This window comes from Pseudomonas quebecensis (assembly GCF_026410085.1).
GTDB classification, from domain to species: domain Bacteria; phylum Pseudomonadota; class Gammaproteobacteria; order Pseudomonadales; family Pseudomonadaceae; genus Aquipseudomonas; species Aquipseudomonas quebecensis.
On the sequence record NZ_CP112866.1, the window covers coordinates 4,889,120 to 5,004,462 of the forward strand.

Genomic DNA, 115,343 nt, shown 5'->3' on the forward strand with positions numbered 1-115,343 from the left:
TTGCTGGGCAAGGAACCGCCGGCGTTCGACATCCTGTACTGGAACAACGACAACACACGCCTGCCCGCCGCGCTGCACGGCGACCTGCTGGACTTTTTCAAGCACAACCCGCTCAGCCATCCAGGCGGCCTGGAAGTGTGCGGCACGCCCATCGACCTGCAGAAGGTCACCGTGGACAGCTTCAGCGTGGCCGGTATCAACGACCACATCACGCCGTGGGACGCGGTGTATCGCTCCACGCAATTACTGGGCGGTGATCGCCGCTTCGTGCTGTCCAACAGCGGGCATATCCAGAGCATCCTTAACCCGCCGGGCAACCCCAAGGCCAATTACGTCGAAAACCCCCGGCTGAGCAGCGACCCACGCGCCTGGTACTACGACGCCAACCATGTCGAAGGCAGCTGGTGGCCGCAGTGGCTGGACTGGGTACAGCAACGTTCGGGCGTGCAGCGCGACACCCTTACCGCCCTGGGCAACCAGAATTACCCACCGATGGAAGCGGCGCCGGGCACCTATGTGCGGGTGCGCTGAGCTCGACGACACATTAAGAAGACTGGATGAAGACCCGCGATCGAATTCTTGAATGCGCTCTGCAACTGTTCAACCACAAGGGCGAACCCAACGTGTCGACCATGGAGGTGGCCAATGAAATGGGGATCAGCCCCGGCAACCTCTATTACCACTTCCACGGCAAGGAGCCGTTGGTACTGGGGTTGTTCGAACGTTTTCAAAATGAACTGGCGCCGCTGCTCGACCCACCGGCGGATGCGCAGCTGGAGCCTCAGGATTACTGGCTGTTCCTGCACCTGATCATCGAACGCATGGCCCATTACCGGTTCCTGTTCCAGGACCTGTCGAACCTGGCCGGGCGCCTGCCGAAGCTGGCCAAGGGCATTCGCAATCTGCTCACGGCGCTCAAGCGCACACTGGCGTCACTGCTGGCACGCTTGAAGGCGGGCGGGCAATTGGTCAGCGATACGCAGGCACTCGGGCAACTGGTGGAACAGATCACCCTGACGTTACTGTTTTCCCTGGACTACCAACGCATTCTCGACCGCGAAGGGGAAGTGCGGGTGGTGGTGTACCAAATCATGATGCTGGTGGCGCCGCATCTGCTGGCGCCGGCGCGGCACGCCACCGAGCGCCTGGCACTGCGTTATCTGGATGATCGGATTTAAGCGTTGGGGTGGCTATCCAGGTTCACCGAACTGGTGAGAAAACTTGAACAGCTCACTGTCGCTGCTTATCCCCAGTTTTCGATAAGCCGATTGTTTTTGTGTGCTGATGGTACTTGCACTGCGTGAGAACTTGGCGGCAATTGAACTGACGGACATGCCATCCAGAAAACAGCGCAATACTTCCTGCTCTTTTGGCGTAAGACCGTTATTCAAACGACCCGACGCGCAAAAGTCCGCATTCGCTCTCTTGTTCGCCACTTCCAACACCGACTGCATGCCCTGCAGTTCGGGCACCATACACGGCTGCAAGTAAAGTCGGCCCTGTGCGACGGTGCGTACAGCCGTGGTCAACTCAGCCAGGTTCTGAGTTTTACCGAGAATCCCCCAGCAACCGGCCTTCAACGACAGCGCCACCGTCGCTGGCGTGTAGTGCGAACACACAATCAACGGCCGGCACTGACTGAAGCGCCGATTGAGCGCCTGGAGCAGGTTCAGGCCGTCGATTTCCGAGGGTGCCAGGATAAAATCCATCACCACCACGTCCGCAGTCTGCCGGGCGAGCGCTTCGAGCAAATGCCTGCCTGTCCCGAAGGAACCGATCACCTTGATGTCGGCGGCTTGGCTCAGGCCCCACTCGATGCCCTGCCGCACCATTTCATGGTCATCAAGCAACATGACCGTATAAGGAGTGGAATCTGCTGCAGGCATAAAGGCACCCACCCAAGTTAATGCAACGCTGCACGCACCATCATCGGTTATTACCTGCTCGGTATAGCCCAGCGATATCTACGCTTCAATACAAGCCGACAATTAATACCCACTTGCCCTACAGAACTTCCCGACAGAAAAGACTTAACGAAACTTCATACACACCCAACAGCTATTTTAGAAAGTTCAAGTAAAACAGTACGCTTTCGAACATTTTCGAACTGAAACTCGTCACTCTTCTATAGAGACAATTAACTTCTAGATACAAATTAGTGATCCCGCCAATCGCGAACAACTAGACACGCATCTCGGATGCAGCGTCATCACCCGCGACCGGGAACACTCTCCATCAGCCTTGGAATTACCATGAACGTTAATGCTCTCTGCACTGCAACCGCTGCGCTGGTCTTGTCCGTTGCCGCGTCACAAGCCACATACGCCAACGACGGTGTTATCAACTTCAGCGGCCTGGTCACCGATGTGACCTGCACCGTGGAAGGCGCGGCACCGGGCTCGGGTGCCGTGGTCAAGGACGTCAACCTGGGAGGCGTCTCGGCCTCGCGTCTGGCCACCGCCGGCAGCCGCGCCAACCTCACGGGCTTCACGATTCGCATAGGCGCACCCGGCGAAGGCAGCTGCACCAACGGACGCACCGCGATGGTGGCCTTCGACCCCACCAGCGCAGCCATCGATGTGGCCACCGGCCGCTTGAACATCGACGGTTTTGACGACCCTTCCGACACCACTCACGCCAAGAACGTCCAAGTGGAAGTCACCAACCGCGACGGCTCGCCGATCAATGTCTACACCGAAAAGTCCGCCGGCGTGGTGATTGCCGACAACCAGGCCGTCATCCCGCTGGCCGCGCAGCTGTATGCCACCGGAGCCGCTTCCGAGGGCACGGTCAGTACGCGGGTCGGCTTCACGGTCGAGTACGCCGAGTGAGGCTCGTGGGGGCTGCACCCAAGGTGTCGGGGGCACCCCTGATTCGGGGAGCGTTCAAACGATGAAGACATGGGTCTGTTTCACACTTGCCGCCTGTGCCCTGGCGGCCTCCACCGGCCACGCCGGCGTGATCGTGCATGGCACGCGTGTGGTTTACCCGGCCGACAGGGCGGAAGTCGTGGTTCGCCTGGAAAACCGCGGTAACCGACCCGCCCTGGTGCAGACCTGGGTGGACACGGGCGACCGTCAGTCCACCCCGGCCACAGCCAGGACGCCCTTCGCCCTGTCGCCGCCGATCTTTCGCATCGAGCCCCAGCAACAACAGGCCTTGCGCCTGCGCTACGTCGGCGAGCCACTGGCGGCCGACCGGGAGCGGCTGTTCTGGCTCAACGTGTTGGAAGTACCGCCGCGCTCGGCGGATGCGGGGCAAAACAATCAGCTGGAACTGTCCTTCCGCACCCGCTTGCGCGTGTTCCTGCGCCCGCACGCCCTGCCCTACCCCGTCGCCGCTGCGGCCGCCAGGCTGCAATGGAAACTGGTCGAACATTCCCAAGGGTTCGCGCTGCAGGCCACCAACCCTACGCCGTACCATGTTTCCCTGGCCAAGGTGACCTTGCTCAGCGCCAGCCGACGTTTTGAAAAAGCCCCGAACCAGGCAGCCAATGACAGCCTGTTACTGCCGGCCGGTGACGTCAAACGGTTCGCACTTCCGCTGCTGCGCCATCGTCCTTGCGGCTCAGCCACGGTCGAATTCACCACGGTCAGCGACTTCGGCGCGCGAGTGCCGCACTCGACCGACCTTGCCCTCTCCTGCGCCGGGTGACTGAGCCATGAACGCGACGTCGATTTTCCACGCACCGACCCTACTTGTACTGCTGGTGTCAGTGCTGTCGAGTGTGGCTTCGGCGCGGGCGAGCGTGGTGATCAACAGCACGCGCATCGTCTACCCCCAGAACGATAAGGAGGTCACGGTCAGGCTCGAGAGCAAGAACCAGGCCCCCGTATTGATCCAGGCCTGGCTGGACGACGGCGACGAAAACGCCACGCCGGACCTCACCGCCGTTCCCTTCATTGCCACCCCGCCCATCTTTCGCATGGACCCGGGCAAGCAACAGGTGCTACGGCTGGCCTACACCGGCGATCTGCAGCCCGGCGCCCAGGAGCGTCTGTTCTGGCTCAACCTGCTGGAGGTGCCGTCGCAGCCGGCGGACGCACCACGCAGCAACCAGCTGCAACTGGCCTTTCGTTCGCGGATCAAGCTGTTCCTGCGCCCACCGAACCTGGCGTACGCGGTCGAAGCGGCGCCCGCCAAGCTGCAATGGCGCTACGTGCAGACCGCTCAGGGCCAGATGCTGGAAGCCTATAACCCGAGCCCGTATCACGTGACGTTCGAACACATCGAACTGCGTGGCGCCGACCAACGCCCGGCCTATGCGGTCGCGACATACGGCGCCGGCACCATGGTGGCGCCCGGTGCACGCAGCCGCTTCGCTCTGCCGGGGTTCAACCCGCCGCCCGCGGCTGCGGCGACCGTCGCGTTCCAGACGCTCGACGACTTCGGGGTCAAGGTTTCACACCAATCGAAGGTCGCGCAATGACCGCCCTGGCGCCACGCCATCCGCCGTAGCGTCGTCGCCGACGCTATTGGATCGATCACACACCTTCGGCTGATGCCCTTTTATGCGGGCAGGGATTTCCCATGCCGGCATTCGCACCGCCCCCGCTTTTTGGAAACGCTAGACATGAGTTCGCACACGCCGACCAGACCCGGCACTTGGTCCCTGGCCCACCATCGGTTGAAACTGGCCGCCCGCTCTTTGTTGCTGCTTGCCGGCGCCGACGTGCTGCAGGCCCACGGTGCCGAGTACGTCGAGTTCAACCCGGCGTTTTTTACCGACAGCGCGGCGGGCCAGCCGGTGGATGTGTCCAGGTTCAGCCAGGGCAACGTTGTACTGCCCGGCAGCTACCGCGCCGACGTGCATCTGAATGGCCAATGGATGGGACGAGAAACCCTGGTGTTCGCCGCGCTCGACGGTCGCGATAACGCCCAGCTGTGCCTTTCGCGCGAGGCGCTGCTGCGATTGGGCGTCGACATGGACAATGTCCAGCAGCACGCCATCGAAGCAGGCACCACCGCCATCGCACCGTTTGCCGCTTGCGCCGACATCGCAACCTACCTGCCCGGCGCCCGCAGCCTGTACGACTCGGGTGAAAACCGCCTGGACCTGCACATTCCGCAGATCTACCTGCCACGCACGGCGCGCGGCTATGTGGACCCTCGGCACTGGGACAGCGGCGTGGACGCCGCCTTTGTGCGCTACAACGCCGATACATTTTCCACCAGGACCAACGACCGCTCCCTGGCCTCCCACTACCTGGGCCTGAACACCGGACTCAATCTGGGCGACTGGCACTGGCGCCACGACGGCAGTTACAGCCACTCCCAGGCCGCTTCCGGGTATCAGAGCAGCGCCACCTATGTGCAACGCGAAGTGAGCCCGCTGCGCGCGCAACTGCTGACGGGTGAGATCTACACCCCCGGCGAGCTGTTCGACAGTGTTCGCCTGCGCGGTGCCAGCCTGTTCAGCGATGATCGGATGCTGCCCGACTCCCAGACCGGTTTTGCGCCGGTGGTGCGTGGCGTCGCCCTCACCAATGCGCGGGTCAGCGTGCGCCAGCGCGGCGTGCTGCTCGATGAAGTGTCGGTGGCCCCCGGGCCGTTTGTGCTCAACGATCTGTTTCCCACCGGCTACGGCGGCGATCTTACGGTAACGGTGACTGAGGCCGACGGACGCAAGCGTGAATTCATCGTGCCGTTCGCCGCCAACGCCAACCTGCTGCGCCCCGGCCACCAGCGCTATGCGCTGAGCGTCGGCCAACTGGATGAGGTGGGCCTGCGCCATCCGCCCAAGCTGCTGCAGGCCACCTATCAGCGTGGCCTGAGCAACCTGCTCACCGGTTACGCCGGCGCGGTGCTGGGCGAGGACTATCGCTCGCAATTGCTGGGCGCAGCCTTCAATACCCCCCTGGGCGCGTTGTCGCTGGACCTGACTCACTCCGATGCCAGTCTGCCCGGCCACGGCACTCGCCAGGGGCAAAGCGTGCAGCTTCGCTACAGCAAGAACTTCACCGAGACCGGCACGCATTTCGCGCTCGGTGCCTATCGATACTCCACCGAGGGTTTCCTGAGCGTGCGCGATTCGGCGCGCCTACGTGACCTGGCCATCGACGCCGGCAACCTCGATAACGTGTCGCGCCTGCGTGACCGCATGGACCTCAGCCTTAACCAGAGCCTGGGCAACGGCTCGGTGTACTTCACCGGGTCGTCGCAGAATTACTGGAACCGCACCCAGGGCAACCTGACCTTCACCGCCGGTTACAGCGCCAATTGGCGCGGGCTGCACTGCACCCTCAGCGCCCAACGAACCCGCGATCTGCTGACGGAAAAGGTCGACAAACAAATCGACCTTACCTTCAGCCTGCCCCTGGGCCACGGCGCGCGCTCGCCAACCCTGACCACCACCGCGTACCACGGCAGCCAAAGCAGCGGCGAACTTGTCAGCCTGGGCGGCAGCCTCGGTGAGCGCAGTGAGTTGACCTACGGCCTGGGTGCCAGCCGCGCACGCGGCAGCACCCAGGCCACCCATGCGGACGTGAAGTACCAGACGCCCTACAGCGCGCTGTCCGCCGGGTTTGGCCAGAGCAACGCCTACCGCACCACCTCGCTGGGCATGACAGGCGGCCTGGTCGCCCACGCCGGCGGCGTGACCTTCGCCCCGGAGCTGGGCGACACCCTTGGCATTGTGCAGGCGCCGGATGCGCGAGGCGCGCGCATCAATGGCAACCACAGTGGCCAGATCGGCGGGAACGGCTATGCCGTGGTACCCCATCTCACGCCCTATCGACAGAACGTCGTCGAGCTGGACCCCAAGGATTTGTCGGTGGACGTCGAACTCAAGACCGCCGCGCAAAACGTGGCGCCGCGCGCGGGCGCGGTGGTCAGGCTGCACTTTGAGACGGTCAGCGGCCAGGCGCTGTTGATCACAGCCCTGCGCGAAGACGGCAGCGCGCTGCCGTTCGGCTCGGACGTGTTCGATGAGCAGGGCGCCAGCGTCGGGATTGTCGCCCAGGGTGGCAAAGCCTTTGTGCGCGTGGCACAGCCCCAGGGGTGGTTGAGCGTCAAGTGGGGCACCCAGGCCCATGCCAGCTGCCGATTGGCGTATGCCCTCGGCACCAGGGGCAACACCGACAGCGCCAGGCGTTTGCGCCACGTGAACGCCGGCACGTGCCGGGGCAGCCCCGCCATTGCCGTACAACTGAAGCCGACCCGCCACCCACGGCCTGCGTCCCTATGACCGGCCAAGGTTCACCCCTGTTTTTTGGGAGATCAAAGATGAAGCGCGTCCTCACTGGCCTGTCGATACTGCTGGGGCTGGGCCTGGCCCTCGGCGCCCGGGCCGATTGCGTAAGCTACCCCAACTCCACGCACACGCTCACCCTTCCGGCAACAATCACCGTGCCCAACAGTCTGGCGGTGGGAGGCGTCATAACCCGCGCGCATTTCAGCGGCACGGCACCGGGCCAGCTCATTCGTTGCCCCTCACACACGTGGCGGACCGTCATCGGGCGTTATCCACAGGTTACCGATCCGAGCACCGGCGCCTATCACACCGAGGTGCAAGGGGTGGGCATCCGCATCACCATTACCGATGCCCGAGGCGTGACTAATGCCTACGGACTGTTCAGCCAAAGCACCGTGATGCCGCCCGGCTCGTACTACACCCTCACCCGTGCAGAGGCGACGTTCTACAAAATCGGGCCAGTCACCACCGGGGTCGTGCCCAGCGGCGATATTTTCCTGGATCGCTGGGGCAGCGGGCCCAACGGTTTTTTGCTGCGGCTGGGCAACTCGGTGCGCTTTGTCCGTCCCGTTGCAACGTGCGATCTGTCCGTCGGCGACGTGGACCGAACGATTGCCCTGGCGCCGGTAAAAGTCAGCGACTTTCAGAGCGCCACCAGCGCCGGTGCGCGCAACTTTGAGTTAACCGCCAATTGCAGCGATGCCGCACAGGTCACCTTTCGCTTCACCGGCAGTCCGGCACCAGGCAATGACCGACTGTTTGCCAACACCGGGACTGCCGGCGGAATCGCGCTGCGCCTGTATTCACGGCTTAACGGCGGCACCCAGGACATCCTTGCCAATGGCACCGACAGCAGTCGCACAGTGGCCGTATCCGCCAATCGCGCCGTACTGCCGCTCGGCGCGGCCTATCACAAGAACGGCACGGTCAGCCAAGGCTCCCTCGCCAGCACCGCCACCGTGACCCTGACGTACAACTGAGGCCTGGAGAACGATTTGATAAGCATCCGAAACCTTGCGCTCCGGCTGGCAATGACTGCCTGCCTGGCGACAACCGCGGCTCAGGCCGCCACCACCGGCACCTTGCGTTTCAGCGGCCAGGTCGACGCCGGCACCTGCGACCTCGATGCCGGCGACGTCAATCGCAGCATCACCCTGCCGACCATCAAAATTTCAGACTTCGACCAGGCCGCCTATGCCGGAACGTTGGATTTTGAGCTCTCCGCCGATTGCGAATCGGATATCAGCAGTGTGACGTTCCTGTTCACCGGCACACCCGCGGGCGAGGACGCCTCGCTGTTCGCCAACACCGGCACCTCAGGCGGCACGGCGCTGTGGTTGGCACATCGGGCGCCAGCCTTTTCGATCATTCCGGCCAACGGCACCCCGACGCAACGCAGCCGCACGGTGGCGACCAGCAACAGGAAGGCCGTACTGCCGCTGACGGCCGCCTACCATAAAACCGGCGCAATACTGACCCAGGGTACGTTGGCCAGCACCGTGACCGTGTCGATCACTTACCACTGAGCGCGCAAAAAAATGCCCGACCTTTGCAGGCCGGGCATTTTTCAGGTCCTGGAAAAATCAGGACTGACTGGAAGGCGTCGCACTGGACGGCGTTGCAGTCGGGGTGGTCGCGGCAGGCGTCGGCGCGGACACCGAGTTGGCGCTGGAAGGTGACGCTGCCTTGCTGGTCGCAGGCTTTTTGGCGGCGGCGGGTTTCTTCGTCGCGGCAGGTTTGACCGCAGGTTTTGCGCTGGCCGGCTTGGCGGCGGCGGTTTTGGCCGCAGGCTTCGCTGCTGGCTTGGCCGCAGGTTTTGCCGCGGCTTTGGCGGCGGGCTTGGCCGATGCTTTAGCCGCTGCCGGCTTAGTGGCGGCCTTGGCGGCCGGTTTCGCTGCAGCGGTTTTGGCCGCAGGCTTGGCAGTCGCAGCCGGTTTGGCTGCCGCTTTGGCCGGCGCCTTGGCGGCGGCTTTCACCAACGGCTTGGCGGCGGTTTTTGCGGCCGGCTTGGCAGCCGCCGTTTTAGCCGCAGGTTTGGCAGCGACGGCTTTTACCGGGGCCACTTTAGCGCCGGTGAGCTTTTCGATCTGCTTGGTCAGGGTGTCGACCTTGCTGTGCAGCGTCTTGAGTTCAGCTTTACTGGGCACGCCCAGGCGTGAAATGGCACTGTTGAGACGCTTGTCGAATGTTTCTTCCAACTTGCCCCAGGTATCGGAAATGCTTGTCTTGGCTGAACCCGCGCTTGCCTTGGCCGCGTCGACTTTCTTGCCGACCGTGGTTTTGGTCAACTTCTCGGCTTTCTCGCCATCCTTGACCAATGTCTCGAAGTACTTGCCGCCATCACTGCTGACCTTCGAGTACACGCCTAAACCAGCAAGCCAGATCTTACGGGAGTATTTTTCAACTTCCCCGATCCACGAGCTGCCTTCTTTCTGAGTATTCTTTTTAACAGCCATCCCGTTGTCTCCTTAGTGTTTACGCGCGACACGTTCGAGCAATGCCGTCAGCTCTTCGAGCTTAGCAGAGAGTGTCTCAACGTCATGTTTAGACGCAATGCCGATTCGATTCAAGGCACTTGCAACACGAGTATCAAAAGCCTTTTCAACTTTATCCAGCTGAACTTCTACCAGACCTTTGACCGACGAGACATTACTCTTTACTTGATCAATCTGACTGTTGGCCGCATCAAGTTGTTCAACTGCAACTTTTTTGCCTTTGCTTTCAATATGTTGTCCGCTCTTAACGAGTTCCTTGAAGTATTCGCCGCCCTCGCTGCCGACCTTGGCGTAGGCCCCAAGGCCGGCCAGCCAGATCTTGCGGGCATAGCTTCTGACATCACTCAGGGCGCTGGACGGGGCGTCGATTTTTTTCTTCAGGATAACTTTGGCCATGGTGCACCTCACGCAGGATAGGGTGGAGGAACGGCTCGCAGGAGTTGCGGGCTTGGGCACAAAGTAGGAGGAAAAATTAGAATCGGCACCCTAACGGCAACCAGTCAGGCCAACGCCTTGTCCAGGGCTTTTTCGATTTCGGCCTTGAGAGTGCCGCTCATGGCCGACATCAACAGGCCCAGTTCCACATCGATACGCAGTGAATCGTCTTCAACGGCTACCGTGCCCTTAACCCCGGAGCGCTTGAGGTTCAGGGTATCGCCGGACCAGGAGGAGTCCACGCCATATTGTTCCTTGAGTTTACTGGCCAACTTGTCGGCCTTTGCCCGCGCCCCTTCTTTACCCAGGGAGTGTGCACGCTCAACGGTGATACGGGCCATTGCGATGATTCCTCTTGCAGAGACTTGAAAAACAGCGACTTGCACCCTGTGAATGCGGCAAAACGCCTCGGTGGCCGCCTATCTTACCTGCAGCCTTGCCAAGACAAAGCAGGCCTTGGGGATTATCATGTGCCGCATTCTCTTTTGGTGACAGCGATATGACTGATCAGCGCAAAGGCAGCGATGCCGAACCCACCACTCACTTCGGCTTCAAGAACGTCCCGGAAAGCCAGAAAGCGGAAAAAGTCGCTGAGGTGTTCCACTCGGTAGCCGCCAAGTACGACCTGATGAACGATGTGCTCTCCGGTGGCATGCACCGCCTGTGGAAGCGCTTCACCATCGAGTTGTCGGGCGTACGCCCCGGCAATCGCGTGCTGGACATCGCCGGCGGCACCGGCGACCTGGCCGCCAAGTTTTCCAAGCTCGTCGGCCCGACCGGCCAGGTGGTATTGGCGGACATCAACGGCTCGATGCTCAAGGTCGGCCGCGACCGCCTGCTCGACAAGGGCGTGGCCGGCAATATCGAATTCGTCCAGGCCGACGCTGAAAAGCTGCCGTTCCCCGACAACCACTTCGACTGCGTGACCATCGCCTTCGGCCTGCGCAACGTGACCCACAAGGAAGACGCGATCCGCTCGATGCTGCGCGTGCTCAAGCCCGGTGGCCGCCTGTTGGTGCTGGAGTTCTCCAAGCCGACCAACGCGCTGATGTCCAAGGTCTACGACACCTACTCCTTCGCCTTCATGCCGTTGATGGGCAAGCTGATCACCAATGACGCCGAGAGCTACCGCTACCTGGCCGAATCGATCCGCATGCACCCTGACCAGGAAACCCTGAAGTCGATGATGGTAGAGGCCGGCTTCGACCGCGTGACCTACCACAACATGACCTCGGGTATCGTCGCCCTGCATCGCGGTATCAAGCCCTGATGCTGCTCAAGGGCCTTCTCGCCAGCGTCGAACACGGCCTCAACCGTGTACTGCGCCTGGACAGCACCGCTCTGGCGCGGCTTGCGCACTTGAACGGCAAGGTCATCGCCGTGGACTGCAGCAGCCCTGCCCTGCAGCTGTTTATCCTGCCCAGCGACGAAGGCCTGATGCTGGCGACCCAATGGGCCGCCGACGCCGACTGCACCCTGCGCGCGCCGGCATCGAGCCTGTTGCACCTGGCGCTGAGCCGCAACAAGACCGCCATCCTGCACAGCACCGAAGTGGAGCTGGAAGGTGACAGCGCGGTGCTGATGGATCTGGCCGCCGTGCTGCAGGATCTGGAACTGGATTGGGAATACGAGCTCTCGCGCTGGATCGGCCCCGTCGCCACCCAGTTGATCAGCGGCCACCTGCGCAGCCGCGCACGTTGGTACCAGCAAGGGTTCGCCAGTCTTAACCAGAATCTCGCCGAATACCTGAGCGAAGAATCGCGCACCCTGGTCGGGCAACGGGAAGCGCAAGCGCGCTTTCGCGAACTCGACAAGGCCAAAATCGACCTGGAACGCCTTGAGGCCCGCTTCGAGCGCCTGAGCCGTTCCCTTGATCCAAGCGATAACGCATGAAGCTGCTCGCCGTCCGCCGTTTGTTTCGTATCCAGCGCGTCGTAATCCGCTACCGCCTCGATGACCTGCTGTTCGCCCTGCCGCTGCCGTGGTTCCTGCTGGCGGTGCGTTATGTGCTGCCGTGGCGCTGGTTCCCGCGCAGACGCCTGGCGCTCAGCCGTGGCGCGCGCCTGCGCCTGGCGTTGCAGGACCTGGGGCCGATCTTTATCAAGTTCGGGCAGATCCTCTCCACTCGTCGCGACCTGTTGCCCGAAGACATCGCCGACGAACTGATGCTGCTGCAGGACCGCGTGCCGCCGTTCGATTCCCAGCAATCGATGAAGCTGATCGAAGAGCAACTGGGCCGCAAGATCAGCGAAGTGTTCAGCCGCTTCGACGTCGAGCCGCTGGCCTCGGCCTCGGTGGCGCAGGTACACGCGGCGCAGCTCAAGACCGGCGAAGAAGTGGTGGTCAAGGTGATTCGCCCCGGCCTCAAGCCGATCATCGGCCAGGACCTGGCATGGCTGTTCATCCTCGCCCGCGCCGCCGAGCGTTTCAGCGCCGACGCACGCCTGCTGCACCCGGTGGATGTGGTCGCGGACTACGAAAAAACCATCTACGACGAGCTCGACCTGCTGCGCGAGGCCGCCAATGCCAGCCAGTTGCGCCGCAACTTCGAAGGCTCGCAGTTGCTGTACGTGCCGCAGGTGTACTGGGACTGGTGTCGCCCGAAAGTGCTGGTGATGGAGCGCATCTATGGCGTGCAGGTCACTGACCTGGCCACCCTGGCCGACCAGCGCACCGACATGAAAATGCTCGCCGAGCGCGGCGTGGAAATCTTCTTCACCCAGGTGTTCCGCGACAGTTTTTTCCACGCCGACATGCATCCGGGCAACATTTTCGTCAGCACCGTCAACCCGTGGAGCCCGCAGTACATCGCGATCGACTGCGGCATCGTCGGCAGCCTCACGCCGGAAGACCAGGATTACCTGGCGCGCAACCTGTTCGCCTTCTTCAAGCGCGATTACCGCCGCGTGGCGCAATTGCACATCGATTCGGGCTGGGTACCGGCGGAGACCAAGCTCAACGAGTTCGAAGCGGCGATCCGCACTGTGTGCGAGCCGATCTTTGAAAAACCGTTAAAAGATATTTCATTTGGCCAGGTACTGATGCGCCTGTTCCAGACCGCGCGGCGCTTCAATATGGAAGTGCAGCCGCAGTTGGTCCTGCTGCAAAAGACCCTGCTCAACATCGAAGGCCTGGGTCGCCAGCTGTACCCGGACCTCGATTTGTGGGCGACGGCGCAGCCCTTCCTGGAACGCTGGATGCGCGAGCGGGTCAGCCCGAAGACCCTGCTGGGCAACCTGCACAGCCAGTTCGAACAACTGCCGCACCTGGCCAATATGACCCGCGACCTGCTCGAACGCATGTCCCAGCCCCACGCCAAAGACCCCGCGCCACCCTGGCGCCAGCGCCGGGACGACTGGTTCCTGCGCCTGCTGGGTGCGGCCCACCTGGTGGGCGGCGTGATGCTGGCGATCGGCGGCACGCCGAGCCAATTGGGCCACTGGCCAGCCGGCATCATGGTCGCGGTGGGTGTTTATCTGATCGTGCGTCGATAACCCATCCGGTTATACACTGTCGCAAATTGCCGGAGCCGAACATGAAAGACTGGCTGGACGAAATCAAATGGGACAGTGACGGCCTGGTGCCGGCCATTGCCCAGGACTACAAGACCGGGCGCGTGCTGATGATGGCCTGGATGAACCGCGAGGCCCTGAGCCTTACTGCCACCGAGCAGCGCGCCATCTACTGGTCACGTTCGCGTGGCAAACTGTGGCGCAAGGGCGAAGAGTCCGGGCATGTGCAGACCCTGCACGAGCTGCGTCTGGATTGCGATGCGGATGTCGTTATCCTGAAAGTCGAGCAGATCGGCGGCATTGCCTGCCACACCGGCCGTCACAGCTGTTTCTATCGCGTGTTCGAGGACGGCGAATGGAAAGTGGTCGAACCGGTGCTTAAAGACCCGCACGCCATTTACTCCGCAGGACACTGAACATGAGCGATACCCTGAACCGTGTGGCCCAGGTGCTGGAGGACCGCAAAGGTGCGGACGCCGACAGCTCCTACGTCGCCAGCCTGTACCACAAGGGCTTGAACAAGATCCTGGAGAAGCTCGGCGAAGAATCGATCGAGACCATCATTGCCGCCAAGGACGCCCAGATCAGTGGCGACTGCAGCGATGTGATCTACGAGACCGCCGACCTGTGGTTCCACAGCCTGGTCATGCTCGCCCAACTGGGGCAGCATCCGCAGGCCGTGCTGGATGAACTGGACCGTCGCTTCGGCCTGTCCGGGCATGCCGAAAAGGCCTCGCGCCCGTCCGCTTGAATAACGTTTATTAGAGGATTTGCAGCATGGGCATTTTTGACTGGAAACACTGGATCGTCATTCTGGTGGTGGTGGTGCTGGTGTTCGGCACCAAGAAACTGAAAAACCTCGGCACCGACGTCGGCGAGTCGATCAAGGGCTTTCGCAAGGCCATGAACGACGATGAGAAGCCTGCCGACCCTGCCGCCAACCCGGTGCCACCAGCCCAGCCTGTGCACCCTCAGGCCGCCCAGCCGATCACCGAGCGTCGCACCTTCGACGTGCAGGCCGAAAAAGTCGAAGAGCCGACCCGCAAAGACTCGTGAGCACTGACTAATGTTTGGTATCAGCTTCTCTGAACTGCTCCTCGTCGGCCTCGTCGCCTTGCTGGTGCTGGGGCCGGAACGCCTGCCCGGCGCGGCACGCACGGCCGGCCTGTGGATCGGGCGCCTGAAACGCAGTTTCAACGCCATCAAACAGGAAGTTGAACGGGAAATCGGCGCCGACGAAATTCGCCGGCAACTGCACAACGAACACATCCTGTCGTTGGAGCAGGAGGCGCGCAAGATCCTGTCGCCCGTGCAGGAGCCGGACAAACCGGCAGCGCCTGTGATTGAACACAGCATTGCACCGGCACCCGCCATCGAGGCGGCGCCGACCCCGCCGGAGCCAGTACCGGCGCCGACCGCGTCGCCGGCTCCCCATGACCCTACATTGCCGCCGCGAGCCCCATGAGCGCTGATAAACCGGAAAACGACCAGCACATGCCGCTGGTCTCGCACCTCACCGAGCTGCGTACCCGCCTGCTGCGTTGCGTAGCGGCCATCTTCATTATCTTTGCCGGGCTGTTTGCCTTTACCCAGCAGATCTACACGTTCGTCTCCACGCCCCTGCGCCAGTACCTGCCGGCCGGCGCGACGATGATCGCCACCGATGTGTCATCGCCGTTTCTCACGCCGTTGAAGCTGACGATGATGGTCTCGCTGTTCCTGGCGATCCCGGTGATCCTGCATCAGATCTGGGGCTTTATCGCACCGGGCCTGTACAAGCATGAGAAGCGCATCGCGGTGCCGCTGCTGGTGTCGAGCATTCTGCTGTTCTACACCGGCATGGCGTTCGCCTACTTCCTGGTGTTCCCGCTGATCTTCAAATTCTTCGCCGCCGCCACCCCGGCCGGCGTGGAGATGATGACCGATATCACCAGCTACCTCGACTTTGTGATGACGCTGTTCTTCGCCTTTGGCGTGGCCTTCGAAATCCCGGTGGCGGTGGTGCTGCTGGTATGGATCGGCGTGGTCGACGTTAAATACCTGAAGAAGATCCGCCCTTACGTGATCATCGGCTGCTTCGTGGTCGGCATGATCCTGACCCCGCCGGACATCTTCTCCCAGACCCTGCTGGCCGTGCCGATGTGGATGCTGTTCGAGATCGGCATTCTGTTCAGCGGGCTGATCAGCAAGCGCAGCGACCACCCGGATGACCAACCCGCCGACGACGACCAGCCGCCAGCGACGCAACCGTGAACCTGCTGCTGCTGGAAGACGCCGACTTTATCGCGGCCGACCGGGTGATCCTGCGCGATCGGCGCCTGGTGCATATGCAGGATGTCCATCGTGCAACGGTGGGCGATAACCTGCGCGTCGGGCGCATCGGTGGGCTGATGGGCAACGCGCAACTGCTGCGCCTTGACGCCACGGAGGCTGAGTTGCAGGTCAGCTTCGATCTGCCGCCCCCGGACAAACTGCCGCTGACCCTGCTGCTGGCCCTGCCACGCCCGAAGATGCTGCGTCGGGTGCTGCAGACCGTGGCGTCCATGGGTGTGCCCAAGGTGGTGCTGGTCAATAGCTACCGGGTGGAGAAAAGTTTCTGGCAGACCCCGTTCCTGGCGCCCGAGGCGATTCGCGAGCAACTGGTCCTGGGCCTGGAGCAGGCGCGGGACACAGTGCTGCCTGAAATCATCATCGAGAAGCGCTTCAAACCATTCGTCGAAGACCGCCTGCCGGCCATGACTGACGGCACACTGGGCCTGATCGGCCATCCCGGGGATTACCCGGCGTGCCCGCGCGCACTGGATGAGCCGGTCACACTGGCGATCGGCCCGGAAGGCGGCTGGATCCCCTACGAGGTGGAGCTGCTGACCAAGGCCGGCTTGCAGCCGGTGCAATTGGGCGCGCGTATCCTGCGCGTCGAAACGGCCGTCACCGCCCTGCTCGCCCGCCTCTTCTAACACTACCTGCCCCTCCCACATTTTTTCAGTTAACACTGAGCACGCAGTGGAACCAAAGGCTCCAATAACTCTGTGGTGTGCAGGCTTGCCCTGCGCTGGGCCGCGAAGCGGCCCCCTTCCACGCGACGCGGTTCCACCTGACACGCCGAAGTGCCTGGGTTGAGGGGGACAGCGTCGCTACAGAATTGCGCAGGCAGGCCGATAACTCCTGAATAAGTCCAAGCCTTGTTCCAGGGGAGTTTGCAGCATGTACCGTTGGTTAGCCGAAAAACTGGGAAATGTCAGCGTTAAAACCAAGCTGGCCGTGGGCTTCGGCCTGGTGCTGCTCTTGACCTTGATGATCACGCTCACCGGCTGGACCGGCCTGTCGGGCGTGATCAGTCGCGGTGACAAGCTGGGGTATATCGCCAGCCTCAACGACCTGACCAAAGACCTGCGTATCGCACGCATGGATTACGAAATGCGCCGTGGCGAACAGGGCACGACCGCCGTCAACGGCCTGCTGGATAAATTGGACGGCGGCCTGAAAACCGCGCGCACGCTGATCGAGCAGCCTGCCGACATTGCCTTGATCGACGAACAATTAGCGGCGGTCGACGCCTACAAGCGCGCGTTCGACGCCATGGCGCAAGCCGGTGCCAACCGCGAAAACGCCCGCAGCAAATTGGGCGATACCGCCGACAATGCGGTACTCAAGGTCGCTGAAGTTGAAAAGGCTCTGCTGCAAGGCGAAAGCGTCAGCCAGTTCAACAGCATCGTCGACCTGAGCAAGCTGATTCAGCAGGCCCGCTTCCAGGTGCGCGGCTACACCTACAGCGGCAAAGTCGAAGCCGAACAACCCGCGCTGGATGCCATCGACAACGCCTTGAAGAAAATCACCAGCCTCAATGGCCAACTCCCTGATCAATTTTCGACCAACCTGCAACAGGCCAGCGTCTCGCTGCAAGCCTACCGCGCCGCAGTCAGCCAATACCGCGATTCCCAGGTAGCCAGCGCCGCCGCGGTAAAAATCATGGGCGCACAAGGCGATACCTTGCTGGACCGCAGCGACAAGTTGACCGCGTCCCAGACCGTCGTGCGCGACACCGATGCCGCCCACGCGAAAAACCTGTTGTTGCTCGCCACCGTCCTGGCGCTGATCGTAGGCCTGGTGGCCGCATGGGCCATCACCCGCCAGATCATCATTCCACTGGAGCAGACCCTCAAGGTCGCCGAACGCGTCGCTTCAGGCGACCTGAGCCACAACCTGACCTCACTGCGCCAGGACGAACTGGGCCAATTGCAGCGCGCCATGCAGAGCATGACCGTGGGCCTGCGCGAGTTGATCGGCGGCATCAGCGAAGGCGTCACCCAGATCGCCAGTGCCGCCGAGCAACTGTCGGCCGTGACGGAACAGACCAGCGCCGGGGTCAACAGCCAGAAGGTCGAGACCGATCAGGTGGCCACCGCGATGAACGAGATGGCTGCAACGGTGCAGGAAGTGGCACGCAACGCCGAAGAAGCCTCGGAAGCCGCCGTGGCGGCGGACCAGCAGGCTCGCGAAGGCGACAAAGTCGTCAACGAAGCCATCACGCAGATCGAACGCCTGGCCACCGAGGTGGGCAACTCCACCGAAGCCATGGGCCATCTCAAGCGCGAAAGCGACAAGATCGGCAGCGTGCTCGACGTGATCAAATCCGTGGCCCAGCAAACCAACCTGCTGGCCCTTAATGCGGCCATTGAAGCCGCGCGCGCCGGTGAAGCCGGGCGCGGTTTCGCGGTCGTGGCCGATGAAGTGCGCAGCCTCGCCCAGCGCACCCAGAAGTCCACCGAAGAGATCGAAGAACTGATTGCCGGCCTGCAAAGCGGTACCCAGCAAGTGGCGAGCATCATGGACAACAGCCGTGGCCTTACCGACAGCAGCGTCGAACTGACCCGCCGCGCCGGCAGCGCCCTGGCCAGCATCACGCGCACGGTATCGACAATCCAGGCGATGAACTCGCAGATCGCCACGGCCGCCGAGCAGCAGAGCGCGGTGGCCGAAGAGATCAACCGCAGCGTGCTCAATGTGCGCGACGTGTCCGAGCAAACCTCGGCCGCCAGCGAAGAAACCGCCGCCTCCAGCGCCGAGTTGGCCCGCCTGGGCGTTTACTTGCAGACCCTGGTCGGACGCTTCCGCATCTGATCCGTCCTGCGCGACGGCCGACCCTGGTCGTCACGCAGGGCAAGTTGTGAAATTTCCTACGCGGTTATCAGCCCCTCGGGTCTCCGAATCGATTTAGCGTTTCTTGCGTCGAGAAGCGCTTTTTTCAGATTAGGAGCTCATCCCATGTTTCCTCAACTGATCCGCTTGCTGGTCAATGCCAGCGTCCGCATCAAACTCGCCCTGGGCTTTGCCCAAGTGCTGTTGCTCAGCCTGGTGATTGCGGTGACAGGCTGGCAAGCCCTGAATGCCGCGTTGTTTCGGTCGGGCAACCTGACCGTTCTGGGGCAATTGGCCGTGTCGGCCGAGGCCATGCGTGCCGACCGTATCCTTTATCGAACCCTCAGTGACGCCGCCAGCCTGGGCAAAATGAATGCGCAGATCGCGACTATCGATGAGCACCTGGGCTACTTGTCCCAGAACCTCAAAGACCCCAACGACCTGCAACACATCAGAGAAGCGGAGCGCCTGGTGGCGCTTTTCAAAGAAGAGATCAGCGAGTTGCCCGGCTTGATCGAACACCGTGAAAGTATTCGCCCGCCCCTCAAAAAAGTCTCGCTCCAGGCCAGCGACACCCTCGCGCAACTGGCCAGCGAATTGCCCGACCAGGAGGATCAGAGCGCCCTCGACACCATCGAGGCATTGCGCCAGGCCATGGAACACGCGGAGGATCGCGCCCAGAGCCCGGCCTGGGCCGCCACGTCGTTGCAAGCCTACACCGAGGCCGTCGACCGGACACTGGAGGCGCTGAACGTTGCGCTGACGGCCGTCACCCGCCTGCCGGTGAATTCAACATTGCTCAAAACCGACCTGGACAACTACCGCACCCAGTTGCTCCTGCTCAAGGAGGCCCAGGTCAAGACCGAAACCGTGCAGGACCGATTCGAACAGCAACTGGACCAGTTACTGGAGCACAGCGATCAAGTCAGCCAGGGCCAGACCGCCAAGCGCGACCTGGAGGCGGATCACACCCGCACGCTGCTGGTCAGTGTCACGGCGGCTGCGCTGCTGCTTGGGGGCCTCGCCGCCTGGTGGATTGCGCGGCTGATCACCCTGCCGTTGCGCCAGGCGCTCGCTGCGGCCAATCGCGTTGCCGAGGGCAACCTTAGCCATGATGCCGAGACACAGCGCCAGGATGAGCTGGGCCAATTACAGCACAGCATCCGGCGCATGACCCTCAACCTGCGCGAGCTGATCAGCGGCATTGGCGACAGTGCGCGACAGATCGCCGGCGCGGCCGGGCAGCTCTCCACCGTCACCGAACAGACACGCACCGGGGTGAACAATCAGAAGGAAGAAACCGACCAGGTCGCCACCGCCATGAACCAAATGCTCGCCACCGCCCAGGAAGTCGCCCGGCATGCCGAGCAAGCCTCGCAGGCGGCCAATGAAGCCGACCTGCAGGCCAGCGCCGGTGACAAAGTGGTCGCGCAGGCGATCGAGCAGATCAGCAACCTGGCCAGTGAAATGGAGCTTTCCGGCCAGGCGATGCTGAGGCTGCAGCGGGAAAGCCAGAAGATCGGCAGCGTGCTGGACGTGATCAAGTCGGTGTCGCAGCAGACCAACCTGCTGGCATTAAATGCGGCCATTGAAGCGGCCCGCGCGGGGAGTGCCGGCCAAGGCTTTGCGGTAGTCGCCGATGAAGTGCGCAGCCTGGCCCAACGCACCCAGGAGTCGGCCGAAGAAATCGAAGGCTTGATCCTCGGATTGAACAACGGCACCCAGCAAGTCGCGGACATCATGGACAGCAGTCGCAGCCTGACCGACCACAGCGTGCAGTTGACCCGCGACGCCGGCGAGGCACTGATGGCCATTGCCCGCACGGTGTCGGTCATCCAGGAAATGAACCCGCAGATTGCCGCAGCCGCCGAGGAACAAAGCGCGGTAGCCGAAGAGATCAATCGCAGCGTATTGAAGGTGAGGGACGTATCCGAACAAACCGCCGCCGCCAGCGAAGAGACCGCGGCGGCAAGCGTTCAGTTGACCCGGTTGAGCCTGGATCTGCAGACGCTGATCGACAGATTCAAGCTCTAAACCGGCCTGACAGCACTACAGAACCTGACGCAGGAACGCTTGGGCGCGAGGGTCTTTGGGCGCCTCGAAAAACTCCGCCGGCGCCGCGTCTTCCAGCAACTTGCCGTGGTCGAAAAACAGCACCCGGTCGGCCACTTCGCGGGCAAAGCCCATTTCGTGGGTGACGCAGACCATGGTCATGCCTTCCAGGGCCAGGGTTTTCATCACGTCGAGTACTTCGCCGACCATCTCCGGGTCGAGCGCCGACGTGGGCTCGTCGAACAGCATGACCTTGGGTTCCATCGCCAGCGCACGGGCGATGGCGACGCGCTGCTGCTGGCCGCCGGACAAACGGGACGGAAACTCATTGGCTTTTTGCGCAATACCAACCTTCTCCAGCAGCGCCAGTGCCTTGGCCTCGCGCTCTTGCTTGCCGCGCTTGCGCACAACCTTCTGCGCCAGGCACAGGTTCTCCAGCACTGTCATGTGGGGGAACAGGTTGAAATGCTGGAACACCATACCGACTTCACGGCGGTAGGCATTCACATCGGTTTTCGGGTCGGCCAGTTGCAGGCCGTCGATGCTCACCGAGCCCGAGTCGAATTCTTCCAGGCCATTGAGGCAGCGCAGGAACGTCGATTTGCCGGAGCCGGACGGGCCGATTACCACCAGCACTTCGCCCCTGGCCACCTGGGTGGTGACGTTATCCACCGCGCGCACCACCTGGCCACGGGTGTCGAAGACTTTTACCAGATCGCGGACTTCAATCACTTTGCGCGAGCCTCCGCTCAAGCCGGCTGGCCATTTTCGACAGCGGCAGGTTGATCAGCAGGTACAACCCTGCGACGCAGAACAGGATTTCGAACGGCGAGAACGAGGTGGTGATCACTTCGCGGCCGCTCTTGAGCAGTTCGGTGATGGCGATTACCGACACCAGCGAGGTGTCCTTCACCAGGCTGATAAATTGCCCGGCCAGCGGCGGCAGCACGCGCTTGAACGCCTGCGGCAACACAACGTGGCGCATCGACTGGCTGGCACTCAGGCCCAGGGAGCGTGCGGCTTCGTCCTGGCCACGGGTGATGGACTGCACGCCGGCGCGCACGATTTCCGCCACATAGGCCCCGGTGAACAGCGACAGTGCGGCGATCCCGGCAAACTCGCGGGACAGGTTGAGCACCGTGCCGATAAAGAAATAGAAAATGAAGATCTGTACCAGCAGCGGCGTGCCGCGCACCAATTCGACGTAGAGCGTCGACAGGTCACGCAGGGTCGGGTTGCTGGACAAGCGGCACAGACCGGTCGCCAGGCCAATCGCCAGCCCGAGAATGCCGGACACCACCGACAGCCACAGCGTGGTCCACAAGCCCCACATCAGCGGGCCCAATGCCCAATGCCGGTTTACGCCAATGACATCGCCTTCGGCAACATCGTCACCACGAGCCACGTGCAGGCTATTGTCGGCGACCGTCACCTTTTGCTCGGCGCCTGCGTCATTGCGCAGGGTCACTTCAGCCACGTCGCCTTTGCGGACCAGCTCGATGACGGTGGAGATGTCCGCTGCACGCTCGGCTTGCTCGGCCTGATAAGCGAAGTACTGCGGCACGCGGTTCCAGCGCCATTCGTAGGACATCAACGAGGTGGCGTAGTACAGGGCGCCCGCCAGGCCGACCAGCACGACCACGGTCAGCAGGTGCCAGGGCCATTGGGCTTTTTTCTGTTTCATTTCACTTTCCGGATGTGTGTTGCCTGGCAGGCCGCCATCGTGGGCAAGCCCCACTCCCACAACTTGACCGAGTTCCAACTGTCGACGGTGGGAGCGGGCTTGCCCGCGATGGGCGCTACGCGGTGTTCAGTCAGACCTTATTCCATGTCCTTGAGCCACTCGGAGCTCTTGAACCACTTGTCATGGATGCGATCGTAGGTGCCGTCGTTCCTGATCTGGTGCAAGAAGTTGTTGATGTAGTTGATGCTGTCGTAGTCGCCTTTCTTTAAACCAAATGCCAGAGGCTCGAAGGTGAAGGGTTCTTCCAGGAACACCAGCTTGCCATTGCCGACTTTCTTCTCGGCCACCACGTTATATGGAGCGTCATACACAAAGGCATCGGCCTTGCCGTTGACCACGTCCAGCACGCCTTCCTGCTCGTTGTCGTAGCCATGGTACTTGGCCTTGGCGATCAGCTTTTTGGCGACCATTTCCCCGGTGGTGCCGAGCTTGGAGGTCAGGCGGTATTTCTCGTCGTTCAGGTCTTTGTAGGACTTGATGGTGCCTTCCAGGTCCTTGCGAATCAGCAGGGTCTGGCCGACCACGATGAACGGTTCGCTGAAGTTGAGGCGCAGGTTGCGCTCCTGGGTCAGGGTCATGCCGCTGCCGATCATGTCGAACTTGCCGGTCAGGAAGGCCGGGATGATGCCGTCGTAGCCGGTGGAGACCAGCTCCAGCTTGACGCCCATGGACTTGGCCAGGGCCTTGAGGATGTCGACTTCGAAGCCAATGATCTCGCCGCGCTTGTCCGTCATTTCGAACGGCATATACGTCGGGTCCATGCCCACTTTCAACGTGCCGCGCTTGACCGCATCGTCGATGGCGCCGGCCTGGGCCGCATGGGCGGCAACCAGTGCGGTGACGCCCAGCAGCAGCATCGAAAGATACTTTTTCATCATCAAGTCCCCTGAACCATTCTTATAAGGTCGGCGCGCAAAAGGGCTGCACCATTTCGGGGTGCGATCCTAACCCACTCGCCGCCTGTCACAAAGGTTTCACAGGCAATTGTTGTCGGCGCTTGTCGGAATACCTGCGAGACACCGATATGCAAACCCTCAGCGGTCAGTCGACGCCCACCAGCCAGCCCGTGTCCTTGAACCACTTGTCATGCAGGCGATCGTAGGTGCCGTCCTGGGCCACTTGATTGAGAAAGTGGTTGATCCAGTTGAGGCTGTCGAAATCGCCTTTTTTCAAGCCGAAGGCCAAGGGCTCAAAGGTGAACGGCTGCTCCAGCAGCAATAACCGGCTGTTTTGCATCCGGCTCAGGGCGATCAGGTTGTAGGGCGCGTCGTGGATAAACGCATCGGCGTTTCCGTTGACGACTTGGCGCACGCCCTCCTCCGGGGTGGCAAAGCTGCTCAATCGGGCCGCTGCCAGGAAGCGTTTCGCCGCGACTTCGCCGGTGGTGCCTTCGGTGACAGCGATGCGGTAACCGGCATCGTCCAGATCTTCCACGCTGGTGACTTTGCCGGCCAGGCTTGGGTGCAGCAGCACGGTCTGGCCGACCACGATGAAGGAGTCGCTGAAGTTGAGCTTCAGGTTGCGCTCCTGGGTGACGGTCATGCCGCTGCCGATGATGTCGAATTTTTTCGCCAGCAGCCCCGGCAACAGCTCGGTATACGGCACGGCGACCAGCTCAAGCTCGACGCCCATGGCTTGACTCATTTCCTTGAGCAGGTCGATTTCAAAACCGACGATGCGGCCCTGCTTATCGGTCATTTCAAAAGGAATGTAGGTGGGCGTAGTGCCTACTTTCAGCACGCCCCGCCGCACAGCATCGTCAATGGCGCCCGCCTGCGTCACGCCGTTGTGAATCAACGCGACAGCCCCCATCAGCAACGCCGAACAGTACCTTTTGATCATGAATCCCCCTGTGGCCGAGTCGAATTTGGGGGCGATCCTAACCTACTCACGGGCACGTCAATACGCCCTGGAACCGGGTATTTTGTTTCGAAATAACAAGAGGTTACGGCGATAATAGGCAGGCGGTAAGCGCTGTAGGAAATGCGCTTGAAACACCCCCGAGGTGAGCCCTCGGGGGTGTCTGAATCAGGCTGGTTGGGCCTGGGACGACTGCGGTTGCAACGGCAGCAACGGCGCGTGAGGGTCGGCCTTGATCGAGTCACGCCAGGCGGCGAGCCACTCGGGATGCCCTTCGCTCCAGACCTGCTCGTGCAGGCGAGCCAGGGCCACCGGGTCGCTGAGCAAAGCCACGCGTTCGGCATTGTTGAGGCCGGCGGGACCGACCTTCAAGGCATGACGAACCCGTTCGGCACGCAGGTACTCGATCGGCTCGGCCTGGCCGTGACGCGACGTCGCCAGTGCACAGGCCAGGGCATTCTGCTGCGGGTCGACCACCGAGCGCACGAAGCCGTCGTGCAGCGCGTGCCAACGGTTCTCGTGGGTGTACTTGTCGGTCGACAACAGCGCCTGCGGCGGATTGTATTCCTCAGGAATGAGGAACAGGCTCTCATCGCGGGACTTGATGCCCAGGTTCACCCGGCTGGAGATCACCGACACCGGAATCGACAACATCAGCGAACCGACGATCGGCACCAGCCACCACAGGAAGCTTGGGTTCAACCACACCACCAGCAAGGCCCACAGGAAGCCCAGCAAGGTTTGCGTGCCGTGGCGTTTGAACGCCTCGCCCCACGTGGTGGAGTCGTCATCCCGCTTGGGCGAATTCCAGGTCGCGGCCCAGCCGAGGAAGGCGGCGAGCACGAAACGGGTGTGGAAAATCATCCGCACCGGCGCCAGCAGCATGGAGAACAGCATCTCCAGCAGCATCGACATCGTGACCTTGAACTTGCCGCCGAACTCTTTCGCGCCCTTGGCCCAGATCAGGATGATGCTCAGCAGTTTAGGCAGGAACAGCAGCACGATGGTGGTGGAGAACAGCGCCACCGCCTTGTCCGGATGCCATTGCGGCCACAGCGGGTAAAGCTGGCGCGGCGCCATGAAGTACTGCGGCTCCATCAGGGTGTTTACCGCCAGCAGCGCGGTGGACAGCACCAGGAACAGGAACCACAACGGCGCCGACAGGTAGGACATCACGCCGGTCAGGAACACCGCACGGTGTACCGGGTGCATGCCTTTAACCAGGAACAGACGGAAGTTCATCAGGTTGCCGTGGCACCAGCGACGGTCACGCTTGAGTTCGTCCAGCAGGTTCGGCGGCAGTTCTTCATAGCTGCCCGGCAGGTCGTAGGCAATCCACACGCCCCAGCCGGCACGGCGCATCAGCGCCGCTTCAACGAAGTCGTGGGACAGGATGGACCCGGCGAACGCACCTTTACCCGGCAACGGCGCCAGGGCGCAGTGCTCGATAAACGGCTTCATGCGGATGATAGCGTTGTGACCCCAGTAGTGGGATTCACCCAGCTGCCAGAAGTGCAGGCCGGCAGTGAACAGCGGGCCGTACACGCGGGTGGCGAACTGCTGCATGCGCGCATACAGGGTGTCCATGCCCGACGCACGTGGCGCAGTCTGGATAATCCCGGCATCCGGCGTGGCTTCCATCAGGCGTACCAGGCTGGTCAGGCATTCGCCGCTCATGACGCTGTCGGCGTCGAGCACCACCATGTACTTGTAGTCACCGCCCCATCGACGGCAGAAGTCGTCGAGGTTGCCGCTCTTGCGTTTGACGCGACGACGGCGACGGCGATAGAAGATCTTGCCGAAGCCACCGGCTTCGCGGCACACGTCGAGCCAGGCCTGCTGTTCGGCGATGCAGATGTCGGCGTCGTTACTGTCGCTGAGCACGAAGAAGTCGAAACGGTCCAGGTCACCGGTGGCGGCCACCGATTCGAACGTGGCGCGCAGACCGGCGAATACCCGGGGCACGTCTTCGTTGCAGATCGGCATCACCAACGCGGTACGGGCGTCTTTCGGAATCGGCTCGTCACCGGCACTTTTACCGGAGATCCGGTATTTATCGTGACCGGTGAGCAATTCGAGGAAGCCCATCAGCGCCGTCCAGAAACCGGCCGACACCCAGCAGAACAAAATCCCGAACATGATCAGGATGCTGGTCTGCAGCGCGTAGGGCAGCACTTGGGTCGCGGTCTGCAGCAGGGTCTGGTTGCGGATTTCGTCGAAGTCGACCAGCGACCAGCCCTGGTACGGCATGATGCCTTTCATGTACCAGCCGGCCACGATGGTCTGGCCCAGCATCAGCACCAGCAGGATGTAGCGGCGGATCGAGCCAACGGTGCGCCAGCGCGCGGCCGGCAGTACGCGTTCATCCTTCGGCGGCTTGGGCGGGTTGCTGCGCCCGGTGATGCGACGCCAGCCGCGCACCAGGATATTGGTGCGCCACGGCTCCGGCACTACGCGGGTACGACGGATCGGCGGCGTGGCCTTAAGGCACACGCGACCGGCGGCGTCGACCGCAAGCATTTCCGCGTCCTGCAGCTCTTCGGCGGTGTTGAGCGTCAACCGGCGGCCAACCGACGCCTGTGCGGCGTCGACCGGCGCGTCGAAGGTTGCGGACGACAGGCGTTCGTGCAGTTCGGCGAAGGAGGTGCAGCCCGCCAGTTCGGCGCGCTGCTCTGGGGTCATCGGGAGATGCGCCAGATACTCGGACAGAGTCTCTGGCTGGGCTTGGGAATTACTCATCGGCAGGCAACTGATAGCTCCAGGTTTCGGTCAGGACTTCTTCAGTCTTGATCGGCTCCGGTGTGGCTGGGGCAGCTTCCGGCTGCTTGGCTTCCTTGTCCTTGGCGTCTTTTTTGGCCTGCTTCTCATGTTGCTTGGCCAGGACCTTGTCGGCCTTGAGAACCTGGGTGGACACATGCTCAGGCTCGGCCGGAGCAACGTCCTGCACCAGGGCGGCACGCATTTCGGTCGGCTTGCTCGCGTCCTTGATTTTCATGCGCAGGGTCAGGCGCCAGCCTTTGGTGTGCTCGTTGTAACGCACGCTGTTTTCAACCAGTTCAGCGTTGTCACCCACGCTCACCTGGCTGCGCACGGGCGCATCCGGCAGCAGTTTTTTCAGGGACGGGCCTTCGAAGTCCACCAGGTACGCGACGCTGCCATCCGGCTGACGGATCAGGTTGGATTGCTTCACGTCACCGGTCGAACGCAGGGTCTGCTTGACCCACGCGCTGTCCGGCGAGTGGAACGCGGCGTCGTCGAGGGTCCAGTGCAGGCGGTAGGCGACGTCGAGCGGCTGGCCGACTTCCGGCAGTTTTTCCGGGCTCCAGAACGCAACGATGTTGTCGTTGGTCTCGTCGGCGGTCGGGATCTCAACCAGGTCCACGGAGCCTTTGCCCCAATCGCCTTCAGGTTCGATCCAGGCGCTTGGACGCTTGTCGTAGTTATCGTCCAGGTCTTCGTAGTGGCTGAAGTTGCGGCCACGTTGCAGCAGACCGAAACCACGCGGGTTTTCTACGCTGAAGTTGCTGACCGACAGGTGTTTAGGGTTGTTCAGTGGACGCCAGATCCACTCGCCGTTGCCGGCATGGATCGACAGGCCACTGGAATCATGCAGCTCGCGACGGTAGTTGAGCACCTTGGACGGCTGGTTCGCGCCGAACAGGAACATGCTGGTCAATGGGGCAACGCCCAGCTTGCTGACCTTGTCGCGCAGGTACATCTGGGATTTGACGTCGACCACCGTGTCGGTGCCCGGACGCAGGGTCAGGCGATAGGCGCCGGTCGCGCGTGGCGAGTCCAACAGGGCGAAGATCACCAGGTGCTTGTCACCCGGCTTAGGACGCTCGATCCAGAACTCGGTGAAGCGTGGGAACTCTTCGCCGGACGGCAGCGCGGTGTCGATCGCCATGCCGCGGGCGGACAGGCCATACACCTGATCCTTGCCCACGACGCGGAAGTAGCTGGCGCCGAGCATGGTCATGATTTCGTCTTGCTTGTCGCCCTTGTTGATCGGGTACAGCACACGGAAACCGGCATAACCCAGCTGTTCGGTGGCTTTAGGGTCAAATTTCACGTCGCCGAAGTCAAAACGCGACGGGTCGTATTTGATTTCCTGGACGCTGTCAGCGGTCACTTCGTTGATTTTCACCGGTGTATCGAAGTGCATACCCTGGTGATAGAAGGACAGCTTGAACGGGGTGTTTTGATCGGCCCACTCGGCTTTTTCATTGCGGAAACGAATCTTCTGGTAGTCCGCGAACTTCATTTCGCGGAATTCGTTCGGCAGATTGCTGCGCGGAGCTTCGTATTTCTGCCCAGCCAGCTCTTTTGCCTTGGCCGACACATCATCCAGACTGAATGCCCACAGTTGACCCGCGCCGAACAGGCAAAACAGGGCAGAGCCCGTCACCAGTGCGTTTCGTAACCGTTTGGCAGACAATTTTGGTGCATTACAGGGACTAACAATCACGAGCAACCCTCGCCGAAAACAGATCAAAAAACCAACGGCCAGCTATCTATATGCCAGGTTGGCGAGCATTGTTCCGACTCCCCTGGGTCAAAATGATTCCCCAGTGGATGTCGGACAAGTCTCTACCTAAGTCAAAAATGGACCAAACAACGCTGATCCCCGTAGCGCGCGATTATCTAGTAGCCCGCGAGACAACGCATCAGGGGCAACGAAGTATTTGTAGCGAAATCCTGCGTTTTTAAGCATTAAAAGTCGTTTTCAATACATTCACGTCTGCAGGAGGAAGGTCACAGGGCCATCATTGACCAAATGCACCTGCATATCCGCGCCAAAACGGCCCGAAGCCACCTTGCCATGCAATTGTTGCGCTTGTAACAGCAAGTGATCAAAAAGCGCCGCTCCCAGGGCCGGAGGGGCCGCTGTGGAGAAGCTGGGCCGCAACCCGCTCTTGGTGTCCGCCGCCAGGGTGAACTGCGAGACCAGCAGCAATCCGCCGTCAATGTCCTTGAGCGACAGGTTCATCTTGCCTTCGTCATCGCCGAACACCCGATAGTTCAGCAGCCGGTGCAGCAGCTTGTCGGCGCTTTCGGGCGTATCTGAAGGCTCCACCGCCACCAGCACCAGCAACCCCTGGTCGATGGCACCCACGGTTTCACCCGCCACCTCGACTCGGGCGCCAAGCACCCGCTGCAGCAGGCCCTTCATGCTTCTTCAGGCGGCAGGTCGAGCAAACGCCGGGCCATTTCGCCGGTCGCGCGTACCAGCGCATCCGTGATGCCTGGCTCGGACGCCGCATGGCCCGCCTCGCGGATCACCTGCAGCTCGCTGTTGGGCCACGCCTGGTGTAATTCCCAGGCGTTATCCAACGGGCAGATCATATCGTAGCGCCCGTGGATGATTACGCCAGGCAGGTGCGCGATCTTGTGCATATCGCGAATCAGCTGGTCAGGCTCCAGGAACGAGTGGTTGGTGAAGTAATGGCACTCGATGCGCGCAATCGACAGCGCCCGCTGCGGCTCGGAAAACCGCTCCACATGCTGCGGGCTCGGGCACAGGCCGAGCATGCGCCCTTCCCAGCCGGACCAGGCCTTGGCCGCGTGCATCTGGGCGATCTGGTCATTGCCGGTGAGGCGTTTGTGATACGCCGCGATCATGTCGTGACGCTCGTCGGCCGGGATCGGCGCGATGTAATCCTGCCAGTAATCCGGGAACAGGCGGCTCGCGCCTTCCTGGTAGAACCAGTGAATGTCCTGCGGACGGGCCAGGAAGATGCCGCGCACGATCAGGCCATGCACGCGCTCGGGATGGGTCTGCGCATAGGCCAGCGCCAGGGTCGAGCCCCAGGAACCGCCGAACAGCACCCATTTATCGATGCCCAGGTGCTCGCGGATGCGCTCCATGTCGGCGACCAGGTCCCAGGTGGTGTTGTTCTCCAGGCTGGCGCGCGGCGTAGAGCGACCGCAACCGCGCTGGTCGAAGGTAACGATGCGATACAGGTTGGGATCGAAATAGCAACGGCTTTGGGCATCGCAACCGGCGCCGGGGCCACCATGGATGAATACAACCGGCAAGCCTTCGGGGGAGCCACTTTCATCGACATACAGGGTATGCGTGTCATCGACAGCCAGATCGTGCCGGGCGTAGGGTTTGATCTGCGGGAACCAAGTCTGCATTGCGCGCTCCGTAGGGGTTCGGGTTCATCCCTGGGGGGACGTCTATTATTCTGCCGTCTGGCACTATAAACCCGAATTGTGCAATGAGCATGTCCTTGAGCGCTTAGACCTGTGTCAGCCCTTCGCCCAGCTTAGGAAGGCTTAGCCAGCCATTGGTGGGATAAGTGCCTGGCAGGGTGCTATCCAGGGCAGGCCCCTCCCACGGTTGGGGCTGTATTGGGCTGAGGGCAAGGCCTGCGCTGCAGATCCTGCCTAGCCGTAACGCTTGCGCCCCCAGGCCAGCAGGCCTTCGAGCAACTGTTTCAACACCACCTGCGTCGGCTCGGCCAGGTCGGCGCGGTACTTGAACGGTTCGAACTCCTCCATATAGGTGCTCTGGCACAATTCCAGCTGCACGGCGTGGATATTCTCGGCCGGGTCGCCGTAATGCCGGGTGATATGCCCGCCCTTGAAGCGCCCGTTGAGCACATGGGTGTACTGCGGGTGCCTGGCGCAGATGGCTTCCAATTGGCCGGCCAGTTCCGGGGCGCAGGCCGCGCCGTTGAAGGTGCCGAGGTTGAAGTCCGGCAGTTTGCCGTCGAACAGGTGCGGGATCACCGAGCGAATCGAGTGCGCATCGAACAGCAGCGCATAGCCGAACTCTGCCTTGAGTCGTGCCAGCTCCTCCTGCAGCGCGCGGTGGTAGGGGCCCCAGATTTTCTGCAGGTAGGTCGCCCGTTCTTCCTCGGAGGGTTCCTGGCCTTCCAGAAACAACGGCACGCCATCGAACAGGGTTTTGGGGTACAGGCCGGTGGTGGCGCCGGCATACAGCGGTGTGTCGTCGGACGGTCGGTTCAGATCGATGACAAACCGCGAATACTCCGCCGACAAGGTGCTGGCACCCAATTCCTCGGCAAAGTCATACAGCAAAGGAATATGCCAGTCGGTGTCCGGCAAGCTTTGCGCCTCGGGGATCAACCCGGCCTTTACCGCAGGCGTCAGGCGCAAGCCGGCGTGAGGCATGCTGATCAGCAGCGGTGTGCGGCCTTGTTTGAAGTTCAGAACCTTATCCACAACGGTACTCCTTAGACGATGGCATCGACGCCATGGCGCACGACGCGTTTATCCAGTTCGCCGCCCAGCCAGTAAGCCAGGTCGGCTGGACGGTCGATTTGCCAGGCGACAAAATCCGCGACCTTGCCCACCTCCAGCGAACCGTGGGTGTGGCCCATGCCCAGGGCGGTGGCCGCGTGTTGCGTGGCGCCGGCCAGGGCCTCTTCCGGGGTCATGCGGAACAAGGTGCAGGCCATGTTCAGCATCAGGCGCACAGACAGCGCTGGCGAGGTGCCGGGGTTGAGGTCGCTGGCGATGGCGACTTTCACACCGTGCTTGCGCAGGGCCTCCATGGGCGGCAACTGAGTCTCACGCAGAAAGTAGAATGCCCCCGGCAGCAACACCGCAACGGTGCCGGCGGCGGCCATGGCGATGGCGTCTTCTTCGGTCATAAACTCCAGGTGGTCCGCCGACAATGCGTGATAACGCGCCGCCAGGCTGGAGCCGTGCAGCGAGGACAGTTGTTCGGCGTGCAGCTTCACCGGCAGGCCAAGTTGCTGCGCGACGTCAAACACGCGGGCCACCTGTGCCGGGGAAAATGCCAGGTATTCGCAGAACGCATCCACCGCATCCACCAGCCCTTCGGCCGCCAGGGCCGGCAGCATTTCGCTGCAGATATGCTCGATATAGTCGTCGGTACGGTCCTTGTACTCCGGCGGCAAGGCATGGGCGGCCAGGCAGGTAGCGCGCACGCTCACCGGCAGCGCTTCCCCCAGGCGTCGGGCCACGCGCAGCATCTTGCGCTCGTTGGCCAGGTCCAGGCCGTAGCCGGATTTGATTTCCACCGTGGTCACACCGTCACGCAGCAGACTGCGCAGGCGCTTATGAGCGCTGGCGAACAGTTCATCTTCACTGGCGGCGCGGGTGGCGCGCACGGTGCTGGCGATCCCGCCGCCCTGGGCCGCGATCTCGGCATAGCTCACGCCTTCAAGGCGTTGCTCGAATTCGCCGCTGCGGTTGCCGCCGAACACCGTATGAGTGTGGCAATCGATCAGCCCGGGGGTTACCCACGCGCCTTGCAGGTCGTGGACCTGGGCGTAATCCGCGCTCGGCGCCTGGCTGCGTGGGCCGATCCACTCGATCAGCGAACCGGCGGTGACCATGGCCGCATCCTCGATGATCGAGTACTTGCCCTGGGCCATGGTTGCGACGTGGCAGTGCTGCCAAAGGGTTTTCATCCGACACTCCTTGGGTTACAGGCTCGGCAGCAACCGGGCCGGGACCAGCTCGTTCAGGCAGCGGCCGGCGAGCAGTTCACTGGCGGCGATGATGTCCGGGGCGAAAAAGCGGTCCTTGTCGTAAAACGCCACTTTGCTGCGCAGGATGCCACGGGCTTTTTCCAGTTTCGGCGAGGTTTTCAAGCCTTCGCGCAGGTCCAGGCCCTGGCACGCCGCCAGCCATTCCACGGCGAGGATGCCACGGGTGTTTTCGGCCATTTCCCACAGGCGCTTGCCGGCAGCCGGGGCCATTGAAACGTGGTCTTCCTGGTTGGCGGAGGTCGGCAGGCTGTCGACGCTGTGGGGATGGGCCAATGCCTTGTTCTCACTGGCCAGCGCGGCGGCGGTGACCTGGGCGATCATGAAGCCGGAGTTGACCCCGCCATTGCCCACCAGGAACGGCGGCAACTGGGACATGTGCTTGTCCATCATCAGCGAGATACGGCGCTCGCTGAGCGAACCGATTTCGGCGATGGCCAGTGCCATGTTGTCGGCGGCCATGGCCACCGGCTCGGCGTGGAAGTTACCGCCGGAAATCACGTCGCCTTCGGCGGCAAATACCAGGGGGTTATCGGAGACGGCGTTGGCCTCCACCGCCAGCACTTCGGCAGCCTGGCGGAACTGGGTCAGGCAGGCGCCCATGACTTGTGGCTGGCAACGCAGGGAATACGGATCCTGCACCTTGTCGCAGTTCTGGTGCGACTGCGAGACCTGGCTGCTTTCACCCAGCAGATCACGGTAGGCCGCCGCCGAATCGATCTGCCCGCGTTGACCGCGAGCCGCATGAATGCGTGCGTCGAAGGGCGAGCGCGAACCCAGCACCGCTTCCACGGTAAGACCGCCGCACGCCAGGGCGCCGGCGAACAGGTCTTCACCTTCGAACAGGCCGCGCAAGGCATACGCCGTGGACACCTGAGTACCGTTAAGCAGCGCCAGGCCTTCCTTCGCCGCCAGGGTCAGCGGCGCGAGGCCAGCGATCTTGAGCGCGTCTTTCGCTTCAAGCCATTCGCCTTTGTAGCGCGCCTTGCCTTCGCCGAGCAGCACGAGGGACATGTGGGCCAGGGGCGCCAAGTCACCGGAGGCGCCCACCGAACCTTTCAAAGGAATATGCGGGTACACCTCTGCGTTGATCAGCGCGATCAGCGCGTCAATCACCACGCGACGGATACCGGAGAAGCCACGGCTGAGGCTGTTGACCTTGAGCACCATGACCAGCCGCACCAACGCGTCGCTGATCGGCTCGCCAACACCGGCGGCGTGGGACAACACCAGGGAACGCTGGAGGTTTTCCAGATCGGCGCTGGCGATACGCGTGGAGGCCAGCAGGCCAAAACCGGTGTTGATGCCGTAGGCGGTGCGGTTTTCGGCGAGGATCTGCTCGACACACGCCACGCTGGCGTCGATCTGCGCCGATGCGCTGTCATCCAGGCTGAGGGTTACCGGCTGCTGATAGATGGCCCGCAGTTGGGCGAGGCTCAGTTGGCCCGGAATCAGGTTTAGCGCAGTCACAGTGATGCTCCTTTGGAATTATTGTTCAGTGCAAATGGGGAAGTGCTTGATGCAGCAAAGCGGTGTCCTTGAGCAACGCGGCGGCGGTCGCGATATCCGGCGCCAGCCAGCGGTCCTGCTCATAGGGCGGGATATGTTCACGCAGTAAACGCCAGGCACGCTCGGTGCCGACGCCGAAGCGCTGCGCCTTTAAAAATTCAAAGGCCTGGGCCGCCAGCAAGTACTCGATGGCGAGGATCTGGGTCACGTTGGCCAATACCTGGTGCAGCTTGAGCGCGGCATTGGTGCCCATGCTCAGGTGGTCTTCCTGCAGGCCCGAGGTAACGAAATTGTCGAGCACCGCCGGCTGCGCCAGTTGGCGATTCTGCCCGCACAACGACGCGGCGACGTACTGCACGATCATCATGCCGGAGTTGACCCCGGGGTTGCTCACCAGAAACGCCGGCAAGCCGCTGACATGGGGGTTGATCAAGCGGTCCAGGCGGCGCTCGGCCACCGAGCCGATTTCGGCCATGGCGATGGCGAGCATATCCGCCGCCAGCGCGACCGATTGCCCGTGGGGGTTGGCCTGGGACACCACCCGGTAGTTGTCCGGCGTGCCGAGCACCAGCGGGTTATCGGTGACGCTGTTGAGTTCGGTCTCGATCTGCCGCGTGGCGTGCGCCACCTGGTCACGCGTCGCACCGTGGATCTGCGGGATCGAGCGCAGGCTCAAAGCGTCCTGGGTACGAATGCCCTGGCTGGCGGCGATCACCTCGCTGCCGTCGAGCAACGCGCGCAGGTTGGCGCCCACCTGTTGCATGCCTGGGTGGGGCTTGAGGGCGATGATGGTTGCGTCGAACGCATCGAGCTGACCGCGCTGGGCCTCGAAGCTCATGGCGCCGATCACGTCGGCCCATTGCAGCAGATGATGGGCATCGGCCAGGGCCAGGCAGCTCAGGCCGGTCATGCACGGCGTGCCGTTGACCAGGCACAGCCCGTCCTTGGCGCCAAGCTCAACGGGCTGCAAGCCTTCGGCCTGCAAGGCTTGCTGCGCCGAGACGATGCCGCCGCGATAGCTCACATTGCCGACACCCAGCAACGCTACGCCGACGTGGGCCATATGGGTCAGGTAACCCACCGATCCCTGGGACGGCACCTGCGGGGTGATGCCATGGTTGAGCAGCGCCAGCAGCGCCCGCACCACCTGCGGGTGCAGGCCGGAATGGCCGTGGCTGTAGTTGACAAGGGCCGCGCAGATGATCGCGCGGGTCTGTTCATCGCTCAGCGCCGGGCCGACGCCACACGCGTGGCTGAGCAAGGTGTTGCGCGACAGCTGGCTGAGTTGTTCGCCTTGCAGCGACACATTGCACAGCGCCCCCAGCCCGGTGTTCACGCCGTAGGCGCGCTCACCGCTGCTGACGATGCGCTGCACGATGGCCTGGGCGTTATCGATCCGCGCCCAGGCCTGGGTCGACAGTTCGAGGACCGCGCCATGACGGGCCACGGCGACCACGTCCTGCCAGCGCAATGGCGTGTCGGCGATGGTGATTTTTGGTGCCTGGGACATTGTTGATCTCTTCATATTCTCTACAGCTTTGCCGGCCTCATCGGGGGCAAGCCCCCTCCCACGTTGGGACAGTGTGAACCCGATCAAATGTGGGAGGGAGCTTGCTCCCGATAGGGCCAGCAGCCTCACCACAGGACCTGGGTCAGACCACCGCCGCCCGCCGCTGGACAAACCGGTCTACATACTCATCCGCCGGCGAATGCAGAATCTCGCGCGGGGTGCCGACCTGGATCAGCTTGCCGTCCTTGAGGATCGCGATGCGGTTGCCGATGCGCACGGCTTCGTCGAGGTCGTGGGTGATGAACACGATGGTCTTGTGCAGGGTCTTCTGCAGTTCCAGCAACTGGTCCTGCATCTCGGCGCGGATCAGCGGATCGAGGGCGCTGAAGGCTTCGTCCATCAGGATGATGTCGGTGTCGGCCGCCAGGGCACGAGCCAGGCCCACCCGTTGGCGCATGCCGCCGGAGAGCTGATGCGGGTATTTGTTTTCGTAGCCCTTCAGGCCCACGGTGTCGATCCAGTGCAGGGCGCGCTCGGCGCACACCTGTTTGCTTTCACCGCGCACCTTGAGGCCGTAGGCGACGTTGTCGAGCACGCTTTTGTGGGGCAGCAGGCCGAAGCTCTGGAACACCATGCTGATCTTGTGGCGACGGAATTGACGCAGGGCTTCCATGTCCAGTTGCAGGATATCTTCGCCATCCACCAGGATCGCGCCGCTGGTGGGGTCGATCAGGCGGTTGAAATGGCGCACCAGGGTCGACTTGCCCGAGCCGGACAGGCCCATGATCACAAAAATTTCGCCGGTGCCGATGCTCAGGGACAGGTCGTTGACACCGACCACGCAGCCGGTCTCGGCCAGCACCTGGTCCTTGGTCTTGCCCTGGCCGATCAGCGAGAGCGCGTCCTTGGCACGATTGCCGAAAATCTTGAAGACGTTTTTCACTTCGATTTTGCTGACGGTAGTCATTTGCTCGCCTCATGCCGTGGACGACCATAGGCCTGGGTTATGCGGTCGATGACCACTGCAAGAATCACGATCGCCAGCCCGGCTTCAAGGCCACGGCCGACGTTCAGCGTCTGGATGCCGACCAGTACATCTTCACCCAGGCCTCGGGCGCCGATCATCGAGGCGATCACCACCATCGACAACGCCATCATGGTGGTCTGGTTGATACCGGCCATGATGCTCGGCAGCGCCAGCGGCAGTTGCACGCCGAACAGTTGCTGCCAGCGGTTGGCGCCAAAGGCGTTGATAGCTTCCATGACCTCGCCGTCGACCTGGCGAATGCCCAGGTCCGTCAGGCGAATCAGCGGCGGTGCGGCGTAGATCACCGTGGCGAAAATCGCCGGCACTTTGCCCAGGCCGAACAGCATCAGCACCGGGATCAGGTACACGAAGCTGGGCATGGTCTGCATGATGTCCAGCAGCGGCATCAATACCGAGCGCAGGCGATTGCTGCGGGCCGACAGAATGCCCAGCGGGATGCCGATCAACACCGAAATCACCGTGGCGACCAGCATCAGCGCCAGCGTCTGCATCAGTTTGTCCCACAGGCCGACGGCACCCACCAGGAACAACAGCCCGACGATCACCGCCGTGGTCAGGACTTTACGGGTGGCGTGCCAGGCAACGGCGCCGACGATGGCCAGCATCAGCCACCAGGGCGCGGCGCGCAGCAGGCCTTCCAGGTTGACGATGGCCCATAACAGGGTGTCGGAGATGTGCCTGAACACATCGCCATAGTTGGTGACCAGTGAATCCACCCAACCGTTGACCCAGTCGGCGATGGAAAAGGTAAAACTCTCAGGAAACATAGCGTGCTCTCGATCCAGTGGGGTGTGGCCAGGCGCCCGGCTGCCTCTCAGGGTAGCCGGGCACGCTCGACCTACAAGGCCGCGTCGATTTTCTTGGCAGCCTCGTCGCTCACCCAGGCGTGCCAGACTTCAGGGTGTTCCTTGAGGAAGATTTTCGCCAGCTTCGGCGACTCGATGCGCTCCTTGGCCATGCGACCCAGGTTCTGGTTGAGCAGGTCGATCGGCAGGTTGACCTTTTCCAGCACGGCCACCAGTTCCGGCGCTTGCTCGTGGAAGGTCTTGGACAGGCCGACCTTGATGCTCACACTCTTATCCACACCGGGTTTTTCTTCAAGCTTGACCAGGTCGACCTGGCCCATCAGCGGCGTCGGCGACCAGTAGTAGAACAGGATCGGCTCGCCGCGCTTGTAGCTCGACAATACTGCGGCATCCAGCGCCGGGCCGGTGCCTGGGCGGAAGTTGGTGTAGGAACTTTCCAGACCGTAGCTTTTAAGCATTTCGCTGTTGTCCAGCTCGCAGGTCCAGCCCGCCGGGCAGTTGTAGAAACGGCCTTTGGACGGCTCTTCCGGGTCCTTGAACACGGCGGCGTACTGGCCCAGGTCAGCGATGTTTTTCAGGCCCGGCGCTTTGGCTTCCAGCTTGCGCTTGGCGTCGCCTTCGATCACATAGCGTGGCACGTACCAACCTTCGATCGCCCCTACCACTGGAGCGCCGACGCCGACCACTTTGCCGGCCTTCTCGGCCTTGTTCCAGACTTCGCTGCGGCCGACCCACTCTTCGGCAAACACTTGGATGTCGTTGCTGCTCAGGGCGTTTTCCATGGTGATGGAATTGCCCGGCAGGCTGTCGGTTTTGCAGTCGTAGCCTTTTTCCAGCACGGTTTGCAGGATGTCGGTGAGCAACATGCCGCTTTCCCAGTTCAGGCCGGCGAATTTCACCGGTTTGCCGGACTCGCACCAACCGGCCGCCTGGGCGCCGGCATTGGCCAGCAAGCCCGCAGAGAATACGGTGGCCAACAGGGTCTTATGCATTTTCATTGTTGTGACGCTCCCAATCATGAAATGGATTACGGCAGTCAGTAGGCATCCTGCCCTGTCCACGTCCCCTCAGGCTTGTGCAACCAGCCCGTTTGTCATCGGTGCAGCGCCCTGCTCTGGCGGCAGGATCAGGTGTTCGGGGTGTGCGGCAGGCCACTTTTTCGCAGCCCAGTAGTAAAGCGCGGCGGGAAGCAGCAGGCCGATGATCCAGGAAATATCCACATCGCCCAGGGCGGCCACCAGGGGGCCGGTGTAGAACTTGGTGGAGATGAACGGCAACTGCGCCAGTACACCGACGACATAAACGCTGATACCGAGCAGGTTCCAACGTCCATAGCGACCATTCGGATCGGTCAGCGCCGGCACGTCATAGCGATCGCGCGTGATGCAGTAGTAGTCGACCAGATTGATCGCACTCCAGGGGGTAAAAAACGCCAGCAGGAACAGGATGAACGACTTGAACGCGCCGAGGAACGAGTGCTGCCCGAGCAAGGCGATCAGGGTCGCCGTACCGACAATGCCCAGCACGAACACCAGACGCTGCATGCGCGTGACCTCCAGGCGACCGCGAAAGCCGCTGACGATGGTCGCAATGCACATGAAGCTGCCGTAGGAGTTCAGCGTGGAGATGGTGACCTTGCCGAACGCGATGCTGAAATACAGCAGCGCCGCGGTGGCACCCGTGCCGCCCAGCCCCACAATGTAGGCCACTTCGTGACCGGCAAATTGCCCGTTGGACATGGCCGCGGCAAACACGCCGAGGACCATCGCCACTTGCGCGCCAACCACCGAACCTGCGCCTGCGGCGAGAAAGGTTTTCACCGAGGACGTCCCGCTCGGCAGGTAGCGTGAATAGTCCGCCACGTAAGGCCCGAAAGCGATCTGCCAGGATGCCGCGAGCGACACCGCCAGCAGGAAGCTGCTCCAGCTGAAATGACGGATCTGCAGGAGCGCGCCGACGTCGGCCTGGCTGATCAGGCGGCTGAACAGGTAGACAAAGGCAATCACGCCGATAACGCTGGCCACGCGGCCGATGAAGTGGATCACCCGATAACCGAGCACCGTGACCAACACGATGACACTGGCGAAGATCAGAATTCCGACGCTGTCGGTGACGCCGAACAACTGGCCCAGCGCCTGGCCGGACAACACCGTGCCGGTGGCGGTGAAGCCCAGGTACATCAGGCACACCAGCACAATCGGAATGGCCGCGCCGTAGACCCCGAACTGCACCCGGCTGGAGATCATCTGCGGCAGCCCCAGCTTGGGGCCTTGCGCCGCGTGCAATGCCATCACGCCGCCGCCCAGCAGTTGGCCGATCAACAGACCGATCAACGACCAGAACACATCGCCGCCGAGCACCACGGCCAAGGCTCCGGTAACGATGGCGGTGATCTGCAGGTTGGCGCCCATCCACAGGGTGAACTGGCTCAAGAGACGACCGTGTCTTTCCGCTTCCGGGATGTAATCGATCGAACGCCTTTCGATCAATGGGGTGCTTGCACGTGTGTCAGCCATTTATTTTCAACCTCTGATGGATTGTCTTGGGTTCGCCGCCGGTCAACGGTGGGAGAGGACTTGGCCCCCCCACATGGGGTTACTTGATCATCGGGAGATTGAGGCCCTGCTCTTTGGCGCAATCGATGGCGATCTGGTAACCGGCGTCTGCGTGACGCATCACCCCGGTGGCCGGGTCGTTGTGCAGCACGCGGGCAATTCGCTCGGCCGCTTCGTCGGTGCCGTCGCACACAATGACCATGCCCGAGTGCTGGGAGAAGCCCATCCCCACGCCACCGCCGTGATGCAGCGAAACCCAGGTAGCGCCGCTGGCGGTGTTGAGTAGGGCGTTGAGCAGTGGCCAATCGGACACGGCGTCGGAGCCATCCTGCATGGATTCGGTTTCGCGGTTCGGGCTGGCCACCGAGCCGGAGTCCAGATGGTCGCGGCCGATCACCACCGGTGCCGACAACTCGCCGCTGCGCACCATTTCATTGAACGCCAGGCCGAGCTTGGCGCGCTGGCCCAGGCCGACCCAGCAGATACGCGCCGGCAGGCCCTGAAAGCTGATGCGCTCGCGCGCCATGTCCAGCCAGTTGTGCAGGTGTGCATCGTCGGGGATCAGCTCTTTGACTTTGGCGTCCGTCTTGTAGATGTCCTGTGGGTCGCCCGACAGCGCCGCCCAGCGGAACGGGCCGATGCCACGGCAGAACAGCGGACGGATGTAGGCCGGTACGAAACCTGGGAAGTCGAATGCGTTTTCGACGCCTTCCTCCTGGGCCATCTGGCGGATGTTGTTGCCGTAGTCGAAGGTCGGGATGCCTTGTTTCTGGAACTCCAGCATGGCCTTGACGTGCACGGCCATCGACTGCTTGGCGGCCTTGATCACGGCGGCCGGTTCGGTCTTGGCGCGGGCGCGGTATTCGTCCCAGGTCCAGCCGGCCGGCAGGTAGCCGTTAAGGGGGTCGTGAGCGCTGGTCTGGTCGGTGACCATGTCCGGGCGCACGCCGCGCTTGACCAGTTCCGGCAGGATTTCCGCCGCGTTACCCAGCAGCGCGATGGAGATGGCCTTGCCTTCCTGGGTGTATTTGGCGATGCGGGCCAGGGCGTCATCGAGGTCGCTGGCCTGCTCGTCGACGTAGCGGCTATTCAGGCGGAAATCGATGCTGACCTGTTGGCATTCGATGTTCAACGAGCACGCACCGGCCAGGGTCGCGGCCAGCGGCTGCGCGCCGCCCATACCGCCGAGGCCGGCGGTAAGCACCCAGCGGCCTTTGAGATTGCTGTCGTAATGCTGGCGGCCAGCCTCGACGAAGGTTTCGTAGGTGCCCTGGACGATGCCCTGGCTACCGATGTAGATCCAACTGCCGGCAGTCATCTGGCCGTACATGGCCAGGCCCTTGGCATCCAGCTCATTGAAGTGCTCCCAACTGGCCCAGTGCGGCACCAGGTTGGAGTTGGCGATCAATACGCGCGGAGCGTTGCTATGGGTTTTAAACACACCGACCGGTTTGCCCGATTGCACCAGCAGGGTCTCGTCGTCGTTCAGTTGGGTGAGGCTCTCGACGATCTGGTCGTAGCACTCCCAGTTGCGCGCGGCACGGCCGATACCGCCGTAGACCACCAGTTCTTTCGGGTTCTCGGCCACTTGCGGGTCGAGGTTGTTCATCAGCATGCGCAGAGGCGCTTCGGTCAGCCAGCTCTTGGCAGTGAGCTTGTTACCGCGGGCGGCGCGGATTTCAACGTCACGGTATTTTGTAGGCTTGGTCACAACTCAGACTCCTCGGCGATCGATGCGCGAACAGGGATGGTGCGAAGCAGGGTCTTACACACACATCTTTACTTGTACATACAAGCATATGCAATCAAGCGGCCAACTTTCTGTGCAGGGGGTTTGATTTTTTTTGCAAAGACCGCACGAGCCTTGGAAATTGAGGCTTCGAGGGATGATGAAATTTCTTACGAAGGGGTTTTATAGCGAGGAAGGTTTGTCACGACAGCGCGGTTTTGCGCCACGCTGGGGCGTTCGGTAACAAATTGGTGCGAGACCTGGAAACACATCGTAAGAACAGTGAGAAACAAATGTGGGAGGGGGCAAGCCCCCTCCCACTTTTTTAACCGCGCGCAGTGAGTTCGATGATGCAACTGCGACCGGCGATAGCGATATCCAGCAAGCCGTTGTTACCGTCTACCTGCAGGCAATCATGCTGACCCAATATGTGGTCCATCACCTTCACTTCATCCGCAACACTGAACACCAGCACGGTTTGCGCAGTGCTGAAGAACCGCTGCACACCATCCACCCATTGCAACCGCGCGTGGTAACGCTGAGGGGAATAGATCAGGTTGAAATCGCGGATCGGCCCGGTGATCAAGCGACATGACACCTGGCTGTCGCCTTTGAAGGCAAACGGTTGCAGCGGTAACAACCCGCGCTGCTCCTCGCCATCCACCGTCAACACCATGCCTGCGCCTTTGATCACAGTGATCACGCGCTGGTAGCCGGCAAAGGTGGAAAACCCGCCCGATTCGGCGATGTCGGCAATCGACAGGCGCCAGCCGAAGCCTTCCAGGCCCTCGCCGGCATCGCGGGTGATTTCTTCGGTGCTGCCGCCGCCGTTCTTCCACTGCATGCGCACGTATTCAGTGGCGCGCCAGACTTTTACTGCACTCATTTACTGAAACGTCCTTCCAGACTGTGACGGGAACCGGGGTGGATCAAACGCGCGGCGGTCACCGGCTGACGGCCGGACCAGGTGCGACGACGGATCAACAGGCACGGCTCGCCGGGTTCTATCTGCAACAACTGGCATTCGGCGGCGTCCGCGAGGATCGCTTCCACCACGTGCTCGCCTTCGGTCAGCGGCGCCACTTGATTGAGATACGCGTAGGGGGTTTGCAGGGTGAAGTCCTGCTGCAGGTATTCCGGCGCGACCAGGGCGTTGACGAAACGGTCTTCGATTTGCACGGGAATATCGTTTTCGTAATGCACGATCAACGAGTGGAATACCCGCCCGCCTTCGCGCATCTCCAGGGCGACGGCGCGTTCGGAGCCCGCCGCTTCCTCGCCCAGGGTGATGACCTGGCAGGTATGCCGGTGGCCACGGGAGGCGATTTCATCGGCGATATTGTGCACTTCGAAAAGCGCCGACTGGCTTTTCGGCTCGGCGACGAAAGTGCCGACGCCCTGCATGCGCACCAGCAAACCTTCAGCGGTGAGCTCGCGCAGGGCGCGGTTGATGGTCATGCGACTGAAGCCTAATTGGCTGACCAGCTCGCTCTCCGACGGTACGCGGTAATGAGGCGGCCAGTTACCGTTGAGAATCTGCTGGCTGATCATGTGCTTGACGCGGGCGTACAAGGGCGCCGGACTTTCGTCCATGTGGGCAGCCAGCGAAGAGTTGGCGGGCGGAGTCGGCACGGGGGATCCTTGCAGTAGGAAAAGATGCATAGATTGCCGGAGTTTACCGAGCAGGCAAACGTCTGTATATGTATATACAAATAAACACACGACCGGGGTGCTCTAATCATGTCCGCTTTCTTCGCCGAACGCGCGCTGCTGCCTAGTGGATGGGCCAACGATGTACGCTTTGAAGTCAGCGCCGATGGCCTGCTGGCCCACGTTGAAGCCCACGCGAGCGCAGATGGCGCCGAACGGCTCAGAGGCCCGGTGCTGGCGGGCATGCCGAACCTGCACTCCCACGCATTCCAACGCGCCATGGCGGGCCTGGCCGAAGTGGCCGGCAACCCGAATGACAGTTTCTGGACCTGGCGCGACCTGATGTACCGCATGGTGGGCAAGATCAACCCGGACCAACTGCAGGTGATCGCGCGTCAGCTGTATATCGAGATGCTCAAGGCGGGCTACACCTCGGTGGCCGAATTTCACTACGTGCACCACGACATCAATGGTCAGCCTTATGCCGACCCTGCGGAACTGTCGCGACAGATCAGCCAGGCGGCGAGTGCCAGCGGCATCGGCCTGACCCTGCTGCCGGTGCTCTACAGCCACTCCGGGTTTGGTGGCCAGGCGCCAAATGACGGCCAGCGGCGCTTTATCAACAGCACGGAAAGCTACCTGGATCTGCGAGCACGCCTGCAACCGATCCTGGCAGCACAACCGGCACAGCATCTGGGCGTGTGCTTCCACTCCTTGCGCGCTGTGACGCCCCAACAGATCAATGACGTCCTGGCAGCCAGCGACAAGGCGTGCCCGGTGCATATCCATATCGCCGAGCAACAAAAAGAAGTCGACGACTGCCTGGCCTGGAGCGGCAAGCGTCCGCTGCAATGGCTGTATGACAACGTCGAAGTCGACGAGCGCTGGTGCCTGGTGCACGCCACGCATGCCGACGCGGCAGAGGTCGCGCGCATGGCCAGAAGCCGGGCGATTGCCGGTCTGTGCCTGACCACTGAAGCCAATTTGGGCGATGGGATTTTCCCGGCGGTGGATTTTCTTGCTCAAGGGGGGCGCCTGGGCATCGGCTCCGACAGCCATGTGTCCCTGAGCGTGGTCGAAGAACTGCGCTGGCTGGAATACGGCCAACGCTTGCGCGATCAGCGCCGCAATCGCTTGTATCGCAGCGATCAACCGATGGTCGGGCGCACTTTATTCGATGCCGCACTGGACGGCGGCGCCCAGGCGCTGGGGCAGCCGATAGGCCGATTGGAAGTGGGCAAACGCGCGGACTGGATCGTGCTGGACGGTAACGACCCGTACCTGGCCACCGCCACGCAGGACGGCATTCTCAATCGCTGGTTATTTGCCGGCGGTGATCGGCAGGTGCGCGATGTGCTGGTCAACGGCCAGTGGGTCGTGCGCGATGGGCAGCATGCTGGAGAGGAAGACAGTCGCCGGGCATTCACACAAGTGCTGAAGGATTTGTTGGGCTGACAGACGACCCATCACTAATGTGGGAGGGGCTTGCCACCTCCCGCATGTAGCCATGTGGTGATCCAGGGTTACTGCGAACTCTTGGCCATCTGCTTGTCCGGAGTACGCCAGATCAACCGGGTGGTGTCATACCCCTGCTGACGCGCCCTGCTGAGCAGGTCTTCGCGGGTGTCGGCATTCACGGTCGGCGTGCGCGACAGAATCCACATATAGCGACGGCTCGGGCTGCCGACGATGGCGGTCTTGTAGTCATCGCTGACATACAACACCCAGTAATCGCCCTTGGCGACGCCCGGCAACAGTGCAGTGAACCAGTTATTGAATTCGACCCAGAGCTTGTCGGTCTTGCCCGGCACCTGCGGTGTGGCCGTGCCCCTGGCTTCTTCCCACTTCCACTGGTTCGTCAGGCAGCGGTTGAACACCGACATATCGCCGTCGGGCATCAGTGTGTAGCGGGCTTCGGATTGCGCGCAGTTGCGCTGGAAGTACATCGGCAAGCGAGCCAGCTCATACCAGGTGCCCTGGTAGCGATGCAGGTTGACGTTGCTCGCGGTCTTGGGTTGCAGATCATCGCCAGAATGACTGGCGCAGCCCGCCAAAAACAGGCTGGCACAAAGAAACAAAACAAAACGCATCATTCTTCTTCTCCCGTAGGCTCTCGCCCCGGTTTACTTCAGGCCTTGCCCGGAAAACATCAGAACCTTGTCACCGGCATATTGAACGCTGATAAAGCTGTTTTTATCACCCCAGGTGCAGCTGGACATGCCCAGTGCGCCGGAACAGTCCGTCGGCTTACCCAGCAGCGACTCCACCTCGGCCTTGGGCATCCCGGCCGACAACTTTGCGTAGTTCTCTTGGTTGACCTTGCTGCAAGCGGCCAACACAACACAAAAAGTCAGCAGGGCGAGACGACGTAACGACATGGGAAAACTCCTGGAGGGGCGAAGCAGCTTGGGTATCTGCCAGAAGCTTAGAAGGGAAAAGAGGTGTCTGGTTCCCGACGGGCGAAAACAAAAAAGCCCCGAAAACGCTGAAACGTTTCGGGGCTTCCTTAACGGTGAACCGGCTCACAACCACACCGATTACCGGTCGCGGCAGCTTACTGCTTGTGATAGGCCGTGACGCGCTCAACCTCTTCCTTCGAACCCAGGAACACCGCCACGCGCTGGTGCAGGCCTTCAGGCTGGATGTCGAGAATGCGCTGGTGGCCGTCGGTGGACGCACCGCCCGCCTGCTCGACCAGGAACGACATCGGGTTGGCTTCGTACATCAGGCGCAGCTTGCCCGGCTTGGACGGCTCGCGGCTGTCGCGTGGGTACATGAACAGGCCGCCACGGGTGAGGATACGGTGCACGTCGGCCACCATCGCCGCCACCCAGCGCATGTTGAAGTTCTTCTTCAACGGGCCTTCTTCGCCTTCCATCAACTCATTGACGTAGCGCTGTACCGGCGCTTCCCAGTGACGCTGGTTGGACATGTTGATCGCAAATTCCTGGGTGGAAGCAGGAATCGAGATGTCTTCGTGGGTCAACACGAAGCTGCCCATCTCGCGGTCCAGGGTGAAGCCCTTGACGCCGTCGCCCAGGGTCAGTACCAGCATGGTCTGTGGACCATAGATCGCGTAACCGGCGGCGACCTGCTCGGTGCCTGGCTGCAGGAAGGCCTTTTCGTTCAGGGCTTCGTTCTGGCTCAGGTATTCGTTCGGGCAACGCAGTACCGAGAAGATCGTGCCCACCGGTGCGTTGATGTCGATGTTGGAAGAACCGTCCAGTGGGTCGAATACCAGCAGGTAGGCGCCTTTAGGGTATTTGCCCGGGATCTGGTAGGCATTGTCCATTTCTTCGGACGCCATGCCGGCCAGGTGACCGCCCCATTCGTTGGCTTCAAGCAGGATCTCGTTGGACAGCACGTCGAGCTTCTTCTGCACTTCGCCCTGCACGTTTTCAGTGCCCATGCTGCCCAGGACACCGCCCAGTGCACCTTTGGACACGGCGTGGCTGATTTCCTTGCAGGCACGCGCCACCACTTCGATAAGGAAGCGCAGATCGGCAGGCGTGTTGTTGCTGCGGGTCTGCTCGATCAAATAGCGACTCAAGGTAACGCGGGACATGGAAGGCTCCGATGAATGGGGGGGCTTGAAAACCCGCGCAGTTTAGCGCGAGTCGGGGCTGATTTCCTCTCATCAGAGGATTTAACCCCAATAGAGTTCACGGCTGGCCCTGCGGTTTGCGCAACAAACTGTAGGCCATGGCTCCCAGCACGGCCACGCCCAGCAGCAGCACGGCCCATAGACCCAGCTTCTTCCAGTCGCGACCCACCTCGGGGGCTACGACAACGACAGCCGGTTTGACCACTGCCTCGCCCGCTACCCTGGCCTGCCCCAGGGCGTTCAGACGCTCGGCACTGTAGTCAGGGATCAGCGTGGACAGCGGCAGGCTTGCGGCCTTCACCGTGATATTGCCCAGCGCCAGCGTGAACGGCGGTTCGCCCCGCGCCAGGAACACCACCTGCGTGGCGCGCACCGCATAACGCAACGCCGGCGCCTGGGCACCCAGGCCACCGCCGCGCTCGTCCACCTGCAAGCGGATCTGGTTGAGCACCTGGCCCGGCAACGGCAACTCATCCTGCACCACGTCGTGGCCGTTCTGAGTCAGGCGATAAAGCAGGCCCGAGCTCAACGGCTGCCAACTCTGCTGGCTGTCGCGCCGCCCGGACACATTGACCGGCGCCAGGGTGTTGGGCTGCGATAATTCGATGCGCATGCGCTCGGCACTCAGGCCCGCGGGCAGTTGCCAGCTGTATTCACCGGCCCCCAATCGCTCGCCCGCCAGCGGCGGCGACCACACCAGCGGCTGCGGCAGGCTGCTGCGAGTAGCGCTTACCAGCTTGGCCGATGTCAGCACTGGCGCTGCCTGGCCCTGCCACAGCAGGCGCAGGTAACGCGCGGACTGACCGGGCAGGCTGACATCATGCTGTTCAACCCGTTGGTCGGCGAACGACAATCGCGCCACTTGCCCATCGCCCCAGGATTCCCAGTGCTGCAGGTCATCGCTGGCTTCGATAGTGAAACGCTGGAAGCCTTCCTGTTCAAGGCTCCAGTCGAGGCTCAACTGCTGCAACGGCGCCTTGATCGCACTGGCATCCAGCACCCAACCGCGCAGCACCTGCCCGCCGGGCTTGGCGGCAGTGGACGGCTTGATCTCTACCAGAGTGCCTTCGGTGGTGGTTTTCATCACCACGCCGGGTAACGTTTCGCGGGTGTCGGCGGCGTACAGCGGGAACCACTTCACGTCGGTCAGCACACGGCTTTCCGAGCTTGACGATGCCTGGCGCGACAACGCATACGCCTGCGGCTCGCCGGCGGCATTGAACACCCGCAGGTCGCTCAGATCGGCCTGGCGCGCATTCAGTTGTACGGCCAAGGGCAGTTCCAGGCGATACCAGGGGCCGTTGCCGCTGACGCTCAGCGGCACCTGCGTGGTGAAATCAGCCGGACCTTCCTGGGCCCCCACAGACAGCGCCACACACATGCCCGCCACGGCCACGCTCAACTTACCGATCAAGAGGTTGCTCCTTCAGTTTCCAATACGGGTTCGGCACGCTTGGGCGGCAGCGGTGCGAAATAGCCCACCACCAGCAACAACGCGCCCACGCCGATGAACGATACGATCCGCGCCAGGCCACCACGGTTGCTCAGCTCGACAAAGAACAGCTTGGCGACCACCACTGCGATCAGCGCCGCACCGATCAGCCATACATCGCGACGATGACGCAAATGGCCGCCGATCATCAGGCCGAGGGCGATCAGCGTCCACACGATCGACAGGCTGGCCTGCACCAGCATCGACGCCAGCAGCGCATCCAGCTGGAATGGCACGCCGCCCCAATGGTGCGCGGTGCGCATCACCAGCGCGGTGAAGAACGCAAACAGCGAAACACCCGCCACACCTTGTGCGATCAGCTGCGCCCGTGGTCCACGTTGCGGCGCCACACTGCGCGACAACAGGTACACACCCAGCAAGGCGAACAGCAGGCCCAGGTCCAGCGGGTTGAGCAGCGGCACATACGGCAGCGGCTTGGCCGTGCCGTCACTGAAGGTGTTGGCCAGCCAGAACCAGCCGAGCATCAACACCGCCAGGGGCAGCGCGGCGAGCACACGGTACTCACGCGGATACACCGCCACCGGCCACGGCCATTGGCGCGGCGCGGCGGCCAGCACCAGGTACAGACTCGGCAGAATCGCCCAGCCCAGCCAACGCCAGGCGTTGTATTCGCTGGACAGGCTCAACAGGCCGTAACGCAGCTCCAGGGCCAGCACACCGATCAGCATCCAGCAGCCCAACACGTGGGCAATACTCAGCACTTTGCCAGGCACCACCGCCGCCAACCGTCGCAGCGAGACGAAATGCACGGCAAACACTGCCAACCAGGCCAGCCAGCCGTAGTGCGCCGCCGGGTGGTAATAGGTATGGGCGGACACCAGCAACACCATGCCCGCCGCCGGCATCAGCAGGGTGCAAAGCATGCCCAGGGAGGCCCAGCGCAAGCGCGTCGCGCAGACACTCCAGATCGCCACACTGAGCGCCGCAGTCCCCAGCAAGACGGAGCCTTGCAGCTCGTCGGGAATAAACCGCAGCACTTCGCCGCTCACCGCCAGGGTCCACCAGGCCGCGCCCCACACAAGCAGCAGGTCGGACAGACGCTGCAGCTTCAGCGCGGTAAACAGCGGCGCATGAGGCTGACGTTGCAGGCGCCAGGCGCCGACCAGCGCGGCCAGGCCCAGCACCATCGGTGTCCAGAAGCCGCTGTGCGCCAGGGGCCGCAGAGCCTCGCCGGACAACGGCCCGAGCAGCGCCGACACCGACAGCAGGAACGAACCGCCGCCGATCAGTTGCAGCAACAACCCAAACACAAAGCTCACGCGCTGTTGCAGGTACAGGCTCAGCCAGATAATCAACAAACCACTGAGTGCCCATACGCCACTGGCGCTGGCCCATGGCAGCACGAACAGCACCGCGAGGTTGATCAGCACCAGGCCGGCGAGCAATACCACCGATAACCCACGCAACAGCCGCACATCGCCGCGCACCCGGTCGTCACGCGCCGCCAGCAACATGCCGCCGATCAAGGCCAGGCCGATGAGTGACGCGGTCAACAAACCACTCCAGCCGGCGTCGAACACCGCTTCGCCTTCACCGCCCTTCAGGCGCAGCAGGAACAGCGCTCCGCCCAACAGTTGCACGGCGAACGCGGTAAACAGGAACGTCCTGGAGCCGATGCGCAGGCCGATCAACAGTGTCGCCAGGCCGGCGACGGCCCAGCTGATCGCGGTACCTTGGGTCAGCAGCAGCAACGGTGCCAGCAGGTACAGGCAGCTCAAGCCAAGGCTGGCCAGTACCGGCAGGCCTTTACGCTCCCACTCTGCGGCCTGCTCGGTCGAAGCTTTGCGTAATTGATCGAAGCTGAACAGCAACGCCGCGCCCAGCAGCAGCGCGCCCAATGGCGCGCCTTCGAGTAGGGTGTGCTCGCCCCGATGCAGTTCGCTGAGGAACGCCAACGCAGAGCCCAGTTGCAGCAACAGGCCGAATGCCCGGGCCAATGGCCGCTGCTGACGCAAGCCGAGCCAGAAGATGCCGGCACCTTCCACCGCCCAGGCGGCAGCGGTCCAGCGTGCGTCCAGCCCCAGTGGAATAGCCAGGCTGGCGAATATGACGCCCAGAGCCAGGCAGGTTTCCGCCAGCAGCAACGCGCGCCCGCCGCTGAGTATTCGGGCCAGGCCCATATAGATGATGCCCAGGCCCAACGCGCTGAACGCCGCCGCGAATTCCAGGTGCTGCACCAGCGCGAACTGCAGGCCAAAGCCCACCAGCGGCGGGCCGAACAGCATGCTGCCGTCGACGTAATCGCCCTTGGCCGCCGACCAGCGCAACAGTGCGCCACGGCTGTCGTCTTCCGGCGCGTCGCGCATCTCTAACAATTTGCGGCGCGCAAACAACAGGCCGATGGCCAGGTACATCAGGAAGAACAACACCAGGAACGGCTCGGTGCTCCACAGCAGTTCCGGGGTGTAGGAACGCAGGCCCCAGGCAAAGCCGATACCGAAGGTGCCGACGAAACCGATCAGGTTGAGCAAGCGCCAGGCCTTGAACCAGGCGATGGCGAGGATGCCGGTATTGAGCAAGGCGAAGTAACTGAACAACGCCACATGATTACCTGAACCGGTAGACGTCAGGATCGGCGCGGCAAACCCGCCAAGCGCCGCCGCGCAGGCCAGCCCCAGCGCGTCCTGGGTAATCGCCAGGATGGCCGAAAACACCGTCACCGCCACCAAAAGCCCGAGCGCCGCGCTCGGATCGATCAGCGGGTGCAGACGCATCGCGGCGAACACCGTGAGGTACAACACCGCAATCCCGGTGCCTTGCAGCATCAACCCATAGTGACTGTTGCGCAGTCGCAACCACCAGCCCAGGCCCAGCAGGCCGACGGCCGCCGCCGCCACCCCGGCGTAACGCACCTCGATCGGCACCACCATGCCTTCGGTGGCATAGCGCAGCAGGAACGCCAGGCCAAGAAATAACAGCACCACACCGACGCGCAGCACGGTGTTGCCGCCAAACAGCCAGTTACGCGCGCCGCCGAGGGCACGCTCAATCAGGTTGGGGCCACGGGGTACGGCAGGTTCTTTAGCACGCGGTGCAGGTGCAGGTACTGGAGCCGATGCCCACACATCGTCGGGCAATGGTTGGCTGGCTTGTTTGGCGACGGCCACGGGTGCGAGGTCAGGCGGCAATTCCCAGACGAGTTCGGGCGCCTTGGTTTGCGGTGTGGGTGGGGTTTTGGCGGATTCGGCGACAGGCGCCTCGACAAACACCGCGCGTGCAGCCGGCGCAGGCGTGGGATCGGGTTGTCGTGCGGGTTTCTCCAATTGCGCCAGACGCTGCTCGACAGCGCTCAGGGCTTTTTGCGCGATCTCCAGCTGGCGCCCCTGTTGGTCCGCCTTGGACGACAGCATCGACAGGCGAATGGCCTGGCCAATGCCCAGCCCCAGCAGCGCAGCCATGCCTGCATCATAGAACGACTCATCGAGCGTCCAGCCGAGCACGAGGCCAACCAGCATGAAAATCCATTGCATCGACGATATTCCCTAAGCGAACCGGCGCTCAGTATATCGACGCGCAACCAATGTGGGAGGGGACTTGCTCCCGATAGCGGTGTACCAGTCCACATATCTGCAAACTGACACCCTGCCATCGGAGGCAAGCCCCCTCCCGTACTTTCGATTTGCCAGGTTTAGTCGAGCGCTTTCCAGATCTCGGTGGCGTATTCGCGAATGGTCCGGTCCGAAGAGAACCAACCCATCCGCGCGGTGTTGAGCACCGCCGAACGCCACCACGCCTTGGAGTCATGCCAATGCGCTTCGACCCGCGCCTGGGCATCCCAGTAGGAATCGAAGTCGGCACACACCAGGAAACGGTCGTAATCGATCAGACCGTCGATCAAACCGACGTAGCGGCCCGGATCGTCCGGCGAGAACACCCCGCCACGGATCGCCTGCAACACATCGTTGAGACGATGGGACACGGCAATGTCCGGCCCGGCGTGGAATTCACCGGCGTGTTTGCGCGCTTCCACCTGCTGGGCGCTGAGGCCGAAGATAAACATGTGATCGGCGCCCACGCGCTCGTGCATCTCCACGTTGGCGCCGTCCATGGTGCCGATGGTCAGCGCACCGTTGAGGCCGAATTTCATGTTGCTGGTGCCCGAAGCTTCGAAGCCCGCCGTGGAGATCTGCTCCGACAAGTCCGCCGCCGGGATGATGCTTTCCGCCAGGCTGACGTTGTAGTTAGGCAGGAACACCACTTTGAGCAGTCCGCGCACGGTCGGGTCGTTGTTGACGGTGCGGGCGATATCGTTGGTCAACTTGATGATCAGCTTGGCCTGGTGATAACTCGCCGCGGCCTTGCCGGCGAAGATCTTCACGCGCGGCACCCAGTCGGTGCCCGGCTCGGCACGGATCGCCTGGTACAACGCCACGGTGTGCAGCAGGTTGAGCAACTGGCGCTTGTATTCGTGGATGCGCTTGACCTGCACGTCGAACATCGCCGCCGGGTTCACCGAAATGCCCAGGCGCTCGTGGATGATCTCGGCCAGGGCGCGTTTGCTGTGCAGACGCTGCTCGGCGAAAGCTTTACGGAAGGTCTGCTTCTCGGCGAAGGTTTCCAGCTCGCCCAGGCGCGTCTCCATATTGTCGAGAATATCCGGGCCCAACGCGTCTACCAGCATCTGGGTAAGCTTGGGGTTGGCCTGGTACAGCCAGCGGCGGAAGGTGATGCCGTTGGTTTTGTTATTGATACGTTCCGGATACAGCTTGTGCAGCTCGGAGAACACCGTGCTGCGCATCAGTTGGGTGTGCAGGCCGGATACGCCGTTGACGCTGTGGGAACCCAGGAACGCCAGGTTGCCCATGCGCACGCGGCGGCCGTTGTCTTCTTCGATCAGCGACACGGCGCGCAATACGTCGAAATCGTGGATGCCCTTGGCGCGCAGCGAGTCGATGTGCTGGGCGTTGATCAGGTAGATGATCTGCATGTGCCGCGGCAACATGCGCTCCATCAGGCCGACAGGCCAGGTTTCCAGTGCTTCGGGCAGCAGGGTGTGGTTGGTGTACGACAGGGTTTCGACGGTCACGTCCCAAGCGGCTTCCCACGGAATATCGTGCAGGTCGACCAACTGGCGCATCAATTCGGCCACGGCGATGGAAGGGTGGGTGTCGTTGAGCTGGATCGCGGCATGCTCGCCGAGGCTCAGCACCGAGCCGTGCATGTTCTTGTGGCGGCGCAGCAGGTCTTGCAAAGAGGCTGCGACGAAGAAATATTCCTGGCGCAGGCGCAGTTCCTGACCGGCTTCGGTGCTGTCGGCCGGGTAAAGCACACGGGAGATGCTTTCGGCGCGGGCCACCTCGGCGACGGCGCCCAAATGGTCACCGGCGTTGAAGCGCTCCAGGTGCAAGTCTTCGACCGCCCGGGCACGCCACAGACGCAGGGTGTTGACGCTGGCACCGCGCCAGCCCACCACAGGCGTGTCGTAGGCTACTGCGCGTACGGTCTCGGCCGGCGTCCATACCTGAATCATTTTGCCGGAAGCGTCCGGCAGGGTTTCCACCGCACCGCCAAAACCGACCGGGTAAATCACTTCGGCCCGCTCAAACTCCCACGGGTTGCCGAAGTCCAGCCAGCGTTCGGTCTGCTCCTGCTGCCAGCCATCGACAATCGCCTGGCGGAACAGGCCGTGCTCATAACGAATGCCATAACCGTGACCGGCAATCCCCAAGGTCGACATGCTTTCCATAAAGCATGCAGCCAGGCGTCCGAGGCCACCGTTGCCCAACGCCGCATCGGGTTCGAGCAGGCGGATGCGTTCCAGGTCGACGCCCAGTTCGGCCAGCGCATCGCGGGCGATCTCCAGCACGCCGAGGTTGCTCAGACTGTCGTAGAGCAGGCGACCGATCAGGAATTCCAGCGAGAGGTAATACACCCGCTTCTGGCCCTTACGGTAGATGCGCCGGGTATGGTCCATCCAGTGTTCGACCATCTGGTCGCGGGCGGCAAGCGCAATGGCCTCGAACCAGTCGTGGTCGAAGGCATGATCGGGGTCCTTGCCCACCGCGTAGGTGAGTTTGGTCAAGACGGCATCGCGGAACGCGGCTACCTCTGCTTCTCGTGCAAGTGGTTCCTGAGACATCAAATGCGACCTCGGGCGAGATAGAAGGAGTTGCTAGAGCCTAGACGCTCTGACACGCGGTTGCAGGCTCTGGTTCGTCAATTTTTTAACTCATTTACTGTTGACGGGATTAGATGCAGGGGGCGTGCCCAATCCCTGCCGCAAAGGAAAAAGCTGAAAATATTGTTCAAAAAATCATCAATCCCGGTATGATCGCGCGCCCTGCTACCGCCCCATCCTGGAACCCTGATGAAGCCTCAACTGATCGCCGCCGCGGAACTCGACCGTCTCGAAACCTGGCAGAAATATTCCAGCCATATGTGCGGTGGCTGCGTGTCCAGCTGCTGCACGCTGCCGGTTGAGGTGAAGATCAAGGACCTGATCCGCATTGGCATCGTTGATGAGTTCGAACGCGGCGACCCGCCGAAGAACATCGCCAAGCGCTTGCAGAAGGAAGGCATCGTCGAGCGCTACAACAACAAATCCGAGATTTTTACCCTGCAGCGCATGAGCAACAACGATTGCCTGTACCTGGACCGCAAGACGCGCTTCTGCACCATCTACGACAAGCGCCCGGACACCTGCCGTAACCACCCGAAGATCGGGCCGCGGCCGGGGTATTGCGCGTATAAGCCTAAAGAAGTGGTGCGCGAGACTAACTTCAAGACCCTCGATAAGTTCTGATCTGATCGTTCCCACGCTCTGCGTGGGAACGCCTTCCCGGACGCTCCGCGTCCCGACAAGCACGCAAGACCCGAGCCTTGTGCACCTTGCGACGCAGAGCGTCACGGGCTGCATTCCCACGCAGAGCGCGGGAACGATCAGGCATAAAAAAACGCCCCCGGCCTTTCGACCGGGGGCGTTTTTCATTCAGCCTGAGTTAACTCAGTTCTTGGCTTTCTTGGCAGCGCGGGTACGCTCGCCTTCGTCCAGGATCTTCTTACGCAGGCGGATCGACTTCGGCGTGACTTCGCACAGCTCGTCGTCCTGGATGAATTCCAGGGCCTGTTCCAGGGTGAAGCGAACAGGTGGAACCAGGGCGATGGTTTCGTCTTTACCCGAAGCACGCATGTTGTCGAGCTTCTTACCCTTGGTTGGGTTGACGCCCATGTCGTTGTCACGGCTGTTCAGACCAACGATCTGACCGTTGTAGATCTCTTGACCGTGTTCAACGAACAGCTTGCCACGCGCCTGCAGGGTTTCCAGGGAGTAGGTCAGCGCCTTGCCGGTTTCAACCGAAACCAGAACACCGTTCTGACGGCCGGACATGTCGCCGGACTTCATGGTGTCGTAGCGATCGAAGATCGAGGTCAGGATGCCAGCACCGTTGGTCAGGGTCAGGAACTGGTTACGGAAACCGATCAGACCGCGAGCAGGGATGTTGTATTCCAGACGTACACGGCCCTTGCCATCCGGCACCATGTTGGTCAGGTCGCCCTTACGCAGGCCCATCTCTTCCATGACCTTGCCCTGGGATTCTTCAGGGGTGTCGATGGTGACGTTTTCGAACGGTTCCTGCTTCACGCCGTCAACCTGACGGATGATCACTTCCGGACGACCAACACCCATTTCGAAGCCTTCGCGACGCATGGTTTCGATCAGTACCGAGAGGTGCAGCTCACCGCGGCCGGATACCTTGAACTTGTCGGCCGAGTCGCCTTCTTCAACGCGCAGTGCAACGTTGTACAGCAGCTCTTTGTCCAGACGCTCCTTGATGTTACGGGAGGTCACGAACTTGCCTTCTTTACCGCAGAACGGCGAGTCGTTTACCTGGAAGGTCATGGAAACGGTTGGCTCGTCGACGGTCAGAGGCTTCATCGCCTCGACGTTGTCCGGCTGGCACAGGGTGTCGGAGATGAACAGCGAGTCCATACCGCTAACGCATACGATGTCGCCGGCGAAAGCTTCTTCAACGTCGATACGGTGCAGACCGTGGTGACCCATCAGCTTCAGGATACGGCCGTTGCGTTTCTTGCCATCGGCGCCGATAGCCACAACCGGGGTGTTCGGCTTGACGCTGCCGCGGGCAATACGGCCAACGCCGATAACACCCAGGAAGCTGTTGTAGTCCAGTGCCGAGATTTGCATCTGGAACGGACCGTCACGGTCGACTTTCGGCGCAGGTACGTTGTCGACGATCGACTGGTACAGCGGGGTCATGTCTTCGGCCATGTCGTTGTGGTCCAGACCGGCAATGCCGTTCAGGGCCGAGGCGTAGACGACTTTGAAGTCCAGCTGTTCTTCGGTGGCGCCCAGGTTGTCGAACAGGTCGAAGATCTGGTCCAGAACCCAGTCCGGACGCGCGCCTGGACGGTCAACCTTGTTGATGCACACGATCGGACGCAGGCCGGCTTCGAAAGCCTTCTTGGTCACGAAACGGGTTTGCGGCATAGGGCCGTCTTGAGCGTCAACCAGCAGCAGCACGGAGTCGACCATCGACATTACGCGCTCTACTTCGCCGCCGAAGTCGGCGTGGCCCGGGGTGTCCACGATGTTGATGTGGTAGCCGTTCCAGTTGATGGCGGTGTTTTTCGCCAGGATGGTAATACCGCGCTCTTTTTCCTGGTCGTTGGAGTCCATCACGCGCTCGTCGTTGAGCTCGTTGCGCTCCAGGGTGCCGGATTGACGCAGGAGTTTGTCTACCAGGGTGGTCTTACCATGGTCAACGTGAGCAATGATGGCGATGTTACGTAGATTTTCGATCACTTGTGTATCTCGATCAGAGGATTCGGTGTGCTGTCAGGTCGTGGCAGCGATTAACAGTAGAGTCAGGCCTTGCCGTTACAGCTTGACGGCAGAGTCGGGGGGCCGGTGACGCAGGCCACAGGCAAACAGCCCCGGGCTCTTAGCTCGGTCGATAAACGCGCACATTGGCATACCCCTCACTGAGCAAATGGTGAGCATGCAGGCGACTCATGACGCCTTTGTCGCAATACAGCAGGTACTGACGGCTGTTATCCAGTTCCTTGAAACGCGCGTTCAATGCATAGAACGGCAGCGTTTGTACGTCGATGCCAGGAATTTCCAGCGGCTCATCTTCAGCGGCATCCGGATGACGGATGTCGATGACGATCTGGCCGGCAAGGGCTTCGCTGACTTCTTCGATCTGCACATCCTGGCCCAGCTCGTCGATCACGCGATCGATCGGGACCAGCTTGGCGTTCTCGAGCGCACGCTCCAGAATCGCCATGTCGAATTCTTTCTCTTCATGCTCCACGCGGTGACGCTTGGCGTGGGTCTTGGGGTTCACCGAAATGACCCCGCAGTACTCCGGCATATGCTTGGCAAAGGCGGCGGTGCCGATCTGCTCTGCCAGGTCGATGATGTCCTGCTTGTGGCTGGCGATCAGCGGGCGCAGCACCAGCTTCTCGGTGACGCAGTCGATGATCGACAGGTTGGGCAGCGTCTGGCTGGAGACCTGGGAAATCGCTTCGCCGGTCACCAGCGCGTCGATCTGCAATTGATCGGCGATTCGGGACGCAGCGCGCAACATCATACGCTTCAATACTACGCCCATATGACTGTTATCGACTTTGCCGAGAATTTCCCCAAGCACTTCTTCGAACGGTACGCTCACAAATAGCACACGCTGGGAGCTGCCGTACTTCTTCCAGATGTAGTGCGCGACTTCCATCACGCCCAATTCGTGTGCACGCCCGCCCAGATTGAAGAAGCAGAAATGGCTCATCAGGCCGCGGCGCATGATCTGGTAGGCCGCCACCGTGGAATCGAAACCGCCGGACATCAGCACCAGGGTCTGTTCCAAAGCGCCCAGCGGGTAGCCGCCGATGCTGTTGTGCTGGCTATGGATCACGAACAACCGTTGGTCGCGAATTTCCATGCGCACTTCAATTTGCGGCGCTTTCAGGGAAATTCCGGCGGCGCCGCACTCGCGACGCAGCTTGCTGCCGACGTATTTTTCGACATCCATCGAGCTGAACGGATGCTTGCCGGCACGCTTGCAGCGCACCGAAAAAATCTTGCCTTCCAGCGCGCCGCCGTAGTGCCGCTTGCACTTCTCGGTGATGTCGTCGAAGTCGCCCAGCGGGTATTCGTCCACCTGCAGGAAATGCGCGATACCCGGCATGCAGCTCAGGCGCTCGGTCATGTCCTTCAAGGCTTTGGGGTCGGTGACACGGGTTTCCAGCTCGAGGTTGTCCCACACGCCATTCACCACCACAGCCGGGTCCAGATCGCGGAGCACGGCACGGATGTTCTTGGCCAACTGACGGATGAAACGCGTCCGTACCGGTCGGCTCTTGATGGTGATCTCGGGGAAGACTTTAACGATTAATTTCATGGAAACAGCGCGCGCAGGGCCTGCCGAAAAAGGGGGGCGCGGATTATAGCGGAAATCGCTCAAGGTTTAACCAGTTAATATGCACCTCTGCTGTCACGCACCAAAGAAGTGCATTTGATGCAGATGATGCGACATTGCAGTGCGCTGTTTTTGCGGTTTTGTCGCAATGCACCTTTATAGGGGCGTTTTTGGAACAGAAAACCCATGTTGGCGCACTGGCATGCAATTTGCTCTCTTGTGAGGCAGGTTGCCATGGCGGACTATCCGCGCCGGCATCACCCACATTCTAAGGGCTAACTCCACTACCCCAGCCCGAAGCCACCCGGAGGACACTATGTCGAAGTCGGTTCAACTCATCAAAGATCATGACGTCAAATGGATTGATCTGCGCTTCACGGACACCAAAGGCACTCAGCACCACGTGACCATGCCGGCTCGCGATGCGCTGGATGATGCGTTCTTCGAAGAAGGCAAAATGTTCGACGGTTCCTCCATCGCCGGCTGGAAAGGCATCGAAGCCTCCGACATGATCCTGATGCCGGACGACAGCACTGCCGTGCTCGACCCGTTCACCGAAGACCCAACCCTGATCATCGTCTGCGACGTGATCGAACCTTCGACCATGCAAGGCTACGACCGCGACCCACGTGCGATCGCCAAGCGCGCCGAGGAATACCTGAAGTCCACCGGTATCGGCGACACCGTATTCGTAGGCCCGGAGCCAGAGTTCTTCATCTTTGATTCGGTCAAATTCAAATCCGACATCTCCGGCTCGATGTTCAAGATCTTCTCCGAACAGGGTTCGTGGATGTCCGACCAGGACGTGGAAGGTGGCAACAAAGGCCACCGTCCAGGCGTCAAAGGTGGCTACTTCCCGGTCCCGCCGTTCGACCACGATCACGAAATCCGTACCTCCATGTGCAACGCCATGGAAGAAATGGGCCTGGTCATCGAAGTTCACCACCACGAAGTGGCGACTGCCGGCCAGAACGAAATCGGTGTGAAGTTCAACACCCTGGTCGCCAAGGCTGACGAAGTCCAGACCCTGAAGTACTGCGTACACAACGTGGCTGATGCCTACGGCCGTACCGCGACCTTCATGCCTAAGCCGCTGTACGGCGATAACGGTTCGGGTATGCACGTTCACCTGTCCATCGCCAAAGAAGGCAAGAACACCTTCGCCGGCGAAGGTTATGCCGGCCTGTCCGACACCGCCCTGTACTTCATCGGCGGCATCATCAAGCACGGTAAGGCCCTGAACGGCTTCACCAACCCGTCGACCAACTCCTACAAGCGTCTGGTCCCAGGTTTCGAAGCACCGGTCATGCTGGCCTACTCGGCTCGCAACCGTTCCGCCTCGATCCGTATTCCTTACGTGTCCAGCCCACGCGCTCGCCGTATCGAAGCGCGCTTCCCGGACCCGGCAGCCAACCCGTACCTGGCTTTCGCGGCCCTGGTCATGGCCGGCCTGGACGGCATCCAGAACAAGATCCACCCTGGCGACGCCGCCGACAAAAACTTGTACGACCTGCCGCCTGAAGAGGCCAAAGAGATCCCACAAGTGTGCGGCAGCCTGAAAGAAGCCCTGGAAGAGCTGGACAAGGGCCGTGCGTTCCTGACCAAAGGCGGCGTATTCAGCGACGACTTCATCGATGCCTACATCGAGCTGAAAAGCGAAGAAGAAATCAAAGTTCGCACCTTCGTACACCCACTGGAATACGAGCTGTACTACAGCTGCTGATCCGGTAGCGCTGCTTGACGCAGCGTGATGAAAAAGGCCTCCTTCGGGAGGTCTTTTTTTGCCCGCGGATTAAACAGCTCCGTATCTGCAAACCCAATCAGGTGGGAGGGCGCTTGCTCCCGATAGCGGTGGATCAGCTGATACAGGTGCTGACTGACACGCTGCTATCGGGGTTTAGCCCCCTGCCACAAGGAGAACAGCCTTGAAACGTCGACTTGTGTTCGCTTTGTTATTTGTCAGCGCCAGTGCATTCGCTGCACCGCCCAGCCTGGAACCTTTACTCAACAGCATCACCGAACGCCTGGCCATCGCCGACCAGGTCGCCCTGAGCAAATGGGACAGCAAAAAGCCGGTTGAGGATAAACAGCGTGAACAGGACGTGCTCGCCAGCGTCGCAGCCCAGGCACCCAGCTACAAACTCGACCCCGCCGTTGCCGAGCAGTTTTTCGCCGCGCAGATCGAGGCCAACAAACTCGTGCAATACACGCGCCTGTCCGACTGGCAGTTCATGGGCAAGGCCCCGGACCTGCCACGCCCGGACTTGGTGGGTAAAATCCGCCCGCAGTTGGATCAGCTGCAAAAACGCCTCTTGCAGCAATTAGCCGACTTCGCCCCAGAGCGCCACAACCCGCAATGCCCTCAATGGGTGGCCATGGCAATTCACGAGCCGCTGCACGAGCCCTTGATGCAGATAGCGGGAGCCCGCGCCACTGGCGAGCTTTGCCTCCAGGCACCCGTCAGCAAATAAATACGTGGACTACCTCATCCTAGGCAGTTTCCGGCATCTTCCGACTGGAGGCTCACCCTAGCCTGACGGGTCATTCACCACACAGGATGGCCCCATGAAATCCCTCCACGGCTTGATCGCTGCAGCCGCGTGCCTGTCCGCGCTCGGCTGCACCACTTCACAACCGAATACGACCCCCATCAAAACCGAGTTACTGCTGCAAAGCAGCGAGTCATGGGATGGCACGCCTTACACGGCTTACCCTTCGGGCGTCCCACAGCTGACCCTGATACGCCTCAAAATCCCGGCCAATACCCAATTGCCGTGGCACACCCATCCCATTCCCAACGCGGCGTATATCCTCTCCGGCGAATTGCTGGTCGAAGCCCGTAAGAGCGGTGCCACCCGCACATTGCGCCAAGGCGATACGCTGGCCGAAATGGTGGGCATCGAGCATCGCGGCAGTACCGGCGACACGCCGGTCGAACTGCTGGTGTTCTATGCCGGCAGCCCCGGTATACCGCTTTCTCGAACCCACTGACCGTTGTACGCAGCGCAGGATCGTTTACCCCAAACGACCCTGCCTTCACGCTTGCTGAACAAACGCCATCAATTCGCACTATATTGGTGCGACAAGCTGCACCCTACTCAACTCATCAGCCCAATTTGGTTCGAAACTTCACGGCAAAGCTGGCAGAACGCCATAGTTGCGCGCCAAAAACCCCTATTTCAGGGCCTGCGCGCTTCTTTTCGGAGCCTTGGTTTGGTTTTTGCATTTTCTTGGTATCAGCGTGTGCCTCAAGCCCGCGCCTTGCTCCACAAGAGGTCCTGATGACCATCAGCGATGCACTGCACCGTTTGCTACTCGACAACCTGACCACCGCGACCATCCTGCTCAATGACGATCTGCGTCTTGAGTACATGAACCCGGCGGCGGAGATGCTCCTGGCCATCAGCGGCCAGCGCAGCCATGGCCAGTTCATCAGCGAATTGTTCACCGAGTCGGCCGAGGCCTTGAGTTCGTTGCGCCAGGCGGTTGAACAGGCGCATCCCTTCACCAAGCGCGAAGCGATGCTCACAGCCCTTACCGGCCAGACCCTCACCGTCGACTACGCCGTAACCCCGATCCTGAGCAACGGCGCCACCCTGCTGCTGCTTGAAGTACACCCCCGCGATCGCCTGCTGCGCATTACCAAAGAGGAAGCTCAGCTGTCCAAGCAGGAAACCAGCAAGATGCTGGTGCGCGGCCTGGCCCACGAGATCAAGAACCCCCTCGGCGGTATCCGTGGCGCGGCACAGCTGCTGGCCCGCGAGTTGCCGGACGAGAACCTCAAGGACTACACCAACGTCATCATCGAAGAAGCCGACCGCCTGCGTAACCTGGTGGATCGCATGCTCGGCTCCAACAAGTTGCCGTCGCTGGCGCTGACCAACGTGCACGAGGTGCTCGAACGCGTCTGCCAACTGGTGGAGGCCGAAAGCCAAGGCTGCATTACCTTGGTGCGCGACTACGACCCCAGCATCCCCGACGTGTTGATCGACCGCGAGCAGATGATCCAGGCGGTGCTCAATATCGTGCGCAACGCCATGCAGGCCATCAGCAGCCAGAACGAGCTGCGCCTGGGTCGCATCAGCCTGCGCACCCGCGCCCTGCGCCAGTTCACCATCGGCCATGTGCGCCACCGCCTGGTGACCAAGGTCGAGATCATCGACAACGGCCCGGGCATTCCTGCGGAACTGCAGGAAACAATCTTCTTTCCCATGGTCAGCGGCCGCCCGGACGGTACCGGGCTGGGCCTGGCCATTACCCAGAACATCATCAGCCAGCATCAGGGCTTGATCGAATGTGAGAGCCATCCCGGCCACACCACGTTCTCGATCTTTCTGCCACTGGAACAAGGAGCCCCATCGACATGAGCCGTAGTGAAACTGTGTGGATCGTCGATGACGACCGTTCTATCCGCTGGGTCCTGGAGAAAGCCTTGCAACAGGAAGGCATGACCACCCAGAGTTTCGACAGCGCCGACGGCGTGATGAGCCGCCTGGCACGCCAGCAGCCGGACGTGATCATCTCCGACATCCGCATGCCCGGCGCCAGTGGCCTGGACCTGCTGGCGCGGATTCGCGAGCAGCATCCGCGCCTGCCGGTGATCATCATGACCGCGCACTCGGACCTGGACAGCGCTGTCGCCTCCTATCAGGGCGGCGCCTTTGAGTACCTGCCCAAGCCTTTCGATGTGGACGAGGCCGTGGCGCTGGTCAAGCGCGCCAACCAGCACGCCCAGGAGCAGCAGAATCAGGAAGCGCCACCGACTTTGACCCGCACCCCGGAAATCATCGGCGAAGCGCCGGCGATGCAGGAAGTGTTTCGCGCTATCGGGCGTCTGAGCCATTCCAACATCACCGTGTTGATCAACGGCGAGTCGGGTACCGGTAAAGAGTTGGTGGCCCACGCCCTGCACCGCCACAGCCCGCGGGCGGCATCGCCGTTTATCGCGCTGAACATGGCGGCGATCCCCAAGGATCTGATGGAGTCCGAGCTGTTCGGCCATGAGAAAGGCGCCTTCACCGGCGCGGCCAACCTGCGTCGCGGGCGCTTTGAACAGGCCGACGGCGGCACGCTGTTCCTCGACGAAATCGGCGACATGCCGGCCGACACTCAGACCCGCTTGCTGCGCGTACTGGCCGATGGCGAGTTTTACCGCGTCGGCGGGCACACCCCGGTGAAGGTCGATGTACGCATCATCGCCGCCACCCACCAGAACCTGGAAACCCTGGTGCACGCGGGCAAATTCCGTGAAGACTTGTTCCACCGTCTCAACGTGATCCGCATCCATATCCCACGCATGTCGGACCGCCGCGAAGATATCCCGACTCTCGCCCGCCACTTCCTCAGCCGCGCTGCCCTTGAACTGGCCGTCGAGCCGAAGGTGCTCAAAAGCGAAACCGAGGAATACCTGAAGAACCTGCCATGGCCGGGTAACGTACGCCAGCTGGAGAACACCTGCCGCTGGATCACGGTGATGGCGTCCGGGCGCGAAGTGCACATCAGCGACTTGCCGCCGGAGCTGCTGAGCCTGCCGCAGGATTCGGCACCGGTGACCAACTGGGAACAAGCCTTGCGCCAATGGGCCGACCAGGCCCTGGCACGCGGTCAGTCGAACCTGCTGGACAGCGCTGTACCGGCATTCGAGCGGATCATGATCGAGACCGCACTGAAGCACACCGCCGGCCGCCGTCGCGATGCCGCTGTGTTGCTGGGTTGGGGTCGTAATACCCTGACGCGCAAGATCAAGGAACTGGGCATGAAGGTGGATGGTGGGGATGACGATGAGGGCGACGACGCCTGATCTCCAATCTACCTAGGTCTAATGTGGGAAGGGCTCCCACATTTGGACCTTCATAAAGCGTCAGGAGCATGCACCGCTTCAATGCACCATGAACCGGCATCGGGCATGGATCCAAGGCCTGAAACCTCAGAGCCGCGGAGTAAAAATTGAACACCGAAAACATCAAGGCCCCGTATCCCGGGGCCTTGCGCGTTCTGAAGAAGTTTTTTGGCACAACTTAGCCACTCTGGCACGCGCCCTGCAATAACTCTTGTATTACCCAGTTTCGGGGACCTTGGTACAGGCAGGCCGAGAATCCCCTCTTTAATATCGAAGCCTTCGCGGCTTCACCCCGTTTTGGGAGCCCTGGTACAGGCAGGCCGGGAACTCCCTCTTTTATTGCCCTTGGAGATGGACCTCCAGCCGCCAGCGGTCATCGACCTCCTCGCCTTTCCACTCCCCACGCAACGGCCGCGCCGCGACCAGGTTCAGCAGCAAGCCGCCGTCGGTCCTGCGGATGCGCCAATTCACATCCCTGTCGTTGACCTTGACTTGCCCACTGGCAGCCTTGCCCTGGGCGTCAAACAACAACGCCAGCGTACCGTCGATGTGTTCGCCATGCAGTTTGGGTTCACTGTTGAACCACAGCACAACGCCGTCCGCCGCCGTCTCTACCTGCTGCAATTCAACCGGGCCGGGAATGGTCAAGCGGCCGATCATCAGGCCCACCATCAGGCCGACAATCGCCAGCGAGCCCATGACCTTCGGCAATAGCTTCGGTCTTGGGTCCTCTTCGAGGGTAGAATGCAGCCCATCTTTGCCTTCGGAGCCGTGCATGTTTCACGTCATCCTTTTTCAACCAGAAATTCCGCCGAACACCGGCAACGTTATCAGGCTGTGCGCCAACAGTGGCTGCCACCTGCACCTGATCGAGCCGCTGGGCTTCGACATGGACGACAAACGCCTGCGCCGCGCCGGCCTCGATTATCACGAGTACGCAACCCTCAAGCGTCATGCCGACCTCGCCAGCTGCCTGGAAAGCCTAGGCCAGCCGCGCTTGTTCGCGTTCACCACCAAAGGCTCGCGGCCGTTCCACGATGCCAGCTTTGCCGAAGGCGATGCCTTCCTGTTCGGCCCTGAAAGCCGGGGACTGCCCGCCGACGTACTTGACGCACTGCCCGATGGCCATCGCCTGCGCCTGCCGATGCGCGAGGGTTGCCGCAGCCTGAACCTGTCGAACACCGTCGCCGTAGCCGTCTACGAGGGCTGGCGCCAGCTCGGTTTCAAGTAATACACAAACAAATATGGGAGGGGGCTTGCCCCCGATAGCGGTAGGCCAGTCACCTGGATGACGACTGAAACTCCGCTATCGAGGGCAAGCCCCCTCCCACATTGGGTTCGCGCTTACTGAACCGTCGACGAACCTTCCTGTTGCATGCGCTGCAGCTCTTGAGCGTACAGGGCATCGAAGTTCACCGGAGCCAGCATCAGCGCAGGGAACGAGCCACGGGTGACCAGGCTGTCCAGGGTCTCGCGGGCATACGGGAACAGGATGTTCGGGCAGAACGCGCCGAGGGTGTGGCTCATGGACGCTTCGTCCAGGCCCTGGATCAGGAAGATGCCGGCCTGTTGAACTTCAGCGATAAAGGCCACTTCTTCGCCGTTCTTGACGGTAACCGACAGGGTCAGTACCACTTCGTGGAAGTCGCCTTCCAGGGATTTCTGGCGGGTGTTGAGGTCCAGTGCAACGCTGGGGGACCATTCCTGGCGGAAGATTGCCGGGCTTTTCGGCGCTTCGAACGACAGGTCGCGCACATAGATGCGTTGCAGCGAGAATTGCGGGCCTTGGGCTTCTGCTGCTTCAGTGTTCTGTTGATCAGTCATCGCAGATCCTTCTTTATCTTGGGGTCTTTAAGGGTTGGGAGTCAGGCATCCAGCAACGCATCGAGCTTACCGGCGCGCTCCAGGGCAAACAGATCATCGCAGCCACCAACATGCCGGCTACCGATCCAGATCTGCGGCACGGACGTACGCCCCGCTTTCTGGGCCATCTCGGCACGCACCTGGGGTTTGCCGTCGACCTTGATCTCTTCGAAAGCAACGCCCTTCTTCTCGAGCAAGGCCTTGGCCCGCATGCAGTAAGGGCACCAATCGCTGGAATACACGATGACCTGGCTCATATCACTTCACCAGCGGCAGATTATCGGCGCGCCAGCTGCTGATACCGCCCGACAGCTTGGCAGCGGTGAAACCAGTCTTGAGCATCTCGCGGGCGTGAGTGCCGGCGTGCTGACCCTGGGCATCGACCAGAATGATGGTCTTGGCCTTGTGCTTTTCCAGCTCGGGCAGGCGTGCGATCAGCTTGTCCTGCGGAATGTTCAGGGCGCCGACGATATGGCCGGTGGCGAAATCCTTGGCGGGGCGGATATCCACCACGATGGCTTCATCCTTGTTGACCAGCGCGGTCAGTTCCGATGTGCTCAGGCTGCGGCCACCACGGCTCATTTCATGAGCGATCAGCAGCGCCAGCAGAATGACAAAGGCACCCACGAGCAGATAGTGGGCAGTGGCAAATGCAATCAGGTGATCAACCATCAAGGAGGTTCCAGGGCGTTAAAATGGCGGTAAGTATACACAGCCGCCAGGGGGGGCCAACCCCCGTAAAGCGGTGACGTGGTCGGAACTTCGCTTTAAACTGCCACTCCCTTTTCCATTGTCTTCCTTATTAACGCCGCGAGAGGATCTATGACTACTACGCCTAAACCTTTGGTCCTGATAATTCTCGATGGCTTCGGACACAGTGAAAGCCACCACGACAACGCCGTATACGCGGCCGACAAGCCCGTACTGGATCGCCTGAGCGCCACTGTGCCCAACGGCCTGATCTCCGGCTCGGGCATGGACGTGGGCCTGCCGGACGGCCAGATGGGCAACTCGGAAGTCGGCCATATGAATCTGGGCGCCGGACGAGTGGTCTATCAGGACTTTACCCGCGTGACCAAAGCGATCCGCGATGGCGAGTTCTTCGAAAACCCAACCATCTGCGCGGCGGTAGATAAAGCAGTCGCTGCGGGCAAGGCCGTGCACTTCATGGGCCTGCTGTCCGATGGCGGCGTGCACAGCCACCAGGACCATCTGGTCGCCATGGCAGAACTGGCGTTCAAGCGCGGCGCCGACAGGATTTACTTGCATGCCTTCCTTGATGGCCGCGACACGCCGCCCAAAAGCGCACAATCGTCTATCGAGCTGTTGGATGCCACCTTTGCCGCCTTGGGCAAGGGCCGCATCGCCAGCCTGGTGGGCCGCTACTTCGCCATGGACCGCGACAATCGCTGGGATCGCGTGTCCCAGGCCTACAACCTGATTGTCGACGGCCAGGCCGAATTCCACGCCGCCACCGCCCAGGAAGGCCTGGAAGCTGCCTATGCGCGGGGCGAGAGCGATGAATTCGTCAAAGCCACCACCATCGGCGAGCCGGTGAAAGTCGAAGACGGCGACGCCGTGGTGTTCATGAACTTCCGCGCCGACCGCGCCCGCGAGCTGAGCCACGTATTCGTCGACGCCGGCTTCAAAGACTTCGAGCGCGCGCGCCAGCCGAAAGTCGAGTTCGTGATGCTCACCCAATACGCCGCGAACATCCCGGCGCCGTCAGCTTTCGCCCCCGGCAGCCTGGAAAACGTACTGGGTGATTACCTGGCGAAAAACGGCAAGACCCAGCTGCGTATCGCTGAAACCGAGAAATACGCCCACGTGACCTTCTTCTTCTCCGGCGGCCGCGAAGAGCCGTTTCCCGGCGAAGAACGTATCCTGATCCCATCGCCGAAAGTCGCCACCTACGACCTGCAGCCGGAAATGAGCGCGCCGGAAGTCACCGACAAAATCGTCGACGCCATCGAACACCAGCGCTACGACGTGATCGTGGTCAACTACGCCAATGGCGACATGGTCGGCCACAGCGGCAATCTCAAGGCCGCCACCCAGGCCGTCGAATGCCTGGACCGGTGCGTCGGCCGCATTGTCGACGCCCTGGAAAACGTCGGCGGCGAAGCGCTGATCACGGCCGACCACGGCAACTGCGAGCAGATGTCCGACGAATCCACCGGTCAGGCCCACACGGCCCACACCACCGAGCCGGTGCCGTTCATCTATGTGGGCAAGCGCGATTTCAAAGTGCGTGAGGGCGGCGTGCTGGCGGACGTGGCACCGACCATGTTGATGCTGATGGGGTTGGAGAAGCCCAAAGAGATGACTGGCACCTCAATCCTGGTTTGATCTAAACAACCGTGTGGGAGGGGCTTGCCCTCTCCCACATTGGATCTGCGGTGTTTGGTAGATATCTTTTTGCCATACCACCGCCACTCGGCGCCTAACTTGTCCGCGAGCCCGAATTGGGCGTTTTTTTTGCAGCGCTTGGCGGGCATACTAGGCCGTCCCTTTCCCCCTGGTGTCGCCCGCCTCTATGCTTCGCGCCTTGATTACCCTTGCTCTTGTCTGCCTGCTCCAACCGGCGTTTGCCGACGAGCGCGCACAAACCCAACAACAGTTGGACGCTACGCGTCAGGACATTGCCGAGTTGAAGAAACTGCTCGGCAAGCTCCAGGAAGAAAAATCCGGAGTGCAGAAAGACCTGCGCGGTACGGAAACCGAAATGGGCAAGCTGGAGAAGCAAGTCCAAGAGTTGCAAAAAGAACTAAAGAAGAGCGAGTCGGAACTGGAGCGACTCGACGCTGAGAAAAAAAAACTCCAGAGCGCACGCGTTGAACAGCAACGCCTGATCGCGATCCAGGCCCGCGCCGCCTACCAGAGCGGCCGCCAGGAATACTTAAAACTGCTGCTCAACCAGCAGAACCCGGAAAAATTCGCGCGCACCCTGACCTACTACGATTACCTGAGCAAGGCCCGCCTGGAGCAATTGAAAAGCTTCAACGAGACCCTGCGCCAGTTGGCCAATGTGGAACAGGAGATCACTAACCAGCAGTCGCAGCTGGAAGACCAGAAGAGCAGCCTGGACGCCCAGCGCAACGAACTGGACAAGGTTCGCAAGGAACGCCAGTTGGCCTTGGCCAAGCTCAATGACGATGTAAAGGCACGCGACGCCAAGCTGCAGGCCCGTGAACAGGACCAGGCCGACCTGGCGAAAGTACTCAAGACCATCGAAGAAACCCTGGCCCGCCAGGCGCGTGAGGCCGAAGAAGCACGGCAAAAAGCGCTGATCGCCCAGCAGGAAGCGGAAAAAAAGCGCCAGCGCGAGGCCGAGCTGGCCGCCACCTCGGATGCGCCGGCGCCGCGTAAACCGGCGCACGCGGCTCCCGGCCCGCTGGTTTCCAGCGCCGGGGAATCCTTCGGCGGGCCATTTGCTTCGGCACGCGGCAAACTTCCATGGCCGGTTGATGGTCGATTACTGGCACGCTTCGGAGAAACCCGCGGCGACGACACCCGCGCCAAGTGGGATGGTGTAATGATCAGCGCCGCTGCCGGCAGCCAGGTCCACGCCGTCCACGGTGGCCGCGTAGTGTTTGCCGATTGGCTGCGCGGGGCCGGTTTATTGGTGATTCTCGACCACGGGAATGGCTATTTGAGCCTTTACGGCCACAATCAGACATTACTCAAGTCGGCAGGTGATGTTGTAAAAGCCGGTGAATCCATCTCCACTGTCGGTAACAGTGGCGGCCAGGACACCCCGGCGTTGTACTTCGCTATTCGTCAGCAGGGTCGCCCAAGCGATCCCGCACAATGGTGCAGAACCCAAGGATAAGGGTCGCATCTACATTAGGAGTTCGTTCGACATGCTGCATTTGTCCCGCCTCACTTCGCTGGCCCTGACGATCGCCCTGGTGATCGGCGCGCCTCTGGCTTTTGCCGACCAGGCCGCTCCGGCTGCACCCGCCGCCACGGCCGCGACCACCAAGGCGCCGTTGCCGCTGGAAGAGCTGCGCACCTTTGCCGAGGTCATGGACCGCATCAAGGCAGCCTATGTCGAACCCGTAGACGACAAGACCCTGCTGGAAAATGCCATCAAGGGCATGCTCAGCAACCTCGACCCGCACTCCGCGTACCTCGGGCCGGAAGATTTCGCCGAGCTGCAGGAAAGCACCAGCGGTGAGTTCGGCGGTCTGGGCATTGAAGTCGGCGCCGAAGACGGCAACATCAAGGTCGTCTCGCCGATCGACGACACCCCGGCCTCCAAGGCCGGTATCCAGGCCGGCGACTTTATCGTCAAGATCAACGGCCAGCCGACCCGCGGCCAGACCATGACCGAAGCCGTCGACAAGATGCGCGGCAAGATCGGCCAGAAAATCACCCTGACCCTGGTGCGCGACGGCGGCAACCCGTTCGACGTGACGCTGACCCGCGCAACCATCACGGTCAAGAGCGTGAAGAGCCAGTTGCTGGAGTCGGGCTACGGCTATATCCGCATCACGCAGTTCCAGGTCAAGACCGGCGACGAAGTGGCCAAGGCCCTGGCCAAGCTGCGCAAGGACAACGGCAAGAAGCTCAGCGGTATTGTGCTCGACCTGCGCAACAACCCGGGCGGCGTGCTGCAGTCGGCGGTGGAAGTGGTCGACCATTTCATCACCAAGGGCCTGATCGTCTACACCAAGGGCCGCATCGCCAATTCCGAGCTGCGCTTCTCGGCCACCGGCAACGACCTCAGCGAGAACGTGCCGTTGGCCGTGCTGATCAACGGCGGCAGCGCCTCGGCCTCGGAAATCGTCGCCGGTGCCCTGCAGGACCAGAAGCGTGGCGTGCTGATGGGCACCACCAGTTTCGGCAAAGGTTCGGTACAGACCGTGTTGCCGCTGAACAACGAGCGCGCTCTGAAGATCACCACGGCGCTGTACTACACGCCGAACGGGCGTTCGATCCAGGCTCAGGGCATCGTGCCGGACATCGAAGTACGCAAGGCCAGGATCACCAACGAGATCGACAGCGAGTACTACAAAGAGGCCGACCTGCAAGGTCACCTGGGCAATGGCAACGGCGGCGCCGACCAGCCGACCGGCAGCGGCGCCAAAGCCAAGCCGATGCCGCAGGACGACGATTACCAACTGGCCCAGGCGTTGAGCCTGCTCAAGGGCTTGAGCATCACGCGCAGCCGTTGATATGCGTTTTGCCCTGATCATCGCTGTGCTGTGCAGCCTGGCAGGTGTCGCCCACGCGGCCCCTGCCGGCGAGCCCCGCAAAGCCTATCTCACCCTGATCATCGACGACCTTGGGCAAAACCTGCCCAGGGATCGTCGCGTGCTGGCCCTGCCGGGGCCGGTCACCACGGCGATCATGCCCGACACGCCCCATGCCGCCGAATTCGCCCGCGAGGCACACAAGGCCGGCAAGATCGTGATCCTGCACATGCCCATGGACCCAGCCACCGGCCCATTCGCCTGGCACCCCGAACTCCCCATCGAAGAACTCGGCAAACGCCTGGATGCGGCCTTCAATGCGGTGCCCTATACGGCCGGCATCAATAATCATATGGGCAGCCGCATGACCGCCCAGCCACAAGCCATGGCCTGGCTGATGGCAGAGCTGCAACGGCGCAACAAGTTTTTCGTCGACAGCCGCACCAGCGCACAGACCGTGGCCGCCGCCGAGGCGCAGAAAATTGGCCTGGCCCATGTTTCGCGGGATGTATTCCTGGACGACGAACGCACGGAAGCGGCGATTACCACGCAACTGCAAACCGCGATCAAGCTGGCGCACAAACAGGGCTCGGCAGTAATGATCGGGCATCCTTACCCGCAAACCCTCGCGGTGCTGGAGCGCGAGTTGCCCAAGCTCAAGGCCCAAGGCGTTGAGTGGATCGATATCAAATTGATGATCAGCGTGCGCAGCAACCTGGCCATGGCCGGGCATGGCAGGGACGGCACTTACCGCCCGGCCCCTAGATAACTACAGCGTTTCGCGCCCCTCAGTCCTGAATAGTGAGCCTTCGACTCATTCTGTAAGGACACTCTATGAACATCACACACAGGGTTGTTTCAGGGCTGCTGCTCGGCAGTCTCTGCGCCACGCTGCATGCCGCGCCCAAGGATTTCGGCGAAGGCCTGGCCAACGCCAGCCCTGCCCGCCTTCTAACCAACGCCCAGCATCAGCACGACCACTGGAACGGTATCGGCCGAATCAGAAACGAAACCCAGACGCTCTGTACCGCCAGCCTGCTGGACACGCGCACCGAGGACGGCACGTCCGGTCCGGCCTATGTGCTGACCAGCAGTCACTGCCTGCACCGCCTGAACGGCGCGGTGCAACGCGACTTGCCGATCAAGGGCAGCATCAGCTTCAACTACTTCGACGACACCCTCGAAGCCCTCAAGACCTACCCGCTGAAAACCCTGAAATGGGGAAGCAGCCAAGGGGTCGACCTGGCGATTGTCGAGTTGCAGGCTTCACTGGCCGACCTGATCAAGGCCGGCATCCAGCCATTGAAACTGGCGGAAGAAGTGCCTGCCAGTGGCAGTGATATTCTCACCCTGATCGCTCCGGAATGGGACACCCTGCACCTGTCCGCCTGCACGCAACAAACGTCACGCGAACTGGTGGAGCAGCCGTTTGTGTGGCGGGTCACCATGAAGAACCAGTGCCAGGGCGTCGGCGTGGGCAGCTTCGGCGCGCCCTTGCTGGACCGGGCGACCAACCAGCTCTTCGGCATCCTCAGCACCAGCACCACAGGCCAGCCAGAGGAGCGCAAATGCCAGCGCGATGCACCGTGTGAAATCCATGGCGGTACAGCTGTCTGGCACCCCGAGACGAACTACGGCAGCCCGGTGAGCTTCCTCAATCAGTGTTTCGTCGACGGCATGCTGCAGGCCGACAGCGAACACTGCGATCTCTACCCGACCACATCCATCACCTTTCAGAACCCGGAGCCCATCCAGCAGTACTTCATCAAGCCCGCAGATGGCAAAGGCAAAGACATCGTGCCGCGCTGGAACCTGACATTCACCACCAATACTCCGTTCTATCGCTACAAGACCACCCGCCGCGCCATCGACTGCGAAAATCCGGCGCTCTACAGCGTGCCGATCAAAGCGCAAGGCGCCTACGTGAACGACGCCATCGGCCCGCAAACGGGGATGCACATGCTGTGTATTGTCGGGGTCGAGTCCGCAGAACAGCGCGTAACCAACGGCATGATGAGAAACGCCCTGACCCTTGCGGTCGAGCTCGCCGAGCCAGGGCCGGCACGTACGCCGAATGTGACCATCAACCTGGATAAACAAGGCTCGGCGGCCTATACCGTCATCTGGAACCTGGCGCCGCCATTCATGCACCGCTATACCTACAAGTACGGCCCTGCGGCGACCACCGATTGCCTGCGCCCCGTGGGCTATCAGCCCATACCGCCGGCGCCTGCGGCGGCGGATGAAGAGGACGAGATCATCGACCTGGTCTACCCACTCAATGATCACCCCGGCATGGTGCTGGAAAAGTATGCCCAGGTGATCAGCGTCAGAAACACACCGTACAAAATCTGTACCTATGCCTTCGACCAGGCGGACCAGCCGTCTACCCTGCGTGTGGACCTGCTCAAGCCGCGCTGAGGCTAGAGGTAACGCGCCATGATCTCGTCGATCACGCCTTCTTTGCGCAGCTGATCCAGCGCCGCCTGCAGTTTGCTCACCTGCTCGTCCGGTACGTTCTTGTTCAGCGCGAGGTAGAGCTGGGCGCTATTGAAGCGCAAAACCGTCTTGAAGCCGGTGATGCCGACTTGCCGCGCCAGGTATCGCCCGGCCGGGTCGCCGGTGGCCCAAAGGTCAATCCGGCCATCCATGAGCTTTTGCGCGTTGTCTTGATCACGCAGCACGACCACAGGCTTGAGCCCCTGTTTTTCGAGGCTTTCAGCGATGGCGTCACCTTTGTAGGCGCCGATCTTGTAGCGCCGTGCGTGCTCCAGGTCGTCCAGCTGGATAGTGCTGTCGGCCTTGGCCAGCAATACCCAGTCATCCGGACCGATGGGGCCGACCCATTTGAACAGCGCTTCGCGGTCCGGCAGGCGCGCCATGACGAACACACCATAACCGGGCTTTTCCAGGGCGAGCTTGTAGATTCGTTCCCAAGGGAAACGCAAGGTGAGGTCGTAAGAGATCCCGGCGCGCTTAAAGGTTTCGCGCACGATGTCCACGGCGATGCCTTCGATGTTCTCGTCCTTGGCGAAGTTCTTGCCGTTTTTGGCCATGTTATAGGGCGGGAAATTTTCCGTGAGCAGCACCAGAGGGCTGCCGGATGCGTCGTCGGCGCGGGCCGAGCCGGCCAACAGGAGGGAGGTGCCGGCGAGGGCGAGCAGCAGGTGTTTGAACATGAAGGTTACCGAAATCCATGGCAAGCGCAGAGAGTGCCGCGCGCCTGCCATGGTGTCCAGCAACGTTTAGCGAACGACGATACCGCGAGCTGCCATGTAGGCCTTGGCCTCAGGAACGGTGTACTCGCCAAAGTGGAAAATACTCGCCGCCAGCACCGCGCTGGCGTGGCCTTCGATGACACCGTCAGCCAAGTGCTGCAGGGTGCCGACGCCGCCGGAAGCGATCACCGGAATGCCCAAAGCATCGCTGATGGCGCGCGTCACACCCAGGTCGAAGCCGTTTTTCATGCCGTCCTGGTCCATGCTGGTCAGCAGGATTTCACCGGCGCCCAGGCCTTCCATTTTCATCGCCCATTCCACCGCGTCCAGGCCGGTGGGTTTGCGGCCGCCGTGGGTGAAGATCTCCCAGCGCGGGGTTTCGCCGGGGCCGGAGACCTTCTTGGCGTCAATGGCCACCACGATGCATTGCGAGCCGAAGTGCTGTGCCGCTTCGCCGACAAACTCGGGATTGAACACTGCCGCCGTGTTGATCGAAACCTTGTCCGCACCGGCATTGAGCAGGTTGCGGATGTCTTGCACGGTGCGCACGCCACCGCCGACGGTCAGCGGGATAAACACCTGGCTGGCCATGCGCTCAACGGTGTGCAGGGTGGTGTCGCGGCCGTCGACGCTGGCGGTAATGTCGAGAAAGGTAATCTCGTCGGCACCCTGCTCATCGTAGCGACGGGCAATTTCCACCGGGTCGCCGGCGTCGCGGATGTTCTCGAACTTGACGCCCTTGACCACGCGACCGTTGTCGACGTCCAGGCAAGGGATGATGCGTCTGGCTAAAGCCATGGGCTTATCTCCGATAAGAGTTGCAAGCTTTGAGCTATAGGCTGCAAGTAGAAGCAGATCTGCTTTTACTTGCAGCTTGCAGCCTACGACTTGGACCTGGCCGCGTAGCCATCACAAAAAGCTTGAGCTTCAGCCACGTCCAGCGTGCCCTCATAGATCGCACGGCCGGTGATGGCGCCAATGATGCCGGGGGCCTTGGCGTCCAGCAGTGACTTGATGTCACCCAGGTTGTGGATACCGCCGGAAGCGATCACCGGAATCTTCGTCGCCGCCGCCAGTGCCGCGGTGAACGGCACGTTGCAGCCCTGCATCATGCCGTCTTTGGCGATGTCGGTATAAACGATGGCGGACACGCCATCGGCTTCGAACTGCCTGGCAAGGTCGATCACCTGCACGGTGCTGATCTCAGCCCAGCCGTCGGTGGCGACGAAACCGTCCTTGGCATCCAGGCCCACGATCACTTTGCCGGGAAACGCGCGACAGGCTTGGGCGACAAACGCCGGGTCTTTGACCGCCTTGGTGCCGATGATCACGTAGCTCACGCCGGCCTTGACGTAATGCTCGATGGTTTCCAGAGAGCGGATACCGCCGCCGATCTGGATCGGCAGGTTCGGGTAGCGCTTGGCGATGGCGGTGACGACTTCACCATTGACCGGCTGGCCTTCGAAGGCGCCGTTCAAGTCCACCAGATGCAGACGACGGCAGCCCCCTTCCACCCATTTGGCAGCCATGCTCACCGGGTCATCGGAGAACACGGTGGAATCTTCCATGCGGCCTTGGCGCAGACGTACGCAGGCGCCGTCCTTGAGATCGATAGCGGGGATAATTAGCATGCTTTTCCTTCGTCAAAGAGCTGCAAGCTGCAAGCTATAAGCTGCAAGCAAGCACGCGTATCAATTCTTGCAGCCTGGGCTTGAAGCTTTCAGCTGCTCTTTTCAAGCGACCACAGGTCGCTTTCTATGCTTTCGAACCGTTCTTTAAGGAGCGTCTGCGTATCGAAAATCGCCCTGTTGTAATAGTGCGGAGCCACTTCGGTGGTGAACAGCTCAAGAATCTCGGCGACCTCGAACGAGCCCAATTTGAGCTCGAAGCGGTCCTCCATGAATCGCTTGATCTTGACGGTCGCCTCACTCTCCTGTTCGGGCGTGAGGGTCAGGATCGGCGGTTTCGGCTTCCTGGCCACTTACCAGCGCCCGTCCCACGCGGCGAAGTTCTGCAGCAATTGCAGGCCATGGGTATGGCTTTTCTCCGGGTGGAACTGCACGGCAAACCGCGAACCGTCGGCCAGCGCTGCGGCAAAGTCGACGCCGTAGTGCCCGCCACCCACCACCTGGCCGGGCTTGGCGGCGGCGATGTAGTAGCTGTGGACGAAGTAGAAACGCGCCATGTCCGGCACTTCGTGCCACAGCGGGTGATCCACGGTCTGGCGGACTTCGTTCCAGCCCATGTGCGGGACTTTCAGGTGTTCACCGTCTTCATGCAGGTCTTTGCCGAAAAACTTCACCTGGCCTGGGAACAGGCCGATGCAGTCGACGCCTTCGTTCTCTTCACTGTTGTCGAGCAAGGCTTGCATGCCCACGCAGATGCCGAGGAACGGGCGGTCCTGGCTGACTTCACGCACCAGGCTGTCAAAGCCCAGGCGGCGGATCTCGGCCATGCAATCGCGAATCGCGCCAACGCCTGGGAACACCACACGGTCGGCTTCGCGAATCACCTTGGCATCGCTGGTGATCAGCACCTTGCCGGCGCCTACGTGCTCGAGGGCCTTGGCCACCGAGTGCAGGTTACCCATGCCGTAATCGATAACCGCGACCGTCTGCATTACAGCACGCCCTTGGTCGAGGGCATTTGCCCGGCCATGCGCTCATCCAGCTCCACGGCCATGCGCAGCGCGCGGCCGAAAGCCTTGAACACGGTTTCGATCTGGTGGTGGGTATTGGTGCCGCGCAGGTTGTCGATGTGCAGGCTGACCAGGGCGTGGTTAACGAAGCCCTGGAAGAATTCCTGGAACAGGTCGACATCGAAGCCGCCCACGGTGGCGCGGGTGTATGGCACGTGCATCTGCAGGCCAGGGCGGCCGGAGAAGTCGATCACCACGCGCGACAGCGCTTCGTCCAGCGGCACATAGGCGTGACCGTAGCGACGGATGCCTTTTTTGTCGCCGATGGCTTTGGCAAACGCCTGCCCGAGCGTGATGCCGACGTCTTCCACGGTGTGGTGGTCATCGATATGCAGGTCGCCCTTGCAGACGATATCCAGGTCGATCAACCCGTGACGGGCGATCTGGTCCAGCATGTGCTCAAGAAAAGGGACGCCGATATCAAATCGGGCCTTTCCGGTGCCATCCAGGTTGATCGAGGCTTTGATCTGGGTTTCCAGAGTGTCGCGCTCGACGGACGCCATACGTTCGACCATTACCAGCTCCGCAAAATCGTTGGGCGAAAAAGGCAGCCATTATAGGGGCGCGGGCGCTAAACAGAAACATCGGAGGGGATAAGACTGACGAGTTGAGGCGGGCAATGTCGGGGATAGACATGTGCATACAAGCGGGCGCTCCAGGATGGTGCGCCCGCCTGCAATCAACTTAGTGGAACAGGACAGCCGTCTTCTGCAGGGTTACCCACACACCCCACGCCAACGGTATACCCACCACCAGCCAGGCGGCGATCGCCATTGGCTTGCTGGCGGCGGATGCTTTCCACTCCAGCACGGTGCTGGCATCGGCACCCTTGTCATGGCCCAGCGCCTGCTCGGCGGCCAGTTCCGCGTCGGTCATGAAGTACTTGTCGGCCACCGGGCGCACCAGCAGGTTGCAGATGAAACCCAGCACCAGCAGGCCGGCGAGGATGTACAAGGTGATGTCATAGGCCGCAGCGCGTTCAACGCCGATGCTCAGTTGATATTCACGCAAGTAGTTCACCAGCACCGGGCCCAATACGCCCGCCGCCGCCCAGGCCGTCAGCAGTCGACCGTGGATCGCACCGACCATCTGGGTACCGAACAGGTCGGCCAGGTACGCCGGCACGGTCGCAAAACCACCGCCGTACATCGACAGGATGATGCAGAACGCGGCCACGAACAGCGCCACATTGCCCAGGTGCCCCAGGTTCGGGATCAACGCGTACAGGGCAAAGCCCAGGGCGAAGAACACGAAGTAGGTATTTTTACGCCCCAGGTAGTCGGAGAACGACGCCCAGAAGAACCGGCCACCGATGTTGAACAGACTCAACAGACCGGTGAAGCCTGCGGCAATCGCTGCGATCGAGGCCAGTTGCCCGGCATCCAGTTGGCCGAACGGTACGTCCACGCCCAGCAGCTTGCCGCCGAACACTTCCTGCAACAGCGGCGACGCCATGCCCAGAATGCCGATACCGGCCGAGACGTTCAGGCACAGCACCAGCCATACCAGACGGAATTGCGGGGTTTTCCACGCCACGTTCACGTGTACGTGACGGTGGGTGATCATCGCATTGCTGGCTTTTTTCGCCGGTGCGGTCCAGCCCTCAGGCTTCCAGCCGGTCGGCGGAACGCGATAGGACAGCGCGCCACCGATCATGAACACGAAGTAGATCGCAGCCATCACCAGAAAGCTCTGCCACACGCCGACGCTGGTCGGCGAGGCGAAATGGCCCATCAGCGCCGCGGCCAGCGGTGCACCCACCATCGCGCCGCCGCCGAAACCCATGATCGCCATGCCGGTGGCCATGCCGCGCTTGTCCGGGAACCACTTGATCAGGGTCGACACGGGCGAGATGTACCCCAAGCCCAAGCCGATACCGCCGATCACGCCGGAGCCGATCCACATCAGCCAGATCTGGTGGGTATAGATCCCCAGCGCCGAGATCAGCAGGCCGCCGCACCAGCACAATGCCGATACAACGCCGGCCTTGCGCGGCCCGGCGTGTTCCAGCCAGCCGCCCCAGATCGCCGCCGAGCAGCCCAGGAAGATGAAGAACAGGGTGTAGATCCAGCCCAGCATCGAGATAGGCCAGTCACATTGGGACGAGAAAACTTGTGCGATGAAGCTCATGTCCGGCGCGCAGGCAACCGGAGCGGTGATCCCCAGCGCCTTGGACAACGGCAACCAGAACACCGAGAAGCCATAGGCCATACCGATGCACAAGTGGATGGCCAGGGCGGCCGGTGGGACCAGCCAGCGGTTGAACCCGGGCTTGGCGATGATGCGTTCCTTGGACAGGAACGCTGGCTGTGCGGCTGTAGAAGCGGCCGCCGTGCGAGTGCTCATTGGTGTTTCCCCCAGTTATTGGTATGCGTCCGTCAGGCGCGCTTCCCCCCGGCCTTGCACGCAAAGCGTGGCCGTTTTTTTGAGCGAAACTCCATTTTGGCGCGACGATAGGTCGCAGAAGGCGGACGAACGCGCAGAGATTAGCATCTACAAACGCGAAAAAAACCAAAATGCCATCACCTTTTTAAGGAATTTCAGTTTGTTTGACGCCAAAAACCTGTTCTCGCCCCCCATGGATACAATGTAACGATCGGTGAACTGACGCAGGCCGTCGGGCGTTATACTCTGCGGCTAATTTTTGAAATCGACATACAAGGACTCGCCCATGAAAGCGTTCGGCAAAATCCTGGGTCTGGTACTTCTCGGGCTGTTGCTGATCATTGTGGCTCTCGGCTTTGCCTTGACCCACCTCTTCGATCCCAACGACTACAAAGATGAGATCCGCCAGATTGCCCGCGACAAGGCCCACATCGAGCTGACGCTCAATGGCGACATCGGCTGGAGCCTGTTCCCCTGGCTGGGCCTGGAACTGCACGAAGCCAGCGTGGCGACCCTGACCAATCCGACCCAACCGTTCGCCGACCTGCAGATGCTCGGCCTGTCGGTACGCGTGCTGCCGCTGCTGCGCCGTGAAGTGCAAATGAGCGATGTGCGTGTCGAAGGCCTGAACCTGCGCCTGAACCGCGACAAGCAGGGTCACGGCAACTGGGAAGACATCGGCAAGAACGTCCCTGACGCCTCCGAAGCGACCGCCAGCGCGCCCACACCGGCGCAGCCAGCCGCCGAGGTCAAACCGGAGAAGCCGGCCCAGCCCATCCGCTTGGACATCGACAGCCTGACCATCAACAACGCACGCGTCGAATACAACGACGAACAGACCGGCAAGCAGTTCAGCGCCGAAAGCATTCAGTTGAGCGCCGGCGCCATTCATGAAGGCGCGAGCATTCCGGTCAAGCTCACTGCGTTCTTCGGCAGTAACCAGCCGGTGATGCGCCTCAAGACCGAACTGACCGGCAATCTGCGCATCCAGCGTGCGCTCAAGCGCTACCAGTTCGAAGACATGCGCATCAGCGGCGAAGCCACGGGCGAACCGCTGCAAGGCAAGACCGTAAGCTTTTCCACCCAAGGCCAGTTGCTGGTGGACCAGGCGGCCAACATCGCCGAATGGACCAACCTTAAGCTCTCGGCCAACCAATTGCGTGCCCTGGGCGAGCTGAAGGTCAACGACCTGGACAAGACCCCGCAACTCAACGGCGCTTTGTCGATCGCTCAGTTCGACCTGGCCAAGTTCCTCGACAGCGTGGGCAACCCGCTGCCGCCGATGGCCGAGGGCAGCCTGAGCAAAGTCGAACTGGTCAGCCGTCTCAAAGGCACGCCGACCAGCCTCGCCCTGGAAGATTTGAACCTGAAACTCGACGGCAGCACCTTCACCGGTCGCGTGGCGGTGGATGACTTCGCCAGGCAGTCGCTGCGCGTTCAACTCAAGGGCGACACGTTCAACGCCGACAATTACCTGCCCGCCAAGTCCGAATCCGCCAAGGGTGCCAGCGCCGCACGCCAGGCCGAAGTCCAGAACAGCGAGGCCGGCGCGATGGCCGCCGGCGGCACCACGCCGCTGCCGGAGGCGCCGACCAAAGGCGCCTGGAGCACCGACAAGCTGCTGCCGCTGACGCGCCTGCGCACGCTCGACGTGAATGCAGACCTCGCGTTCGGCCAATTGACCTTGAGCAAACTGCCGATCCAGAACGCGGTGCTCAAAGCATCCGGCGTCGATGGCCAGCTCAAGCTCGACACCCTGAGCGGCGGGCTCTACAACGGCACCTTCCAGGCAAACGGCAATCTGGATGTGCGCCAGGACATCCCGGTGCTCGCGCTGCAAACCCGCATCAAACAAGTCCCCGTCGAACGCATCCTGCAGGCCCAGGGGCAGACGCCGCCGGTCAAAGGCCAAGTGACGCTGGACAGCAACCTCAGCGGCCGTGGCAACAGCCAGAAAGCCCTGATCGACAGCCTTAACGGCACCGCCAGCTTCGTAATCAACAACGGCGTGCTGCTCAACGCCAACCTTGAACAGCAACTGTGCACCGGCATCGCCCTGCTCAACCGCAAGACCTTGAGCGGCGAGCAACGCGGAAAGGACACGCCATTCCAGGAGCTGAGGGGCAACCTGACGTTCCGTAACGGCGTGGCCAACAACCCGGACCTGAAAGTGCGCATCCCCGGCCTGACGGTCAACGGCAACGGTGACGTGGACCTGCGCGTGCTGGGCATGGATTACCGGGTTGGCATCATTGTCGAGGGCGACCAGCGCGAAGTGCCCGACCCGGCCTGCGAAGTGGGTGCCAACTTCCAGGGTATCGAAGTGCCGTTGCGTTGCCGCGGCCCGCTGGAGCTGGGCGCCAAAGCCTGCCGCCTGGACAAGGACGGCCTCGGCCAGGTTGCCGTCAAGGCCGCCGGCAACCGCCTCAACGAGAAGCTCGAAGAGAAACTCGACAAGGTCAACCCGCAACTCAAAGACGCGCTCAAAGGCCTGTTCAAACGATGAGAAACGAGCAGTTTTCAACGGCGGTGCTGGATTGGTACGACCGCCACGGTCGCCATGACCTGCCCTGGCAACAGGGCATCACACCCTACCGGGTGTGGGTTTCGGAGATCATGTTGCAGCAGACCCAGGTGAGCACCGTGCTCAACTACTTCGACCGGTTCATGGCCTCGCTGCCGACGGTCCAAGCCCTGGCCGCCGCACCGGAAGACGAAGTGCTGCACCTGTGGACGGGCCTGGGTTACTACACCCGCGCACGCAACCTGCAAAAGACCGCGAAGATTGTGGTCGCCGAGTACGGCGGCGAGTTTCCGCGGGATGTGGAAAAACTCACCGAGCTGCCCGGTATCGGCCTGTCCACCGCCGGCGCGATCGCCAGCCTGAGCATGGGCCTGCGCGCACCGATCCTCGACGGTAACGTCAAGCGCGTACTGGCACGATTTACCGCGCAGGAAGGCTATCCAGGCGAGCCCAAGGTAGCCAAGCAACTGTGGGCCACCGCCGAGCGATTCACACCTCATGACCGGGTCAACGCCTATACCCAGGCGATGATGGACATGGGCGCAACCCTGTGCACCCGCAGCAGACCCAGTTGCCTGTTGTGCCCGCTGGAAACGAGCTGCGAGGCCCATAGGCTAGGCCTGGAAACGCGCTACCCGATTCCCAAGCCACGCAAGAGCATTCCGCAGAAGCGCACGCTCATGCCGATGCTGGCCAATGCCGAGGGCGCGATTCTGCTTTACCGCCGCCCGTCCACCGGTTTGTGGGGCGGCCTGTGGAGCCTGCCGGAACTGGACGACCTGCAGGACCTGGAACACCTCGCCCACCAGCATGCGCTCAAGCTGGGCAGGCAACAGGCACTGCCGGGGCTGATCCACACCTTCAGCCACTTCCAGTTGGCCATCGAACCGCTGCTGGTCCGTGTGCAGGAATCGGCCCATCACGTGGCCGAGGCCGACTGGCTCTGGTATAACCTCGCCACCCCGCCGCGCCTGGGCCTTGCCGCCCCGGTGAAAAAACTGCTCAAACGCGCGGCCGATGTATTGAACGCAGGAGAGTCGTCATGACCCGCACCATCATGTGCCGCAAGTACCACGAAGAATTGCCTGCCCTGGAACGCGCGCCGTTTCCCGGCGCCAAGGGCCAGGACATTTTCGACAACGTCTCCGCCAAAGCCTGGGCCGACTGGCAAAAACACCAGACCCTGCTGATCAACGAAAAACGCCTGAACATGATGAACGCCGAAGACCGCAAATACCTGCAGGGCGAAATGGACAAGTTCTTTTCCGGCGAGGATTACGCCAAGGCCGACGGCTACGTACCACCTGCTCAATAACTGATCAAAAACCGGGGTCGGAACGTAAGCGACGGTAATAATTAAATATTTTTTGAAAACTTGCTTGACGCCCCCCTGAAAAACCCGTTTAATGCGCCCCGTTGCCCAGATAGCTCAGTCGGTAGAGCAGGGGATTGAAAATCCCCGTGTCGGCGGTTCGATTCCGTCTCTGGGCACCACTCATTAGTTTCAGGTGGTGCACATATCATCTGAAACACATAAGAAACCCGCCTGGTGCGGGTTTTTTATTGCCTGGGATTTGACGCCCCCAGGCCTGTTCTCGAAGCAATGAACCGCTCTATTAGCCCCATTCCTTCGAGGCTTTCCCGCAAGACAAAAAACTCACCTCACTCCAGCAAAAACACCATCAGCGGATTGTCATTCAATCGCCCATTGAACGCCGGAGCCAGATGCTCCAACGGCGTCTGCTTCAACAACGCGGTTTCCTTGCGCGCGACGATCACCCATACCGGGCGCGGTAACGCTGCCAGGCGCTGCACTTGATCACGACCGACGAACAGCGGCTGTTCATCGTGATCCAGGTTCATCATGTAGCGCACCGCCCAGGTGTCCCGCGCCAGATTGACAAACACCAACGGCCCCGGCTGCGTGGCACGCAGGGCCTCGACCTGGCCGACAAACTGCCGCGTATCGAATTGCAGGTCCTTGGCCGGCTCCACCACGCTTACCAGCATCAGCCATTGCCCCAGCAGCGCTATCAAACTGAGCCACACCAAGCGCAGCGGCCGACGCCAGGCGATCAGCGCGGCCACCTGCAGCACCAGCAGCGAACCAATCAACAGCGGCAACGAGATGTCAGGCCAGTAACCGTGTTTCTCCCATGCATGCCGACACACAAACACCGCGACCACGCACAACGACGGCAAAGCCGCGACAAGCACTTCGTAGCAGCGGCGCACGCCAGTCAGCCAGCCTTGCGCCTGGAGCAGCCCATAGGCGGCGACAGCGGCGAACATCGGCACCATGGGCAGGATGTAATAAGCCCGCTTGAAATGCGGCACCGACAACCCGATCAGGATCATCAAACCGCAGGCTCCCAGTCGCACCATGAGCTGCATGTCATCATTTACCCAACGCTCAGACCAGCGATGACGCAACGCAAACAACGCTGCCAGCGCCAGGGGCACTACCGGAAAGTAGCGGTACAAACTCAGTTGGAAGTAGAAATAGAACGGCTCGCCGCTTTCATCCAGGCGCCCGCCCACTTGCATCCTGAATACCTCGGCGGCAAACCCCTCGCCCCCGCTGAACCGCGCGAGCCTCATCAGCAGCAGCCAGCACGCCGCCAGCAAAATCAGTCCGATGATGCCGTGGATCAGTACCTGCCTGACCCGCTCGCCCGGTTTGCCCAGCGCCCAATACACGCACACCACACCGCACACCTCGATCAACCCCAGCGGCCCGCGTATGGCAAAGCCCAGCACGAATAGCGGGAAGACCGCCAGTTGCCTGAATCGAGAACCCAAGCGCTCCCCCGTGTGCAGCAGATAGAAACTACCTACACAGAGCAACGCCACCATCTGATCCAGACACACCGAACGGGACTTTTCGAGCAATTGCGTGGTGAGCAGTGTCAACAGCACGCTGAGCAGCGCCCACTGACGACTCGAAGGGGCCAGCAAGCGATACATCAGCGCTACGACACCGGCGGAAGCCAGCGCCGTGGGCAGCACGTTGGCCAGATGATTGGGCGCACCGAACAGGCGGGCAAACAGGTAGCTGAAGAACGTCGCGGTGCCGGGGTAGTCCGCGTAGGGCTGGCCGTACGTGGTGGGAAAAAGACTGGCGCCGTGGCGATACATTTCTTGCAGGAACAGCGCCCAGCGCCCGTCAAATCCCTGCGGCTGCTGGTCCCAGATGCCCAGCGTAAACAGCATCAGGGCGAACAGAAAAATGCCCAGGGACTCCAGGCGAAAGCGGTTGCGGTGATCCATCGATTGACCTGCCAGGTAGAAAGCGCCGACCTATGGTGCCGGTCGCCCTGCTGAATAACGCCTGAACAACCCTCAATCTTTCACCCTTCAGCGCCCGCCACGCCATACCAGTGCGGGCACCAGGCGCACGTAGATTAATTCGCCGACCAGCTCCACCAGGGTTTGCAGGATGACAGCCGTCGCGGCCAGCCCACGCACCTCCTCGGGCAATGCCAACGCCAGCGGCAGCACCACCAGCGAATTGCGCGTCGACGCGCTGAACGTCACCGCCCGCGCGGGCGCACTCGGCAACGCGAACAGCCGCGCGGCCAAGGCGCCCGTCAGCGGCGCCAGCAACAGGAAACCTACATAGACCGGAATGACCGGCAGCAACAGGCTGAAATCGCGCACTACCGACGTGATCTGCGAACCGATCACCACAAACAGCACCAGCGCCATCGTCGGCACCGGCAGCCAGGCCCAAGCCGCGTTCCAAGCGCCGACGAGTGCCGACCTACGCGCCACAAACGTGGTCGCCACCGCCGCCACCATCGGCACCACAATCAGCAGCACAAACGCCTGCACAAACGGCTGCGCGTCAATCACCACGCCGGATTGCGCCCCCAGCATCAGCCCCAAGTACAGCGGCAACAGCAGCAACTGCAGCAAAAGCAGCACCGGCGTCGCCGCGAGCATCAACCGCGAATCGCCCTTACCGATATGGGTAAACACCACCACGTAATCAATGCACGGCGTCAGCAACACCAGCAACGCCCCCACCAGCAGCGCCGGACGCTCCGCCAAGCCAAGGGTCAGCCCCCACACCAGCAAGGGCACCAGGATGAAATTAGCCAGCAGCAAGGCCGCCATGAAGCGCTTGCGGCTCAAGCCTTCGCGCAGGTCCATAAACGGAATTTGCAGGAACATCGCGTACATCAGCACCGCGATGGCCGGTGTGATCCACACACCCAGGCCGTGCCCCCACGAAGGCGCAAGCAGGCCGAAGCCGACAGCCAGCAGGACGGTGACGAAGTAGATAGGGATTTGGTGATGTTCGAGGGTGTCGCGGGTCATGGAAACGCCCTGGTGGAACGCAAAGGCGCAAGCCTAAGCATCTACTGGCGTGATTACCAGGCGAGCGGCTGGAACGGCGAGAACATGCCAGCCAATTAATGGCAGATACCCTTGGGATTTGCGCCAACCTGCGCTTCAATACCTGACCCAGATCCTGACCCCAAGGACGTGAGCCCATGGCCTCGCCGAACAAGCAGCAAAAACGTGCCCACCGGGCCAAGGCCAAGGCCAAACAGAACCGCACCCAGCGCGCGGTCGCGACTAAGCCGGATGCGTTCGCCGGCGATGACAGCCGTATCGATTTGGAGTCGGTGGATTTAACAGAGCTGTTCGTGGAGATGCGCGTTGCCAGCGAGATCAGTCAGCAAGCGCTATGCGCGGCATTCCTGGCCCACCCGCTGCTCGCGCTGGTACTTGAGCAGGAAGGCGAAGAAGAAGCTACCGACTTTATCCTGGCGGCACTGATCGAGTACCGGCAGTGGGCCACGGACAGCGATGATGAAGCCGCCGCACTGGCGTGGATCGAATCGCCGCAGTTTCAAGCGGACTACATTGCCGCCTCCCAAGCCCTTACCAACTCGCAAGACTGACAAAAAATGGGAGGGGCTTGCCCCCTCCCACAGTGGAATGGCGGTCAGTTAAGCACCGCAGCCCCTACTCTCTGAGCCTTGCGCCGGCTCGACACCATCAACCCCGCCGCCACTACCAGCAGGCTCAGGATGCCCGTCGCGATGATCTCCACGCGATGCGCTTCCTGGAACAGCATGATGGTCAACGTGCCCACGATGAACACCATCACCGCGTAGGTCAGGCCGGGGAACAGCCACATCTTGAAGACAATCTTCTCGCCTGCCGCCGTGCGTTTCTGGCGCATGCGCAGTTGCGACACTGCGATTACCAGATACACCAGCAAGGCGATAGCGCCGGAGCTGGCCAGCAGGAATTCGAACACCGCGGCCGGAGCCACGTAGTTGGCGAACACGGCAAGGAATGCCGCGCCGGTGGACAGCATCACCGCCCAGTAAGGCGTACCGCTCTTGTTGGTGCGTTTGGCCACGGCCGGGGCGTCACCACGACGGCCCAGGGAGAACAGCATGCGCGAAGCGGTATACAGCGCCGAGTTCAGGCAACTGGTCACCGCCACCAGCACTACCAGGTCAACGATCAGCTTGGCATTCGGAATGCCCATGCGTTCAAGCACGGTCTGGTAGGAACCTACCGCAGCCAGAGTCGGATCGTTCCAAGGCACCAGGGAGACAACAATGAAGATCGACAACAGGTAGAACAGGCCGATACGCCAGATGACCGAGTTGGTCGCCTTGGTGATCTGTTGGCCCGGGTTCTTCGACTCGGCCGCGGCGATGGTGACGATCTCAGTGCCCATGAACGAGAACATGGTGGTCAGGATGGCAGCCAGCACCGCGCCCATTCCGTTAGGCATAAAGCCCTGAGTGTCGAACAGGTGCGAGACGCCGCTGACCTGGCTGGTCGGCAGGAAACCGAAAATCGCCGCCAGGCCGAGGATCACGAAACCCACGATGGCCACGACCTTGATCAGCGCGAACCAGAACTCGAACTCACCGTAGTTCTTCACACTGAACAGGTTGGTGGCCGTCAGCAGCAGGGTAATCACCAGCGTGAACGCCCAAATCGCCACATCAGGGAACCAGGCATGCAGGATCGTGGCGGCCGCGTTGGCTTCCAATGGAATCACCAGCACCCAGAACCACCAGTACAACCAACCGATGGTAAAACCGGCCCAATGGCCGATCGCACGGTCGGCATACGTGGAAAACGAACCGGTGTCGGGCGACGCCACGGCCATTTCGGCCAGCATGCGCATCACCAGCACCACCAACGTGCCCGCGGCGGCATAGGCCAGCAGCACCGCAGGGCCGGCAGCGGCGATCGCGTGGCCGGAGCCGACAAACAGACCGGCACCGATGACGCCGGCAATCGACAGCATCGTGACGTGGCGCGGCTTGAGCCCCTGTTCGAGGTCATTGGAGCTTTGCGTACTACTCATTGACACACCTTTGCGAGGAATTGCGAAAACGGTCCGCCCGACCTGGGATCCTCCTCGTGAAAAGAAACCAACAGGGCGTTCTTTATTTTTTACGCAAGATTTGCGCCAAAATGTTACAAAGCCGCGATTGACGTGGGCTGCAGGAGTTTTGAAGAGCACTCGCAAGTCATTGAGAACAAGGGCATTCCGCTATAGCGTTACCGAGCGACTCACAATCCCAAGCGATACGCGCACCAAAAACACACACAAAAAATAAGTAACGCCCCATAAAGGCGCCGATAGCGACCGTTTGCCCCTTTAACCCTTCCAACACCTGGCCAAAGCTGGCACCATCGCGCCCTTTTTGACGCGAAGCCTGCGGCGTTGCGGGTTCAAACGCTTGTTCGGTTGTTGACGGCGCGACACGCCGCTGTGCCGATGCGACACCCTGCCGCACGCCGTCTGTTTACCGCCCGCCACGCTGTTGGCTGCCATCCGGACGCTATGCTAGCTTGGCGCCTCGCCATGAAGGCGGCCCTGCAGCAGGCACGCAGAACACAATGAGGACCCCACATGGCCGAGGCCACGCCCGCGCTTGAAATCCGCAACTTGCATAAACGTTATGGTGAGCTGGAGGTACTCAAAGGTATCTCGCTGACCGCTCGCGACGGCGACGTGATCTCGATCCTGGGTTCTTCCGGTTCCGGCAAGTCCACATTCCTGCGCTGCATCAACCTGCTGGAGAACCCACACCAGGGCCAGATCCTGGTGGCCGGCGAAGAACTCAAGCTCAAGGCTGCCAAGAACGGCGAGCTGATGGCTGCCGACGGCAGGCAGATCAACCGCCTGCGCAGCGAAATCGGTTTTGTGTTTCAAAACTTTAACCTGTGGCCGCACATGAGCATCCTCGACAACATCATCGAGGCGCCCCGCCGTGTGCTCGGGCAGAGCAAGGCCGAAGCCATCGAAGTGGCCGAAGCCCTGCTGGCCAAGGTCGGCATTGCCGACAAGCGCCATGCCTACCCGGCGCAATTGTCCGGCGGCCAGCAGCAACGCGCCGCCATTGCCCGCACCCTGGCGATGCAGCCCAAGGTCATCCTGTTCGACGAGCCCACTTCCGCGCTTGACCCGGAAATGGTTCAGGAAGTACTTAGTGTGATCCGCGCGCTGGCCGAAGAAGGCCGTACCATGTTGCTGGTTACCCACGAAATGGGCTTTGCCCGCCAGGTGTCCAGTGAGGTGGTGTTCCTTCATCAGGGCTTGATCGAGGAACAAGGATCGCCACAGCAGGTGTTTGAAAACCCGCTTTCGGCGCGCTGCAAACAATTCATGTCCAGCAACCGCTAACGGAGCAACATGCATGCAGAACTATAAAAAATTCCTTCTGGCCGCAGCCGTTTCGATGGCGTTCAGCGCCACGGCCATGGCAGAAACCTTGAAAATGGGGATCGAGGCGGCCTACCCGCCGTTCAACAATAAAGACGCCAGTGGCCAAGTGGTCGGCTTCGACAAAGACATTGGCGACGCGCTGTGCGCCAAGATGAAAGTCGAGAAGTGCGAAGTGTATGTGTCCGACTGGGACGGCATCATCCCGGCCCTGAACGCCAAGAAATTCGACTTCCTGGTGTCCTCGCTGTCGATCACCGACGAACGCAAGCAGGCCGTCGACTTCACCGAACCGTACTACTCCAACAAGCTGCAGTTCATCGCGCCCAAGGCCACCGACTTCAAGACAGACAAGGCTTATCTCAGCGGCAAGACCATCGGTGCCCAACGCGCAACACTCGCCGGCACCTGGCTGGACGACCGCAACATGGAAGATGACTACAACGTCAAGGTCAGCCTTTATGACACTCAGGAAAACGCCTACCTCGACCTGATCTCCGGGCGTGTCGATGGCATTCTGGCGGATAAGTACGTGCAGTATGAGTGGCTCAAAAGCAAAGACGGCTCCAACTTTGAATTCAAAGGTGAGCCTGTCGTGGAGAGCGACAAGATCGGTATCGCCGTACGCAAAGGCGACCCGCTGCGCGAGCGCCTGAACAAAGCCCTGGCAGAGATCAAGGCAGACGGCACCTACAAGAAAATCAACGACAAGTACTTCCCGTTCAGCATCGAATGACCTGAACGGCCTGCCCGGCGCGCTCGTTTGCGCGCGTCGGCTTTTAGCAATGCCTGCCGCGATATGAAAACACCATGAATTTCGACCTTTACGGATTCGGCCCGGCGCTCGCCGCCGGCGCGCTGATGACCGTCAAACTGGCACTCACGGCCCTGTGCCTGGGGCTGGTGCTCGGCCTGGCCGGCGCCCTGGCCAAGACATCCCCGTACAAGCCGCTGCAGTGGCTTGGCGGTGCGTACTCGACCCTTGTTCGCGGCATTCCCGAGCTGCTATGGGTGCTGCTGATTTACTTTGGCACCGTCAACCTGATGCGCGCGCTCGGGGAGTTCTTCGGCAATCCCGACCTGTCCCTCAGCGCCTTTGCCGCAGGCGTCATCGCCCTCGGCCTGTGCTTCGGCGCCTACGCCACCGAAGTATTCCGTGGCGCGATCCTCGCCATCCCCAAGGGCCACCGCGAAGCGGGCGTCGCACTGGGGCTGTCGAAGCTGCGGATCTTCACCCGCCTGATCATGCCGCAGATGTGGCGCATCGCCCTGCCGGGCCTGGGCAACCTGTTCATGATCCTGATGAAAGACACTGCACTGGTGTCGGTGATCGGCCTGGAAGAAATCATGCGTCACGCACAGATCGGCGTTACGGTGACCAAGCAACCGTTCACGTTCTTCATGGTCGCGGCGCTCATGTATCTGGGGCTCACCGTACTGGCCATGACCACCCTGCACTTCCTGGAAAAACGCGCCGCCCGCGGCTTTGCAAGGAGCACCCAATGAGCGGCGACTACAGCTGGCTGGCGCATTTCGACCTGGGCCTGAACTGGGCCGTGATCATCAAATGGCTGCCCAAATTGGCACAGGGCGCCGTCCTCACCCTGGAGCTGGTGGCCATCGCGGTCATCGCCGGGCTGCTGCTGGCAATCCCCCTGGGCATCGCCCGCTCGTCGCGCCGCTGGTATGTGAGCGCCCTGCCTTACGCTTACATTTTCTTCTTTCGGGGTACGCCACTGCTGGTGCAGCTGTTCCTGGTCTACTACGGGCTGGCACAGTTCGATGCGGTGCGTAACAGCTTCATGTGGCCCTACCTGCGCGATCCGTTCTGGTGCGCCACCGCCACCATGACCCTGCATACCGCCGCCTATATCGCCGAGATCCTGCGCGGGGCGATCCAGGCCATCCCACCGGGTGAAATCGAAGCCGCCCGCGCCCTGGGCATGTCCAGACCCAAGACGCTGTTCTATATCATCCTGCCCCGCGCCTCGCGCATCGGCCTGCCGGCCTACAGCAACGAAGTGATCCTGATGCTCAAGGCCAGCGCCCTGGCCAGTACCGTGACGCTGCTGGAACTGACCGGCATGGCGCGAACCATCATTGCCCGGACCTACCTGCCGGTGGAGATCTTCTTTGCCGCCGGTTTGTTCTACCTGTTGATGGCGTACATCCTGGTACGCGGTTTCAAACTGCTGGAACGCTGGCTGCGCGTCGATGCCTGCCAGGGACGTTGAGGCGCGCTTCCAGGCACTCGATGCCTTCCTGATCGAGCATCAAGGGCTGTGGAAACCACGGCCCTTTACCCATCGCCAACTGGCCTGGGAATCCCGACACCCCGAGCTTGCGCGCTGGCTGCGTCAACGCTCGCTGGACGACGCCGAAGCCAGCCACAACAACCCCTACGATCTTGCGGCGCCCGCGCCGTTTCCACAGCTTGCCGCCCAGGCTCGCCAGCTCAGTGCTGTGAATAAGTTGCCGACCCGCCCCCTGCCCGCCGCGCATCACCGCCTGAATGTCGATGTGCCGGGCCGCAAGTGGCAGCAGATCGAGGCCTTCGGCGCCGCCCTGCAGTTCGCGCAAGCCCCCACGCACTGGCTGGACTGGTGCGCCGGCAAAGGCCACCTGGGCCGCCGCTTGCTGCAAACCGGGCAACAGCTGACTTGCCTTGAATATGACCCGGCGTTGGTCGCCGCCGGGCAGGCACTGAGCGATCACCATGGCCTGCCCGCGACCCATCGCCTGCAAGACGTCATGGCCGCCGTAACCATCAGCGCCGAACACACACCCGTCGCCCTGCACGCCTGCGGTGACCTGCATGTGCGCCTGCTGCAACTGGCCAGCGCACAGGGCTGCAAACAGCTGGCCCTGGCGCCCTGCTGCTACAACCGCATCAGCGCACGGACCTATCAACCATTGTCCGAGGCGGGCCGCGCATCAACGTTGCGACTGTCGATCGAAGATCTCGGCCTGCCGCTCAGCGAAACCGTCACCGCCGGCAAGCGTGTACGCCAGCAGCGGGACACGTCCATGGCCCGCCGCCTGGGCTTCGATCAACTGCAACGTCAATTACGCGGTTGCGACGAGTACCTACCCACCCCGCCTCTGCCCCCTGCGTGGTTGAACGTGCCGTTCGCCGACTACTGCGAGGCGCTGGCGAGTCGCAAAGGTTTATCCACAGGCCAGCAGGATTGGGCCGCGCTGGAGGCATACGGCTGGGCTCGCTTGGCCGAGGTGAGAAACCTGGAATTGGTACGCGGGCTGTTTCGACGACCGCTGGAAATATGGCTGGTGCTGGATCGCGCGCTGTTTCTGAAGGAACAAGGCTACCGCGTTGAACTGGGCAGCTTCTGCGATGCCGCTCTGACACCGCGCAACTTGATGGTGCTTGCCGAGCGCGATCAAGGGGCAAATTGACGCAGCCCAGCCTGTGGATAACTCTGTTGATGGTTTATTTGCGAGGCCTCTGAACGCCTGGGTCACAGACAAAAAGCCGTACTGGTCATTTTTTGTTCACATCATAAAGTGCACTTAAAACAGGCAGTTAAACCCAGATGAGAAACGCTCCACAAAAAGAGTGTTTCTTAATGACGCATCCAACCGATTGTGCATAAGCGTCTGGCTTAAGCGAATAAACCGCGCTCTACGCGGCTCTTTTGAGCGCGATCAATAACCGGCACAACTCATTGATATCGGCAGCTGCCGGGCTGGACGCTGCGTTATCCAGCGGGTCGATGGCAAAGGCCAGGGCTTGGCTGATGAGCGCGTCGCCGCGCACGACCACCGAGGGGCTCGTCCTGCGACGCAGCTTGAAGGCTTCGAGCATCTCTCGGTTAAACGCCGATTGCTCATCCAGTTGATTGATCACGAAGTGGCAACGTGGCGCGCGCGTCCGCTCAAGGTAGGGCGTCAACAGGGCGTCCAACTGATCCTGAGTACCCAGGCAAGCGGCATTCGGCTGGGCGATCACCAATACGATGTCGGCCACGCTCAGGGCTTGATGCACATATACATTGTTACCCGCAGGCGTATCGATGATCACCGTGTGGCCTGCGCTCAGCCCCATGGCCGAGAGGTGCTCGGCCAACCAGGCCGGCTCGCGCGTGAGCCAGCGCTGCAGGCCTTCCTTCTGGCGACTGTCGGTTTCGCCGAAAGGGATCACCTGGCAACCGGCGAACCCCGCTTGCAAGGCGGTGGTCCACGGCGCGTTGAGCAGGCTGCTGCGCCCCACACCGGGCCGCAGGTGATCAACGCCGAAGTGCTGGCGCAACGCGTTTTGCGGGTCCAGGTCCACTGCCAGGACCGACTCACCCAGGCGTTGCAAGCCGCTGCTCAATGCCGTGACCAGCGTGCTACGACCCACGCCGCCATTAACCGAGACCACAGCCACCACGGTAGCGCGCAACGGGGCGGCTTCGACATGCGAGGATGACGGATTCCCGCGAGTCCCATGAGGGTGGATGCGCGAGCCATCTTCACGGTTCACGCGGGTGCCGTCATCAAATGGAATACTGCCGAAAAAGTGCAGCCGCGCATTTTTGCCCTTCGGGTCACGGGAAACGCTGTTGCCGAACAAGGCAAATAAATCATCGGTGCGGCTCATGGCCGGGGCTCCTTCGCAGCGCCGTTGGAAGACGTGAAAGGTCGGCCAATCAGGTCTGCCCGTACGTATTCTTGTCAGCATGTTATGGGCTGCATTCTGGGTCAGGCCCAATGAAGTGTCATTATTTTGATCAAAAAACCATCAGCCTTTCAGACGAGCGGAAAACTGCCAATTTACTGACGAAAAATACCGTCATTTGCTGGGCGGTGATTTCATCGTGCCATTGTTTTTTACCCGCCATCCCCGCACCATTGCGACACCTTCCAGGCTGCACGTTTTGGGTAAGCGCAGTGGCGATACGCTTCAAACTCTCGCGGTTCCTCTACAGCCTCGCCATCACGGTGGTGTTGGGCGGTGGGCTGCTGGGCGACTTACTCGCCGACTGGGATTTCAGCCAGATCAGCCGCAAAGCCGAAGCGTTGTACGGACCATTGGGCGCGGGGCGGCAGCGCATCGATGCCTGGCAACAGCTGCTGGCCACGCAGAAGCAGGTCAGCGAGAGCGAACAACTCAAAGTGGTCAACTTGTTCTTCAACCGTCAGTTGCACTACGAAGAAGATATCGATCTGTGGCACGAGGTGGATTATTGGGCGACGCCCATTCAGTCCTTGTGGAAAGGCGCCGGCGATTGTGAAGACTATGCCATCGCCAAATACTTCAGCCTGCGTCATCTGGGCGTACCGGCCGAGAAACTGCGCATTACCTACGTCAAGGCCTTGCGCCAGAATCGTGCGCATATGGTACTGACCTACTATTCAAGCCCCGAGGCCATGCCTTTGGTGCTGGACAGCCTGATGGACCCGATTCTGCCGGCCAGCCAACGTCCTGACCTGCTGCCGGTGTATGCCTTCAACGGCGAAGGGCTGTGGCTGACCGGCGCAACGGGTAACAAGAAAGTCGGTGATACCAAGCGTCTGTCGCGTTGGCAGGATGTGTTGAAGAAAATGACCGCCGAAGGGTTTCCGACCGGTTCGGATAATTAACAGGAGCTACGATGTCACTGTTCAAACAATTGCTGATCGCTATCTGCGTGTTCCTGGTGGTCGCGTTCAGCGGTAGCTTCTTCGTCAGCCTGGAAAGTTCGCGTACCCAGTACGTCAATCAGCTGCGCTCCCATGCCCAGGACGCCGCCACCGCGCTGGCGCTGTCGTTGACACCGAATATCGATGACCCGGCAATGACCGAACTGATGGTCAGTTCGATCTTCGACAGCGGCTATTACGCCAGCATCCGCGTGGTGGACCTGAGCACCAACCAGGTACTGGTGGAGCGCGCCGCCGAGCCGGACGCCAGCAGCGTCCCGGCGTGGTTCGTGAAGATGATCGGCCTGGCCCCGGCCGGCGGCGATGCCATCGTCAGCCGTGGCTGGCAGCAGGCGGCGCGGGTGGAGGTGGTCAGCCACCCAATGTTCGCGCTGGCCAAGCTGTGGCAAAGCGCGTTGGGGAGCCTCGGCTGGCTGCTGCTCTGCGGCGCGGTGAGCGCGGTACTGGGCGCGCTGTTGCTGCGGCGTCAATTGAAGCCGCTGGATTATATGGTCGAGCAGTCCCATGCCATCGCCCGTCGTGAGTTCCTGAGCTTGCCCGACCTGCCCCGCACCCCTGAGCTGCGCCGAGTGGTGCAGGCCATGAACCAGATGGTGGAGAAGCTCAAGGCGCTGTTCCATGAACAGACCGAGCGCAGCGAGAAGCTGCGGGTAGAGTCCTATCAGGACAGCCTTACGGGCCTGGCCAACCGTCGCTATTTCGAGATGCAGTTGCAGTCCCGCGTCAGCAACCTTGAGGATGCAAGCTCGGGCTACCTGCTGATGTTGCGAGTCAACGACTTGAGCGGCCTCAACCAGCGCCTGGGCGGGCAACGCACCGACCAACTGCTGCAGGCCGTCAGCCAGCAACTGGTGCGCACGTGCGCCAAGTACCCCGAAACCCAGAACCTGATTACCCGCAGCCGTGGCGGCGAGTTCGCCGTGCTCGCCCCTGGCCTGGTGCGCGATGAAGCGCTGCAACTGGCCCAGGCGCTGGAAAACACCCTGCAAAGCCTCTATGAAACGGGCGCCACCGATACGCCGACCGTGGCCTACATCGGGCTGGCACCGTACAAACCGGGCGATGCCTCGGCCGACTTGTTGATGCTGGCCGACCAGGCGCTGGCCCAGGCCGAAGCCGGTACCGGCCAGACATGGGTCTGCCTGGAACACCAGACCCAAGGCACCGTCGGCGACGATCACCACAGCTGGCACACCTTGCTCGACAACGCCCTGACCCAAGGGCGCTTCCGGTTGTTTTTCCAACCGGTGGTGAGCAGCAGTGATACCCGGCAGGTGCTGCATTACAAAGTGCTGTCACGCTTGCTCGACCCACAGGGCCAGACCATCGCGGCGGGCCACTTTTTGCCGTGGCTGGAGCGCTTCGGCTGGACCGCGCGCCTTGATCAGCTGATGCTCGACCTGGTGATCAAGCACCTGACCCAACACAGCCCATCGGTGGCCTTGAACCTGTCGGCCGCCACCTTGAACGACCCTCAGGCGCTGGAGCGTGTTTTCGAACGCCTGGCGCAGCATCCCACGCTGGGACCGCGCCTGACGCTGGAGATCGGTGAAGAGCAAGTGCCCGAGCAATCACAACTGGAGCGCCTGACCCGACGCATGCGCAGCCTGGGCTTCAGCCTTGGCCTGCAACGTTTCGGCGGGCGTTTCAGCATGATCGGCAACCTGGCGAACCTGGGCCTGGCGTACTTGAAAATCGACGGCAGCTACATCCGTACCATCGATCAGGAAAGCCACAAGCGGTTTTTTATCGAAGCGATCCAGCGTGCCGCTCACAGCATCGATTTACCGCTGATTGCCGAGCGCGTGGAAACCGAAGGTGAATTGCGCGTGATTCGCGAGATGGGCATTGAAGGGGTGCAAGGCCAACTGGTCGGTGAACCGGCGCCCTGGAAGTAGCGGCGAAGCCTTCTTGACGGCCGCGCCGTGAAGCAGGCGTACGCGGCTCAGATCAAGCCGGTTTCATCGTCATTGATCAGTTCGCTCAACCCGCCCAGGGCCGCCCGGGCCTGGGTACGCTCAAGGAACTTGACCTGCGCGGCGGGTGGCAGGTCAGTGATGCTCATCACGTTCTTGGTGATCAAGACCTGGATCAAGTCATCGAGCACTCGAATCATCTCAAGGTCACTTTGCTTGAGCTGCTTGAGGCTGTTGTCGACCGCATCGTCGGCGAACCACGCCTGAATCTCGTGATGGTCGGCCGGTAGCGTCTCGGTGGCTTCGGCGTAAGCCTGCGCCTCGACGCGCACCAAAGCGTTGTTCTGATCGCGTTGCACGTAGAACATTAACGTTCTCCCAATAAAAAAATCCCTGCAGGTGCCGCGCGCGGCCTCTGCAGAGATTACACACATTTTCCCGACGCTGATGCCCAAGGGGCGCCAATCCCGAAAGATTGGCGCCGCCGCAGGATCAGTCGTGATGCTTGACGGTCAGGTCGCCACCGGCGATCAGGCTGTTGATCGCGGCGCTGCCACTGCCCCAGCTCGCGCCATCGACCTTGATCGTGACATCGGCCGTGCCACCACCTGAAGCGGTGAATGCGCCCGTGCTGCTGACACTCAGCGTCGAGTTGCCCGAAGCATCGGTTGATAGCTTCAGATAGTTAGCCAGGTTGGTGTCGTTATTACCTTGCAGCAAATCGGACAGGTCCAGCTTGTCGCCTTCGCCGTGCTTGAAGTCGGTGATGCGATCGAAACCGCCGTTGGTGTTGGTGTCGCCCTTGAGCCACACGAAGGTATCGGCACCCGCACCGCCGCTGAGCACATCATTACCTTTGCCGCCCACCAGGATGTCGTTGCCGACGCCGCCGGAGAGAGCGTCGTTGCCGCCCTGGCCGAACAGGATGTCGTTACCGGCGTTACCGATCAGGGTATCGCCGCCGTCATTGGTGCCATAGATGTTCGACGCGTTGGCCAGAGCACCGATGTCCTGCACGTGTTCAGTGATGTACTGATGCAAGCTGCGGTCATCGATCTGGTCGACGGTGGTGGACAGCTTCTCGGCGGCGAACGCCTTGAGCGCGGCACCGCCCTCCTGGCCTTTGTAGCTGATCAGGTCACCGAAGATGATGTCGTTGCCCGAGCCGCCGAAGACGTTGTCGGCACCGGTATCGGCCGTGTGGCCAGTAATGGTATCGGCCAGCTTCGCGGTGTCGATGGTGCTGACTGTCTTGTCGCTGTCGAAGTACTTCTGAAGCATGTCCTTATCGACGCTGTTGCCCAGGCCGATGGCTTGTACCTCAACCCCACCCGTGACAGAAGTCGTCAGCGCCGTGTAAGCGGCCTTGGCGTTTTCCAGCGCGTAATCATAACGGCCGGAGTTGCCGGTAGCGCCCGCGACATCGAAACCACCACGGCCATCGGAGACAACATACCCTTCGAAGCTCTTGGTGCCGTACGAATCGTACGAGTAAACCTTGCCGTCTTTGTCGACAATGACCTGCGTCTGACCGTAGATCGTTGCAGTGACCGGAGTGGTCTGGCCCAGGGTGTAGGTGTAGGCGTTGACCTTGTTGTCAAAGGTAACGTTGGACCCCCACCAAGAGCTGGTATACCCCAGGCTGATGTTGTCGTACGTAGCGTTGTAGACATTCGGCTCACCGTCGGTAATGAAATACGTCAGGTTTTTTGCACCGGCGTTGCTGGTCGCGTCATTGCTCTTGAACCAGGCAGTTGCCGCGTTGAAGGCATCCTGGTAGTTGGTCGCGTCGCCCGAAGCCATGCTGTTCAACACTGTCTGCAGGGCGGCCTTGGCAGCAGCCTGGTCGGCCAGGTTGACTGACACCTGCGATTCAACCTTGGTATCGAAGTCGACCAACAGCACTTTCACCACGCCGGACCCCGTCAGCTTGGCGTTGGCGATCAGGGTATCGAAGATACTCGAGAGCTGGGTCTTGATCGACGTCATCGCGCTCGTCTCGATACTGCCCGAGGTGTCGACGATAAACGCGATGTTGTAGTTGGCACCTGGAGTGGTGATGCCACCCTTGTCGCCGACCACGATGTTGTTGGCCGAGCTGGAGCCCAGATCAATGGTATCCGCCGCCGCACCGCCTTCCGTGACCGGCGTGTAGACCTGAGGCTTGACCGTAATGGTGGTCGTCGCTACCGACGAACTCAGGCTGTTGCTACCTTCGTTGTCAGTCACGGCGATGTCGATGGTGCGTTCACCAATGGCTGGGTACTTGCTGGTGCTGGAGTACTGGAACGACTCAAGCAACGCTTTGTAGGTCGCCGCATCAGCCACACCCGACAGAGTCAGCACGATCTTGCCGCTGACATCCGTGCCGACGCTGGTCACGGTGACACCTTTGTAGGTACCGCCCACAGCCACCAGGTTGGAGCTGAGCACGTCACCCGAACTCGCGTTTTTCAGGGTGATGGTCGCGCTTTGCATCTGGGTGCTGTCGACGTCACTGATGGCCACGTTGCCGGTAATCGCAACGCCGCTGGTACCGCGCTCGGTGTATGAAGTGTTGAAGCCCGTGGCGACAGAACCGTCCGCGGTGCTGAGGTCCAGGGTAGGCGCGTCGTTGACGGCAGTGACCACGATGCTCACTTTGCCGGTTGTGACCGCTTCAACGCCGGTGCTCAATTCTTTGGCGGTCGCTTTCACGGTGATATCGAAGCTGGCGGTGGAATCCTTGAACGGCGTAACCGTCAGGGTCTTCAGGTTCCAGGTGCTGACATCGTACAGCGTGGATGCGCCGGTCGACGTGAAGCTGTGGCCCGTGGTGCCGTCAGTGATCACGGTGCCGACGGGCAGGCCGCTGATTTCCACCTTGTGGGATTCCGAGCCGTCGTTGTCGACAAACGTGGTAGTGATCGGCGCGACCTTGATGGCGGTGTCTTCCAGGCCACGGTTGTAGACGTAGCCGGTGTAATAGCCTTCGCCATTGACCACATGGCTGTCGCCCAGCACCGCGCCGGCCGCTTTCAAGGCGTCCACGCTGGTGTAGGTCTGCAGGCCGCTGTTGCCCAGCGACATCGACGGGCCGCTGTTGATCGACACATTGACGTCGTAGTTGCCGCCGCCGGCCTGGTTGTAGTGGTAGATGTCGAGGGTGTAGTAACCCGACTCCGCCGGAGTGAAGGCCGTGCCGGTAATCGCGCTGCCCTTGCTCCAGGTTTCGGTGGCGACCAACTTGCCGCCCACGGTAATGGCCAGGCTGTCGTCGGCGGTGCCGGTGAAGGTGTAGCTCTTACCGGCTTCCATATAGACCAGGCCGGACACTTTGGTCGCGGTCCCCTCAGCCACATTGCCGTTGCTGACGTTGCTGGTCACGCCGCTGGTGATCGCGCTGGCGGCGGTCTTGGCGTCGATCACGCGGATCAGATCGCTGGAATTGGCCACCCCGTTACCATTGGTCCCCAAATCAGTGCGCAGGTTGCCGCCGCTCCAGGTTTGAATGATCAGGCCGGTCGGCACAGCGCTGAATGCGCCGACCGTCACGACAGGAACGTCCGTCACCGGGTGGATATCCACAGTGATGATCTTGGTATCGCTGTAGGCAGTGCCGTCGGTAGCCTGGAACTTCAGCTGGGTGTAATCGACTTGCATGTTGCCCACACCGGTGCCGCCGAAGCTGTTGTCACCCGACTCGTTGGCCGCCGGGGTGAAACGCACGTTGTGGTTATCGAAATCAGACTGGCTGAACGCCTTGCCCGCCGAGGTATCGGTCTTCAGGTCCGCCGACGTCAGTTTGACCCACGTGCCGTTGACGTTGTACTCGATGGAACCGGCAGGCAGGCTGGTGAACACCACCTTCGGATTGGACGAGTCCACATCCTTGACACCGAAAGTCGCCCAGGTCAGTTCGACCGAGGTGTCCTCATTGCTCGCGACAACACCATTGGCTGCCGTCGGCGCATCGTTGACCGCCACGATGTTCACATTGAGCGTGCTGCTGGAGCCGGTGTTGGTGGTGTAGCCGATTTGCGGCACATCACCATTGAAGTCTTTAACAGGGGTGAAGGTGTAGGCGCCGTTGGCACCGATGGTGATCGAACCAACGCCTGTAATGACGGCGGTTTGGCCGGCGGTGTAGTTGGTGCCATTGACGTTAAAGCTCGCCACGGTCAGGACGTTATCGACGTCGACGTCATTGGTCAGCACGTTGCCAGTGGCAACCGTGTCTTCCTGCGCGCTGCCGGTATCAGCCTTAAGAACACTCGGATCATCCACCGCCACGATGTTCACATTCAGCGTGCTGCTGGAACCTGTGTTGGTGGTGTAGCCGATTTGCGGCACATCACCGTTGAAGTCTTTAACCGGCGTGAAGGTGTACGCACCGTTGGCACCGATGGTGATCGAACCAACGCCTGTAATGACGGCGGTTTGGCCGGCGGTGTAAGTGGTGCCACCGACGTTGAAGCTCGCCACGGTCAACACGTTGTCCACGTCGCTGTCGTTGGTCAGCACGTTGCCGGTTGCAACCGTATCTTCCTTCGCAGTGCCGGTATCAGCCTTAAGAACACTCGGATCATCCACCGCCACGATGTTCACATTCAGCGTGCTGCTGGAACCCGTGTTGGTGGTGTAGCCGATTTGCGGCACATCACCGTTGAAGTCTTTAACCGGCGTGAAAGTGTAGGCGCCGTTCGCACCGATGGTGATCGAACCCACGCCTGTAATAACGGCGGTTTGGCCGGCGGTGTAGGTGGTGCCACCGACGTTGAAGCTAGCCACGGTCAACACGTTGTCCACGTCGACGTCATTGGTCAGCACGTTGCCGGTGGCAACGGTGTCTTCCTGCGCACTGCCGGTATCAGCCTTAAGAACACTCGGATCATCGACCGCCACGATGTTCACATTCAGCGTGCTGCTGGAGCCGGTGTTGGTGGTGTAGCCGATCTGTGGGACGTCGCCGTTGAAGTCTTTAACCGGCGTGAAGGTGTACGCACCGTTCGCACCGATGGTGATCGAACCAATGCCCGCGATGACGGCGGTTTGGCCGGCGGTGTAGTTGGTGCCACTGACGTTAAAGCTCGCCACGGTCAGGACGTTATCGACGTCGACGTCATTGGTCAGCACGTTGCCAGTGGCAACCGTGTCTTCCTGCGCGCTGCCGGTATCAGCCTTAAGAACACTCGGATCATCTACCGCCACAATGTTCACATTCAGCGTGCTGCTGGAACCTGTGTTGGTGGTGTAGCCGATTTGCGGCACGTCGCCGTTGAAGTCTTTAACCGGTGTGAAGGTGTAGGCGCCGTTCGCACCGATGGTGATTGAACCCACGCCTGTAATGACGGCGGTTTGGCCAGCGGTGTAAGTGGTTCCACCCACATTGAAGGAGGCAACGGTCAGGACATTATCGACGTCGCTGTCATTGGTCAGCACGTTGCCGGTGGCAACGGTGTCTTCCTGCGCGCTGCCGGTATCAGCCTTAAGAACACTCGGATCATCCACCGCCACAATGTTCACGTTCAGCGTGCTGCTGGAACCCGTGTTGGTGGTGTAGCCGATTTGCGGCACATCACCATTGAAGTCTTTAACCGGGGTGAAGGTGTAGGCGCCGTTCGCACCGATGGTGATCGAACCCACGCCCGCGATGACGGCGGTTTGGCCGGCGGTGTAAGTGGTGCCACCGACGTTGAAGCTCGCCACGGTCAACACGTTGTCCACGTCGACGTCATTGGTCAGCACGTTGCCGGTGGCAACGGTGTCTTCCTGCGCGCTGCCGGTGTCAGCCTTGAGGACACTCGGATCATCGACCGCCACGATGTTCACATTCAGCGTGCTGCTGGAACCTGTGTTGGTGGTGTAGCCGATTTGCGGCACGTCGCCGTTGAAGTCTTTAACCGGGGTGAAGGTGTACGCACCGTTGGCACCGATGGTGATCGAACCCACGCCCGCGATGACGGCGGTTTGGCCGGCAGTGTAAGTGGTTCCACCCACATTGAAAGAGGCAACGGTCAGGACATTATCGACGTCGCTGTCGTTGGTCAGCACGTTGCCGGTGGCAACGGTGTCTTCCTGCGCGCTGCCGATATCAGCTTTCAGAACGCTAGGGTCGTCGACTGCGATGACGTTGATCGGCAACGTAATCGATTCGGACTTCGGCGATGCTGCGCCATCCTGTGCGGTGGCGGTTACGGTGAGGTTCACCAGGCCATTGGTGTCCGGCGCAGGATTAAAGACCAGTGTGGCCTTGTTCCAGGTGCTGATGTCGATGCTCTGGATGCCTGCCGTCGCGGTGAAGGTATGGCCCGCACCGTCGGAAAGGGTCGCGCCGGTCGGAATACCGCTGACCTCCAGCTTGAGCGTCTCGGAACCATCCTTGTCGGTGGCGTAAGCGTCAATCGCGGACAGCTTGATCGCGTGGTCTTCCAGGCCGGTGTTCAGTACCTGGGTGACGCTGATGTTGTCCATCACGCCACCCAGCGAATTGCTGGTAGGCGCCTTGAACTCGAGCTTGGCATCACCGTCAGCGGTGACAGGCACCACGAAGGTGTAGGTCTTCATGCCTACGGTGGTTGCATCCAGGGTGCCCACTTTGACGCCGCCCCAGAAAACGTCGATCACCGAGTTATTCTCGGCCCCCGCACGTGGCGAGTAGTCGACGCTGATAGTGTACGCCGTACCGCTTTCGGCCTTGATGATGGTGTACAGACTGGCGTCGTCGCCGGCATTTTTTTCCAGCTCGATCACCTGGCTGTTGCCCGGGGTGCCGACACCGTAGACGCTGCTTTGGCCAATCTCGACCTTGCCGTCGCTGTTACCGGTCAACCACTGGGTGGCCGCAGGGGTACCGTTACCTGCTGCGTTATTGGCAGCGCCGACCGCAACCGTGCTCCACGAACCGTTGAGATGGGCGCTGTCGAAGTTGATCGCGGTCACGACGCCGCCGCCGAGCAGGCCCAGGTGCGGGGTGTCGGTCACTGGGGCGATGGTGACTGCGGCAGTGGTATCGGCGCTGGCTTTACCGCCATTGTCGACCGCCGTGAAGGTGAGCGAGGTGCTGCCGCTCCAGTCGCCGGTTGGCGAGAAATAAACCGAGGCTTTGCCGTCGACACCCGCCGGCACTGAGTCGCCGGCTTTGAGTTCGGTTTGCAGGGTGGCATCGCTGTATAGCTTGCCGTTTTCCGGCAATGCGGTGATGACAAACTTGGCGACGGTGCCGTCCACATCGGTGCCGCTCAGTACGATCGTCGCCGCATGGTCTTCATCTGCACCAGCCGGGTTGGCCGCTGCGGTGGGTGCATCGTTGAACAGATCGATGGTGACCTTGCCGGTGGCACTGCCGGTCTGCGGTGGCTCCCGGTCAAGGTTGCCGCCGCCGATGTCGGTGACGTCAATGGTGACACTGCGATCCGTGCCGACCGGGTTATTGCCCGGCGTCTGGAAGGTGATCGCTTCAACCACTTTGGTGAAGTCAGCCGCGCTGCTGCCGGCCGACGAGTTGCTGGTGAGGGTATAGACGATTTTGCCATCGGCGGCACTGCCGCTCTGGGTGATGGTAATCCCGGCAACGGCCAGTGCCTTGAGCACATCGGCACTGCTTAGCAGGTCACCAGACGCCAGTTTATCGACCGTGACCACCACTTTGCTGAAAGTGGTGTTGTCGACGTCGCTGATGCTCAGGTTTTTGACCAGTGCACCGGCCTCGGCTTGCTCGGTGAACGTGGTGCTGTCGAACTGCACCACAGGCGGATCGTTGACCGGAACCACCTTCACCACGGAGGTCACAGGGGCCGAATCGAGCTGGCCATCGTTGACGGTGATGGTCAGTGTGCGGTCGGTCGGGGCCGGGTTCTGGCTTTCGCTGGCGAAGTGCACCGAGCGCAGGACTTCCTGGTATTCGGCTTTGGTGGCGTCACCGGACAAGGTCAATACGCCGGTGCCTTTGTCATAGCTGACGGTGATTTTCGCATTGCTTGCATCTGCAATCAGTAAGTCGCCTGCCAGGGGATTGACCAGCGTGACTTTGGCACTTTGCAGGGTACTGTTGTCCACATCGCTGACCGTCAGGTTCGCCGCGATGTAGCCGCCTGGCTTGCCTTCGATGTAGGTGTCGCCGAAGGCATTGGTCGAAGCGTTGCCCAGTACAGGGGCGTCGTTGACGGGGTCGACCTTCACGTCAAGGGTGCTGCTGGAACCGGTGTTGGTGGTGTAGCCGATTTGTGGGACGTCGCCGTTGAAGTCTTTAACCGGGGTGAAGGCGTAAGCGCCGTCGGTGCCGATGGTGATTGTGCCCACACCAGCAATAACAGCGGTCTGGCCTGCTTGGTAGTTAGTGCCATTGACGGTGAAACTGGCGACGGTCAGGACGTTGTCCACGTCGCTGTCATTAGTCAGAACGTTGCCGGTGGCGACGGTGTCTTCTTTCGCGCTGCCGGTATCGGCTTGCAAGACGCTGGCGTCATCGACGGGGTCGATCTTCACGTCAAGGGTGCTGCTGGAACCGGTGTTGGTGGTGTAGCCGATTTGTGGGACGTCGCCGTTGAAGTCTTTGACTGGCGTGAAGGCGTAAGCGCCGTCAGTGCCGATGGTGATCGAGCCAACGCCTGCAATGACGGCGGTTTGGCCGGCGGTGTAAGTGGTTCCACCCACATTGAAGGAGGCAACGGTCAGCACGTTATCCACGTCGCTGTCGTTAGTCAGCACGTTGCCGGTAGCAACGGTGTCTTCTTTCGCGCTGCCGGTGTCGGCTTGCAAGACGCTGGCGTCGTCGACCGGGTCGATCTTCACGTCCAAGGTACTGCTGGAACCGGTGTTGGTGGTGTAGCCGATTTGCGGCACATCGCCGTTGAAGTCTTTAACCGGCGTGAAGGCGTAAGCACCGTCGGTGCCGATGGTGATCGAACCCACGCCCGCGATGACGGCGGTTTGGCCGGCGGTGTAAGTGGTTCCACCCACATTGAAGGAGGCAACGGTCAGCACGTTATCCACGTCGCTGTCGTTGGTCAGCACGTTGCCGGTAGCAACGGTGTCTTCTTTCGCGCTGCCGGTGTCAGCCTGCAAAACGCTGGCGTCGTCGACCGGGTCGATCTTCACGTCGAGAGTGCTGCTGGAGCCAGTGTTGGTGGTGTAGCCGATTTGCGGCACATCACCATTGAAATCTTTAACCGGGGTGAAGGCGTAAGCGCCGTCGGTACCGATGGTGATCGAACCCACGCCCGCGATGACGGCGGTTTGGCCGGCGGTGTAAGTGGTTCCACCCACATTGAAGCTGGCAACGGTCAGCACGTTATCGACGTCGCTGTCGTTAGTCAGCACATTGCCGGTGGCAACGGTGTCTTCTTTCGCGCTGCCGGTGTCGGCCTGAAGGACGCTGGCGTCGTCGACAGGGTCGATCTTCACGGCCAGGGTGCTGCTGGAGCCGGTGTTGGTGGTGTAGCCGATTTGTGGGACGTCGCCGTTGAAGTCTTTGACTGGCGTAAAGGCGTAAGCACCGTCGGTGCCGATGGTGATCGAACCCACGCCTGCAATGATGGCCGTCTGGCCAGCGGCGTAAGTGGTTCCACCCACATTGAAGGAGGCAACGGTCAGCACGTTATCCACGTCGCTGTCGTTGGTCAGCACATTGCCGGTGGCGACGGTGTCTTCCTTGGCGCTGCCGGTATCGGCCTGCAGGACGCTGGCATCGTCGACCGGCTCGATCTTCACGTCCAGGGTGCTGCTGGAACCGGTGTTAGTGGTGTAACCGATTTGTGGGACGTCGCCGTTGAAGTCTTTAACCGGGGTGAAGGCGTAAGCACCGTCGGTGCCGATGGTGATCGAGCCCACGCCTGCAATGACGGCGGTTTGGCCGGCAACATAACTCGCGCCGTTGACGGTGAAGCTGGTAACGGTCAGGACGTTATCGACGTCGTTGTCGTTAGTCAGCACATTGCCGGTGGCAACGGTGTCTTCTTTCGCGCTGCCGGTGTCGGCTTGCAAGACGCTGGCATCGTCGACCGGGTCGATCTTCACGTCCAGGGTGCTGCTGGAACCGGTGTTAGTGGTGTAGCCGATTTGCGGCACATCGCCGTTGAAGTCTTTAACCGGCGTAAAGGCGTAAGCACCGTCGGTGCCGATGGTGATCGAACCCACACCAGCAATAACAGCGGTCTGGCCCGCTTGGTAGTTAGTGCCGTTGACGGTGAAGCTGGCGACGGTCAGGACGTTATCGACGTCGCTGTCATTGGTCAGCACGTTGCCGGTGGCGACGGTGTCTTCTTTCGCGCTGCCGGTGTCGGCTTGCAGGACGCTGGCGTCGTCGACCGGGTCGATCTTCACGTCCAAGGTGCTGCTGGAGCCGGTGTTGGTGGTGTAGCCGATTTGCGGCACATCGCCGTTGAAGTCTTTAACCGGCGTGAAGGCGTAAGCGCCGTCGGTGCCGATGGTGATCGAGCCAACGCCTGCAATGACGGCGGTTTGGCCTGCTTGGTAGTTAGTGCCGTTGACGGTGAAGCTGGCAACGGTCAGGACGTTATCGACGTCGCTGTCGTTGGTCAGCACGTTGCCGGTGGCGACGGTGTCTTCCTTGGCGCTGCCGGTATCGGCCTGCAGGACGCTGGCATCGTCGACCGGGTCGATCTTCACGTCCAAGGTACTGCTGGAACCGGTGTTGGTGGTGTAGCCGATTTGCGGCACATCACCGTTGAAGTCTTTAACCGGGGTGAAGGCGTAAGCGCCGTCGGTGCCGATGGTGATCGAGCCCACGCCTGCAATGACGGCGGTTTGGCCGGCAACATAACTCGCGCCGTTGACGGTGAAGCTGGTAACGGTCAGGACGTTATCGACGTCGTTGTCGTTAGTCAGCACATTGCCGGTGGCAACGGTGTCTTCTTTCGCGCTGCCGGTGTCGGCTTGCAAGACGCTGGCATCGTCGACCGGGTCGATCTTCACGTCGAGAGTGCTGCTGGAGCCAGTGTTGGTGGTGTAGCCGATTTGCGGCACATCACCATTGAAATCTTTAACCGGGGTGAAGGCGTAAGCGCCGTCGGTACCGATGGTGATCGAACCCACGCCCGCGATGACGGCGGTTTGGCCGGCGGTGTAAGTGGTTCCACCCACATTGAAGCTGGCAACGGTCAGCACGTTATCGACGTCGCTGTCGTTAGTGAGCACATTGCCGGTGGCAACGGTGTCTTCCTTGGCGCTGCCGGTGTCGGCCTGAAGGACGCTGGCGTCGTCGACCGGGTCGATCTTCACGTCCAGGGTGCTGCTGGAGCCGGTGTTGGTGGTGTAGCCGATTTGCGGCACATCACCATTGAAGTCTTTAACCGGGGTGAAGGCGTAAGCGCCGTCGGTGCCGATGGTGATCGAGCCCACGCCTGCAATGACGGCGGTTTGGCCGGCAACATAACTCGCGCCGTTGACGGTGAAGCTGGTAACGGTCAGCACGTTATCCACGTCGCTGTCGTTGGTTAGCACATTGCCGGTGGCGACGGTGTCTTCTTTCGCGCTGCCGGTGTCAGCCTGCAAGACGCTGGCGTCGTCGACAGGGTCGATCTTCACGTCCAAGGTGCTGCTGGAGCCGGTGTTGGTGGTGTAGCCAATTTGTGGGACGTCGCCGTTGAAGTCTTTGACCGGGGTGAAGGCGTAAGCGCCGTCGGTGCCGATGGTGATCGAGCCCACACCAGCAATAACAGCGGTTTGGCCTGCTTGGTAGTTAGTGCCGTTGACGGTGAAACTGGCGACGGTCAGGACGTTGTCCACGTCGCTGTCATTAGTCAGCACGTTGCCGGTAGCAACCGTGTCTTCCTTAGCACTACCAGTGTCAGCCTGCAAGACGCTGGCATCGTCGACAGGGTCGATCTTCACGTCGAGGGTGCTGCTGGAGCCGGTGTTGGTGGTGTAGCCGATTTGTGGCACATCACCGTTGAAATCTTTAACCGGCGTGAAAGCGTAAGCGCCGTCGGTGCCGATGGTGATCGAGCCCACACCAGCAATAACAGCGGTTTGGCCTGCTTGGTAGTTAGTGCCGTTGACGGTGAAGCTGGCAACGGTCAGGACGTTATCCACGTCGCTGTCGTTGGTCAGCACGTTGCCGGTGGCGACGGTGTCTTCCTTGGCGCTGCCGGTATCGGCCTGCAGGACGCTGGCGTCGTCGACAGGGTCGATCTTCACGTCGAGGGTGCTGCTGGAGCCGGTGTTGGTGGTATAGCCGATTTGTGGGACGTCGCCGTTGAAGTCTTTGACCGGGGTGAAGGCGTAAGCGCCGTCGGTGCCGATGGTGATCGAGCCCACGCCTGCAATGACGGCGGTTTGGCCGGCAACATAACTCGCGCCGTTGACGGTGAAGCTGGTAACGGTCAGCACGTTATCCACGTCGCTGTCGTTGGTTAGCACATTGCCGGTGGCGACGGTGTCTTCTTTCGCGCTGCCGGTGTCAGCCTGCAAGACGCTGGCGTCGTCGACGGGGTCGATCTTCACGTCCAAGGTGCTGCTGGAGCCGGTGTTGGTGGTGTAGCCAACTTGCGGCACATCACCGTTGAAATCTTTGACAGGGGTGAAGGCGTAAGCGCCGTCAGTGCCGATGGTGATCGAACCCACGCCCGCGATGACGGCGGTTTGGCCGGCGGTGTAAGTGGTTCCACCCACATTGAAGGAGGCAACGGTCAGCACGTTATCTACGTCGCTGTCGTTGGTCAGCACATTGCCGGTGGCAACGGTGTCTTCTTTCGCGCTGCCGGTGTCGGCCTGAAGGACGCTGGCGTCATCGACCGGGTCGATCTTCACGTCAAGGGTGCTGCTGGAGCCGGTATTGGTGGTGTAGCCAATCTGCGGCACATCACCATTGAAGTCTTTAACCGGCGTAAAGGCGTAAGCGCCGTCGGCACCGATGGTGATCGAACCCACGCCGGCGATAACAGCGGTCTGGCCCGCTTGGTAGTTAGTGCCGTTGACGGTGAAACTGGCGACGGTCAGGACGTTATCGACGTCGCTGTCATTAGTCAGCACGTTGCCGGTAGCAACGGTGTCTTCTTTCGCGCTGCCGGTGTCGGCTTGCAGAACGCTGGCGTCGTCGACGGGGTCGATCTTCACGTCCAGGGTGCTGCTGGAGCCGGTGTTGGTGGTGTAGCCGATTTGTGGCACATCACCGTTGAAATCTTTAACCGGGGTGAAGGCGTAAGCGCCGTCAGTGCCGATGGTGATCGAACCCACGCCCGCGATGACGGCGGTTTGGCCCGCTTGGTAGTTAGTGCCGTTGACGTTGAAACTCGTAACGGTCAGGACGTTATCGACGTCGCTGTCGTTAGTCAGCACATTGCCGGTGGCGACGGTGTCTTCCTTGGCGCTGCCGGTATCGGCCTGCAGGACGCTGGCGTCGTCGACCGGGTCGATCTTCACGTCGAGGGTGCTGCTGGAGCCGGTGTTGGTGGTGTAGCCGATTTGCGGTACATCACCATTGAAGTCTTTAACCGGGGTGAAGGCGTAAGCGCCGTCGGTGCCGATGGTGATCGAGCCAACGCCCGAGATGACGGCGGTTTGGCCCGCTTGGTAGTTAGTGCCGTTGACGGTGAAGCTGGCGACGGTCAGGACGTTATCGACGTCGCTGTCGTTGGTCAGCACATTGCCGGTGGCGACGGTGTCTTCCTTGGCGCTGCCGGTGTCGGCTTGCAAAACGCTGGCGTCGTCGACCGGGTCGATCTTCACGTCCAAGGTACTGCTGGAACCGGTGTTAGTGGTGTAGCCGATTTGCGGTACATCACCGTTGAAGTCTTTAACCGGGGTGAAGGCGTAAGCGCCGTCAGTACCGATGGTGATCGAACCCACGCCTGCAATGATGGCCGTCTGGCCAGCGGCGTAAGTGGTTCCACCCACATTGAAGGAGGCAACGGTCAGGACGTTATCCACGTCGCTGTCGTTGGTCAGCACATTGCCAGTGGCAACGGTGTCTTCCGTCGCGCTGCCTGTGTCGGCTTGCAGGACGCTGGCGTCGTCGACCGGGTCGATCTTCACGTCCAAGGTGCTGCTGGAACCGGTGTTGGTGGTGTAGCCGATTTGTGGGACGTCGCCGTTGAAGTCTTTAACCGGGGTGAAGGCGTAAGCGCCGTCAGTACCGATGGTGATCGAACCCACGCCTGCAATGATGGCCGTCTGGCCAGCGGCGTAAGTGGTCCCCCCCACATTGAAGCTGGCAACGGTCAGGACGTTATCCACGTCGCTGTCGTTGGTCAGCACATTGCCGGTGGCGACGGTGTCTTCCTTGGCGCTGCCGGTATCGGCCTGCAGGACGCTGGCATCGTCGACCGGCTCGATCTTCACGTCCAGGGTGCTGCTGGAACCGGTGTTAGTGGTGTAACCGATTTGTGGGACGTCGCCGTTGAAGTCTTTAACCGGGGTGAAGGCGTAAGCGCCGTCAGTACCGATGGTGATCGAACCCACGCCTGCAATGATGGCCGTCTGGCCAGCGGCGTAAGTAGTCCCACCCACATTGAAGCTGGCAACGGTCAGGACGTTATCCACGTCGCTGTCGTTGGTCAGCACGTTGCCGGTGGCAACGGTGTCTTCCTTGGCGCTGCCGGTGTCGGCTTGCAAAACGCTGGCGTCATCGACGGGGTCGATCTTCACGTCGAGGGTGCTGCTGGAACCAGTGTTGGTGGTGTAGCCGATTTGTGGGACGTCGCCGTTGAAGTCTTTAACCGGGGCGAAGGCGTAAGCGCCGTCGGTGCCGATAGTGATCGAACCCACGCCTGCAATGATGGCCGTCTGGCCAGCGGCGTAAGTGGTTCCACCCACATTGAAGGAGGCAACGGTCAGGACGTTATCCACGTCGCTGTCGTTGGTCAGCACATTGCCAGTGGCAACGGTGTCTTCCGTCGCGCTGCCAGTGTCAGCCTGCAAGACGCTGGCGTCGTCGACCGGGTCGATCTTCACGTCGAGAGTGCTGCTGGAACCGGTGTTAGTGGTGTAACCGATTTGTGGGACGTCGCCGTTGAAGTCTTTAACCGGGGTGAAGGCGTAAGCGCCGTCAGTGCCGATGGTGATCGAACCCACGCCTGCAATGATGGCCGTCTGGCCAGCGGCGTAAGTGGTTCCACCCACATTGAAGGAGGCAACGGTCAGGACGTTGTCCACGTCGCTGTCATTAGTCAGCACGTTGCCAGTGGCAACAGCGTCTTCTTTCGCGCTGCCAGTGTCAGCCTGCAAGACGCTGGCGTCGTCGACCGGGTCGATCTTCACGTCGAGAGTGCTGCTGGAGCCAGTGTTGGTGGTGTAGCCGATTTGCGGCACATCACCATTGAAATCTTTAACCGGGGTGAAGGCGTAAGCGCCGTCGGTACCGATGGTGATCGAACCCACGCCGGCGATAACAGCGGTCTGGCCCGCTTGGTAGTTAGTGCCGTTGACGGTGAAGCTGGCGACGGTCAGGACGTTGTCCACGTCGCTGTCGTTGGTCAGCACGTTGCCGGTAGCAACCGTGTCTTCCTTGGCGCTGCCGGTATCGGCCTGCAGGACGCTGGCGTCGTCGACCGGGTCGATCTTCACGTCCAGGGTGCTGCTGGAGCCGGTGTTGGTGGTGTAGCCGATTTGCGGTACATCACCATTGAAGTCTTTAACCGGCGTGAAAGCGTAAGCGCCGTCGGTGCCGATGGTGATTGTGCCCACACCAGCAATAACAGCGGTCCGGCCCGCTTGGTAGTTAGTGCCGTTGACGGTGAAGCTGGCGACGGTCAGGACGTTATCGACGTCGCTGTCGTTGGTCAGCACATTGCCGGTGGCAACGGTGTCTTCCTTGGCGCTGCCGGTATCGGCCTGCAGAACGCTGGCGTCGTCGACGGGGTCGATCTTCACGTCCAGGGTGCTGCTGGAGCCGGTGTTGGTGGTGTAGCCGATTTGTGGGACGTCGCCGTTGAAGTCTTTGACCGGCGTGAAGGCGTAAGCGCCGTCGGTGCCGATGGTGATTGTGCCCACACCAGCAATAACGGCGGTTTGGCCCGCTTGGTAGTTAGTGCCGTTGACGTTGAAACTCGTAACGGTCAGGACGTTATCCACGTCGCTGTCGTTGGTCAGCACATTGCCGGTGGCGACGGTATCTTCCTTGGCGCTGCCGGTGTCGGCTTGCAAAACGCTGGCGTCGTCGACGGGGTCGATCTTCACGTCGAGGGTGCTGCTGGAGCCAGTGTTGGTGGTATAGCCAACTTGCGGCACATCACCATTGAAGTCTTTAACCGGGGTGAAGGCGTAAGCGCCGTCAGTGCCGATGGTGATCGAACCCACGCCCGCGATAACGGCCGTCTGGCCCGCAGTGTAAGTGGTGCCGTTGACATTAAACGTGGCAACGCTCAGCACGTTGTCTACATCGACGTCATTGGCAAGTACATTGCCGGTAGCAACGCCGTCTTCCCGTGCACTGCCGTTGTCCGCTTGCAGGACACTCGGATCGTCCACTGCGTCGACCTTGACCACCAGCGTGCTGCTCGAGCCGGTATTGGTGGTGTAGCCAATCTGCGGCACGTCGCCGTTGAAGTCCTTGACCGGCGTGAACGTGTAAGCGCCATCAGCCGCGATGGTGATGGAGCCGACGCCAGCAATGACAGCCGTTTGACCGGCGATGAACGTCGCACCGCCGACGTTGAACGTAGCGACCGACAAGACGTTGTCGATATCGCTGTCGTTCGTCAGCACGTTGCCGGTGGCAACGCCATCTTCGGCAATGGTGCTGCTATCCGCCTGCAAAAAACTTGGGTCATCCACTGCGTTAACGGTGGTGGTGGCTGCCTGCGGGTTGATTGCCAGGTTTTCGTAATTGCCGCCCGTCGCACTGGTGATGGTCGCGCTGACACTAAGGTCTTTGCCATCAGCCAGATTGGCTGGGGTATCGACGCTCACGGTGCCGGTGGTCTTGCCGGCTTCGATGGTGATGGTGGTGTTGTTGGACAGCGTGATGGTGACGTCGGTCTGCGCGGCGTTGTTCACGGTGGCGGTGTAGACGATTTTGCCACCTTCATCCACCGAAGCCGTCGCGGTGAGCGTAACGGTGGTGGTGTCGATGGTGTCATTGACCTGAGTGACGGCCGGCGTCGGGTCGGTGGTGATGATCAGGTTGCCGCCGCCGGAGGTGCCGGCGATGGTGGCCGAGATCGACGAGGCGTCCAGGTAAGGCGTGTC

General features: G+C 61.4%; 92 protein-coding genes, 1 tRNA gene and 1 pseudogene (2 of these 94 running past the window's edge). 45 read left to right on the forward strand and 49 right to left on the reverse strand.

From position 1 onward, the window contains the following. Together phaC and OSC50_RS22735 are read left to right on the forward strand one after the other, a co-directional pair. On the forward strand, positions 1–531 hold the 3' end of the coding sequence (phaC, locus tag OSC50_RS22730; RefSeq protein WP_181080335.1) for a class II poly(R)-hydroxyalkanoic acid synthase. It extends 1,152 nt beyond the left edge of the window; 531 of the gene's 1,683 nt are visible here — the last part of the coding sequence; its start codon lies off the left edge, out of view; its stop codon occupies positions 529–531. Positions 532–557: 26 nt separating this feature from the next. Then, complete coding sequence (locus OSC50_RS22735) at positions 558–1,178, forward strand: TetR/AcrR family transcriptional regulator (protein WP_181080334.1); 621 nt, start codon at positions 558–560, stop codon at positions 1,176–1,178. 12 nt (positions 1,179–1,190) lie between these two features. Here the strand turns inward: OSC50_RS22735 and OSC50_RS22740 are convergent, their stop codons facing one another. Beyond that, on the reverse strand, positions 1,191–1,853 hold the full coding sequence (locus tag OSC50_RS22740) for a response regulator (RefSeq protein ID WP_266247454.1): 663 nt from the start codon (positions 1,851–1,853) through the stop codon (positions 1,191–1,193). Between the two features lie 399 nt (positions 1,854–2,252). Between OSC50_RS22740 and OSC50_RS22745 the strand changes: the two genes are divergently transcribed. The 6 genes from OSC50_RS22745 (at position 2,253) to OSC50_RS22770 (ending at position 8,718) form a co-directional block, all read left to right on the forward strand. Continuing rightward, positions 2,253–2,831, forward strand: a complete 579-nt coding sequence (locus tag OSC50_RS22745; RefSeq protein WP_181080333.1) for a fimbrial protein — start codon at positions 2,253–2,255, stop codon at positions 2,829–2,831. 61 nt (positions 2,832–2,892) lie between these two features. Then, positions 2,893–3,654: a fimbrial biogenesis chaperone gene (locus tag OSC50_RS22750; RefSeq protein ID WP_266245542.1), complete on the forward strand. Its 762-nt coding sequence runs from the start codon at positions 2,893–2,895 to the stop codon at positions 3,652–3,654. A gap of 7 nt (positions 3,655–3,661) precedes the next feature. Continuing rightward, positions 3,662–4,429, forward strand: a complete 768-nt coding sequence (locus OSC50_RS22755) for a fimbrial biogenesis chaperone (RefSeq protein ID WP_266245540.1) — start codon at positions 3,662–3,664, stop codon at positions 4,427–4,429. A 144-nt stretch (positions 4,430–4,573) separates the two neighbouring features. Then, complete coding sequence (locus tag OSC50_RS22760; RefSeq protein ID WP_266245538.1) at positions 4,574–7,186, forward strand: fimbria/pilus outer membrane usher protein; 2,613 nt, start codon at positions 4,574–4,576, stop codon at positions 7,184–7,186. A 38-nt stretch (positions 7,187–7,224) separates the two neighbouring features. Then, positions 7,225–8,172 carry a fimbrial protein gene (locus tag OSC50_RS22765; RefSeq protein ID WP_181080329.1) on the forward strand — a complete coding sequence of 316 codons (948 nt, stop codon included), beginning with the start codon at positions 7,225–7,227 and terminating at the stop codon, positions 8,170–8,172. A gap of 51 nt (positions 8,173–8,223) precedes the next feature. After that, positions 8,224–8,718, forward strand: coding sequence for a fimbrial protein (locus OSC50_RS22770; RefSeq protein ID WP_286670913.1), 495 nt, complete (start codon positions 8,224–8,226; stop codon positions 8,716–8,718). A 57-nt stretch (positions 8,719–8,775) separates the two neighbouring features. Here the strand turns inward: OSC50_RS22770 and OSC50_RS22775 are convergent, their stop codons facing one another. The 3 genes from OSC50_RS22775 to OSC50_RS22785 form a co-directional block, all read right to left on the reverse strand. Beyond that, positions 8,776–9,648: a phasin family protein gene (locus OSC50_RS22775; protein WP_266245536.1), complete on the reverse strand. Its 873-nt coding sequence runs from the start codon at positions 9,646–9,648 to the stop codon at positions 8,776–8,778. Positions 9,649–9,660: 12 nt separating this feature from the next. After that, entirely contained in the window at positions 9,661–10,083 is a 423-nt protein-coding gene (locus OSC50_RS22780) for a phasin family protein (RefSeq protein WP_253510041.1), read from the reverse strand. A gap of 104 nt (positions 10,084–10,187) precedes the next feature. Continuing rightward, on the reverse strand, positions 10,188–10,463 hold the full coding sequence (locus tag OSC50_RS22785) for a polyhydroxyalkanoic acid system family protein (protein WP_181080326.1): 276 nt from the start codon (positions 10,461–10,463) through the stop codon (positions 10,188–10,190). A gap of 158 nt (positions 10,464–10,621) precedes the next feature. Here OSC50_RS22785 and ubiE point away from each other — a divergent pair, with 158 nt between their 5' ends. From ubiE to OSC50_RS22840, 12 genes and pseudogenes are all read left to right on the forward strand, one after another. After that, positions 10,622–11,392: a bifunctional demethylmenaquinone methyltransferase/2-methoxy-6-polyprenyl-1,4-benzoquinol methylase UbiE gene (ubiE, locus tag OSC50_RS22790; RefSeq protein ID WP_034095486.1), complete on the forward strand. Its 771-nt coding sequence runs from the start codon at positions 10,622–10,624 to the stop codon at positions 11,390–11,392. After that, positions 11,392–12,015 (forward strand): ubiquinone biosynthesis accessory factor UbiJ, encoded by a 624-nt coding sequence (locus OSC50_RS22795; protein ID WP_181080325.1) that lies wholly within the window; start codon positions 11,392–11,394, stop codon positions 12,013–12,015. The genes ubiE and OSC50_RS22795 overlap by 1 nt, the downstream gene beginning before the upstream one ends. Further along, a complete protein-coding gene (ubiB, locus tag OSC50_RS22800; RefSeq protein WP_181080324.1) occupies positions 12,012–13,616 on the forward strand; it encodes a ubiquinone biosynthesis regulatory protein kinase UbiB in 1,605 nt (534 codons plus the stop codon). Before OSC50_RS22795 ends, ubiB begins: the two co-directional genes overlap by 4 nt. Positions 13,617–13,657: 41 nt before the next feature. Continuing rightward, positions 13,658–14,050, forward strand: coding sequence for a phosphoribosyl-AMP cyclohydrolase (gene hisI / locus OSC50_RS22805; RefSeq protein ID WP_181080323.1), 393 nt, complete (start codon positions 13,658–13,660; stop codon positions 14,048–14,050). 2 nt (positions 14,051–14,052) lie between these two features. After that, positions 14,053–14,385, forward strand: coding sequence for a phosphoribosyl-ATP diphosphatase (locus OSC50_RS22810; protein ID WP_027605032.1), 333 nt, complete (start codon positions 14,053–14,055; stop codon positions 14,383–14,385). 26 nt (positions 14,386–14,411) lie between these two features. Next, complete coding sequence (locus OSC50_RS22815; RefSeq protein WP_017738835.1) at positions 14,412–14,690, forward strand: twin-arginine translocase TatA/TatE family subunit; 279 nt, start codon at positions 14,412–14,414, stop codon at positions 14,688–14,690. Positions 14,691–14,700: 10 nt separating this feature from the next. Further along, positions 14,701–15,099 (forward strand): Sec-independent protein translocase protein TatB, encoded by a 399-nt coding sequence (gene tatB, locus OSC50_RS22820; RefSeq protein WP_266245531.1) that lies wholly within the window; start codon positions 14,701–14,703, stop codon positions 15,097–15,099. Next, on the forward strand, positions 15,096–15,887 hold the full coding sequence (tatC, locus tag OSC50_RS22825) for a twin-arginine translocase subunit TatC (protein ID WP_181080321.1): 792 nt from the start codon (positions 15,096–15,098) through the stop codon (positions 15,885–15,887). The genes tatB and tatC overlap by 4 nt, the downstream gene beginning before the upstream one ends. Beyond that, the gene (locus OSC50_RS22830) at positions 15,884–16,591 is read left to right on the forward strand and encodes a 16S rRNA (uracil(1498)-N(3))-methyltransferase (RefSeq protein ID WP_181080320.1); all 708 of its coding nucleotides are present in this window, start codon (positions 15,884–15,886) and stop codon (positions 16,589–16,591) included. Before tatC ends, OSC50_RS22830 begins: the two co-directional genes overlap by 4 nt. A 337-nt stretch (positions 16,592–16,928) precedes the next feature. Next, positions 16,929–17,849: pseudogene (locus tag OSC50_RS26315) on the forward strand (methyl-accepting chemotaxis protein); the annotation flags it as partial. A 201-nt stretch (positions 17,850–18,050) separates the two neighbouring features. Further along, on the forward strand, positions 18,051–18,755 hold the full coding sequence (locus tag OSC50_RS26320) for a methyl-accepting chemotaxis protein (protein WP_409522919.1): 705 nt from the start codon (positions 18,051–18,053) through the stop codon (positions 18,753–18,755). 144 nt (positions 18,756–18,899) lie between these two features. Continuing rightward, a complete protein-coding gene (locus OSC50_RS22840) occupies positions 18,900–20,807 on the forward strand; it encodes a methyl-accepting chemotaxis protein (RefSeq protein ID WP_266245530.1) in 1,908 nt (635 codons plus the stop codon). Positions 20,808–20,822: 15 nt separating this feature from the next. On the opposite strand, the gene OSC50_RS22845 is transcribed toward OSC50_RS22840, so the two are convergent. The 19 genes from OSC50_RS22845 to hutC all read right to left on the reverse strand — a co-directional run bounded on the left by OSC50_RS22845 (position 20,823) and on the right by hutC (position 43,668). Further along, positions 20,823–21,557, reverse strand: coding sequence for an amino acid ABC transporter ATP-binding protein (locus OSC50_RS22845; RefSeq protein WP_181080317.1), 735 nt, complete (start codon positions 21,555–21,557; stop codon positions 20,823–20,825). Next, complete coding sequence (locus tag OSC50_RS22850) at positions 21,550–22,509, reverse strand: amino acid ABC transporter permease (RefSeq protein WP_181080316.1); 960 nt, start codon at positions 22,507–22,509, stop codon at positions 21,550–21,552. Before OSC50_RS22850 ends, OSC50_RS22845 begins: the two co-directional genes overlap by 8 nt. 137 nt (positions 22,510–22,646) lie before the next feature. Next, positions 22,647–23,444, reverse strand: a complete 798-nt coding sequence (locus tag OSC50_RS22855) for a transporter substrate-binding domain-containing protein (protein ID WP_181080315.1) — start codon at positions 23,442–23,444, stop codon at positions 22,647–22,649. A gap of 166 nt (positions 23,445–23,610) precedes the next feature. Next, the gene (locus OSC50_RS22860; RefSeq protein ID WP_253510029.1) at positions 23,611–24,411 is read right to left on the reverse strand and encodes a transporter substrate-binding domain-containing protein; all 801 of its coding nucleotides are present in this window, start codon (positions 24,409–24,411) and stop codon (positions 23,611–23,613) included. 186 nt (positions 24,412–24,597) lie between these two features. Next, the gene (gene mdoH, locus OSC50_RS22865; protein WP_181080313.1) at positions 24,598–27,168 is read right to left on the reverse strand and encodes a glucans biosynthesis glucosyltransferase MdoH; all 2,571 of its coding nucleotides are present in this window, start codon (positions 27,166–27,168) and stop codon (positions 24,598–24,600) included. Continuing rightward, positions 27,161–28,840, reverse strand: a complete 1,680-nt coding sequence (locus tag OSC50_RS22870; RefSeq protein ID WP_219855356.1) for a glucan biosynthesis protein G — start codon at positions 28,838–28,840, stop codon at positions 27,161–27,163. The genes mdoH and OSC50_RS22870 overlap by 8 nt, the downstream gene beginning before the upstream one ends. 324 nt (positions 28,841–29,164) lie before the next feature. Further along, the gene (dtd, locus tag OSC50_RS22875) at positions 29,165–29,602 is read right to left on the reverse strand and encodes a D-aminoacyl-tRNA deacylase (RefSeq protein ID WP_181080311.1); all 438 of its coding nucleotides are present in this window, start codon (positions 29,600–29,602) and stop codon (positions 29,165–29,167) included. Continuing rightward, the gene (gene pip / locus OSC50_RS22880) at positions 29,599–30,570 is read right to left on the reverse strand and encodes a prolyl aminopeptidase (RefSeq protein WP_181080310.1); all 972 of its coding nucleotides are present in this window, start codon (positions 30,568–30,570) and stop codon (positions 29,599–29,601) included. The genes dtd and pip overlap by 4 nt, the downstream gene beginning before the upstream one ends. Positions 30,571–30,822: 252 nt before the next feature. Next, complete coding sequence (gene hutG, locus OSC50_RS22885) at positions 30,823–31,623, reverse strand: N-formylglutamate deformylase (RefSeq protein ID WP_266245528.1); 801 nt, start codon at positions 31,621–31,623, stop codon at positions 30,823–30,825. 11 nt (positions 31,624–31,634) lie between these two features. Further along, positions 31,635–32,840 (reverse strand): imidazolonepropionase, encoded by a 1,206-nt coding sequence (gene hutI, locus OSC50_RS22890; protein ID WP_266245527.1) that lies wholly within the window; start codon positions 32,838–32,840, stop codon positions 31,635–31,637. A 15-nt stretch (positions 32,841–32,855) separates the two neighbouring features. Next, positions 32,856–34,388 carry a histidine ammonia-lyase gene (hutH, locus tag OSC50_RS22895; protein WP_181080307.1) on the reverse strand — a complete coding sequence of 511 codons (1,533 nt, stop codon included), beginning with the start codon at positions 34,386–34,388 and terminating at the stop codon, positions 32,856–32,858. A 25-nt stretch (positions 34,389–34,413) separates the two neighbouring features. Beyond that, entirely contained in the window at positions 34,414–35,937 is a 1,524-nt protein-coding gene (hutH, locus tag OSC50_RS22900; RefSeq protein WP_181080306.1) for a histidine ammonia-lyase, read from the reverse strand. Positions 35,938–36,079: 142 nt separating this feature from the next. Next, positions 36,080–36,904, reverse strand: coding sequence for a quaternary amine ABC transporter ATP-binding protein (locus tag OSC50_RS22905; protein WP_181080305.1), 825 nt, complete (start codon positions 36,902–36,904; stop codon positions 36,080–36,082). Continuing rightward, positions 36,901–37,752, reverse strand: a complete 852-nt coding sequence (locus tag OSC50_RS22910) for an ABC transporter permease (RefSeq protein WP_034095466.1) — start codon at positions 37,750–37,752, stop codon at positions 36,901–36,903. Before OSC50_RS22910 ends, OSC50_RS22905 begins: the two co-directional genes overlap by 4 nt. 71 nt (positions 37,753–37,823) lie before the next feature. Next, complete coding sequence (locus tag OSC50_RS22915; RefSeq protein WP_266245522.1) at positions 37,824–38,789, reverse strand: ABC transporter substrate-binding protein; 966 nt, start codon at positions 38,787–38,789, stop codon at positions 37,824–37,826. Positions 38,790–38,858: 69 nt separating this feature from the next. Beyond that, positions 38,859–40,307, reverse strand: a complete 1,449-nt coding sequence (locus tag OSC50_RS22920; protein ID WP_266245519.1) for a purine-cytosine permease family protein — start codon at positions 40,305–40,307, stop codon at positions 38,859–38,861. 79 nt (positions 40,308–40,386) lie between these two features. Further along, positions 40,387–42,057 carry a urocanate hydratase gene (gene hutU, locus OSC50_RS22925; protein WP_253510024.1) on the reverse strand — a complete coding sequence of 557 codons (1,671 nt, stop codon included), beginning with the start codon at positions 42,055–42,057 and terminating at the stop codon, positions 40,387–40,389. 343 nt (positions 42,058–42,400) lie between these two features. Further along, entirely contained in the window at positions 42,401–42,961 is a 561-nt protein-coding gene (locus OSC50_RS22930; protein ID WP_266245516.1) for a HutD/Ves family protein, read from the reverse strand. Continuing rightward, on the reverse strand, positions 42,958–43,668 hold the full coding sequence (gene hutC, locus OSC50_RS22935) for a histidine utilization transcriptional repressor HutC (protein WP_370694752.1): 711 nt from the start codon (positions 43,666–43,668) through the stop codon (positions 42,958–42,960). Before hutC ends, OSC50_RS22930 begins: the two co-directional genes overlap by 4 nt. A gap of 147 nt (positions 43,669–43,815) precedes the next feature. Between hutC and OSC50_RS22940 the strand changes: the two genes are divergently transcribed. Beyond that, positions 43,816–45,180 (forward strand): formimidoylglutamate deiminase, encoded by a 1,365-nt coding sequence (locus tag OSC50_RS22940; protein ID WP_266245513.1) that lies wholly within the window; start codon positions 43,816–43,818, stop codon positions 45,178–45,180. A 68-nt stretch (positions 45,181–45,248) separates the two neighbouring features. Here the strand turns inward: OSC50_RS22940 and OSC50_RS22945 are convergent, their stop codons facing one another. From OSC50_RS22945 to OSC50_RS22970, 6 genes are all read right to left on the reverse strand, one after another. Next, a complete protein-coding gene (locus OSC50_RS22945) occupies positions 45,249–45,818 on the reverse strand; it encodes a lipocalin family protein (protein ID WP_181080298.1) in 570 nt (189 codons plus the stop codon). A gap of 30 nt (positions 45,819–45,848) precedes the next feature. Beyond that, a complete protein-coding gene (locus OSC50_RS22950) occupies positions 45,849–46,103 on the reverse strand; it encodes a lipoprotein (RefSeq protein WP_034095458.1) in 255 nt (84 codons plus the stop codon). Between the two features lie 176 nt (positions 46,104–46,279). Next, positions 46,280–47,290: a class 1 fructose-bisphosphatase gene (locus OSC50_RS22955; RefSeq protein ID WP_060754592.1), complete on the reverse strand. Its 1,011-nt coding sequence runs from the start codon at positions 47,288–47,290 to the stop codon at positions 46,280–46,282. Positions 47,291–47,387: 97 nt separating this feature from the next. Continuing rightward, a complete protein-coding gene (locus OSC50_RS22960) occupies positions 47,388–48,740 on the reverse strand; it encodes a DUF3999 domain-containing protein (RefSeq protein WP_266247448.1) in 1,353 nt (450 codons plus the stop codon). Then, positions 48,740–52,312, reverse strand: a complete 3,573-nt coding sequence (locus tag OSC50_RS22965; protein ID WP_266245507.1) for a DUF2339 domain-containing protein — start codon at positions 52,310–52,312, stop codon at positions 48,740–48,742. Before OSC50_RS22965 ends, OSC50_RS22960 begins: the two co-directional genes overlap by 1 nt. Positions 52,313–52,470: 158 nt before the next feature. Further along, positions 52,471–54,921, reverse strand: a complete 2,451-nt coding sequence (locus tag OSC50_RS22970; RefSeq protein ID WP_181080295.1) for a glycogen/starch/alpha-glucan phosphorylase — start codon at positions 54,919–54,921, stop codon at positions 52,471–52,473. 228 nt (positions 54,922–55,149) lie between these two features. Between OSC50_RS22970 and OSC50_RS22975 the strand changes: the two genes are divergently transcribed. Continuing rightward, the gene (locus OSC50_RS22975) at positions 55,150–55,584 is read left to right on the forward strand and encodes a YkgJ family cysteine cluster protein (protein WP_034095454.1); all 435 of its coding nucleotides are present in this window, start codon (positions 55,150–55,152) and stop codon (positions 55,582–55,584) included. Positions 55,585–55,785: 201 nt separating this feature from the next. On the opposite strand, the gene typA is transcribed toward OSC50_RS22975, so the two are convergent. Further along, on the reverse strand, positions 55,786–57,606 hold the full coding sequence (typA, locus tag OSC50_RS22980) for a translational GTPase TypA (RefSeq protein ID WP_181080294.1): 1,821 nt from the start codon (positions 57,604–57,606) through the stop codon (positions 55,786–55,788). A 139-nt stretch (positions 57,607–57,745) separates the two neighbouring features. Next, positions 57,746–59,200: a tRNA uracil 4-sulfurtransferase ThiI gene (thiI, locus tag OSC50_RS22985; protein ID WP_266245502.1), complete on the reverse strand. Its 1,455-nt coding sequence runs from the start codon at positions 59,198–59,200 to the stop codon at positions 57,746–57,748. A 334-nt stretch (positions 59,201–59,534) separates the two neighbouring features. Between thiI and glnA the strand changes: the two genes are divergently transcribed. From glnA to ntrC, 5 genes are all read left to right on the forward strand, one after another. Next, complete coding sequence (gene glnA, locus OSC50_RS22990) at positions 59,535–60,941, forward strand: glutamate--ammonia ligase (RefSeq protein ID WP_017529544.1); 1,407 nt, start codon at positions 59,535–59,537, stop codon at positions 60,939–60,941. 202 nt (positions 60,942–61,143) lie between these two features. Beyond that, complete coding sequence (locus OSC50_RS22995) at positions 61,144–61,689, forward strand: chorismate mutase (RefSeq protein WP_266245500.1); 546 nt, start codon at positions 61,144–61,146, stop codon at positions 61,687–61,689. Positions 61,690–61,783: 94 nt separating this feature from the next. After that, positions 61,784–62,209: a cupin domain-containing protein gene (locus OSC50_RS23000; protein WP_266245498.1), complete on the forward strand. Its 426-nt coding sequence runs from the start codon at positions 61,784–61,786 to the stop codon at positions 62,207–62,209. Between the two features lie 290 nt (positions 62,210–62,499). Then, on the forward strand, positions 62,500–63,585 hold the full coding sequence (glnL, locus tag OSC50_RS23005; protein WP_181080290.1) for a nitrogen regulation protein NR(II): 1,086 nt from the start codon (positions 62,500–62,502) through the stop codon (positions 63,583–63,585). After that, on the forward strand, positions 63,582–65,018 hold the full coding sequence (gene ntrC / locus OSC50_RS23010) for a nitrogen regulation protein NR(I) (RefSeq protein ID WP_181080289.1): 1,437 nt from the start codon (positions 63,582–63,584) through the stop codon (positions 65,016–65,018). Before glnL ends, ntrC begins: the two co-directional genes overlap by 4 nt. 375 nt (positions 65,019–65,393) lie before the next feature. Here the strand turns inward: ntrC and OSC50_RS23015 are convergent, their stop codons facing one another. Next, a complete protein-coding gene (locus OSC50_RS23015; protein ID WP_266245496.1) occupies positions 65,394–65,834 on the reverse strand; it encodes a hypothetical protein in 441 nt (146 codons plus the stop codon). Between OSC50_RS23015 and OSC50_RS23020 the strand changes: the two genes are divergently transcribed. Next, complete coding sequence (locus OSC50_RS23020; RefSeq protein WP_181080287.1) at positions 65,833–66,288, forward strand: tRNA (cytidine(34)-2'-O)-methyltransferase; 456 nt, start codon at positions 65,833–65,835, stop codon at positions 66,286–66,288. The two genes, OSC50_RS23015 and OSC50_RS23020, sit on opposite strands and share 2 nt — an antisense overlap. Before the next feature lie 113 nt (positions 66,289–66,401). Here the strand turns inward: OSC50_RS23020 and secB are convergent, their stop codons facing one another. Genes secB through OSC50_RS23035 form a run of 3 tightly spaced genes read right to left on the reverse strand, consistent with a single transcriptional unit; the run spans position 66,402 to position 67,592 of the window. After that, positions 66,402–66,881, reverse strand: coding sequence for a protein-export chaperone SecB (secB, locus tag OSC50_RS23025; protein WP_181080286.1), 480 nt, complete (start codon positions 66,879–66,881; stop codon positions 66,402–66,404). Between the two features lie 41 nt (positions 66,882–66,922). Beyond that, positions 66,923–67,177, reverse strand: a complete 255-nt coding sequence (gene grxC, locus OSC50_RS23030) for a glutaredoxin 3 (RefSeq protein WP_181080285.1) — start codon at positions 67,175–67,177, stop codon at positions 66,923–66,925. A gap of 1 nt (position 67,178) precedes the next feature. After that, positions 67,179–67,592, reverse strand: coding sequence for a rhodanese-like domain-containing protein (locus tag OSC50_RS23035; protein WP_078731164.1), 414 nt, complete (start codon positions 67,590–67,592; stop codon positions 67,179–67,181). A gap of 150 nt (positions 67,593–67,742) precedes the next feature. Between OSC50_RS23035 and gpmI the strand changes: the two genes are divergently transcribed. The 5 genes from gpmI (at position 67,743) to OSC50_RS23060 (ending at position 74,539) form a co-directional block, all read left to right on the forward strand. Continuing rightward, complete coding sequence (gene gpmI / locus OSC50_RS23040) at positions 67,743–69,269, forward strand: 2,3-bisphosphoglycerate-independent phosphoglycerate mutase (RefSeq protein ID WP_266245491.1); 1,527 nt, start codon at positions 67,743–67,745, stop codon at positions 69,267–69,269. Between the two features lie 187 nt (positions 69,270–69,456). Continuing rightward, positions 69,457–70,752 (forward strand): murein hydrolase activator EnvC family protein, encoded by a 1,296-nt coding sequence (locus tag OSC50_RS23045; protein WP_181080283.1) that lies wholly within the window; start codon positions 69,457–69,459, stop codon positions 70,750–70,752. A 31-nt stretch (positions 70,753–70,783) separates the two neighbouring features. Then, a complete protein-coding gene (locus tag OSC50_RS23050) occupies positions 70,784–72,100 on the forward strand; it encodes a S41 family peptidase (RefSeq protein ID WP_181080282.1) in 1,317 nt (438 codons plus the stop codon). Position 72,101: 1 nt separating this feature from the next. Continuing rightward, positions 72,102–72,887, forward strand: a complete 786-nt coding sequence (locus tag OSC50_RS23055; RefSeq protein WP_181080281.1) for a divergent polysaccharide deacetylase family protein — start codon at positions 72,102–72,104, stop codon at positions 72,885–72,887. A gap of 65 nt (positions 72,888–72,952) precedes the next feature. After that, on the forward strand, positions 72,953–74,539 hold the full coding sequence (locus tag OSC50_RS23060) for a serine protease (protein ID WP_266245487.1): 1,587 nt from the start codon (positions 72,953–72,955) through the stop codon (positions 74,537–74,539). A 2-nt stretch (positions 74,540–74,541) separates the two neighbouring features. On the opposite strand, the gene OSC50_RS23065 is transcribed toward OSC50_RS23060, so the two are convergent. The 7 genes from OSC50_RS23065 to OSC50_RS23095 all read right to left on the reverse strand — a co-directional run bounded on the left by OSC50_RS23065 (position 74,542) and on the right by OSC50_RS23095 (position 80,380). Further along, positions 74,542–75,297 carry a substrate-binding periplasmic protein gene (locus OSC50_RS23065; RefSeq protein WP_253510004.1) on the reverse strand — a complete coding sequence of 252 codons (756 nt, stop codon included), beginning with the start codon at positions 75,295–75,297 and terminating at the stop codon, positions 74,542–74,544. 66 nt (positions 75,298–75,363) lie between these two features. Next, positions 75,364–76,134 (reverse strand): imidazole glycerol phosphate synthase subunit HisF, encoded by a 771-nt coding sequence (gene hisF / locus OSC50_RS23070; protein ID WP_181080278.1) that lies wholly within the window; start codon positions 76,132–76,134, stop codon positions 75,364–75,366. Positions 76,135–76,217: 83 nt separating this feature from the next. Further along, complete coding sequence (gene hisA / locus OSC50_RS23075; RefSeq protein ID WP_266245484.1) at positions 76,218–76,967, reverse strand: 1-(5-phosphoribosyl)-5-[(5-phosphoribosylamino)methylideneamino]imidazole-4-carboxamide isomerase; 750 nt, start codon at positions 76,965–76,967, stop codon at positions 76,218–76,220. A gap of 89 nt (positions 76,968–77,056) precedes the next feature. Further along, positions 77,057–77,317, reverse strand: coding sequence for a DUF2164 domain-containing protein (locus tag OSC50_RS23080; RefSeq protein WP_181080276.1), 261 nt, complete (start codon positions 77,315–77,317; stop codon positions 77,057–77,059). Continuing rightward, positions 77,318–77,956 (reverse strand): imidazole glycerol phosphate synthase subunit HisH, encoded by a 639-nt coding sequence (gene hisH / locus OSC50_RS23085; protein ID WP_181080275.1) that lies wholly within the window; start codon positions 77,954–77,956, stop codon positions 77,318–77,320. Then, positions 77,956–78,549: an imidazoleglycerol-phosphate dehydratase HisB gene (hisB, locus tag OSC50_RS23090; RefSeq protein WP_181080274.1), complete on the reverse strand. Its 594-nt coding sequence runs from the start codon at positions 78,547–78,549 to the stop codon at positions 77,956–77,958. The genes hisH and hisB overlap by 1 nt, the downstream gene beginning before the upstream one ends. Before the next feature lie 169 nt (positions 78,550–78,718). After that, positions 78,719–80,380, reverse strand: coding sequence for an OFA family MFS transporter (locus OSC50_RS23095; protein ID WP_266245478.1), 1,662 nt, complete (start codon positions 80,378–80,380; stop codon positions 78,719–78,721). 325 nt (positions 80,381–80,705) lie between these two features. On the opposite strand from OSC50_RS23095, the gene OSC50_RS23100 reads away from it, so the two are divergent. The 4 genes from OSC50_RS23100 to OSC50_RS23115 all read left to right on the forward strand — a co-directional run bounded on the left by OSC50_RS23100 (position 80,706) and on the right by OSC50_RS23115 (position 84,437). After that, positions 80,706–82,925, forward strand: coding sequence for an AsmA family protein (locus OSC50_RS23100; RefSeq protein WP_266245476.1), 2,220 nt, complete (start codon positions 80,706–80,708; stop codon positions 82,923–82,925). Next, on the forward strand, positions 82,922–83,989 hold the full coding sequence (mutY, locus tag OSC50_RS23105; protein WP_266245474.1) for an A/G-specific adenine glycosylase: 1,068 nt from the start codon (positions 82,922–82,924) through the stop codon (positions 83,987–83,989). The genes OSC50_RS23100 and mutY overlap by 4 nt, the downstream gene beginning before the upstream one ends. Continuing rightward, entirely contained in the window at positions 83,986–84,258 is a 273-nt protein-coding gene (locus tag OSC50_RS23110; protein ID WP_106577463.1) for an oxidative damage protection protein, read from the forward strand. Before mutY ends, OSC50_RS23110 begins: the two co-directional genes overlap by 4 nt. A gap of 103 nt (positions 84,259–84,361) precedes the next feature. Continuing rightward, a tRNA-Phe gene (locus tag OSC50_RS23115) sits at positions 84,362–84,437 on the forward strand. A gap of 168 nt (positions 84,438–84,605) precedes the next feature. On the opposite strand, the gene OSC50_RS23120 is transcribed toward OSC50_RS23115, so the two are convergent. Then, positions 84,606–86,213: an ArnT family glycosyltransferase gene (locus tag OSC50_RS23120; RefSeq protein ID WP_266245468.1), complete on the reverse strand. Its 1,608-nt coding sequence runs from the start codon at positions 86,211–86,213 to the stop codon at positions 84,606–84,608. 87 nt (positions 86,214–86,300) lie between these two features. Continuing rightward, positions 86,301–87,266 (reverse strand): arsenic resistance protein, encoded by a 966-nt coding sequence (locus OSC50_RS23125; RefSeq protein WP_266245467.1) that lies wholly within the window; start codon positions 87,264–87,266, stop codon positions 86,301–86,303. Positions 87,267–87,442: 176 nt separating this feature from the next. On the opposite strand from OSC50_RS23125, the gene OSC50_RS23130 reads away from it, so the two are divergent. Beyond that, positions 87,443–87,856, forward strand: a complete 414-nt coding sequence (locus tag OSC50_RS23130) for a hypothetical protein (RefSeq protein ID WP_266245466.1) — start codon at positions 87,443–87,445, stop codon at positions 87,854–87,856. 44 nt (positions 87,857–87,900) lie between these two features. Here the strand turns inward: OSC50_RS23130 and gabP are convergent, their stop codons facing one another. Continuing rightward, on the reverse strand, positions 87,901–89,292 hold the full coding sequence (gene gabP / locus OSC50_RS23135; RefSeq protein ID WP_253509992.1) for a GABA permease: 1,392 nt from the start codon (positions 89,290–89,292) through the stop codon (positions 87,901–87,903). Positions 89,293–89,844: 552 nt separating this feature from the next. Between gabP and OSC50_RS23140 the strand changes: the two genes are divergently transcribed. The 5 genes from OSC50_RS23140 (at position 89,845) to OSC50_RS23160 (ending at position 94,071) form a co-directional block, all read left to right on the forward strand. Beyond that, on the forward strand, positions 89,845–90,618 hold the full coding sequence (locus OSC50_RS23140) for an ABC transporter ATP-binding protein (protein ID WP_181080266.1): 774 nt from the start codon (positions 89,845–89,847) through the stop codon (positions 90,616–90,618). Positions 90,619–90,631: 13 nt separating this feature from the next. Continuing rightward, positions 90,632–91,393, forward strand: coding sequence for an ABC transporter substrate-binding protein (locus OSC50_RS23145; protein ID WP_266245465.1), 762 nt, complete (start codon positions 90,632–90,634; stop codon positions 91,391–91,393). Positions 91,394–91,467: 74 nt separating this feature from the next. Next, positions 91,468–92,163 carry an ABC transporter permease gene (locus tag OSC50_RS23150; protein ID WP_181080264.1) on the forward strand — a complete coding sequence of 232 codons (696 nt, stop codon included), beginning with the start codon at positions 91,468–91,470 and terminating at the stop codon, positions 92,161–92,163. A gap of 38 nt (positions 92,164–92,201) precedes the next feature. Next, entirely contained in the window at positions 92,202–92,891 is a 690-nt protein-coding gene (locus OSC50_RS23155; protein WP_181080340.1) for an ABC transporter permease, read from the forward strand. Then, a complete protein-coding gene (locus OSC50_RS23160) occupies positions 92,872–94,071 on the forward strand; it encodes a methyltransferase (RefSeq protein ID WP_266245463.1) in 1,200 nt (399 codons plus the stop codon). Before OSC50_RS23155 ends, OSC50_RS23160 begins: the two co-directional genes overlap by 20 nt. A 226-nt stretch (positions 94,072–94,297) precedes the next feature. On the opposite strand, the gene bcsQ is transcribed toward OSC50_RS23160, so the two are convergent. Beyond that, positions 94,298–95,257 carry a cellulose biosynthesis protein BcsQ gene (gene bcsQ, locus OSC50_RS23165; RefSeq protein WP_266245461.1) on the reverse strand — a complete coding sequence of 320 codons (960 nt, stop codon included), beginning with the start codon at positions 95,255–95,257 and terminating at the stop codon, positions 94,298–94,300. A gap of 130 nt (positions 95,258–95,387) precedes the next feature. Continuing rightward, a complete protein-coding gene (locus OSC50_RS23170) occupies positions 95,388–95,564 on the reverse strand; it encodes a hypothetical protein (protein ID WP_181080261.1) in 177 nt (58 codons plus the stop codon). Between OSC50_RS23170 and lapG the strand changes: the two genes are divergently transcribed. After that, complete coding sequence (gene lapG / locus OSC50_RS23175; RefSeq protein WP_181080260.1) at positions 95,548–96,240, forward strand: cysteine protease LapG; 693 nt, start codon at positions 95,548–95,550, stop codon at positions 96,238–96,240. The genes OSC50_RS23170 and lapG overlap by 17 nt on opposite strands. Before the next feature lie 11 nt (positions 96,241–96,251). After that, positions 96,252–98,198, forward strand: a complete 1,947-nt coding sequence (gene lapD, locus OSC50_RS23180) for a cyclic di-GMP receptor LapD (protein ID WP_266245459.1) — start codon at positions 96,252–96,254, stop codon at positions 98,196–98,198. Positions 98,199–98,245: 47 nt separating this feature from the next. Here the strand turns inward: lapD and OSC50_RS23185 are convergent, their stop codons facing one another. Together OSC50_RS23185 and OSC50_RS23190 are read right to left on the reverse strand one after the other, a co-directional pair. Continuing rightward, positions 98,246–98,584 (reverse strand): tryptophan synthase subunit beta, encoded by a 339-nt coding sequence (locus tag OSC50_RS23185; RefSeq protein WP_181080258.1) that lies wholly within the window; start codon positions 98,582–98,584, stop codon positions 98,246–98,248. Positions 98,585–98,708: 124 nt separating this feature from the next. Continuing rightward, a protein-coding gene (locus tag OSC50_RS23190; protein WP_266245455.1) for an Ig-like domain-containing protein crosses the window boundary here: on the reverse strand, positions 98,709–115,343 show its 3' portion. The gene runs 684 nt beyond the window's last position; the window shows 16,635 of its 17,319 coding nt (coding positions 685–17,319); its start codon lies beyond the right edge, outside the window; the stop codon is at positions 98,709–98,711.

Coding starts and splice junctions, on each gene's coding strand:
- OSC50_RS22735 (WP_181080334.1), top strand. CDS start 558: ATGAAGACCCGCGATCGAATTCTTGAATGCGCTCTGCAACTGTTCAAC.
- OSC50_RS22740 (WP_266247454.1), bottom strand. CDS start 1,853: ATGTTGCTTGATGACCATGAAATGGTGCGGCAGGGCATCGAGTGGGGC.
- OSC50_RS22745 (WP_181080333.1), top strand. CDS start 2,253: ATGAACGTTAATGCTCTCTGCACTGCAACCGCTGCGCTGGTCTTGTCC.
- OSC50_RS22750 (WP_266245542.1), top strand. CDS start 2,893: ATGAAGACATGGGTCTGTTTCACACTTGCCGCCTGTGCCCTGGCGGCC.
- OSC50_RS22755 (WP_266245540.1), top strand. CDS start 3,662: ATGAACGCGACGTCGATTTTCCACGCACCGACCCTACTTGTACTGCTG.
- OSC50_RS22760 (WP_266245538.1), top strand. CDS start 4,574: ATGAGTTCGCACACGCCGACCAGACCCGGCACTTGGTCCCTGGCCCAC.
- OSC50_RS22765 (WP_181080329.1), top strand. CDS start 7,225: ATGAAGCGCGTCCTCACTGGCCTGTCGATACTGCTGGGGCTGGGCCTG.
- OSC50_RS22770 (WP_286670913.1), top strand. CDS start 8,224: ATGACTGCCTGCCTGGCGACAACCGCGGCTCAGGCCGCCACCACCGGC.
- OSC50_RS22775 (WP_266245536.1), bottom strand. CDS start 9,648: ATGGCTGTTAAAAAGAATACTCAGAAAGAAGGCAGCTCGTGGATCGGG.
- OSC50_RS22780 (WP_253510041.1), bottom strand. CDS start 10,083: ATGGCCAAAGTTATCCTGAAGAAAAAAATCGACGCCCCGTCCAGCGCC.
- OSC50_RS22785 (WP_181080326.1), bottom strand. CDS start 10,463: ATGGCCCGTATCACCGTTGAGCGTGCACACTCCCTGGGTAAAGAAGGG.
- ubiE (WP_034095486.1), top strand. CDS start 10,622: ATGACTGATCAGCGCAAAGGCAGCGATGCCGAACCCACCACTCACTTC.
- OSC50_RS22795 (WP_181080325.1), top strand. CDS start 11,392: ATGCTGCTCAAGGGCCTTCTCGCCAGCGTCGAACACGGCCTCAACCGT.
- ubiB (WP_181080324.1), top strand. CDS start 12,012: ATGAAGCTGCTCGCCGTCCGCCGTTTGTTTCGTATCCAGCGCGTCGTA.
- hisI (WP_181080323.1), top strand. CDS start 13,658: ATGAAAGACTGGCTGGACGAAATCAAATGGGACAGTGACGGCCTGGTG.
- OSC50_RS22810 (WP_027605032.1), top strand. CDS start 14,053: ATGAGCGATACCCTGAACCGTGTGGCCCAGGTGCTGGAGGACCGCAAA.
- OSC50_RS22815 (WP_017738835.1), top strand. CDS start 14,412: ATGGGCATTTTTGACTGGAAACACTGGATCGTCATTCTGGTGGTGGTG.
- tatB (WP_266245531.1), top strand. CDS start 14,701: ATGTTTGGTATCAGCTTCTCTGAACTGCTCCTCGTCGGCCTCGTCGCC.
- tatC (WP_181080321.1), top strand. CDS start 15,096: ATGAGCGCTGATAAACCGGAAAACGACCAGCACATGCCGCTGGTCTCG.
- OSC50_RS26320 (WP_409522919.1), top strand. CDS start 18,051: ATGGCTGCAACGGTGCAGGAAGTGGCACGCAACGCCGAAGAAGCCTCG.
- OSC50_RS22840 (WP_266245530.1), top strand. CDS start 18,900: ATGTTTCCTCAACTGATCCGCTTGCTGGTCAATGCCAGCGTCCGCATC.
- OSC50_RS22850 (WP_181080316.1), bottom strand. CDS start 22,509: ATGAAACAGAAAAAAGCCCAATGGCCCTGGCACCTGCTGACCGTGGTC.
- OSC50_RS22855 (WP_181080315.1), bottom strand. CDS start 23,444: ATGAAAAAGTATCTTTCGATGCTGCTGCTGGGCGTCACCGCACTGGTT.
- OSC50_RS22860 (WP_253510029.1), bottom strand. CDS start 24,411: ATGATCAAAAGGTACTGTTCGGCGTTGCTGATGGGGGCTGTCGCGTTG.
- mdoH (WP_181080313.1), bottom strand. CDS start 27,168: ATGAGTAATTCCCAAGCCCAGCCAGAGACTCTGTCCGAGTATCTGGCG.
- dtd (WP_181080311.1), bottom strand. CDS start 29,602: ATGAAGGGCCTGCTGCAGCGGGTGCTTGGCGCCCGAGTCGAGGTGGCG.
- pip (WP_181080310.1), bottom strand. CDS start 30,570: ATGCAGACTTGGTTCCCGCAGATCAAACCCTACGCCCGGCACGATCTG.
- hutI (WP_266245527.1), bottom strand. CDS start 32,840: ATGAAAACCCTTTGGCAGCACTGCCACGTCGCAACCATGGCCCAGGGC.
- hutH (WP_181080306.1), bottom strand. CDS start 35,937: ATGTCCCAGGCACCAAAAATCACCATCGCCGACACGCCATTGCGCTGG.
- OSC50_RS22905 (WP_181080305.1), bottom strand. CDS start 36,904: ATGACTACCGTCAGCAAAATCGAAGTGAAAAACGTCTTCAAGATTTTC.
- OSC50_RS22910 (WP_034095466.1), bottom strand. CDS start 37,752: ATGTTTCCTGAGAGTTTTACCTTTTCCATCGCCGACTGGGTCAACGGT.
- OSC50_RS22915 (WP_266245522.1), bottom strand. CDS start 38,789: ATGAAAATGCATAAGACCCTGTTGGCCACCGTATTCTCTGCGGGCTTG.
- OSC50_RS22920 (WP_266245519.1), bottom strand. CDS start 40,307: ATGGCTGACACACGTGCAAGCACCCCATTGATCGAAAGGCGTTCGATC.
- OSC50_RS22930 (WP_266245516.1), bottom strand. CDS start 42,961: ATGAGTGCAGTAAAAGTCTGGCGCGCCACTGAATACGTGCGCATGCAG.
- hutC (WP_370694752.1), bottom strand. CDS start 43,668: ATGGACGAAAGTCCGGCGCCCTTGTACGCCCGCGTCAAGCACATGATC.
- OSC50_RS22940 (WP_266245513.1), top strand. CDS start 43,816: ATGTCCGCTTTCTTCGCCGAACGCGCGCTGCTGCCTAGTGGATGGGCC.
- OSC50_RS22945 (WP_181080298.1), bottom strand. CDS start 45,818: ATGATGCGTTTTGTTTTGTTTCTTTGTGCCAGCCTGTTTTTGGCGGGC.
- OSC50_RS22950 (WP_034095458.1), bottom strand. CDS start 46,103: ATGTCGTTACGTCGTCTCGCCCTGCTGACTTTTTGTGTTGTGTTGGCC.
- OSC50_RS22955 (WP_060754592.1), bottom strand. CDS start 47,290: ATGTCCCGCGTTACCTTGAGTCGCTATTTGATCGAGCAGACCCGCAGC.
- OSC50_RS22965 (WP_266245507.1), bottom strand. CDS start 52,312: ATGCAATGGATTTTCATGCTGGTTGGCCTCGTGCTCGGCTGGACGCTC.
- OSC50_RS22970 (WP_181080295.1), bottom strand. CDS start 54,921: ATGTCTCAGGAACCACTTGCACGAGAAGCAGAGGTAGCCGCGTTCCGC.
- OSC50_RS22975 (WP_034095454.1), top strand. CDS start 55,150: ATGAAGCCTCAACTGATCGCCGCCGCGGAACTCGACCGTCTCGAAACC.
- thiI (WP_266245502.1), bottom strand. CDS start 59,200: ATGAAATTAATCGTTAAAGTCTTCCCCGAGATCACCATCAAGAGCCGA.
- glnA (WP_017529544.1), top strand. CDS start 59,535: ATGTCGAAGTCGGTTCAACTCATCAAAGATCATGACGTCAAATGGATT.
- OSC50_RS23000 (WP_266245498.1), top strand. CDS start 61,784: ATGAAATCCCTCCACGGCTTGATCGCTGCAGCCGCGTGCCTGTCCGCG.
- glnL (WP_181080290.1), top strand. CDS start 62,500: ATGACCATCAGCGATGCACTGCACCGTTTGCTACTCGACAACCTGACC.
- ntrC (WP_181080289.1), top strand. CDS start 63,582: ATGAGCCGTAGTGAAACTGTGTGGATCGTCGATGACGACCGTTCTATC.
- OSC50_RS23020 (WP_181080287.1), top strand. CDS start 65,833: ATGTTTCACGTCATCCTTTTTCAACCAGAAATTCCGCCGAACACCGGC.
- OSC50_RS23015 (WP_266245496.1), bottom strand. CDS start 65,834: ATGCACGGCTCCGAAGGCAAAGATGGGCTGCATTCTACCCTCGAAGAG.
- secB (WP_181080286.1), bottom strand. CDS start 66,881: ATGACTGATCAACAGAACACTGAAGCAGCAGAAGCCCAAGGCCCGCAA.
- grxC (WP_181080285.1), bottom strand. CDS start 67,177: ATGAGCCAGGTCATCGTGTATTCCAGCGATTGGTGCCCTTACTGCATG.
- OSC50_RS23035 (WP_078731164.1), bottom strand. CDS start 67,592: ATGGTTGATCACCTGATTGCATTTGCCACTGCCCACTATCTGCTCGTG.
- gpmI (WP_266245491.1), top strand. CDS start 67,743: ATGACTACTACGCCTAAACCTTTGGTCCTGATAATTCTCGATGGCTTC.
- OSC50_RS23045 (WP_181080283.1), top strand. CDS start 69,457: ATGCTTCGCGCCTTGATTACCCTTGCTCTTGTCTGCCTGCTCCAACCG.
- OSC50_RS23050 (WP_181080282.1), top strand. CDS start 70,784: ATGCTGCATTTGTCCCGCCTCACTTCGCTGGCCCTGACGATCGCCCTG.
- OSC50_RS23055 (WP_181080281.1), top strand. CDS start 72,102: ATGCGTTTTGCCCTGATCATCGCTGTGCTGTGCAGCCTGGCAGGTGTC.
- OSC50_RS23060 (WP_266245487.1), top strand. CDS start 72,953: ATGAACATCACACACAGGGTTGTTTCAGGGCTGCTGCTCGGCAGTCTC.
- OSC50_RS23065 (WP_253510004.1), bottom strand. CDS start 75,297: ATGTTCAAACACCTGCTGCTCGCCCTCGCCGGCACCTCCCTCCTGTTG.
- hisF (WP_181080278.1), bottom strand. CDS start 76,134: ATGGCTTTAGCCAGACGCATCATCCCTTGCCTGGACGTCGACAACGGT.
- hisA (WP_266245484.1), bottom strand. CDS start 76,967: ATGCTAATTATCCCCGCTATCGATCTCAAGGACGGCGCCTGCGTACGT.
- hisH (WP_181080275.1), bottom strand. CDS start 77,956: ATGCAGACGGTCGCGGTTATCGATTACGGCATGGGTAACCTGCACTCG.
- hisB (WP_181080274.1), bottom strand. CDS start 78,549: ATGGTCGAACGTATGGCGTCCGTCGAGCGCGACACTCTGGAAACCCAG.
- OSC50_RS23095 (WP_266245478.1), bottom strand. CDS start 80,380: ATGAGCACTCGCACGGCGGCCGCTTCTACAGCCGCACAGCCAGCGTTC.
- OSC50_RS23100 (WP_266245476.1), top strand. CDS start 80,706: ATGAAAGCGTTCGGCAAAATCCTGGGTCTGGTACTTCTCGGGCTGTTG.
- mutY (WP_266245474.1), top strand. CDS start 82,922: ATGAGAAACGAGCAGTTTTCAACGGCGGTGCTGGATTGGTACGACCGC.
- OSC50_RS23110 (WP_106577463.1), top strand. CDS start 83,986: ATGACCCGCACCATCATGTGCCGCAAGTACCACGAAGAATTGCCTGCC.
- OSC50_RS23120 (WP_266245468.1), bottom strand. CDS start 86,213: ATGGATCACCGCAACCGCTTTCGCCTGGAGTCCCTGGGCATTTTTCTG.
- OSC50_RS23125 (WP_266245467.1), bottom strand. CDS start 87,266: ATGACCCGCGACACCCTCGAACATCACCAAATCCCTATCTACTTCGTC.
- OSC50_RS23130 (WP_266245466.1), top strand. CDS start 87,443: ATGGCCTCGCCGAACAAGCAGCAAAAACGTGCCCACCGGGCCAAGGCC.
- gabP (WP_253509992.1), bottom strand. CDS start 89,292: ATGAGTAGTACGCAAAGCTCCAATGACCTCGAACAGGGGCTCAAGCCG.
- OSC50_RS23140 (WP_181080266.1), top strand. CDS start 89,845: ATGGCCGAGGCCACGCCCGCGCTTGAAATCCGCAACTTGCATAAACGT.
- OSC50_RS23145 (WP_266245465.1), top strand. CDS start 90,632: ATGCAGAACTATAAAAAATTCCTTCTGGCCGCAGCCGTTTCGATGGCG.
- OSC50_RS23150 (WP_181080264.1), top strand. CDS start 91,468: ATGAATTTCGACCTTTACGGATTCGGCCCGGCGCTCGCCGCCGGCGCG.
- OSC50_RS23160 (WP_266245463.1), top strand. CDS start 92,872: ATGCCTGCCAGGGACGTTGAGGCGCGCTTCCAGGCACTCGATGCCTTC.
- bcsQ (WP_266245461.1), bottom strand. CDS start 95,257: ATGAGCCGCACCGATGATTTATTTGCCTTGTTCGGCAACAGCGTTTCC.
- lapD (WP_266245459.1), top strand. CDS start 96,252: ATGTCACTGTTCAAACAATTGCTGATCGCTATCTGCGTGTTCCTGGTG.
- OSC50_RS23185 (WP_181080258.1), bottom strand. CDS start 98,584: ATGTTCTACGTGCAACGCGATCAGAACAACGCTTTGGTGCGCGTCGAG.